Annotated in this window: 113 protein-coding genes and 1 pseudogene (1 of these 114 only partly in view); 50 read left to right on the top strand and 64 right to left on the bottom strand. The window is 74.2% G+C overall.

Annotation, left to right across the window (positions count from 1 at the left end):
• A protein-coding gene (gene hrpA, locus Q5530_RS23820) for an ATP-dependent RNA helicase HrpA (RefSeq protein ID WP_415364975.1) crosses the window boundary here: on the top strand, positions 1-1,196 show its 3' end. 2,707 nt of this gene lie to the left of the window's left edge; only the last 1,196 of its 3,903 coding nucleotides appear in the window; its start codon lies beyond the left edge, outside the window; the stop codon is at positions 1,194-1,196.
• 91 nt (positions 1,197-1,287) lie between these two features.
• Here the strand turns inward: hrpA and Q5530_RS23815 are convergent, their stop codons facing one another.
• The 16 genes from Q5530_RS23815 to Q5530_RS23740 all read right to left on the bottom strand — a co-directional run bounded on the left by Q5530_RS23815 (position 1,288) and on the right by Q5530_RS23740 (position 16,936).
• Positions 1,288-1,773 (bottom strand): MarR family winged helix-turn-helix transcriptional regulator, encoded by a 486-nt coding sequence (locus tag Q5530_RS23815; protein ID WP_380635119.1) that lies wholly within the window; start codon positions 1,771-1,773, stop codon positions 1,288-1,290.
• Positions 1,774-1,810: 37 nt separating this feature from the next.
• On the bottom strand, positions 1,811-2,632 hold the full coding sequence (locus Q5530_RS23810) for a lysostaphin resistance A-like protein (protein ID WP_415364974.1): 822 nt from the start codon (positions 2,630-2,632) through the stop codon (positions 1,811-1,813).
• A gap of 131 nt (positions 2,633-2,763) precedes the next feature.
• The gene (locus tag Q5530_RS23805) at positions 2,764-3,672 is read right to left on the bottom strand and encodes a protein phosphatase 2C domain-containing protein (RefSeq protein ID WP_415364973.1); all 909 of its coding nucleotides are present in this window, start codon (positions 3,670-3,672) and stop codon (positions 2,764-2,766) included.
• Between the two features lie 82 nt (positions 3,673-3,754).
• Positions 3,755-6,220: a tetratricopeptide repeat protein gene (locus tag Q5530_RS23800; RefSeq protein WP_415364972.1), complete on the bottom strand. Its 2,466-nt coding sequence runs from the start codon at positions 6,218-6,220 to the stop codon at positions 3,755-3,757.
• 85 nt (positions 6,221-6,305) lie between these two features.
• A complete protein-coding gene (locus Q5530_RS23795; RefSeq protein WP_415364971.1) occupies positions 6,306-7,274 on the bottom strand; it encodes a glutamate ABC transporter substrate-binding protein in 969 nt (322 codons plus the stop codon).
• On the bottom strand, positions 7,271-8,554 hold the full coding sequence (locus Q5530_RS23790) for a hypothetical protein (RefSeq protein WP_415364970.1): 1,284 nt from the start codon (positions 8,552-8,554) through the stop codon (positions 7,271-7,273). The genes Q5530_RS23795 and Q5530_RS23790 overlap by 4 nt, the downstream gene beginning before the upstream one ends.
• Positions 8,555-8,733: 179 nt before the next feature.
• Positions 8,734-9,237, bottom strand: a complete 504-nt coding sequence (locus tag Q5530_RS23785) for an NADAR family protein (protein ID WP_415364969.1) — start codon at positions 9,235-9,237, stop codon at positions 8,734-8,736.
• Between the two features lie 134 nt (positions 9,238-9,371).
• Entirely contained in the window at positions 9,372-10,343 is a 972-nt protein-coding gene (locus Q5530_RS23780; protein ID WP_415364968.1) for an NAD(P)-dependent alcohol dehydrogenase, read from the bottom strand.
• Positions 10,344-10,358: 15 nt separating this feature from the next.
• On the bottom strand, positions 10,359-11,306 hold the full coding sequence (locus Q5530_RS23775; protein ID WP_415364967.1) for a permease prefix domain 1-containing protein: 948 nt from the start codon (positions 11,304-11,306) through the stop codon (positions 10,359-10,361).
• On the bottom strand, positions 11,303-11,638 hold the full coding sequence (locus Q5530_RS23770) for a PadR family transcriptional regulator (protein WP_415364966.1): 336 nt from the start codon (positions 11,636-11,638) through the stop codon (positions 11,303-11,305). Before Q5530_RS23770 ends, Q5530_RS23775 begins: the two co-directional genes overlap by 4 nt.
• A 155-nt stretch (positions 11,639-11,793) precedes the next feature.
• Positions 11,794-12,369: a pyridoxamine 5'-phosphate oxidase family protein gene (locus Q5530_RS23765; RefSeq protein WP_415364965.1), complete on the bottom strand. Its 576-nt coding sequence runs from the start codon at positions 12,367-12,369 to the stop codon at positions 11,794-11,796.
• 78 nt (positions 12,370-12,447) lie between these two features.
• Positions 12,448-12,936 (bottom strand): class I SAM-dependent DNA methyltransferase, encoded by a 489-nt coding sequence (locus tag Q5530_RS23760; protein WP_415364964.1) that lies wholly within the window; start codon positions 12,934-12,936, stop codon positions 12,448-12,450.
• Positions 12,937-13,033: 97 nt separating this feature from the next.
• The gene (locus Q5530_RS23755) at positions 13,034-14,239 is read right to left on the bottom strand and encodes an RNA polymerase sigma factor (RefSeq protein ID WP_415364963.1); all 1,206 of its coding nucleotides are present in this window, start codon (positions 14,237-14,239) and stop codon (positions 13,034-13,036) included.
• Between the two features lies 1 nt (position 14,240).
• Entirely contained in the window at positions 14,241-14,585 is a 345-nt protein-coding gene (locus Q5530_RS23750; protein ID WP_415364962.1) for a YciI family protein, read from the bottom strand.
• A gap of 94 nt (positions 14,586-14,679) precedes the next feature.
• Entirely contained in the window at positions 14,680-15,642 is a 963-nt protein-coding gene (locus Q5530_RS23745) for a zinc-binding dehydrogenase (RefSeq protein ID WP_415365132.1), read from the bottom strand.
• A 280-nt stretch (positions 15,643-15,922) separates the two neighbouring features.
• The gene (locus Q5530_RS23740; RefSeq protein ID WP_415364961.1) at positions 15,923-16,936 is read right to left on the bottom strand and encodes an RNA polymerase subunit sigma-70; all 1,014 of its coding nucleotides are present in this window, start codon (positions 16,934-16,936) and stop codon (positions 15,923-15,925) included.
• Between the two features lie 190 nt (positions 16,937-17,126).
• On the opposite strand from Q5530_RS23740, the gene Q5530_RS23735 reads away from it, so the two are divergent.
• The gene (locus tag Q5530_RS23735) at positions 17,127-17,558 is read left to right on the top strand and encodes a DUF6892 domain-containing protein (protein ID WP_415364960.1); all 432 of its coding nucleotides are present in this window, start codon (positions 17,127-17,129) and stop codon (positions 17,556-17,558) included.
• Between the two features lie 34 nt (positions 17,559-17,592).
• On the opposite strand, the gene Q5530_RS23730 is transcribed toward Q5530_RS23735, so the two are convergent.
• The 3 genes from Q5530_RS23730 to Q5530_RS23720 all read right to left on the bottom strand — a co-directional run bounded on the left by Q5530_RS23730 (position 17,593) and on the right by Q5530_RS23720 (position 20,463).
• Positions 17,593-18,048: a GNAT family N-acetyltransferase gene (locus Q5530_RS23730; RefSeq protein ID WP_415364959.1), complete on the bottom strand. Its 456-nt coding sequence runs from the start codon at positions 18,046-18,048 to the stop codon at positions 17,593-17,595.
• 186 nt (positions 18,049-18,234) lie between these two features.
• Positions 18,235-19,209 (bottom strand): GNAT family N-acetyltransferase, encoded by a 975-nt coding sequence (locus Q5530_RS23725; RefSeq protein ID WP_415364958.1) that lies wholly within the window; start codon positions 19,207-19,209, stop codon positions 18,235-18,237.
• A gap of 120 nt (positions 19,210-19,329) precedes the next feature.
• Positions 19,330-20,463 (bottom strand): hypothetical protein, encoded by a 1,134-nt coding sequence (locus Q5530_RS23720; RefSeq protein ID WP_415364957.1) that lies wholly within the window; start codon positions 20,461-20,463, stop codon positions 19,330-19,332.
• A 146-nt stretch (positions 20,464-20,609) separates the two neighbouring features.
• Here Q5530_RS23720 and Q5530_RS23715 point away from each other — a divergent pair, with 146 nt between their 5' ends.
• Positions 20,610-21,839, top strand: coding sequence for a tyrosine-type recombinase/integrase (locus tag Q5530_RS23715; RefSeq protein ID WP_415364956.1), 1,230 nt, complete (start codon positions 20,610-20,612; stop codon positions 21,837-21,839).
• A gap of 155 nt (positions 21,840-21,994) precedes the next feature.
• On the opposite strand, the gene Q5530_RS23710 is transcribed toward Q5530_RS23715, so the two are convergent.
• From Q5530_RS23710 to glyA, 7 genes are all read right to left on the bottom strand, one after another.
• Entirely contained in the window at positions 21,995-22,498 is a 504-nt protein-coding gene (locus tag Q5530_RS23710) for a hypothetical protein (protein ID WP_415364955.1), read from the bottom strand.
• Positions 22,499-22,538: 40 nt separating this feature from the next.
• Complete coding sequence (locus Q5530_RS23705) at positions 22,539-23,696, bottom strand: FAD-dependent monooxygenase (RefSeq protein WP_415364954.1); 1,158 nt, start codon at positions 23,694-23,696, stop codon at positions 22,539-22,541.
• Positions 23,693-24,214 carry a TetR/AcrR family transcriptional regulator gene (locus Q5530_RS23700; protein ID WP_415364953.1) on the bottom strand — a complete coding sequence of 174 codons (522 nt, stop codon included), beginning with the start codon at positions 24,212-24,214 and terminating at the stop codon, positions 23,693-23,695. Before Q5530_RS23700 ends, Q5530_RS23705 begins: the two co-directional genes overlap by 4 nt.
• 65 nt (positions 24,215-24,279) lie before the next feature.
• Complete coding sequence (locus Q5530_RS23695) at positions 24,280-25,158, bottom strand: TIGR03620 family F420-dependent LLM class oxidoreductase (RefSeq protein ID WP_415365131.1); 879 nt, start codon at positions 25,156-25,158, stop codon at positions 24,280-24,282.
• A 134-nt stretch (positions 25,159-25,292) separates the two neighbouring features.
• On the bottom strand, positions 25,293-25,634 hold the full coding sequence (locus Q5530_RS23690) for an ArsR/SmtB family transcription factor (RefSeq protein ID WP_415364952.1): 342 nt from the start codon (positions 25,632-25,634) through the stop codon (positions 25,293-25,295).
• Between the two features lie 31 nt (positions 25,635-25,665).
• The gene (locus Q5530_RS23685; RefSeq protein ID WP_415364951.1) at positions 25,666-26,751 is read right to left on the bottom strand and encodes a winged helix DNA-binding domain-containing protein; all 1,086 of its coding nucleotides are present in this window, start codon (positions 26,749-26,751) and stop codon (positions 25,666-25,668) included.
• A gap of 42 nt (positions 26,752-26,793) precedes the next feature.
• Positions 26,794-28,119, bottom strand: coding sequence for a serine hydroxymethyltransferase (glyA, locus tag Q5530_RS23680; protein ID WP_415364950.1), 1,326 nt, complete (start codon positions 28,117-28,119; stop codon positions 26,794-26,796).
• A gap of 75 nt (positions 28,120-28,194) precedes the next feature.
• On the opposite strand from glyA, the gene Q5530_RS23675 reads away from it, so the two are divergent.
• Both Q5530_RS23675 and Q5530_RS23670 read left to right on the top strand, forming a co-directional pair.
• A complete protein-coding gene (locus Q5530_RS23675; RefSeq protein ID WP_415364949.1) occupies positions 28,195-29,076 on the top strand; it encodes a PucR family transcriptional regulator in 882 nt (293 codons plus the stop codon).
• A 28-nt stretch (positions 29,077-29,104) separates the two neighbouring features.
• Positions 29,105-29,533, top strand: a complete 429-nt coding sequence (locus Q5530_RS23670; protein ID WP_415364948.1) for a MarR family winged helix-turn-helix transcriptional regulator — start codon at positions 29,105-29,107, stop codon at positions 29,531-29,533.
• Positions 29,534-29,561: 28 nt separating this feature from the next.
• Here the strand turns inward: Q5530_RS23670 and Q5530_RS23665 are convergent, their stop codons facing one another.
• The 4 genes from Q5530_RS23665 to Q5530_RS23650 all read right to left on the bottom strand — a co-directional run bounded on the left by Q5530_RS23665 (position 29,562) and on the right by Q5530_RS23650 (position 34,033).
• Entirely contained in the window at positions 29,562-30,848 is a 1,287-nt protein-coding gene (locus Q5530_RS23665) for a M20/M25/M40 family metallo-hydrolase (protein WP_415364947.1), read from the bottom strand.
• Between the two features lie 203 nt (positions 30,849-31,051).
• Positions 31,052-32,263 (bottom strand): acyl-CoA dehydrogenase family protein, encoded by a 1,212-nt coding sequence (locus Q5530_RS23660; protein ID WP_415364946.1) that lies wholly within the window; start codon positions 32,261-32,263, stop codon positions 31,052-31,054.
• Between the two features lies 1 nt (position 32,264).
• The gene (locus Q5530_RS23655) at positions 32,265-33,380 is read right to left on the bottom strand and encodes a phosphotransferase family protein (protein WP_415364945.1); all 1,116 of its coding nucleotides are present in this window, start codon (positions 33,378-33,380) and stop codon (positions 32,265-32,267) included.
• Positions 33,377-34,033, bottom strand: a complete 657-nt coding sequence (locus Q5530_RS23650) for an HAD family hydrolase (RefSeq protein WP_415364944.1) — start codon at positions 34,031-34,033, stop codon at positions 33,377-33,379. The genes Q5530_RS23655 and Q5530_RS23650 overlap by 4 nt, the downstream gene beginning before the upstream one ends.
• A 274-nt stretch (positions 34,034-34,307) precedes the next feature.
• Here Q5530_RS23650 and Q5530_RS23645 point away from each other — a divergent pair, with 274 nt between their 5' ends.
• Positions 34,308-35,135 (top strand): NAD(P)H-binding protein, encoded by an 828-nt coding sequence (locus Q5530_RS23645; protein ID WP_415364943.1) that lies wholly within the window; start codon positions 34,308-34,310, stop codon positions 35,133-35,135.
• Positions 35,136-35,213: 78 nt separating this feature from the next.
• Here the strand turns inward: Q5530_RS23645 and Q5530_RS23640 are convergent, their stop codons facing one another.
• A complete protein-coding gene (locus tag Q5530_RS23640) occupies positions 35,214-35,738 on the bottom strand; it encodes a DUF6886 family protein (protein ID WP_415364942.1) in 525 nt (174 codons plus the stop codon).
• A 347-nt stretch (positions 35,739-36,085) separates the two neighbouring features.
• Complete coding sequence (locus Q5530_RS23635; RefSeq protein WP_415364941.1) at positions 36,086-36,523, bottom strand: Hsp20/alpha crystallin family protein; 438 nt, start codon at positions 36,521-36,523, stop codon at positions 36,086-36,088.
• A 112-nt stretch (positions 36,524-36,635) separates the two neighbouring features.
• Between Q5530_RS23635 and Q5530_RS23630 the strand changes: the two genes are divergently transcribed.
• Together Q5530_RS23630 and Q5530_RS23625 are read left to right on the top strand one after the other, a co-directional pair.
• Positions 36,636-37,208 carry an HSP18 transcriptional regulator gene (locus Q5530_RS23630; RefSeq protein WP_415364940.1) on the top strand — a complete coding sequence of 191 codons (573 nt, stop codon included), beginning with the start codon at positions 36,636-36,638 and terminating at the stop codon, positions 37,206-37,208.
• A gap of 514 nt (positions 37,209-37,722) precedes the next feature.
• A complete protein-coding gene (locus Q5530_RS23625) occupies positions 37,723-39,327 on the top strand; it encodes a PQQ-binding-like beta-propeller repeat protein (protein WP_415364939.1) in 1,605 nt (534 codons plus the stop codon).
• A 127-nt stretch (positions 39,328-39,454) separates the two neighbouring features.
• Here the strand turns inward: Q5530_RS23625 and Q5530_RS23620 are convergent, their stop codons facing one another.
• The 3 genes from Q5530_RS23620 to Q5530_RS23610 form a co-directional block, all read right to left on the bottom strand.
• A complete protein-coding gene (locus tag Q5530_RS23620; RefSeq protein WP_415364938.1) occupies positions 39,455-40,132 on the bottom strand; it encodes a dienelactone hydrolase family protein in 678 nt (225 codons plus the stop codon).
• The gene (locus Q5530_RS23615; protein ID WP_415364937.1) at positions 40,129-40,992 is read right to left on the bottom strand and encodes a S66 peptidase family protein; all 864 of its coding nucleotides are present in this window, start codon (positions 40,990-40,992) and stop codon (positions 40,129-40,131) included. The genes Q5530_RS23620 and Q5530_RS23615 overlap by 4 nt, the downstream gene beginning before the upstream one ends.
• A gap of 139 nt (positions 40,993-41,131) precedes the next feature.
• Positions 41,132-43,087 (bottom strand): prolyl oligopeptidase family serine peptidase, encoded by a 1,956-nt coding sequence (locus Q5530_RS23610; protein ID WP_415364936.1) that lies wholly within the window; start codon positions 43,085-43,087, stop codon positions 41,132-41,134.
• A gap of 132 nt (positions 43,088-43,219) precedes the next feature.
• Here Q5530_RS23610 and Q5530_RS23605 point away from each other — a divergent pair, with 132 nt between their 5' ends.
• From Q5530_RS23605 to Q5530_RS23575, 7 genes are all read left to right on the top strand, one after another.
• Entirely contained in the window at positions 43,220-43,786 is a 567-nt protein-coding gene (locus Q5530_RS23605) for a DUF3090 domain-containing protein (RefSeq protein WP_415364935.1), read from the top strand.
• Between the two features lie 7 nt (positions 43,787-43,793).
• Positions 43,794-44,588, top strand: a complete 795-nt coding sequence (locus Q5530_RS23600; protein WP_415364934.1) for an SCO1664 family protein — start codon at positions 43,794-43,796, stop codon at positions 44,586-44,588.
• Positions 44,589-44,673: 85 nt separating this feature from the next.
• The gene (locus Q5530_RS23595; protein ID WP_415364933.1) at positions 44,674-45,444 is read left to right on the top strand and encodes an aminoglycoside phosphotransferase family protein; all 771 of its coding nucleotides are present in this window, start codon (positions 44,674-44,676) and stop codon (positions 45,442-45,444) included.
• A gap of 40 nt (positions 45,445-45,484) precedes the next feature.
• Entirely contained in the window at positions 45,485-46,291 is an 807-nt protein-coding gene (locus tag Q5530_RS23590) for a DUF3097 domain-containing protein (protein ID WP_415364932.1), read from the top strand.
• Positions 46,292-46,375: 84 nt separating this feature from the next.
• On the top strand, positions 46,376-46,804 hold the full coding sequence (locus tag Q5530_RS23585) for an NfeD family protein (RefSeq protein ID WP_415364931.1): 429 nt from the start codon (positions 46,376-46,378) through the stop codon (positions 46,802-46,804).
• Positions 46,805-46,820: 16 nt separating this feature from the next.
• Positions 46,821-48,095, top strand: a complete 1,275-nt coding sequence (locus tag Q5530_RS23580; RefSeq protein ID WP_415364930.1) for an SPFH domain-containing protein — start codon at positions 46,821-46,823, stop codon at positions 48,093-48,095.
• 151 nt (positions 48,096-48,246) lie between these two features.
• A complete protein-coding gene (locus tag Q5530_RS23575) occupies positions 48,247-49,182 on the top strand; it encodes a hypothetical protein (protein WP_415364929.1) in 936 nt (311 codons plus the stop codon).
• Between the two features lie 40 nt (positions 49,183-49,222).
• On the opposite strand, the gene Q5530_RS23570 is transcribed toward Q5530_RS23575, so the two are convergent.
• Positions 49,223-50,602, bottom strand: coding sequence for an amidase family protein (locus Q5530_RS23570; protein ID WP_415364928.1), 1,380 nt, complete (start codon positions 50,600-50,602; stop codon positions 49,223-49,225).
• A 150-nt stretch (positions 50,603-50,752) separates the two neighbouring features.
• Here Q5530_RS23570 and Q5530_RS23565 point away from each other — a divergent pair, with 150 nt between their 5' ends.
• Positions 50,753-51,661, top strand: coding sequence for a pentapeptide repeat-containing protein (locus Q5530_RS23565; RefSeq protein ID WP_415364927.1), 909 nt, complete (start codon positions 50,753-50,755; stop codon positions 51,659-51,661).
• Here the strand turns inward: Q5530_RS23565 and Q5530_RS23560 are convergent.
• Complete coding sequence (locus Q5530_RS23560; protein ID WP_415364926.1) at positions 51,649-52,170, bottom strand: CGNR zinc finger domain-containing protein; 522 nt, start codon at positions 52,168-52,170, stop codon at positions 51,649-51,651. The two genes, Q5530_RS23565 and Q5530_RS23560, sit on opposite strands and share 13 nt — an antisense overlap.
• Positions 52,171-52,196: 26 nt before the next feature.
• On the opposite strand from Q5530_RS23560, the gene Q5530_RS23555 reads away from it, so the two are divergent.
• The 9 genes from Q5530_RS23555 (at position 52,197) to Q5530_RS23515 (ending at position 58,213) form a co-directional block, all read left to right on the top strand.
• The gene (locus Q5530_RS23555) at positions 52,197-52,379 is read left to right on the top strand and encodes a hypothetical protein (protein WP_415364925.1); all 183 of its coding nucleotides are present in this window, start codon (positions 52,197-52,199) and stop codon (positions 52,377-52,379) included.
• A gap of 12 nt (positions 52,380-52,391) precedes the next feature.
• Positions 52,392-53,048 carry a TetR/AcrR family transcriptional regulator gene (locus Q5530_RS23550; protein ID WP_415364924.1) on the top strand — a complete coding sequence of 219 codons (657 nt, stop codon included), beginning with the start codon at positions 52,392-52,394 and terminating at the stop codon, positions 53,046-53,048.
• A gap of 88 nt (positions 53,049-53,136) precedes the next feature.
• Positions 53,137-53,868, top strand: coding sequence for an alpha/beta fold hydrolase (locus Q5530_RS23545; protein ID WP_415364923.1), 732 nt, complete (start codon positions 53,137-53,139; stop codon positions 53,866-53,868).
• A complete protein-coding gene (locus Q5530_RS23540) occupies positions 53,856-54,569 on the top strand; it encodes an SDR family NAD(P)-dependent oxidoreductase (protein WP_415364922.1) in 714 nt (237 codons plus the stop codon). The genes Q5530_RS23545 and Q5530_RS23540 overlap by 13 nt, the downstream gene beginning before the upstream one ends.
• 61 nt (positions 54,570-54,630) lie before the next feature.
• Positions 54,631-54,888, top strand: coding sequence for a helix-turn-helix domain-containing protein (locus Q5530_RS23535; protein WP_415364921.1), 258 nt, complete (start codon positions 54,631-54,633; stop codon positions 54,886-54,888).
• Complete coding sequence (locus Q5530_RS23530) at positions 54,888-55,544, top strand: class I SAM-dependent methyltransferase (protein WP_415364920.1); 657 nt, start codon at positions 54,888-54,890, stop codon at positions 55,542-55,544. The genes Q5530_RS23535 and Q5530_RS23530 overlap by 1 nt, the downstream gene beginning before the upstream one ends.
• A 9-nt stretch (positions 55,545-55,553) precedes the next feature.
• Positions 55,554-56,063: a MarR family winged helix-turn-helix transcriptional regulator gene (locus Q5530_RS23525; protein ID WP_415364919.1), complete on the top strand. Its 510-nt coding sequence runs from the start codon at positions 55,554-55,556 to the stop codon at positions 56,061-56,063.
• A gap of 644 nt (positions 56,064-56,707) precedes the next feature.
• A complete protein-coding gene (locus Q5530_RS23520) occupies positions 56,708-57,685 on the top strand; it encodes a tyrosine-type recombinase/integrase (RefSeq protein WP_415364918.1) in 978 nt (325 codons plus the stop codon).
• Between the two features lie 66 nt (positions 57,686-57,751).
• Positions 57,752-58,213: a PPOX class F420-dependent oxidoreductase gene (locus tag Q5530_RS23515; protein WP_415364917.1), complete on the top strand. Its 462-nt coding sequence runs from the start codon at positions 57,752-57,754 to the stop codon at positions 58,211-58,213.
• Positions 58,214-58,320: 107 nt separating this feature from the next.
• Here Q5530_RS23515 and Q5530_RS23510 read toward each other — a convergent pair whose 3' ends face one another.
• Together Q5530_RS23510 and Q5530_RS23505 are read right to left on the bottom strand one after the other, a co-directional pair.
• Positions 58,321-58,968, bottom strand: coding sequence for a VOC family protein (locus Q5530_RS23510; RefSeq protein ID WP_415364916.1), 648 nt, complete (start codon positions 58,966-58,968; stop codon positions 58,321-58,323).
• Between the two features lie 29 nt (positions 58,969-58,997).
• Positions 58,998-60,611, bottom strand: coding sequence for a putative bifunctional diguanylate cyclase/phosphodiesterase (locus Q5530_RS23505; RefSeq protein ID WP_415365130.1), 1,614 nt, complete (start codon positions 60,609-60,611; stop codon positions 58,998-59,000).
• Here Q5530_RS23505 and Q5530_RS23500 point away from each other — a divergent pair.
• Complete coding sequence (locus tag Q5530_RS23500) at positions 60,528-61,115, top strand: hypothetical protein (protein ID WP_415365139.1); 588 nt, start codon at positions 60,528-60,530, stop codon at positions 61,113-61,115. The genes Q5530_RS23505 and Q5530_RS23500 overlap by 84 nt on opposite strands.
• Positions 61,116-61,153: 38 nt before the next feature.
• Here Q5530_RS23500 and Q5530_RS23495 read toward each other — a convergent pair whose 3' ends face one another.
• The gene (locus Q5530_RS23495; RefSeq protein WP_415364915.1) at positions 61,154-61,510 is read right to left on the bottom strand and encodes a hypothetical protein; all 357 of its coding nucleotides are present in this window, start codon (positions 61,508-61,510) and stop codon (positions 61,154-61,156) included.
• 69 nt (positions 61,511-61,579) lie between these two features.
• Here Q5530_RS23495 and Q5530_RS23490 point away from each other — a divergent pair, with 69 nt between their 5' ends.
• Positions 61,580-62,353 carry a glycerophosphodiester phosphodiesterase family protein gene (locus Q5530_RS23490; protein WP_415364914.1) on the top strand — a complete coding sequence of 258 codons (774 nt, stop codon included), beginning with the start codon at positions 61,580-61,582 and terminating at the stop codon, positions 62,351-62,353.
• Between the two features lie 190 nt (positions 62,354-62,543).
• Positions 62,544-63,941 (top strand): MFS transporter, encoded by a 1,398-nt coding sequence (locus tag Q5530_RS23485; RefSeq protein WP_415364913.1) that lies wholly within the window; start codon positions 62,544-62,546, stop codon positions 63,939-63,941.
• A gap of 43 nt (positions 63,942-63,984) precedes the next feature.
• On the opposite strand, the gene Q5530_RS23480 is transcribed toward Q5530_RS23485, so the two are convergent.
• Together Q5530_RS23480 and Q5530_RS23475 are read right to left on the bottom strand one after the other, a co-directional pair.
• A complete protein-coding gene (locus tag Q5530_RS23480) occupies positions 63,985-64,719 on the bottom strand; it encodes a hypothetical protein (protein ID WP_415364912.1) in 735 nt (244 codons plus the stop codon).
• Positions 64,716-65,030 carry a PadR family transcriptional regulator gene (locus Q5530_RS23475; protein WP_415365129.1) on the bottom strand — a complete coding sequence of 105 codons (315 nt, stop codon included), beginning with the start codon at positions 65,028-65,030 and terminating at the stop codon, positions 64,716-64,718. Before Q5530_RS23475 ends, Q5530_RS23480 begins: the two co-directional genes overlap by 4 nt.
• A 246-nt stretch (positions 65,031-65,276) precedes the next feature.
• On the opposite strand from Q5530_RS23475, the gene Q5530_RS23470 reads away from it, so the two are divergent.
• The 4 genes from Q5530_RS23470 (at position 65,277) to Q5530_RS23455 (ending at position 67,956) form a co-directional block, all read left to right on the top strand.
• Positions 65,277-65,996, top strand: a complete 720-nt coding sequence (locus tag Q5530_RS23470) for a thymidine kinase (RefSeq protein WP_415364911.1) — start codon at positions 65,277-65,279, stop codon at positions 65,994-65,996.
• A gap of 87 nt (positions 65,997-66,083) precedes the next feature.
• Complete coding sequence (locus Q5530_RS23465) at positions 66,084-66,644, top strand: helix-turn-helix domain-containing protein (protein WP_415364910.1); 561 nt, start codon at positions 66,084-66,086, stop codon at positions 66,642-66,644.
• 26 nt (positions 66,645-66,670) lie between these two features.
• Complete coding sequence (locus Q5530_RS23460) at positions 66,671-67,147, top strand: NUDIX domain-containing protein (protein WP_415364909.1); 477 nt, start codon at positions 66,671-66,673, stop codon at positions 67,145-67,147.
• A 464-nt stretch (positions 67,148-67,611) separates the two neighbouring features.
• Positions 67,612-67,956: an RNA polymerase-binding protein RbpA gene (locus tag Q5530_RS23455; protein ID WP_380635204.1), complete on the top strand. Its 345-nt coding sequence runs from the start codon at positions 67,612-67,614 to the stop codon at positions 67,954-67,956.
• Between the two features lie 101 nt (positions 67,957-68,057).
• Here Q5530_RS23455 and Q5530_RS23450 read toward each other — a convergent pair whose 3' ends face one another.
• Together Q5530_RS23450 and lnt are read right to left on the bottom strand one after the other, a co-directional pair.
• The gene (locus tag Q5530_RS23450) at positions 68,058-68,864 is read right to left on the bottom strand and encodes a polyprenol monophosphomannose synthase (protein ID WP_415364908.1); all 807 of its coding nucleotides are present in this window, start codon (positions 68,862-68,864) and stop codon (positions 68,058-68,060) included.
• On the bottom strand, positions 68,839-70,443 hold the full coding sequence (gene lnt / locus Q5530_RS23445) for an apolipoprotein N-acyltransferase (RefSeq protein ID WP_415364907.1): 1,605 nt from the start codon (positions 70,441-70,443) through the stop codon (positions 68,839-68,841). The genes Q5530_RS23450 and lnt overlap by 26 nt, the downstream gene beginning before the upstream one ends.
• A gap of 301 nt (positions 70,444-70,744) precedes the next feature.
• Between lnt and Q5530_RS23440 the strand changes: the two genes are divergently transcribed.
• Positions 70,745-70,930: a PspC domain-containing protein gene (locus tag Q5530_RS23440; RefSeq protein WP_344037054.1), complete on the top strand. Its 186-nt coding sequence runs from the start codon at positions 70,745-70,747 to the stop codon at positions 70,928-70,930.
• Here the strand turns inward: Q5530_RS23440 and Q5530_RS23435 are convergent.
• Both Q5530_RS23435 and Q5530_RS23430 read right to left on the bottom strand, forming a co-directional pair.
• Entirely contained in the window at positions 70,924-71,676 is a 753-nt protein-coding gene (locus Q5530_RS23435; protein ID WP_415364906.1) for a TetR/AcrR family transcriptional regulator, read from the bottom strand. The genes Q5530_RS23440 and Q5530_RS23435 overlap by 7 nt on opposite strands.
• Before the next feature lie 23 nt (positions 71,677-71,699).
• Positions 71,700-72,053 carry a GntR family transcriptional regulator gene (locus Q5530_RS23430; protein WP_415364905.1) on the bottom strand — a complete coding sequence of 118 codons (354 nt, stop codon included), beginning with the start codon at positions 72,051-72,053 and terminating at the stop codon, positions 71,700-71,702.
• A 68-nt stretch (positions 72,054-72,121) separates the two neighbouring features.
• Here Q5530_RS23430 and Q5530_RS23425 point away from each other — a divergent pair, with 68 nt between their 5' ends.
• Together Q5530_RS23425 and Q5530_RS23420 are read left to right on the top strand one after the other, a co-directional pair.
• Positions 72,122-72,544, top strand: coding sequence for a hypothetical protein (locus Q5530_RS23425; RefSeq protein WP_415364904.1), 423 nt, complete (start codon positions 72,122-72,124; stop codon positions 72,542-72,544).
• An 88-nt stretch (positions 72,545-72,632) separates the two neighbouring features.
• A complete protein-coding gene (locus Q5530_RS23420) occupies positions 72,633-73,880 on the top strand; it encodes an MFS transporter (protein ID WP_415364903.1) in 1,248 nt (415 codons plus the stop codon).
• Between the two features lie 33 nt (positions 73,881-73,913).
• Here the strand turns inward: Q5530_RS23420 and Q5530_RS23415 are convergent, their stop codons facing one another.
• From Q5530_RS23415 to Q5530_RS23375, 9 genes are all read right to left on the bottom strand, one after another.
• The gene (locus Q5530_RS23415) at positions 73,914-74,300 is read right to left on the bottom strand and encodes a hotdog domain-containing protein (protein ID WP_380635211.1); all 387 of its coding nucleotides are present in this window, start codon (positions 74,298-74,300) and stop codon (positions 73,914-73,916) included.
• Complete coding sequence (locus Q5530_RS23410; protein WP_415364902.1) at positions 74,297-75,043, bottom strand: OAM dimerization domain-containing protein; 747 nt, start codon at positions 75,041-75,043, stop codon at positions 74,297-74,299. The genes Q5530_RS23415 and Q5530_RS23410 overlap by 4 nt, the downstream gene beginning before the upstream one ends.
• Positions 75,040-76,620, bottom strand: a complete 1,581-nt coding sequence (locus Q5530_RS23405) for a lysine 5,6-aminomutase subunit alpha (protein ID WP_415364901.1) — start codon at positions 76,618-76,620, stop codon at positions 75,040-75,042. Before Q5530_RS23405 ends, Q5530_RS23410 begins: the two co-directional genes overlap by 4 nt.
• Before the next feature lie 57 nt (positions 76,621-76,677).
• Positions 76,678-77,535 carry a toll/interleukin-1 receptor domain-containing protein gene (locus Q5530_RS23400; RefSeq protein WP_415364900.1) on the bottom strand — a complete coding sequence of 286 codons (858 nt, stop codon included), beginning with the start codon at positions 77,533-77,535 and terminating at the stop codon, positions 76,678-76,680.
• The gene (locus tag Q5530_RS23395) at positions 77,532-79,031 is read right to left on the bottom strand and encodes an amidohydrolase (protein ID WP_415365128.1); all 1,500 of its coding nucleotides are present in this window, start codon (positions 79,029-79,031) and stop codon (positions 77,532-77,534) included. Before Q5530_RS23395 ends, Q5530_RS23400 begins: the two co-directional genes overlap by 4 nt.
• 56 nt (positions 79,032-79,087) lie before the next feature.
• The gene (locus Q5530_RS23390) at positions 79,088-80,104 is read right to left on the bottom strand and encodes an L-erythro-3,5-diaminohexanoate dehydrogenase (RefSeq protein ID WP_415364899.1); all 1,017 of its coding nucleotides are present in this window, start codon (positions 80,102-80,104) and stop codon (positions 79,088-79,090) included.
• A 167-nt stretch (positions 80,105-80,271) separates the two neighbouring features.
• The gene (locus Q5530_RS23385) at positions 80,272-81,783 is read right to left on the bottom strand and encodes a tripartite tricarboxylate transporter permease (RefSeq protein ID WP_415364898.1); all 1,512 of its coding nucleotides are present in this window, start codon (positions 81,781-81,783) and stop codon (positions 80,272-80,274) included.
• Positions 81,776-82,318: a tripartite tricarboxylate transporter TctB family protein gene (locus Q5530_RS23380; RefSeq protein WP_415364897.1), complete on the bottom strand. Its 543-nt coding sequence runs from the start codon at positions 82,316-82,318 to the stop codon at positions 81,776-81,778. The genes Q5530_RS23385 and Q5530_RS23380 overlap by 8 nt, the downstream gene beginning before the upstream one ends.
• Positions 82,315-83,289, bottom strand: a complete 975-nt coding sequence (locus Q5530_RS23375) for a Bug family tripartite tricarboxylate transporter substrate binding protein (protein ID WP_415364896.1) — start codon at positions 83,287-83,289, stop codon at positions 82,315-82,317. Before Q5530_RS23375 ends, Q5530_RS23380 begins: the two co-directional genes overlap by 4 nt.
• Positions 83,290-83,467: 178 nt before the next feature.
• Here Q5530_RS23375 and Q5530_RS23370 point away from each other — a divergent pair, with 178 nt between their 5' ends.
• The 3 genes from Q5530_RS23370 to Q5530_RS23360 all read left to right on the top strand — a co-directional run bounded on the left by Q5530_RS23370 (position 83,468) and on the right by Q5530_RS23360 (position 86,527).
• The gene (locus Q5530_RS23370; RefSeq protein ID WP_415364895.1) at positions 83,468-85,039 is read left to right on the top strand and encodes an ATP-binding protein; all 1,572 of its coding nucleotides are present in this window, start codon (positions 83,468-83,470) and stop codon (positions 85,037-85,039) included.
• Complete coding sequence (locus tag Q5530_RS23365) at positions 85,036-85,704, top strand: response regulator (protein WP_415364894.1); 669 nt, start codon at positions 85,036-85,038, stop codon at positions 85,702-85,704. The genes Q5530_RS23370 and Q5530_RS23365 overlap by 4 nt, the downstream gene beginning before the upstream one ends.
• A 250-nt stretch (positions 85,705-85,954) precedes the next feature.
• The gene (locus Q5530_RS23360) at positions 85,955-86,527 is read left to right on the top strand and encodes a hypothetical protein (RefSeq protein ID WP_415364893.1); all 573 of its coding nucleotides are present in this window, start codon (positions 85,955-85,957) and stop codon (positions 86,525-86,527) included.
• Between the two features lie 61 nt (positions 86,528-86,588).
• Here Q5530_RS23360 and Q5530_RS23355 read toward each other — a convergent pair whose 3' ends face one another.
• From Q5530_RS23355 to Q5530_RS23345, 3 genes are all read right to left on the bottom strand, one after another.
• Positions 86,589-88,127 (bottom strand): alpha-amylase family protein, encoded by a 1,539-nt coding sequence (locus Q5530_RS23355; protein ID WP_415364892.1) that lies wholly within the window; start codon positions 88,125-88,127, stop codon positions 86,589-86,591.
• Positions 88,124-89,083 carry a TIGR03885 family FMN-dependent LLM class oxidoreductase gene (locus tag Q5530_RS23350; RefSeq protein ID WP_415364891.1) on the bottom strand — a complete coding sequence of 320 codons (960 nt, stop codon included), beginning with the start codon at positions 89,081-89,083 and terminating at the stop codon, positions 88,124-88,126. Before Q5530_RS23350 ends, Q5530_RS23355 begins: the two co-directional genes overlap by 4 nt.
• 114 nt (positions 89,084-89,197) lie before the next feature.
• A complete protein-coding gene (locus Q5530_RS23345) occupies positions 89,198-89,719 on the bottom strand; it encodes an FxsA family protein (RefSeq protein WP_380635229.1) in 522 nt (173 codons plus the stop codon).
• A gap of 108 nt (positions 89,720-89,827) precedes the next feature.
• Between Q5530_RS23345 and Q5530_RS23340 the strand changes: the two genes are divergently transcribed.
• Positions 89,828-91,213 (top strand): KamA family radical SAM protein, encoded by a 1,386-nt coding sequence (locus Q5530_RS23340; protein ID WP_415364890.1) that lies wholly within the window; start codon positions 89,828-89,830, stop codon positions 91,211-91,213.
• A 5-nt stretch (positions 91,214-91,218) separates the two neighbouring features.
• Here Q5530_RS23340 and Q5530_RS23335 read toward each other — a convergent pair whose 3' ends face one another.
• Positions 91,219-92,127, bottom strand: a complete 909-nt coding sequence (locus Q5530_RS23335; RefSeq protein WP_415364889.1) for a Gfo/Idh/MocA family protein — start codon at positions 92,125-92,127, stop codon at positions 91,219-91,221.
• Positions 92,128-92,276: 149 nt separating this feature from the next.
• On the opposite strand from Q5530_RS23335, the gene Q5530_RS23330 reads away from it, so the two are divergent.
• The 5 genes and pseudogenes from Q5530_RS23330 (at position 92,277) to Q5530_RS23310 (ending at position 98,785) form a co-directional block, all read left to right on the top strand.
• Positions 92,277-93,497 (top strand): cytochrome P450, encoded by a 1,221-nt coding sequence (locus Q5530_RS23330; RefSeq protein WP_415364888.1) that lies wholly within the window; start codon positions 92,277-92,279, stop codon positions 93,495-93,497.
• Positions 93,498-93,552: 55 nt separating this feature from the next.
• Complete coding sequence (locus Q5530_RS23325) at positions 93,553-94,392, top strand: carbohydrate kinase family protein (protein WP_415364887.1); 840 nt, start codon at positions 93,553-93,555, stop codon at positions 94,390-94,392.
• A gap of 100 nt (positions 94,393-94,492) precedes the next feature.
• A pseudogene (locus Q5530_RS23320) lies at positions 94,493-95,104 on the top strand (LacI family DNA-binding transcriptional regulator); the annotation flags it as partial.
• 77 nt (positions 95,105-95,181) lie between these two features.
• Positions 95,182-96,159 carry a winged helix DNA-binding domain-containing protein gene (locus Q5530_RS23315; protein ID WP_415364886.1) on the top strand — a complete coding sequence of 326 codons (978 nt, stop codon included), beginning with the start codon at positions 95,182-95,184 and terminating at the stop codon, positions 96,157-96,159.
• A 322-nt stretch (positions 96,160-96,481) separates the two neighbouring features.
• Positions 96,482-98,785 carry an ATP-binding protein gene (locus Q5530_RS23310; RefSeq protein WP_415364885.1) on the top strand — a complete coding sequence of 768 codons (2,304 nt, stop codon included), beginning with the start codon at positions 96,482-96,484 and terminating at the stop codon, positions 98,783-98,785.
• Positions 98,786-98,839: 54 nt separating this feature from the next.
• Here Q5530_RS23310 and Q5530_RS23305 read toward each other — a convergent pair whose 3' ends face one another.
• Positions 98,840-100,084, bottom strand: coding sequence for a cytochrome P450 (locus Q5530_RS23305; protein ID WP_415364884.1), 1,245 nt, complete (start codon positions 100,082-100,084; stop codon positions 98,840-98,842).
• Between the two features lie 438 nt (positions 100,085-100,522).
• Complete coding sequence (locus Q5530_RS23300) at positions 100,523-100,984, bottom strand: MarR family winged helix-turn-helix transcriptional regulator (RefSeq protein WP_415364883.1); 462 nt, start codon at positions 100,982-100,984, stop codon at positions 100,523-100,525.
• A 70-nt stretch (positions 100,985-101,054) separates the two neighbouring features.
• On the opposite strand from Q5530_RS23300, the gene Q5530_RS23295 reads away from it, so the two are divergent.
• The 3 genes from Q5530_RS23295 to Q5530_RS23285 all read left to right on the top strand — a co-directional run bounded on the left by Q5530_RS23295 (position 101,055) and on the right by Q5530_RS23285 (position 107,353).
• Complete coding sequence (locus Q5530_RS23295; RefSeq protein ID WP_415365127.1) at positions 101,055-102,110, top strand: LLM class flavin-dependent oxidoreductase; 1,056 nt, start codon at positions 101,055-101,057, stop codon at positions 102,108-102,110.
• A gap of 195 nt (positions 102,111-102,305) precedes the next feature.
• Positions 102,306-106,085: a Pls/PosA family non-ribosomal peptide synthetase gene (locus tag Q5530_RS23290; protein WP_415364882.1), complete on the top strand. Its 3,780-nt coding sequence runs from the start codon at positions 102,306-102,308 to the stop codon at positions 106,083-106,085.
• Positions 106,082-107,353: a M1 family metallopeptidase gene (locus tag Q5530_RS23285; protein ID WP_415364881.1), complete on the top strand. Its 1,272-nt coding sequence runs from the start codon at positions 106,082-106,084 to the stop codon at positions 107,351-107,353. Before Q5530_RS23290 ends, Q5530_RS23285 begins: the two co-directional genes overlap by 4 nt.
• Positions 107,354-107,536: 183 nt before the next feature.
• Here the strand turns inward: Q5530_RS23285 and Q5530_RS23280 are convergent, their stop codons facing one another.
• The gene (locus Q5530_RS23280) at positions 107,537-108,085 is read right to left on the bottom strand and encodes an EF-hand domain-containing protein (protein WP_415364880.1); all 549 of its coding nucleotides are present in this window, start codon (positions 108,083-108,085) and stop codon (positions 107,537-107,539) included.
• Positions 108,086-108,270: 185 nt separating this feature from the next.
• Here Q5530_RS23280 and Q5530_RS23275 point away from each other — a divergent pair, with 185 nt between their 5' ends.
• Both Q5530_RS23275 and surE read left to right on the top strand, forming a co-directional pair.
• Positions 108,271-109,191, top strand: a complete 921-nt coding sequence (locus tag Q5530_RS23275; protein WP_415364879.1) for a 1-phosphofructokinase family hexose kinase — start codon at positions 108,271-108,273, stop codon at positions 109,189-109,191.
• The gene (surE, locus tag Q5530_RS23270; protein ID WP_415364878.1) at positions 109,188-109,928 is read left to right on the top strand and encodes a 5'/3'-nucleotidase SurE; all 741 of its coding nucleotides are present in this window, start codon (positions 109,188-109,190) and stop codon (positions 109,926-109,928) included. Before Q5530_RS23275 ends, surE begins: the two co-directional genes overlap by 4 nt.
• Here the strand turns inward: surE and Q5530_RS23265 are convergent.
• Positions 109,925-110,656, bottom strand: coding sequence for a helix-turn-helix domain-containing protein (locus Q5530_RS23265; RefSeq protein WP_415364877.1), 732 nt, complete (start codon positions 110,654-110,656; stop codon positions 109,925-109,927). The two genes, surE and Q5530_RS23265, sit on opposite strands and share 4 nt — an antisense overlap.
• Positions 110,657-110,878: 222 nt before the next feature.
• Here Q5530_RS23265 and Q5530_RS23260 point away from each other — a divergent pair, with 222 nt between their 5' ends.
• Positions 110,879-111,544 (top strand): DUF4097 family beta strand repeat-containing protein, encoded by a 666-nt coding sequence (locus Q5530_RS23260; RefSeq protein ID WP_415364876.1) that lies wholly within the window; start codon positions 110,879-110,881, stop codon positions 111,542-111,544.
• A 105-nt stretch (positions 111,545-111,649) separates the two neighbouring features.
• Here the strand turns inward: Q5530_RS23260 and Q5530_RS23255 are convergent, their stop codons facing one another.
• Positions 111,650-111,799 carry a hypothetical protein gene (locus tag Q5530_RS23255; RefSeq protein WP_415364875.1) on the bottom strand — a complete coding sequence of 50 codons (150 nt, stop codon included), beginning with the start codon at positions 111,797-111,799 and terminating at the stop codon, positions 111,650-111,652.
• Between the last annotated feature and the right edge of the window lie 185 nt (positions 111,800-111,984).

Genomic DNA, 111,984 nt, shown 5'->3' with positions numbered 1-111,984 from the left:
CCGAGCTGGTGGTGTCGCTGATCCGGTCGCTGCCCAAGCCCGTCCGCCGCAACTTCGTGCCCGTGCCCGACGTCGCCGCCGCGGCCCTGAGCGGCATGGACCCCGACGAGCCGGTGCTGCCGGCCCTGGAGCGCGAACTGCGCCGGCTGACCGGTGTGGTGGTGCACCGCGACGAGTGGCAGCTGGGGCAGGTGCCCGAGCACCTCAAGCTCACCTTCCGCGTCCTGGACGAGGACGGCCGCGAGCTGGCCACCGGCAAGGACCTGGCCGCGCTCAAGGCCAGGCTGCGCGGGCAGCTGCGGGAGTCGCTGGCCGCCGCCGCGAGCAACCTCGCCCGCACCGGCCTGACCCGCTGGGACATCGGCGACCTGCCGCGCACCGTGCAGAGCCGCCGCTCCGGCATCGTGGTCACCGCCTACCCCGCGCTGGTCGACAAGGGCGAGTCGGTGGCCGTGGAGATCCTCGACACGCCGGGACGGCAGCGGCACGCCATGTGGCGCGGCACCCGCCGGTTGCTGCTGCTCGGCGTGCCCTCACCGGTCAAGTCGCTCCAGCGCGGCCTGAACAACGCCGAGAAGCTCGCCCTGACCCGCAACCCGCACGGCGGCGTCGCCCCGCTGCTGGCCGACTGCATCGGCGCCGCCGCGGACAAGCTGCTGCGCGACGCCGGCGGCCCGGTGTGGAACGAGCAGGACTTCGCCAAGCTCACCGACCTGGTCCGCCGCGGCCTGGGCGAGACCACCTTCGACGTGGTGCACCAGGTGCGGCGGGTGCTGGAGGCCGCCCAGGACGTGGAGCTGCGCATCGGCGCGGTGCGCGGCGCGGTGTTCGACGCGTCCGTGGCCGACGTCCGGGCCCAGCTCGCGGGTCTGGTGCACCCCGGTTTCGTCACCGGCGCGGGTGCCGACCGGCTGGCCGACGTGCACCGCTACCTCCAGGGCATCGCCCGCCGGCTGGAGAAGCTGCCGCACAACCTCGACCGCGACCGCGAGTGGATGGACCGCGTCCACGAGGTCCACGCCGAGTACCGGGAGCTGCGCGCCGCCCTGCCCGCCGACGAGCCGCACGAGGAGCTCGACGAGGTGCGGTGGATGATCGAGGAGCTGCGGTTGAGCTACTTCGCCCAGACCATCGGCACCCGCTACACCGTCTCCGACAAGCGGATCTACAAGGCGCTCGACGCCGTGCCCCGCTGACGGGTGGTGTGCCCGCTGTGAGCAGCGGGCACACCACCCCGGTGCTCGTCGTGCCCGGCGGCGCCGCCGGGGAGCGGCAGCTCCCGCACCGTCACTCGCACACCTCCAGCAGCGTCCGCAGCGCGTCGGCGACCACCAGCCTGGTCCGGTCGTCCAACGGCTCCAGCAGCCGCGCGTAGTGGGCGACGTGCTCGCCCAGCATCCCGTCCACCAGCTCCCGCCCCCGCGGCGTCAGCTTGATCCGCACCACCCGCCGGTCCGCGGGGTCGGCCACCCGCTCCACCAGGCCCTTGACCTCCATCCGGTCGATCCGGTTGGTGATCGCGCCCGCCGTGACCAGCGACGCCGACAGGAACGCGCCGGCGGTCATGCCGTGCGTCGGCCCGGCCCGCCGCAGCGTGGTCAGCACGTCGAACTCGCCGGGCTCCAGGTCGTAGTGCGCCAGGAACTCCCGCAGCTCCCGCTCCAGCAGCCGCGACAGGCGCGTCACCCGCGACAGCACCGCCATCGGCGAGGTGTCCACGTCCGGGCGCTGCACCGACCACTGGGCCAGCACCAGGTCAACCGCATCGGCCATCAACCCCTCCAAGGAGTCCGCACATCCGTTTCGGTGCTCACCGGAGCAGGACGCCGAGCAGGATCGGCACCGAGTTGACCGCGCCGTGCACCACCAGCAGCGGCCACACCAGCCGGTAGCGGCTCCACAGGTAACCCAGGAACAGCCCGAGCACCCCCTGGTTGACCACCGCCGACGCCAGGTCCACCGGCAGGTCGCCGGTGCCCTGGATGGCGACGTGCCACACCGCCCACAGCAGCGACGACAGCACGATCGCGGGCCACGGGCCCACCGCGAACTCCCAGCGCGTCTGCAACCAGCGCCGGTAGAACAGCTCCTCCAGCACCGCGTTGACGCCGAACCCCAGGACCAGGGCCGCCAGCAGCGCCGCCGCCGCGGCCGGCCCCGGGTCGTCCGCCGGCGGGGCCAGGGGCGTGGCGTAGGCGACCAGCAGCCACCCCAGCACCGGCACCAGCGGCACCCAGCGGCGGCCGGTGGGCCGGGCGGGCGACCAGCGCACCCGCCGCAGCAGCACCGCCGGCACCACCGCCAGCAGCGCGAGCTTCACCACCAGGTATCCCGCGTCGCCGTCCGCCAACGGCAGCACCAGCGCGTACGCCACCGCGGCCGCGGTCAGCACCGCGAGCTGCGCGCGCCACCGCCGGGGCGGCTCACCGGGGGAGACCGACTCGAACGGCACCAGCCGCACCAGGGCGATCCCCACCAGCGCCGGCACCCACCGGAACCACAGCGGCACCGTGCCGTCGTGGTCGGCCGAGTACCGCACACCGGTGTGCCCGGTCGACACCAGGTACACCGCCGCGCCACCGATCGCCGCCAGCCCCGTGACCAGGACGGCGGTCCCCCCTGTGATCCGCACGTGACCACCGTAGGCAGGTGATCGACTCCCGCGTCGGCGTTACGGCGGAAAACCCCCGCGACGGCGGACACGGCACTGGGCCGCCCGGCGGCACCAGACCGGTACCACCCGCCGCACCCGACCGGTCGGGCTCAGGCGCCGGGCCCGCCCCGCAGCTGCACGACGGCCACCGTGATGTTGTCGTGCCCCCCGGCCTCCAGCGCGACCTCGACCAGCCCCCGCGCCACCTCCGCCGGCGGCACCCCGCGCGGCAGGGCCGCCACCAGGTCCTCCGGCTCCGGCAGGTAGTTCCACAGCCCGTCGCTGCACAGCACCAGCAGCCCCGGCGTCTCCACCCGGAAGGTCACCGCCTGCGGTTCCACCGGCCCCGCGTCCGCGCCCAGCCACCGCGACAGCACGTGCGCCCGCCGGTCGGTCAGCGCCTGCTCCTCGGTCAGCACTCCCTCCGCCACCAGCTGCGCCGCCCACGTGTCGTCCACGGTCAACCGCGCCGCGCCGGACCCGGCCACCAGGTAGGCGCGGCTGTCACCGACCCACCCCACGGTGGCCGTGTCGTCGCTGACCACCGCCGAGACGAACGTGCACGACGGCGCGACCTCCGCCGCCTCCGGTCGCGCCAGCCCGGCCACCGCCGCGTTCGCCGCCGCCACCGCGTCCGCGGTGGACACCTCCGCGTCCGCACCCGCCCGCAACCCGGTCAGCAGCACGTCCACCGCCGTGTCCACGGCGACCTGCGACGCCTGCTCGGCCCGCTCCGAGGACGCCACCCCGTCGCACACCACCACCGCGACCCCGCGGCCCCGAACCCGCCCGAACGCCATCGAGTCCTCGTTGCGGCGCCGCCGCCGGCCCCGGTCGCTCACCCCGGCCACCCCGGGCAGCGCGAACTCCACCCGGTCGCGCGCCTCGCCCGTCCCCGGCCCACCCACGGGCGTCCGCCGCACGCGCAGGTTGCGCCCGCACGCCTCGCAGAAGCGGTCCTGCGGGGTGACCGGAGCCGCGCACTCCGGGCACGAGTCCCTCGGGGAGTCCTTCGTCATGCCGTCATCCTGCGATCCACCGTTCCGGGTACCACTCGTCCGGATACCACTCGTTCGGGCGCCACCGGTCCGGGCGCCACCGTCACACCAACGTCCTGGGCCGCACCGCGTTGGCCAGGTCCACCAGGGCGATCCGCTCCTCGGCGGTGTCCGCCAGCCGGGCCAGCTGCCGGTAGCAGCGCTCCAGGCCCAACCGCAGCCCCACCTCGTCCAGCTCGCACCCCAGCAGCCTCCCACCCGGGAGCTTCCCACCCCGCGCCGCCGCGGCGCCGTCGGGCAGCAACTCCAACGCCACCCCCAGCAGTTCGGCGGTCAGCACCGCCCGCCGCGCCACGTCCAGCTCCACCGCCGCCAGCCGCGCCCCGGCCGCCACCACGTCCGCCAACCCGCCCACCGCCTGCACCCGCACCGCCGCCACCTGCGCGGCCACGTGGTGGACCGAGGTGTCCGGCACCGAGTGCAGCACCTCCACCGCCGCCTCCCGGTCGCCGCGCGCCGCCAGTACCCGCGCCAACCCGAACGCCGCCGACACGTACGAGTGGTCCGTGCGCCACACGACCCGGTAACCCCGGGCCGCCGCGTCCGGCTCGCCGGCCAGCTCCGCGCACACCGCCGCCGCCAGCTTCGGCGCCGCCTCGCCCGGCAGCACGTCGCACACCTGCTCGAACGCCGCCCGCGCCGCCCCCGGCCGGCCGTCGACCAGCGCCACCACCCCGCGGTACCAGCCGGGCCGCCAGTCGTCCGGCGCGGGCTCCTCCGGGTCGTCGGGGTCGAACCACGAGGAGGGCCAGGGCACCGCGGTCAGCTCGTCCAGCTCCGCCGCCGCCTCGACCACCCGCCCGGCCTCCACCAGCGCCCGCACCACCTGCAACCGCACCTCCACCGTGCGCACCGGCGCGGCGCGCAGCGCGGTCACCGTCTGGTCCGGGTCACCGCCCGCCGCCGTGGCCAGGAACCCCGCCGCCGGGTCGGAGGTGTCCACCTGCGGCACCGGCAGCCCCGACGCCACCGCCCGCGCGGCCGGCTCCCGCCCGGTCCCGGTGACCTCGGTGCCGAACGCCCGCCGCTCCGGCGTGAACTGCCGCGACAACCCCGGCCGCGGCACGTCGTCCTGCTGCGCCAGCACCTCCCGCAGCACCCCGGTCAGCTGCTCGGCCATCTCCTCGGCGGTGGCGAACCGCTGGTCCGGGTCCCGGTGCGTGGCGCGGGCCAGGAACCGGCGCAGCGAGTCGTGCTCGCGCAGCAGCGGCTGCTCCGCCGGCGGGGGCAGCGACTCCCGGTGGGCGCGGCGGAAGTCGAACCGGAAGGTCATCACGGCCAGCGCCCGGCCCACCGTGTACAGGTCGGAGGCCACCGACGGACCCACCGAGCCGATCTCGGGCGCCTGGTAGCCCAGGGTGCCGTAGATGGGGGAGTGGCGGTCGTCCGCGCGCCGCACCGCGCCCAGGTCGATCAGCTTGAGCTGCTCCTCGGTCTGGATCACGTTGTCCGGTTTGAAATCGCAGTACAGCAGGCCCACCCCGTGCAGGTAGCCCAGCGCGGGCAGCACCTCCAGCGCGTAGGCGATGGCCTGCGCGGGCGGCAGCGACCCGGATCCGGCGCCGTCGGCGCGCACCGCGTCGAGCATCTCCTTGACGGAGGTGCCGCCGACGTACTCCATGACGATGTAGTCGACCAGCTCGCCGGTGCGCCGGTCGGCGTGCCGCACGAAGTTGTGGATCTTGACGATGTTCGGGTGCTCCACCTCGGCCAGGAACCGCCGCTCGGCGATCGCCGCGGCCATCGCGTCGGCGTCACCGGAGTCCAGCAGGCCCTTGAGCACCACCCACCGGTCGTTGACCGCGTGGTCGGCGGCCAGGTACACCCAGCCCAGGCCGCCGTGCGCCAGGCAGCCCAGCACCTCGTACTGGCCGTGCAGGACCTCGCCGGGTGCCAGCTTCGGGGTGAAGGAGTAGCGGTGGCCGCAGTGCGCGCAGAACCCCTCCACCCGGCCCGGCCGCCCCTCTCGGGCGCGTCCGACCTCCTTGCCGCAGCCGGAGCAGAACCGCTTGGCCTCGGGCACCTCCGGGTTCGCCAGCACGGCCGTCTTCGGGTCCCGGTAGGGCACCCGCGGCACCTCCACCAGCCCCGCGCCCAACCGGCCGCGCCCCGACGAGAGGGTCGACGCCGACGCCCGCCGCGCCCGACCGCCCGACGGCACGCTCGCCGACCACGGCGCGGTGCCCGGACCGGTGCCGGGGCCCGTGTGCGCACCGGTCGCCGCACCGATCGCGGAGGCGGTCGCCTCACCGGTCACCGCGCCGGCTGCCGAATCGGCCACCGGGTCGGCAGTCTCCGGGCCGACCCGGGAGCCGGGCCGGGTGGCCGGACCGGCCCCGACCCGCGCCCCCGCCGCTGCCCCGGACCCCGCCGCCGGAGCAGGCCGCGCGTCCCCCGGCGCCGGGCTCGGCATCGTCCTGACCAGGACCGGGGCCTCCACCCCGCACGCCTCGCAGCGGCCGTCGCCGTCGACCGCCCCACCGCAGCCGGACCTCGGGCACGTCCTCATCGGGCCTCCGTCCTCGCCGGCACCGCGCTCACCACCACACAGGAAGAACGCTCCCGCCTCCACGCGAGTGCCCCGCCGCCCACGGTCAGTCCCGGTACACCGCGACGGGCGGGGCCGGCGGCTCACCGAGCCAGCGCCGGTGGATCGACGCCCACGTGCCGTCCGCGCGCAGCCGCTCCAGCAGCGCGTTGGTGAACCGCACGAAGTCCTCGTCAGCCCGGGGGAAGGCCATCCCGTACGGCTCGGCGGTGAACTGCGGGCCCACCACCTTCGTGTAAGGGTCCTGCGCGGCGAACCCGGCCAGGATCGTGTCGTCGGTGGAGATCGCGTCGACCTGCCCCTGCTGGAGCATCACCAGGCAGTCCGTCCAGTCCGGCACCGACACCGGGACCGGGCGGGACGCCGCCGCGGCCACGTTCGCCAGCGAGCTGGACCCCCTGGTCGCGCACACCCGCCGCCCGCCCAGCGACCCGATGCCGGTCGCCCCCGAGTCCACCGGAACCAGGACCCGCTGCCCGGCCTGGTGGTAGACGGTGGAGAAGGCGACCTGCCGCCACCGCTCGCAGGTGACCGTCATGGTGCGCACCACGACGTCCACCCGGCGCTCCACCAGCGCCGGGATGCGCTGCTCGGAGGTCAGCACCTTGAACTGGACGGCGCCCGGGTCCCCCAGGACGGCCCGCGCGACCTCGCGGACCATGTCCACGTCGAAGCCCTCCAGCTCGCCGGAGAACGGGTTGCGGAACCCCATCAGGTAGGTGTTCTGGTCCACGCCCGCGATCAGCCTGCCGCGCGCCCGGATGCGGTCCACGGTCGACCCGGCGGGCACCTGCCCGACCGGCGGCAGCGGACCAGAGGGGCGCAGGCTGGCCGTCGGGTCGCACGACTCGGGCGCCGCGGTCGTCGAGGACGGCGGCCCGGTCAGCTCCGACGCCCCCGCGGGCCACGGCGCCACCGGCGAGGAACCCACGATCGGCGGCGCGGCGCTGGGCACGGGCGAACACCCCGCCAGCAGCGCCGCGAGCAGGACCGCGACCGGCCACCCCCGCCTCATCGGTACTCCTTGAGCCGCTGCCACAGCCCGGACGTGGTGGCCACCGCCGTGAGCAGCGCCAGCAGCACCACCCCGGGCACCGCGCCGCCCAGCGCGCCCCGCGCCCGACCGATCGTGTCGGTCAGCCGCGCCCGCGACACCCCGATGGCCTCCACCAGGGCGTCGTCGAGGGCGTCGAACGCGGTGGCCGCGCCGCCCTCGGCGTGCCCGAGCGCGAGCGCCACGGCGGTCGTGTAGTCGCCCCGGTCGTCGGCCTCGCGCACCCGCCGGTGCACCTCCCGCCACCGCTCGTGGTGCTCCAGCGCCGCCACCACCGGCGGCGCGCCGCTCCGCTGCCGGGCCTGCCCCAGCAGGTCTGCCAGCTGCCCGTCCCGGTCGACGAAGGCGTTCTCGTAGTCCGCGCCGCTGCCGCGCGCCACCAGCGTCAGCATCTCGTCGCCGCGCGCGGTCAGGGTGGTGATCCGCGCCCGCGCCAGCACGTCCACCAGCTCGGCCCCGTCCCTGCTCGCCGCCGAGTGGTGGACCGCCAGCAGGCCGGCCGCCGGCACCCACACCAGCGAGACCGCGCTCAGCGCGGTGGCCACCACCAGGCCCGGGTTGAGCACCCGGTTGGTGCGGCGGGTCAGCCAGCGCTGGGCGAGCACCAGCGCCACCAGCGCGGCCACCCCCAGCAGCAGCTCCGGCCACGGCAGCGACCCGGCGCGGTCCAGGTCGCGCACCACGTTGCCGGTCTCCACCCGGTACAGCTCCCGCGCGGTGGGCAGCAGCTCCGACCGCATCAGGTGCGACGCCTGCCGCAGGTAGGCCGCGCCCACCGGGTTGCCCTGCCGGTTGTGGGTGCGGGCGGTCTCGACCAGCCCGGTGTAGACCGGCAGCCGCCCCGACAGCGTGGCCAGCGCGGCGGTCAGCTCCGGGGAGCGGGTGGCCCCGGCGGTCGCCGCGGACAGCGCGGCCGCCGCCTCGGCCACGTCCTGCTCGTACCGCTGCCGCAGGGCCGCCGACTCCACGCCGCCGGACAGGAACGCCCCGGCCGCGGTGGCGTCCGCGTCGGCCATCGCCCGGTAGACCTCCTGGGCGGCGAACGCCAGCGGCTCGCTGCGGTCGGCCAGGGCCTCCAGTGCGGCGGAGCGGCGCTGCACCGACGCCGCGGTCAGGCCGCCGACCAGCAGGGCGACCACGACCAGCAGCAGTGCGAGCAGGCTCAACCGGCCGGGCGTGGTGCGGGCCAGGCCGGTCACCCGGCGCAGCCCGCCCCGATCCGGTTGAGCTCCGACCAGCACGACCGCCCCCTTCCCGGGGTGATCGGCGTCACCCCTCCCGCAGGCGTCAGCGTAGATCGGGAGCGGCCGCTCGGGGGCGTGCTGCGCGGGGCCGGTCCCCCACCCGTCACCGGTTCGTGGTCGCGAGGGCCGGCGTCACCCGCGGCGAGACCGCGCTCACGCCCCGACCCGGCGCGCGCTCACCCACGCAGCCGCTCCCGCACGGTCATCAGCGCCTCGCCCAGCAGGTTCAGGCCGCGCCAGGAGGCCGGGTCCCTCGCCCGCTCGTCGTCGGCGGCCAGCCCGATGCCCCAGATCCGGTCCACCGGGCTGGCCTCCACCAGCACCCGGTTGCCGGTCGAGAGCAGGTAGGCCCGCAGCTCGTCGTGCGCGCCGAACTTCGCCAGGTTCGCGCGCACGACCACGTCCACCCGGTTGGCCACCCACGTGTCCTCGTCGAACCCGCGCACCTGGCGGCCCAGCGACTTCGCCTCGGCGGGCGTGCGGGCGGCGAGCACCCGACGGGCGGTGTGCTCGTCGCCGAACAGCAGCGCCTTGCCGACCATCATGTGGTGCTCGGCCGTCAAGTAGGTGCGGCCGTCCTCGGTGAACGGCGCCTCGTACCACTGGCTCAGGCACTGCCTGCCCACCGGCGCGCCCGGCCGCGTCTCGTGCCCCCAGAAGAACAGGTGGTCCGTCGCCATGCCGCGGGACGATGCCACACCGGGATCCGCGAGCAGAAGCGGATTTGCCCCCGGGTTTGCCCCCTGGGATCTGCCCTTCGGCATTCGTCCTTCGGCATTCGTCCTTCAGGGGCGGTCCGACCCGGCGCGGCCCCTCAGCCCGGGACCACGAGCACGACCTTGCCGCGGGCGCGCTCGACCTCGACGTGCCGGACGGCCTCGGCTGTCTCGGCCAGGGGGAAGGTCCGCTCCACCGCCGGCACCAGCTCCCCGGACGCCACGAGCCCGGCCAGGTGGGCGAGGTCGTCGACGTCGGGCCTGGCCGTCAGCAGGCGCAGCCGCCGGCCCGTGAACGGCGACAGCGCGAGCACGGCCAGCAGGCGCGGCGCGGGACCGAGCACCGGGCCGCCGTTGCCGGTGGAGGCGACGTAGATCCCGGTCGGGGTCAGCAGCTTCCGCATGGCCGACAGCGGGTGGTCGCCGGCGAGGTCGACGACCACGTCGTAGCGGCCGGCGCCGGCGGTGACGTCCTCCCGGTGGCGGTCGACGACGTGCGCGGCGCCCAGGGCCCGCGCCTGCTCGGCGTTGCGCCCCCCGCACACCGCGGTCACCTCCGCGCCGAGCAGCGCGGCCAGCCGCACGGCGAACGTGCCGACCCCGCCGGACGCGCCGTTGACCAGCACCGCGTGCTCGGCCCGGACGCGGCCGAGCCGCAGCGCCTGGTGGGCGGTGACCCCGGCCACCGGCAGCGTGGCGGCCTGGTCGAAGCCCACCGCGTCGGGGATGCGCGCCAGGCGGTCCTGCGGCGCGGCGACGAACTCGGCGAAGCCGCGCTGGTCGACCTCGCCGAAGACCCGGTCGCCGACCTCGAACCGGGTGACGCCCGCCCCGACCGCCTCGACCACGCCCGCGACGGCGCGCCCCAGGATCGTCGCCCTGGGCCCGCGCAGCCCGAAGGCGACGCGGATCAGCCGGGGTTCGCCGCGCAGGGCCGCCCGGTCGCCGAAGTTGAGCGATGCGGCCCGGACCCGGACCAGCACCTCGTCGGGGCCGGCCTCCGGTGCCGGCACGTCGGTGTACCGGAGCACGTCCGGTGAGCCGTAACGGGTGTAGGTGATGGCTTTCAACGTCCCTCCGGGAGGTCAGCGGCGGGTGCGCGCGGCCGCCGCGCCGACCGCGTGCAGCACGGTCGTGGCGGCGAGCACGCAGAGGCAGATCCCGATCGCCCGCACCAGCCCGCCGGACCAGCCGGCGGCGGTGACGAAGGCGGGGTTGAGCACGCGGTCGTTGGCGACCAGCCAGACCAGCGCGACCGCGCAGGTGACGTCGACCAGGGCGGCGGCCACCGCGACGGGCGCGCTCCAGCGCGCGTAGTGCCTGGCGAAGACCAGGCCCAGGGCGACCACCAGCAGGGCCGCGAACAGGTGGACGAAGCGGGTGTCCCACAGCCACGGCGACAGCGGGCCGACCGGGTCGCCATCGCCGTCGGTCACCGTGGTGAGCGTCGGCGACAGCAGGACCAGCGCGACGCCCAGGACCAGCGCCGCGGTCGCGGCGACCAGCTCGGCGTGCTTCGCGCGCCGGCCCGGCAGCTCGGGCAGCTGCTCCGGCGCCCACCCCCGGGGGACGGCGCGGCGCAGTGCCGGCGCCCGCTCGATCAGGGCGAACAGCGCGGTCGTCCAGAGCGCGATGTGCCCGCCGGTCGTGGCCGCCGCGCCCAGCGCGCCCAGGAGCACGTCCGCCACGGGCTCGCCGCGCCCGACCCCGGCGAGCCCGACCGCCGCGGCCGCGGCCGGCACGACCGTCGCCAGCAGCACCGTCAGCAGCCGCCGGTAGTCGGGGTAGTGGGCGGGCCCGACCAGGTGCGGCGGCCGGTCGGCGTACCCGGCCGCCAGCTGCACGGGGTCGCCGAGCGCGGCGAGTGCCGCCCGCTCGGCCGCCGCGGGGTCGGCTCCGCCGTCGACGCGGGCGTCCACGGCGTCCGCGATGGAGGCGCGCAGCTCTCGTTCGATGTCGGGGCGCAGCCGGTGCGGCAGCCGGCGCAGCGCCGCGTCGACGTACCGCTCGGTCAGTTCGGCCGTGCTCGTCATGGTGTCCCCCTCAGGGCGCGGAACGCGGTGTTCAGCTGGTCCCAGTCGTGGTTCAGGGCGCTCGCGAGCCGCTCGCCGTCCGGACTGGTCCGGTAGAACTTCCGCGGCCGCGATTCGTCGGTGTTCCAGTCGCTGGTCAGCAGGCCCTGCTTCTCCAGCCGGCGCAGCAGCGGGTAGAGCGTGTTGGCGTCCACCGCGAAACCGCGGCGGTCGAGCAGGTCCAGCAGGGCGTAGCCGTAGTTGGGCTCCCTCAGGACGAGCAGGCAGGCCAGCACCGCGGTTCCCCGGCGCAACTCCTGGAGGTGGGTGGAGAGCAGCTCATCATCGGGCACGTCCGACACAATACCGTGTGCCACACACTATAGTGCAAGAGGTAGGCCACGTCGGTGGTGGTCGCACGGGCGGGCGCGGTTCCGCGCCGGGCCCGCCCGGACCCCCGGAGTCGGTCTACCTGGACCGTTTACCCGGGTCGTTTACCCGGGTCGGTCTACCTGGGCGGCAGCGGCAGGGGCAGCGCGGGCAGGCCGTCGATGCTCGCCCCGTTGTGGTCCTTGGACTCGCAGTAGGCCGCGAACTCCTCGTCGGTCTTGCGGCCGAAGTAGTCCGCGTGCAGCGCGCGCTCGCCCCGGTAGTCCAGGAACGGCACGGCGAACCCGCAGGTGTCGGTGATCAGCTTCGCGGTGACCACCACGACCGCCCGCAGTCCGGGCCCGTCGGCGTCGCCGAACCCGGCGACCAGGTCGGGGAAGCGCGGGTCGTCGCGGAAGACCGGCTCGCCGGTGCCGTGCACGCGCACGATGTTCGGCGGGCCGTCGAAGGCACACCACATGAGCGTGATCCGCCCGTTCTCCCGCAGGTGCGCGAGGGTCTCCGCGTGGCTGCCGCCGAAGTCGAGGAAGGCCACCCGGTGCTCGTCGAGCACCCGCCAGGTGCCCCGGCGCCCCTTGGGCGACAGGTTCACGTGCCCGTCGGCCGCCAGCGGCGCGCTGGCCGTGAAGAACAGCGGCTGCGCCTCGATGAAGTCCTTCAGCCGGCCTTCGATCCGCTCGTAGGTCTTGCCCATGGGGGCAGTATCCACCGGCCGGGCAGCGGGTGACGACGCACTTCCACGCTCCGGTGCGAACCCGTCGCCCGCGATCGGTCAGACCCCGGGGACGCGCCGCGCGACGATGGCGGCGTAGGGGCGTTTGCCCGGATCGACGCGGCTCGTCGTCGCCTCCACCCGGAAACCCGCCTCCACCAGGCACCGCGCGAACTCCCCGAGCACGCGGGGCACGTCCTCCGGGGCGGTGTGGATGATCGAGTACCACGACAGGATCCCGCCCAGCGAGCGGTCGGGCACGCCCAGCTCGTCCAGCCGGCCGACGCGGAAGGAGCTGGCGGGGAACCGCGAGCGGGCCATGTCGACGAAGCGCGGCACGAGGTCCACGCCCTCGACGTCGCAGCCCCGTCGGCGCAGGAAGTCGGTCCAGTGCCCCGGCCCGCACCCCGCGTCGACGACGCGCCCGGACACCTCCTCGGCCCACCGGGACACCAGCCCGATGTCCGGCTCGGGCATCCCCTCCGGCGAGAAGGCCAGCTCGGCGTACTCCTCCGCCAGCCGGCCGTACGCGTCCCTCACATCATCCACCGACACAGATCCCCCAGGTCGAGGTCCCGCCGACGGCGACCCCTCCGGGGCGGAGACGATCAAGCCTCGGCGCCGACATCCTGCCACCGCGGCCCGGTCATCCCCCCGGCGCGACGACCGCGCCCAGCGCGCGGCGCAGCAGCTCCCGCTCGACGGCGTTGCCCGCCAGCGCCAGCGCCCGCCCGTAGGCCGCGGCGGCCTCCGCAGGCCGGTCCAGGCGGCGCAGCAGGTCGGCCCGGGTGGCGTGGAACAGGTGGTAGTCCTCCAGCTCCAGCCCGTCCACCAGCGCCAACCCCGCGGCCGGGCCGGACACCTCGGCCACCGCCACGGCCCGGTTGAGCGCCACCACCGGCGTCGGCGTCAACGCCAGCAGGTGGTCGTAGAGCACCACCACCTGCGCCCAGTCGGTGGGCGGCGGGTCGCTGTGCACGGCGTTGATCGCCGCCTGCACCTGGTAGGGCCCGGGTCGGCCGCGGCGCAGGCACCACCGCACCAGCTCCCGCGCCTCCTCCACCAGCGCCCCGTCCCACCGCGACCGGTCCTGGTCGGCCAGCCGCACCAGTTCGCCACCCGGCCCGGTGCGCGCGCCCTGCCGCGAGCGCAGGAACAGCATCAGCGCCAGCAGCCCGACCGCCTCGGGCTCGTCGGGCATCAGCCGCACCAGCACCCGCCCGAGCCGCACCGCCTCCGCGCACAGCTCGTCGCGCACCAGCCCCTCGCCCGAGCCCGCCGAGTAGCCCTCGTTGAACACCAGGTAGAGCACCGCGAGCACGGCCCGCAGCCGGTCGGGCAGCTCGGCCTCGTCGGGCACCCGGTAGGGGATGCGCGCGTCGCGGATCTTCGCCTTGGCCCGCACCAGGCGCTGCGCCATGGTCGCCTCGGGCACCAGGAACGCCCGCGCGATCTCGGCCGTGGACAGCCCGCCCAGCAGGCGCAGCGTCAACGCCACCCGCGCCGCCGGGTTCAGCGCCGGGTGGCAGCAGGTGAAGATCAGCCTCAACCGCTCGTCGCCCACCACGTCCTCCTCCGCCGGTTCGCCGTCCGCGCGCAGCAGGACGGCCTGGGCGTGCCGGTCCTCGCGCGAGGACTCCCGGCGCAGCCGGTCGATCGCCCGGTGGCGGGCGGTGGTGATGATCCAGCCCGCCGGGCTCGGCGGCACGCCCGTCTCCGGCCACCGGCGCACGGCCTCGGCGAACGCGTCCTGGACCGCCTCCTCGGCGATGTCGACGTCGCCGAAGACGCGGACCAGGACCGCCACCGACCGGCCGTGCTCGGCCCGGAAGACCCGCTCGACCTCGGACACGTCAGTCCCGGAAGGGCCGGACCTCGATCGGCAGGGTGATCGCGGACTGGAGCCTGCGCCCCCAGTCCAGCGCCGCGTCCAGGTCCGGCACGTCGATGATCGTGAAGCCGCCGAGGTACTCCTTGGTCTCGACGTACGGGCCGTCGACCACCAGCACGTCGCCCCTGCCGTCCGGGCGCAGGGTGGTGGCGGTGTCGGGGAGGTGCAGACCCCCGCCGAACACCCACACGCCGGCCTGCCGCATCTGCTCGTTGACCGCGCCCACGTCGACCATGATCTTCGCCAGCACGTCCGGGTCGGGCACGCCGCCGGTCGGCTGGACCACGCTGAGCAGGTAGTTCGTCATGTCGGCTCCTCCGTGTCGGGGGTTGTCCCGCCCTCTACACGAACGACCCCCGACCGGATCGACACCACGGGCGAAAAAATTCTCGGAGGAACCCTCAGACGAGCCCGACGAGCTTGCCGACCCGGCGGCCGTGCTCCAGGTCGTCGTGGGCCCGCCGGATGTCCTCCAGCGGGTAGACCGCGATCGGCCCGAGCGTGGTCTCGCCGCCGGCGACCTGGTCGAGGAAGCGCTGGAGCACCTCGGCGGGCAGGTCGGAGCTCTCGCCGGCGTAGGCGGTCAGCCGCACCCCCTTGGGCAGGTAGCCGATGGGGTGGAAGTCCGGCACGACCCACTCGTCGGACAGCATCCCGGTGAAGCAGACCGTGCCGTGCACCCGCGTCGCGGCCAGGGTGTCGGGCAGGGTCGGCGTGCCGACCAGCTCCAGCGCGGCGTCCACGCCGTCGGGGAACAGCTCGCGCACCCGGTCGGCCACCCGCCCGTCGTCGAGCAGCGGGTGCGCCACGCCGTGCTCGCGCAGCACGTCGAGCCGGTCGGCGCGGCGCGTGGTGGCCAGCACGGTGGCGCCGATGTCGACCGCCGGCGCCGCGGCGGCGAAGCCGAGCGCGGAGGTGCCGCCGCGGATGAGCAGCGACTGCCCGGCCCGCAGGTCCAGGCCGGTGGTCAGCGAGCGGTAGGCGGTCTGGAGGGTCTCGGGGATCGCCCCCAGCACCTCCCACGGCAGCGTCGAGTCGAAGGGCAGCAGGATCTCGCGCGGCACGGCGGTGTACTCGGCGTAGCCGCCGTCGAACACCCGGCCCATGCCGCCCATCATCGCCGCGACCCGCTGCCCGACGGGCAGGTCGCACTCGCTGTCGACCACGCCGACCGCCTCGATGCCCGGCACGCGCGGGAAGGTGACGCCCTCGGCCAGGCCCAGGCGGGTGTGCAGCTCCGACCGGTTGAGCCCGAACGCGGCGACCTGGACCCGCACCCACCCCGGCGGCGGCTCGGGCACCGGCAGGTCGACCACGGCCAGGTTCTCCACCAGCCCCGGTCCGCTCAGCACGACGGCCCGCATCGTGCCGGTCATCCGCGACGCTCGGGGATCGTGGTGGACATGCGCGTCGACTCCTCTCGTCCGGCCGCCGGCAGCGGCTCGTCCCCAGCCTGCCCCGACATCCGGTGCGGCGCAGGCGGGTGCACCCGACGGGATGAGATCACGGGGCGCGGCAGCCGAGGTCGGGGGTGCGGGTCCCACACCGATCAGGTTTCCGCGCCGCGCCGTGTTCTCCGGGACGTGAAGACGCCCCGCGGGCGACGCCGGCGGGGCGGTGGTGTTCGCGTTGTCGCGTTGGTGTTCAGCCGGTCGGTGTCGGGAGCAGGTCCAGCCAGGGTTTGTCGGTGGCGTCGAAGCCGGTGAGCTCGGCGATCTTCCCGTCGACGACGCGCAGGACCGCGATGGCGAACAGCCGGTGCCCCGGGTCGTCGGGGGCGCGGAGGTACAGCAGGGCGGCGGGCATGCGGTTGACCGTCGTGGCGACACCGCGCCAGTCGTCGTGACCGCGCCGGAAGAGCCCGCCGGAGACCCAGCCGTCCACCGCCTCCCGGGCCGTCACGACCGACGTACCCGACTCGGGCAGCATCGCGAAGCGCAGGTCGTCGCGCAGCAGGGACATCAGCCCGTCGAGGTCGTTGCGCTCGTGGGCGTCTATGTAGGACTTGACCGCGCCGCGCTCGTCATCCGACAGCTCGTGGGTGGCGGGGCTCCGCCAGTCGAGGCGGCGGTCGGGCAGCCGCTCGCGCATCGTCACGCGCGCCCGTTGCAGCGCACTGGTCACCGATGCGATGGTCAGTTCGAGGGAGTCGGCGGTCTTCGACGCCGGCCAGCCGAGGACGTCGCGCAGGACGAGCACCGCCCGCTGCCGCGGCGGCAGGTGCTGGACGGCGACGATGAACGCCAACTCGATGGTCTCCCGCGCCACCACCGATTCCTGCGGGTCCTCGGGGAGCATCCGGTCGGGGTAGGGCTGCAGGTACAGCACCTCGAAGCCGGGGTCCGACAGCCCGGACGGTACGGGCGTGCGGTCGTTGCGCTTCTCCAGGAAGTCGAGGCAGGCGTTCGTCGCGATCCGGTACAGCCAGGTCCGCAGCGTCGCGTGGCCCTTGAACGACTCCCGCTTGTTCCACGCCCGCAGGAACGTCTCCTGCGTCAGGTCCTGGGCGTCCTCGTAGTTCGCGAGCATCCGGTAGCAGTGCACCTGGAGCTCACGTCGGTGGCGCTCCGTGAGGAGCGCGAACCGCGCCGTGTCGCCTGAACGAGCCGCCGCGATGAACGTGACCTCGTCATCACCCGGCAGCCTGTCGTCGGTCATGGTCGTCAATCCTTCCACCGGTGCGAGAGGGCTGACACAACTGACGACGTGGCGGAGGATTCCTGATCGGTGAGCCGTCGGCACCGGGCCGTTCGCCGTGGGCCGGCACGGCTGAGCGTTGTTCTCGGCGCCTTGCGGAGGTGTGCGTCGACCGCCCGGGTTGTCAGGGCGGTCTGGTAGGTAGTGGGGCATGTTCCGCGACTTCAACTTCAAGCTGCTGGTCATCGACAAGCTCATGTACCGGGACAAGGTGATCCGGCCTCCTTTCCGGATCGCCGACGTTCTCCACGCCAAGGGCGCCACCGGCGACCTGTGGAAGTACCTGTACGAGCACAACCTGCTCTACACGGTCCTGGAGGAGGCCCGCCGGTACTTCACCGACCTGGAGATCACCCCCGACCAACTGGCCGCCGTGGACGAACTGACCACCGACGGCGGGCTGGAGGTCTACCACCAGTGCTCCCCGTTCTGGGACGGGGAGGACGACCTCTTCGACATCACCTCGCTGGACGACCTCGCCCTGCTGCCCAACCTCCGCGCGATCCACGGCGGCAACGAGGCCGTGATGGCCGCCCCCGACGCCCGGAACACCCTCAAGACCCGCGGAATCGCCGTGGAATGAGCAGCAGGCCCGACGGCGCACACCAGCCCCCGGGTCAGCCCGGCACCAGCCCGGGGTGCCCGAACTGGGCGATCCGCAGGCCGCCCTCCAGCACCACCGTGTCGACCAGCCGGAACCCCAGCCCCTCGTAGAGCTCGATCGCGGCGGCGTTCGCGGCGCCCGTCGACACGATCGCCGGCCCGCCCTCGGCCAGCACCTGCTCCACCAGGCGCCGGGCGAACCCGAGCCGGAAGTGGCTGGGCGTCACGCACAGGCGGTCGATGTCGAGCACCCCGTCGACCCGCGCGTACCCGACGAACGCCACCAGCTCGTTGTCGACGTAGCCGCCCAGCCAGCGCAGCGGCAGCGTCCTGACGTCCTCGGCGGTCTCGTTCAGGGCGGGGATGGACGTGGTGCCGATCAGCTCGGCCTCCACGGCGTAGGACCGCCGGGCGATCTCGTGGACCGCCGACACCGTGGCGTCGTCGGTCATGTCCAGGGGGACGATCATGCGGCCACCGCCTGACTGTGCGTGGGGAGGGAGATGAGCCGAAGATTTCCATTCGGTGCCCGGTTCAACCCCGTGCGTCTCATCGACGTGCGCCGCCCGGAAGTGTCGGACCCCACCGCTACGCTGCGCGAACGACCGGGCACAAGGGCCGGTCGGCTGAACTTCGCCCAACGACAGTTGCCCCCGTCAGGCCTCCAGCGCCCAGCGCACGTACCGCATCTTCGGTGTGAAGCCCGCCTTCTCGAAGATCCCGAAAGCCCCGAAGGGGTTCGCCGAGTCCACGCTCAGGCTGGCGCGGTGGTAGCCCTGGTCGGCGGCGGCCCGCAGCGCGTGCCCGATCAGCGCGCCGGCGGCTCCCCGGTTCCGGTAGCCCCGAAGCGTTCCGATGAGCATGAAGTGCGCGTCGCGGACGCCGGTGGCCACCGTATCGGCCTCCCAGCACATGGTCACCAGCATGCCCACCGGGGCCCCGTTCGCCACATCCCGGAGCAGGAAGCTGACCGAGGGCTGGAACGTCTGGTTGGTGATCTTGTTCTGCCACAGGTCCACGGGCATCGGCACCGCACCCCAGTGGTCCTCGTACGACTCGTTCCGGATCAACCGGAAGTCCTCGTCGTTCTGCTCCGACCACGGCTCGACCCGCAGCCCGTCGGGGATCGCCGCGTCGCCGAGCGCGCCGTCAAGCGGGTGCTCCATGCGCTGGTAGTAGCGGACCGGTGTGAAGCCCCGGGATCCGACCAGATCGGCCACGCCGGCGATGTGCTCGCCCTTGTGGACGTCGACCACGAGCTTCCGGGTCGGGTGGTGCAGTGCGTGCAGTACCTTCGCCGCCGCCACCCCGGCTTCCACGAGCACGGTGCCGACACCCCGGCGGCGGTGGTCGGGGTGGACGCCGCCGTCCAGGAAGACCCGGTGGACCTCTTCCGCGGACGGCTTGTAGCGGACCTTCATGTAGCCGACCATCACGTCGCCGTCGAAGGCCGCGAGGCTCCCGCGCTCCAGGTCCGCATAAGGGTCGATCAACTCCTGGAGGGTGTCCTCCTCGGTGTAGTTCTCGCCGATCTCGTCAACGGTCTCGATGGCGTTGAGGAGATCGGCCGACACCTTGGCGTCCCCGCGGGTGAGCGGACGCCACGTGAGGGAGGTGGGTTCCTCGTACATGCGACCGACGGTAATCCCCGCGCGTGCGGGCTGTCGCCTTACTTCATGACCGGGGCCGGTGGCGCTCGACGGTCACCGATGCCGCGCGGAACGTGACGCCACCGCCCTGCGCGAGCCTCGTCAGGCACCCTCCTGCGACGGGTCGCCCGGGGTGTCGCCCCGGTCGCGCGTGAGACCGACGATGGTGTCCAGCACGGTGTCCACCTGCCCGGCGGAGGTGTCGTCGCGGGCGTCGCGGAACCGCCCGACGGCCTCGGAGATGCGGTCGAGCAGCGCCCGGTGGCGGTCGCGGTCGCGGCCCAGGCGCTCGGCGCGCTCGGTCTGGGCGCCCAGTTCGGCCGCCCGCGCGTCGTGCCCGGCGCGGAGTTCGGCGGTTTCGGCACGGGCCCGCTCGACTCGGCGTTCGGCGTCGGCGGTGACGCGTTCGATCCGCTGCTCGGTCTCGGCGCGCAGGCGCTCGACCGCCTGTTCGGCGGCCTGGAGCCGGTGGTCGCGCTCGGCCAGCTGGGTGCGCAGCGCCTTGAGCTCCGCGCGCAGTTCGGCGGCCTGCTCACGGGCGGCGGTCTCGGCGGTGGTCGCCGCCTGGACGCGCTGGTCGGCGGCGGCGGTGATGGCGGCGACCGTGGCGGTGGCGGTGGCGGCCGCCTGCTCGGCCTGCCGGTGGGCGGCGTCGCGTTCGGCGGTGACGCGCGCCAGTTCCAGCTCGACCGCGCGCTGTTCCGCTTCGGCCTTGCGCTGTGCGGCGCCGGCCTGCTCGCGGGCGCGCAGTGCCTCGGCGTGTTCCTCGCGGGCGGTGCGCGCGTCCGCCAGGGCCGTGTCCCTGGCGGTTTCGGCGGCGGCCCTGTCCTGCTCGGCCTGATCCGCCCGCCGGGTCGCCGTCTCACGCAGCTCGCGTTCGCGCACGGCCTCGGTCTTGGCCTGCTCGACCTGTTCGGCGGCGGTGGCCAGTTCGGTCGCGGTGGAGGTGCGCAGTTCCCGCAGGGCGGTGGTGAGCGCGGTCATCGGTTCCAGCACGCGGTCGGCCGCGTCGACGAAGACGCTCGCCGCTCCGGAGAGGTGGGGGGAGGGGGTCTTCCCCAGTGCCTCGGTCAGCGCGGCCTCGGCCCCCGCCAGTTGCTTGCAGGTGTGGCCGCCGGGCCAGTCGCGCTCGGGGCAGTACTCGAACGGGCGGCCACCCCGGGGGCCGGGCGGGGGGAGAGGGGCGCGGCAGCGGCCGAAGGCGCACAGCGCCGTCCTCTCCGGAGCTTGGGTCATGGGCCAACCCTAGTAATAGGTTGAGCAACATACAACTTGAGGTTGGAGATAAATAACTCCAACCTAACTCGGCTACAGAAGGAGGCTTTTGTAGCTAAGCTGACGGCTGACGGATACGGCTACGCAGAGGCAGGCTTGGAAGCACCGTGAGTGACATCGAGCGGGTGGCGGACGACCGGATCGACGCCCGAAAAACCGGGTGGCCCCTGGAGGGCCCCTGGCCGGGGGTGGCGGACCCCGCCGGGCTGCTGGGGGAGATCGCCGAGTGGCTGGGCGCCTACGGCAACGCCGGGACGCGCCGCACCTACGCCGAAGGGCTCGGCCTGCCGGTCGGCGCCGCCGACGTCCGCGAGTGGGTCGGGCACGACGACCCGGCCTGGGCGCACGCCGTCCTGAGGTACGCCACCGCGCTGGGCCTGTCCCTGCAACCCGTGAGCGGGCACCGCCGGTTGCCGCCGCCCGCGCCGCGCGGCCGGTTGCGGCACCTGCACTGGTTCCGCTGGTGCGCCCACCAGGGCCTGGACCCGCTGCGGGCCCGCTCGACCGACGTGAAGACCTGGCTCGCCCAGCTGGCCGGCGAGGGCGCGGCGGTGACCACCCGGGACCGCATGCTGGCCACGGTCAAGGCGCTCTACACCCACCTCGCCGACGTCGGGCTGGCCTCCGGCAACCCGGCGGCACTGGACCGGCGCCGGCTCGGGCTGGTCGTCGCCCGCGACAGCACCACCAGCACCGTCACCCTCACCATCCGCCAGGTCCAGGCCCTCTACGCGGCGGCGGTGGCGCCCCGGCGCGGGGCCGGGCCGGTCGACACCACGCGCGCGGGCGCGGTCGTCGCCCTGTTCACCCTCGGGCTGCGGGTCAGCGAGATCTGCGGCCTCGACGGCGCCGACCTGCACGTCACCCGAGGTCGTCGCGCGCTGCGCGTGACCGGCAAGGGCGGCAAGACCCGCATCGTCTACCTGCACGAACTCGCCGACAACGCCCTGATGGACTACCTGCACCACCGGGACAGCCGCAGCACCGAGGTGGTCCGGTCGCAGGGTCAGGCCGCGTGGCGGTCCCAGCCCCTGCTGACCACCCGCACCGGCAACCGCTACCAGCGCCAGGCGCTGTGGCAACTGCTGCGGCGCACCGCCGGCTCGGCGGGCGGCACGTTGCGCGACGTCGCCGACGCCATGCACCCGCACGCGCTGCGCCACTTCTACGTCACCACCGCCGTCGAGGCGGGGGCGGAGATGGTGCACGTCCAGGCCGACGTCGGCCACAGCAGCCTCGACACCACCGAGCAGGTCTACAACCACGCCGCCCGCGACCCCGCCCGCAGCGCCGCCGACCTGGTGGGACGGGCCCTGCTCGCGACGGAGGACGCGTAGGGCACCACTAGATCGTCACCGTGACGAAACTCGGCCATGGGATCGGGTGGAGTGGATCAGTCCTGACGGGGCTTTTCCGGGCGGTGCCGATCGGGGGTCACAGCCCGATCGGCACCGGGTGGGCGGAGCAGGCTCCCCGACGACATCCGGGCACCCTACGAGGATCGGCGGAGCAGGCTCACGGCGGCGGCGACCACGAGCGCGAGGCGCAGGGCGTTGCCGATCTCCCACATCACCACGGCGGCGTGCACGTCGGCCACGGTCGCCGTCGGATCGCGCAACGTCGGGTTGACCGTGCCGACCAGGACGCCCGTGCCCGCCGCCGCGATCGTCACGAGGACGGCGGCCCGCAGCACCGCCCGCCGGGAGCCGTCCCGGTGCACGCGGACGACCAGCGCCCACACGAGCGCGAGCAGGGCGATGAGGGCCGGCACGAAGTAGAAGACGGGGCTGCCCGCCGCGAACTCGCCGGGCACCGAGCCGGGCGGCAGTCCCCACACCCACGGCATCAGCACGATCGCCTCGTAGAGGTTGCCGAAGCCCCACCAGGCCAGCAGCACGAGCACCGCGCCGACGTGCGGGCCGTGGCGGTCGGGGACGGCGGGCGGTCGTACCGGCTCCACGGAGGTCTCCTCGACGGGTTCGCGACTGGGGCTCATCACCTACCGGGTCCACCCGGCCCCTCGGCACGCCGGAGGATCAGGCGAGGGGCACCGGTTTGCCGACCAGGCCGGTGGTGACGAGCCGGTCCACGCCGGGCAGGTGCGACAGCCGCATCGCGATGCGCCGGGCGCGCAGCCGCCGCGACGAGGCGGGCAGGAACCACCGGGCCCCCGACCTGGCCACCCGCTGCCGGTCCTCCACCACCGGTCGCCAGGTGCGCTCGTAGGCGGTGAAGTCATGGGCGGTGAGGTGGCGGGTGGCGGGGTCGTCCAGGGTCGCGGCCAGCACCCACGCGCCGCCGATGCCCAGCGACGCGCCCTGACCGGCCAGCAGCGACACCGCCCCGCACGCGTCGCCCACCAGCACCACCCGCCCGGACGACCAGCGCGGCAGCTCCACCTGGGCGACCTGGTCGTAGTAGATCTCCTCGGGGCAGCGCGCCAACGCCCGCGGCACCACCCAGCCCAGCGACCCGTAGGTCTCCAGCACCGCCGCGCGCGGGTCCTCGGGCAGCTCCGGCGAGGACGTGCGGTGCACGGTGAACGCGGCCACCCGCCCGTCGCGCAGCCCGTAGAACCCGACCTGGCGGCCCACGGTGTCGGTGAGGCAGAAGCGGTCGCGCACCAGTTCGTGGACGTGCGGGTCGTCGAACACGAACGCGGCGGTGTGGAACCCGAGGTGGCGCAGGTGGCCGTCGCCGAACACCAGCCGCCGCACCGCCGAGTGCACGCCGTCGGCGCCGACCAGCAGGTCCCCGGTGGCGCTCGTGCCGTCGGCCAGCCGCGCGGTGACCCCGTCGTCGTCCTGCTCGACGCCGACGACGCGGGCGGCGAACCGCAGCTCGACCGCCGGGGGCAGGTCCTCGCGGAACGCGCGTTCGACGTCGGGTCGCATGATGCTCAGCAGCCGCCCGTCCACGGCGCGGGCGACCCGGTCGAAGTCCAGCCCGGCGACCCGGCGGCCGCGGTCGTCGAGGTAGGCGGCCTCGGTGACCCGGTACCCCAGCTCGCGCAGCCGGGGCAGCACGCCCATCCGCTCGGCGGCGTCGTAGCCGGGCCCGAAGAAATCGATCATGTACCCGGCGGTGCGGGGCGCGGGCGCCTGTTCGAGGACCACGACGTCGTGGCCGAGGGTGCCCAGCCGGTGGGCCAGGGCCAGGCCGGCGATGCCGGCGCCGCTGATCAGGACCCTCACCGCAGCGCCCTGCCCAGCACCGACACGACCACGTCGACGGACAGGTCGGGGGACAGGGCGCGGTGCAGCAGCACCCCGTCCACGGCGGCGGCGAGCACGGCCGCGGTGTCCGCGGGCGCGGGCACGCCGTGCCGGGCCAGCCGGGTGGCCAGCTCGGCGCGGAACTCGACCAGCACCTCCCGCACGGCCTCGCGCAGCACGTCGTCGCGGGTGGCGGCGAGGATGGTCTCGACGAACAGCTCCTGGCCGCTGTGCCCGTCCAGGGCGTCCAGCAGCGCGGTCAGCATCCGGCGGGGCGTGGTCGCGGTGTCCAGCACCCCGGGCAGTCCGGCCAGGGCGGTGCGCAACGCGCCCACCGCGGCCTCCACCAGCACCGCGGGCAACGAGTCGAAGTGGTAGTGCACCACCCCGGAGCCGACGCCTGCGCGTTCGGCCAGCACCCGCGTGCTGACCGCGCCCCAGCCCTTCTCCGCGATGAGTTCCGCGGCCGCGTGCAGCAGCCGTTGTCGCACTGTCATTGGACGACTGTACTGAACGATCGCCCAAACGGTCGAGGGCGCCCCGGATCGCGGTCACGGCGGCCTCACGCGGCGGCGTGGCGGGGCAGCACCGCCTCGGCCAGCCGCCGCCAGTGCGGCAGGGCGGACCGGCCCGGCTCGACCCCGACGACCTGGACGCCGACGTGGTCGGCGCCGGCGTCGAGGTGGGCGTGCAGCCGGTCGACGACGGTGTCCAGGTCGCCCCAGGCCACCAGGTCGTCGACGAGCCGGTCAGTGCCGCGCCCGCCGTCGACATCGGCCTCGGTGTAGCCCAGGCGCAGGTACTTGGCGACGTTGTACTCCGTGGTCAGGTAGGGGTGCAGGTGTTCGCGGGCGATCGCGCGGGCCCGATCGGGGTCGGTCTCGAACAGCACCGCCTGCTCGACGCCGAGGAACGGCCGCCCGCCCAGCACCTCCCGCGCCCGCGCGGTGTGCTCCACCGTCACGTGGTAGGTGTGCGCACCCTCGGTGCGCTCGCCGGCCAGCCGCAGCATCCTGGGCCCGTAGGCGGCCAGCAGGCGCCGCACCGGCGTGGCCGGCAGGGGGTTGCCGCTGGTCGCGGCGTCCATCTCGGTCAGGTAGTCCGCCACCGCGCCCAGCGGGCTGGTGGTCCCGGCTCGCACGCCGCCGAAACCCAGGCCGAGCAGGTGGCGGTCCGGGTAGGCGTCGGCCAGCAGCACGGCCGCGCCCCGGGTCCACCGCGCGCCGCGCGACCAGATCCGGGCGATGCCGTTGACCACGGCCAGGCGCTCGGTGCAGGCCAGCAGGAACCCGGCGTGGGTCATGGCCTCGCGGCCGTTGCTCTCGGGGACCCAGATCGCGGGCCAGCCCAGCCCCTCCAGCTCCTGGACCGAATCGCGGATCATGCCCGCGGGCTGGTCCTCGAAGTCGAACGTCCAGACCCCGATGCGCCCCAGGTCCATTCCCTCGATCGCGCCCATGCGTCCCCCTCGGTCGACGGCGCGGAGCCGTCACGATCATCTCGAACGTATCGAAGTATCGCAGAAAGTCGATATGAATCAAGTCGCGGGGATCGACGAGGGCACGCGGGGTGCGGCTAGAGGAAACTTCCGAGCTGGTCGACCAGCTCGGCGATGCGCTGCTCGTCGCGCCGGTAGTGGGTCCACTTCCCGACGCGGGTGGCCCGGACCAGCCCGGCGCGTTGCAGGGAGGCCATGTAGGCCGAGACGGTCGACTGCGCGAGCCCGGTCTTGGCCTGGATGTGGCTCACGCACACGCCGACCTCATGGGGGTCGGCGATGCCCTGGTCCACGGGGAAGTGCCGCTCGGGCTCGCGCAGCCACTGGAGCAGCTGGAGCCGCACGGGGTTGGCCAGCGCCTTGAACACCTCCAGCAGCTGGGCGGAGGTGTCGGGCGGGGTGTCGGCGCGTGTCGTCATGGCTACCGCGACCGAGTATAGGGTTCCGCGCTCACCGCCCCTCGGGGACCAGCACCACCTCGCCGCCGGACCCGGCGAAGCGCAGCAGCCGCTCGCCCTCGGCCTCGACGTCGGCCTCCTGCTCCCGGCTCAGCGGCCGGAACACCCGGATCTCCAGGCCGGTGCCGGTGATCCGCCAGGTGCCGTGCACGAAGCCGTCGACCAGCAGGGTCGGGCGGCCGCCCACGACGATCCCGCGCCGGTAGTCCTCGTCGGAGATGACGCGGGTGCGGTCGTGGTGGCCCAGCAGCAGGTTGTCGAACTCGGGCAGGAACCGCGCGGGCGCGGGCACGTCGGGGTCGACCAGGGGCCCGTCGGGCACGTCGTAGAGCACGCGGCCGTGCTCGTCGGCGAACACGCGCAGGTCCATGGCCTCGACCACGGGCGCGAGGCGGGTCATCCCGATCCAGGTGCGCAGGTCGCGGACCGAGGCGGGGCCGAACGCGGCGAGGTAGCGGCGCACCAGCTCCTCGACCGGCGCGGCGGGTCCGGCGGGTCCGGCGGGTCCGAGCCAGGTGGTCGCGGCGGTCCACCGCGCCGCGCCGGACCGCCCCCACAGGGCGCGCGGCGGCACCTGCACGGTGGGCACGAGGGTGGTGGCGGCGTAGCCGAGCGAGGCGGGGTCGCGGCCGGGCCGGTGCCCGGCCAGCAGGTCGCCCAGCTCGCGGCGGGTGCGCGGCCGCTCCAGCAGCCCGGTGGCCACGGCGGCGAACTCCTCGTGCTCGGCGCCCGCGACGGCGGCGCGGAACGGCGAGGAGGCGAACCGGCGGTGCAGGAACGGCCGCAACAGCGGTTCCAGCAGGCCGTGGTCGGCGGCGGTGACCAGGTGGATGGTGGCGCGGTGCAGCGTCGCGCGCACCACGTGGCGACCGGTGAGCAGGTCGACCAGCTCGGCGGGCTCGAACGACCGGATCCGCGACCACAGGCCGTAGTAGGGGGAGAAGGGTTCCTGGGCCTGCATCCCGACCAGGTGCCCGACCACGTCGACGGCGGGGAGGTCCGCCCGCTCCAGCAGCAGCTGCCGGTGCAGGGTGGACCTGTTCAGCGCCCGCCTGGTCAGTACGCGTTCCGTGATCACCTGATCAGGCTAACCTCCATTCAGGACAGGTTCGGTCCTCGATCAACAGCGGGTGGCGCGCGCGTTGACCTCCCGGCGCAGGGCGACGGCGTCGGCGCGCACCCGCTCGGGCGCCTCCCGGGCGATCAGGGCGCGCCGCAGCAGGTCGGCGATCGCGGGCTGGTCGTCGGGGGTGAACCCGCGCCGGGTGATCTCCTGGGTGCCGATGCGCAGGCCGCGCAGGCCCTCGTCGATGCGCTGCCAGGGCAGGCAGATGCCGGACAGGTAGACGCCCGCCTCGCCGAGCAGCTCCGCGGCCGCCTCGCCGCCGCCCAGCGTCAGGGCGTCCACGGCCACGTGGTGGGAACGGGTGAACTCCCCGTCGTGGCGGGCCACGTCGAAGCCGCGGTCGAACAGCGCCGCGCCGAGCGCCCGCGCGTTGGCCACGCACGCCCGCGCGTACCCGGCGCCGTGCTCGGCCAGTTCGGCGGCGGTGACGGCGAGCGCGCCCAGGCGGCCGGCGTCGTAGTTGGCCAGCATCCCGGGGTAGACGACGGTGGAGACGCGTTCGGCCAGGTCGGGGTCGCGGGTGGCGACGCAGCCGCCGGAGGGGCCGCCGAAGGACTTGTAGGTGGAGAAGGTCATCAGGTGCGCGCCCTCGTGCAGGGGGCGCTGGAAGACCCTGCCCGCGACCAGGCCGGCCATGTGGGAGGCGTCGTAGACCAGGACCGCGCCGACCTCGTCGCAGGCGGCGCGCACCGCGGCCACGTCGTGCGGGAACAGCATCAGGCTCGCGCCGATCACCACGATCCGGGGCCGGTGCACGCGCAGGAAGCCGGGCAGCCTGCCGTAGTCGAGGTCGAGCTCGTCGGGCAGGTAGGGCAGGTCGACCACGGTCAGGCCGCGGATCGCGGGCACGCCCTGGGCGTGGTGGCTGGCGTGGCCGCCCGCGAATTCGGGCAGCACGGCGATCTTGTCGCCGGCGCGGGCGAAGGCGGTGTAGACGGCGAGGTTGGCCAGGGTGGCGCTGGGCAGCCGCACCTCCGCGAAGTCGGCCTCCACCAGGGAGGCGACCAGCATCGGGGCGAGCACCTCCAGGGTGTCCAGGTGGTCCAGGCCCACCTGGTACTTCTCGCCGGGCCAGCCCATGCTGGGCCGGCTGGACACCGGGACGGAGCCCGCGGCCGCGGCGGCGGGGCTGAGCACGTTGGTGCCCGCGTAGAGCACGATCCCGTCGTCGTCGAACTGGGCGGCGTGGGCGTCGAGGGCCTTGCGGACGGTGTCGGCGACACCGGCGGCGCTCAGGTCGGCGGAGACGGCCGCTTCGACCTCGGCGAGCCGTTGCCGCGCCCGCGGCGAGGCCCAGGGTGCGATCCTGCTGTTCGTCACGGTGCGGAACGGTAGGGCGTCCGCCGCCGCCGGGGCGACCGTCGGGCGCAGGGAGTTGTTCCTACAGTTGTCGGAATGCAGGAGCTGCTCGACGAGCTGTCCCGTGAGCTGGGCCGCGGCGTGTCGGTGGACGACGTGGCCGGTCGGGTGGTCGCGCACAGCGCGCAGACCGACGAGGTGGACCCGGCCCGGGTGCGGGCGATCCTGACCCGGCGGGTGCCGGCGGACGTGGCGGCGTGGCAGGAGCTGCACGGGGTGGGCACCGCGACGGGCCCGGTGCTGGTCCCGGCCAACGCGGAGCTGGGGTTCCACGAGCGGGTGGGCTACCCGCTGCGGCACCAGGGCGTGCTGGTGGGCTACCTGTGGGTGCTGGGCGGGCCGCCGGGGGCGGACCTGGCCGGGCGGCTGCCCGCGCTGGCCGCGCAGGTGCCCGCCGGGGAGCGGTCGCCGGTGCGGGTGGTGGTGGCGCTGGAGCCGCGCGCGGTGCGCACGGTGGCGGTGGGCGAGCCGCTGCCGTCCCTGCCCGGCCACGTCGGGGTCAGCGACCCGCACCCGCCCGAGCGCGCGGGCGAGGCGTACCGGCAGGCGTTGGCGGCGGCGGAGCTGGCGCGGCTGGACCCGGCGCTGCCCGACCGGGTGGGGTTCGCCGAGCTGGGCGCCTACCGGTTGCTGCTGGGCGCCGCGCCGGAGGAGGTGCTGGCGGGGTTGTCGGAGGTGCAGCTGCGCACGCTGGAGACCTACCTGGACGCCGGGTGCGACGTCCGCGCGACCGCCGGGCGGCTGCACCTGCACCGCACGAGCCTGTACTACCGGCTGGGCCGCATCGCGGAGCTGACCGGCCGCGACCTGGCCGACGGGCGGGTGCGGCTGGAGCTGCACCTGGCGCTGAAGATGGCCCGGTTGGCGCGCCGGACGTGGGGGTCGGACGCGTCCCGGCCGACCGATGTCCCGCGATAGGGTGATCACTTCGACGCCGAGGAGTGACGTGCCTGACGACCTGGGCGTGCTGCTGTTCCTGCCGCACCGCGAGCTGGAGGACCGGGTGTTCGCCGCGCTGGCCGAGGCCGGGTTCGACGACGTGACGCCGGCGCAGGCGCGGGTGTTCCGGCGCATCGGCCGCGACGGCTCGCGGCTGGCCGAGTTGGCGCGGGCCGCGCAGGTGGCCCGGCCGACGGCGGGGTTCCTGGTCGACCAGCTGGAGCGGGCGGGCTACGTGGAGCGCACGTCCGACCCCACCGACGCCCGCGCCCGGCTGATCCGGGTGGCCGAGCGCGGGCTGGCGGCGTCGTCGGTGGGGTCGGCCGCGATCGCGGAGGTGGAGCGGGAGTGGACCGCGCACCTGGGCGCGCGGCGGATGGCCGCGCTGCGCGACGCGTTGACCAGGCTGGGGGAGCTCACCGAACCCCACCCGTGACCGCGTTCGGTTCGGGCCGCCGTTCGGTTCAGGAGGACATGAACCGGTCGAGCACGCGGGCGCCGAAGCGCAGGCCCTCCACGGGCACGCGCTCGTCCACGCCGTGGGGCATGGCGCGGTAGTCGAAGCCCTCCGGCAGGGACAGCGGCGCGAAGCCGTAGCAGTCGATGCCGAGCTTGCTGAAGGCTTTGGCGTCGGTGCCGCCGCCCATGCAGTAGGGCACGACCACGGCCCCGGGGTCCTCCGCGCGCAGCGCCGCGGCCATGGCGGCGAAGGCGGGGGAGTCCACGGGGGCCTGCACGGGCGGCTGGTGGTTGAGGAACTCGCGCCGCACGTCCGGGCCCAGCGCGGCGTCGACCGCGGCCAGCAGTTCGTCCACGGTGCCGGGCAGGGTGCGCACGTCGACCTCGGCGGTGGCCACGCCCGGCACGACGTTGACCTTGTACCCGGCCTGGAGGACGGTGGGGGTGGTGCTGTTGCGCACGGTGTTCTCCACCAGCTTCGCGGCGGCCCCGAACCGGGCGACGGTGGCGTCCACGTCGTCCCAGTCGACCGGCACGCCCAGGGTGGCGGCGACCTGCCCGATGAACGCCCGCACCGACGGGGTGAGCCGCACGGGGTGCTCCAGGGCGGCGACGCGGCCCAGCGCGGCGATCAGCTTGAGCACGGCGTTGTCGTCGTTGCGGCGCGACCCGTGCCCGGCGCGCCCGGTGGCGGTCAGCCGCAGGTGGGAGGTGCCGCGCTCGGCGGTGCCGATGGGGTAGACGCGGTGCGGTCCGACGTGGTGGGAGAAGCCGCCGGACTCGCTGATGGCGGTGGCGCAGCCGGCGAAGAAGTCGGGGTGGTGCTCGACCAGCCAGTGCGCGCCGCACGCGCCCTGGTCCTCCTCGTCGGCGACGAAGGCCAGCACGACGTCGCGGCGCGGGCGGCGGCCCTCCCGGGACCAGGCGCCGAGCACGGACAGCACCATGGCGACCATGTCCTTCATGTCCACCGCGCCGCGGCCCCACAGGTAGCCGTCGCGTTCGACGCCGCCGAAGGGCGGCACGCTCCACTCGCCGGGGTCGGCGGGCACCACGTCGAGGTGGGCCTGCACCAGCAGGGCGGGCAGGTCGGGGTCGGCGCCGGGCACGCGGGCGAGCACGTTGGCGCGCCGCGGCGCGGGTTCGAGCAGGGTGGCGGGCACCCCGACGGTCTCCAGGTGACCGGCGACGAACTCCGCGGCCTCCCGCTCGCCCGCGGCCTCGCCGCGGCCGTAGTTGGTGGTGTCGAACCGCAGCAGGGCGGCGCACAGGTCGACGACGTCCTCAGCCACGGCCACCTCCCGCCGCGTCGGGTCGCCCGGCGTGCCTCACCCCGTCTTTCGCGGTCAAGATCCTTCGCATTTCCTCAACGTACCCGGGCTTCGTCGCTTCCTCACGTGGTAGTACACACAGGCGTTGCCCGTTCACAGCGCGTCCGGCAGGCGCCGCACCGACCCGCGGCGGGGTGGATCGGCGGTCACCCCGCCGGACGTGGTCACAGGTAGCGCTTGAGCTCCCGCTTCGCCAGCGACATGCGGTGCACCTCGTCGGGACCGTCGGCCAGCCGCAGGGTGCGCGCCGCGGCCCACAGCTCGGCCAGCGGGAAGTCCTGGCTGACCCCGCCCGCGCCGTGTGCCTGGATGGCCTTGTCCAGCACCCACTCCGTCATCAGCGGGGTGGCGATCTTGATGGCCTGGATCTCGGTGTGCGCGCCCTTGTTGCCGACGGTGTCCATCAGCCACGCGGTCTTGAGCACCAGCAACCGGGCCTGCTCGATGCGCACCCGGGATTCGGCGATCCACTCCTGCACCACGCCCTGGCGGGCGATGGGCTTGCCGAAGGCGACGCGTGCGATCGCGCGGCGGCACATCAGCTCCAGCGCGCGTTCGGCGATGCCGATCAGCCTCATGCAGTGGTGGATGCGTCCCGGGCCGAGGCGGGCCTGGGCGATCGCGAAGCCCTCGCCCTCGCCGGCGATGAGGTTGCCGGCGGGCACGCGGACGTCGTCGAACACGATCTCGGCGTGGCCGCCGTGGGAGGCGTCGGTGTAGCCGAACACGCGCATGCCGCGCTCGACGCGCACGCCCGGGGTGTCGCGCGGGACCAGGACCATGGCCTGCTGGCGGTGCCGCTCGGCGCCGGGGTCGGTCTTGCCCATCACGATGAAGATCGCGCAGTCGGGGTTCATCGCGCCGGAGGACCACCACTTGCGGCCGTTGACCACGTAGGAGTCGCCGTCGCGCTCGATGCGGGTGGCGATGTTGGTGGCGTCGGAGGAGGCGACCTCGGGTTCGGTCATGCAGAACGCCGAGCGGATCTCGCCGTCCAGCAGCGGGCGCAGCCACCGCCGCTTCTGCTCGTCGGTGCCGAACATCGCCAGCACCTCCATGTTCCCGGTGTCCGGGGCGGCGCAGTTGAGCGCCTCGGGGGCCAGGTGCGGGCTGCGGCCGGTGATCTCGGCCAGCGGCGCGTACTGGAGGTTGGTCAGCCCGGCGCCGTGCTCGGTGTCGGGCAGGAACAGGTTCCACAGGCCCTGGCGGCGGGCCTCGGCCTTGAGCTCCCGGAGGACCGCGGGCCGTGCCCACGGGTCGGCGGCCTCGACCAGTTGCCGCTGGGCGACGGGTTCGGCCGGGTAGACGTGCTCGTCCATGAACCGCAGCAGCCGCTCGCGCAGTTGTTCGGTCGTGGCGTCGTAGGCGAAGTCCATTTCAGCGCTCCCCTGCGCTCGCGGCGAGTCCCTGCCGGACCAGCGGCAGGGTGAGTCGGCCGATCTGGTCGAAACCCGCGCCCACGGTCTGGCCGCGGGTGAAGCGGAAGTGGATGCCCTCGAGGATGACGGCGAGCTTGAAGTAGCCGAACGCGGTGTACCAGCCCAGGTCGTCGACGTCGGCGCCGCTGCGCTCGGCGTAGCGGCGCACCATGTCCTCGGCGCTCGCGAACCCCGGCAGGGTGGGCACGGTGCCGGTGATCGGGTCGTCCGGCACGCCCACGCCGGTCCAGTACACGCACAGCAGGCCCAGGTCGGCCAGCGGGTCGCCCAGGGTCGCCATCTCCCAGTCCAGCACCGCGCTGATGTCCAGCGGGTCGGTGGTGACCAGGACGTTGTCCAGGCGGTAGTCGCCGTGCACGATCGTGGTGCGCCGGGTGACCGGGACGGTGGCGGCCAGGCGGTCGCGCAGCTCGTCGATGCCGGGCAGCTCGCGGCTGCGGGAGGACTCCAGCTGCTTGCCCCAGCGGGCGACCTGGCGGTGCAGGAACCCCTCGGGGCGGCCGAAGTCGGCCAGGCCGACCTCGTTCGGGTCGACCGCGTGCAGGTCGGCCAGCACGTCGACCAGCCGGTCGGACAGGGTCGCGGCGTGCCGCGGGGTGAGCCAGGGGCACTGGTCGCGGTGCCGCAGCGCCACGCCCGGCACCTCTTCCATCAGGTAGAACGGCGCGCCGAGGACCTCGGTGTCGGTGCACAGCAGCTCGGCGCGCGGGACGGGCACGGCGGTGTCGGCCAGGGCGGAGATGACGCGGTGCTCGCGGGCCATGTCGTGGGCGGTGGCCAGCACGTGGCCCAGCGGCGGGCGGCGCAGCACCCAGCGCTGTTCGCCGTCGGTGACGCGGTAGGTGAGGTTGGAGCGGCCGCCGGGGATCAGCTCGCCGGACAGCGGGCCGGTGCCCAGCCGGTCGGCGAGGCGGTCGAGGTCCAGGCCGGGCAGGTCGGGGGTGTCCGGCAGGTCGGGGGTGTCCGACGGGGTGGCGGTGTTCGGGGTGGTGGTGTTCGGGGTGGTGGTGTTCGGGGTGGTGGTGTTCGGCTGGGTGGCGTGCGGTTCGGTCATGCGCGGGTTCCCCTGAGCCGATCGATCACCGCGCGCGTGGTGTCGGCGTCGGCGTGGCGGTGGGCGTGCAGGCCGACGGTCCGGGCGGCCTCGACGTTGACCGGCGCGTCGTCGAAGAACACGCACCGGTCGGCGGGCAGGCCGATCAGGTCGAGGGTGTGCTCGAAGATGCGCGGGTCGGGCTTGCGCAGACCGATGCGGCCGCTGATCACGATGGTGTCGAACAGCTCCAGCAGCAGGTCCTCGGGGTAGCCCTCGCCCCAGCTGTTGGACAGCAGCACGGTGGTCAGGCCGTCGGCGCGCAGCTCGCGGACCAGGTCGACCATCTTGGGGTCGGGGTCGGCGCTGCCGAACATGCGGCGCAGCAGGCCCTTGGCGGCGACCTCGCGCCCGTCGAGGGTGATCAGCTCGGCGGCCAGCAGCGCCTCGAACTCCGCGACGGACAGCTCCCCGGTCTCCAGCCGGAACACGGGGTTGCCCGGGGCGGCGTCACGGCCCATCCACCCGCGCATGGTCACGCCGTAGCGGTCCCGGTCGATGTTGTCGGCGGTCAGCCACTGCTCGATGAAGTCGGGCACGGAGACCGTGAGCACCCCGCCCCAGTCCAGCACCACCGCGTCGATGCGCCGTTCGCCCACGCTCCGTTCGTCCACGTCGGAAGGGTACCGACCGGTCGGTATGTCAGCAAGCGGTGTGCGGCGCCCACCCCGTTCACGGCCGAACCACCGTTTCCTCGTCCTCCTCGTCGCCGTTCCGCACTCCGGTCCGGTGAAATCCCCCGGTTCTTTTTGTGGTGCGGCAACCGAACATGAACGCGGTGTTCGCGTTTGACAGTGGGGCATTTCCTCAGACACCCTCGTCCGGGTCCGCCCGAATTCGTTGATCACGCCCCTCACCAGGGCTTGTTCGTCATGCCCGGAGGAAATGATGCCGATCCTGGTCACCGGTGCGACCGGCACCGTGGGTGCTTGCGTGGTCCGCAGGCTGCTCGCCGCCGGCCACCCGGTGCGCGCCCTGACGAGGAACCCGTCCGCCGCCCGCCTGCCCGCCGGGGTCGAGGTGGTGGCGGGCGACTTCACCGATCCGGCGTCGCTGGTGCCGGCGTTGCGCGGGGTGGAGCGGGTGCACCTGGTGGCGATGGGGGGCGACGGCCCGGCGATCGTCGACGCCCTGGTCGAGGCCGGGGTGCGCCGCCTGACTCACCTGGGGCACGACGACCCGAGCCGCTCCGACGACGATCCGCTGGAGTCCTGGCACCGGGTGCTGCGCCGGGCCATCGAGTCCTCGGGCCTGGAGTGGACGCACCTGTTCCCCGGCGAGTTCATGGCCAACACCCGGGAGTGGGCGCCGTCGATCCGCGCGGAGGGCGTGGTGCGCGCCCCGTTCGGGAACTGGCGCAGCACGCTGGTGCACGAGGACGACATCGCCGCCGTGGTCGTCGAGGCGCTGCTGACCGACGGGCACGCCGGACGGACCTACCAGCCCACGGGCCCGCAGCCGGTGCTGCGGCGCGACGCGGTGCGCGTAATCGGCGAGGCGATCGGGCGCGAGCTGCGCTTCGACGAACTGACCCCGGACCAGGCCCGCGAGCTGTGGAGCGAGGTCCACGAGCCCGAGGTCGTGGAGTGGTTCCTGGAGATGGGCCGCTACCCCGACGGCAACAGCTGGGTGTCACCGGACGTGGAAGAGGTCCTGGGCCGTCCCGGTCTGACGTTCGACCGGTGGGCCCGCGACCACGTCGCCGACTTCACCTGATCCGCCCCTCGATCCACGTGCGGGACCCCATCGCGTCTCGTTCACCGTTCCTCGACCGCTCTCACCGGGTCGGCGCGGTCAGCCCGGCTCCCGGGCGGCGTTGCGCAGCCGGATGCCGCTGAACCCGAGCGTGCTCGCCGTGACCCGCCGCCAGAACGCCCACAGGTTGGCCACCACCCGCAACTCGATACCGGCCTCCTCGTGCAGGGCCAACAGGTCACCGAGCGGTTCGGGCGCTCCGAGCGGTTCGACCGCCTCGGTGGCGACGTGCGCGTGAGGCGGGTCCCCGATCGGCCGGAACGGTGTGGCGTCGAACCGGTAGGCGTACAACCGCGCGGTCTGCACCCGGCGCAACCACCCGTACTCGATGGCGTGCACCCGTGGCGACCCCAGCCAGGCCCGGTCGCCGGCGTCGGTGGTCGCCTCCGCCCAGGCCATTGCCCGGGGGCACTGGCGCGGGAACCAGTAGTCGGGCGCCCGTCCGTGGTCGACGGCCCAGACGTAGGCGTCGGGCTGCCGCGCGGTCGCCGCCACGTGCGGGTTGAAGCGGGTGATGGTCGGGTCTTCGGAGAAGTGCAGCACCTCTCCCGGCGCCGGTCGCATGGTCGGCGATGGTGGCGGAGACCCCGGTGGGGTGTGAACCGGTTTTCCACCACCGACCCACCGCCAACCCCCGAGGTCCACCAATCCCTCGGGGTCGACCGGCAACTCCCCGACCCGATCGCCGACTCCACCGATCCCGGCGACCCATCGATCCCGGCGACCCATCGGCTCCGGCGACCCCGCCGGCTCCGTGGACGAGGTGCCGAACCAACTCCACGGACGAGGTCCGGGAGCGTCCGAGCCCGCCGCGCCGGCCTGGTCCGTGACCGGCGCGAACCGCTCGATCGGGTGTCGGCCCGTCGGATCGGGTGGTGAACCGGGTGTTGATCCGCTCGGGCGTCGATCCGTCAGGCGTTGATCTGCCTGGGCTCGTTGTCGGTGCCGCTGATGGTGATCTTGCGCGGCTTGGCCTTCTCCGCGATCGGGATGCGCAGGGTCAGCACCCCGGAGTCGTAGTCGGCCTTGATGCGGTCGGCGTCGAGGGTGTCGCCGAGGAACAGCTGGCGCGAGAACACGCCCAGCGGCCGCTCGGAGACCTGCATCTCGACCCCGTCGCCCGTCCGGCTCGGTCGCCGCTCGGCCTTCACGGTCAGGACGTTGCGCTCCACGTCCAGGTCGATCGCGTCGGCCGCGACACCGGGCAGGTCGAACTCCACCACGAACTCGTCCCCGGCGCGGTAGGCGTCCATCGGCATGGGCGTCGGCCGCGACCAGGTACCCGGTCCGGTGAAGAACTGCTGCGCCAGCCTGTCCAGCTCCCGGAAGGGGTCGGTGCGCATCAACATGGGAACACCTCCTGATCAAGTGGTCGTCTGTTGGGGTCAATGCGCTGCGCCACCATTTCTACCACGTCGTCAACACGTTGACAACCCCCGATGTCATCGGTATGTTGACGTCATGGCGATCAACGATTACGAGACCGTCCGGGCGGCGGCCACCGGCGAGGACCTCAGTGCGGGGCAGGTGCTGTCCGCGCTGGTCCTGCTGCGGCGGCTGCGCGAGGAGCTGTCCGGGTGGGAGCCCCAGTTGATCGCCGCGGCACGCGGGCTGGGTGCCAGTTGGGCCGAGTTGGCACCCGCGCTCGGGGTGGCCAGTCGGCAGGCCGCCGAACGCCGGTACCTGAGGTTGCGCCCCTCGGAACTGGGTTCGACGGCCGAGGGCAGGGTGCGTGCCGAGCGGGACAAGCGGGCGGGTGACCGCGCGGTGTCGCAGTGGGCGCGCGACAACGCCGCGGTGCTGCGGAGCCTGGCCGGTCAGGCGGGCCGGGTGGACGTGGTGGTGCGGAACGCGCTGGCGGAGGACGACGCCGTCGCGTTGATCGGTCCGCTGGTGGACGCCCTGTCCAAGATCCGGACGGTCAACCCCGAGTTGGCCGCGGAGATCCAGTCGGTGAGCGACCGGACGGAGGAGGTGCGACGCGACATCCAGGAACTGCGGGACAACAAGGGGCCGCGCGATGACCTTGGCTGACGCGGGTGTCGACGCCGGTCCCGTCCGGCACCCGTGAGGTCATGAGCCGCAGAAGCCCGACGACAGCACGGCCGAGAGCATGACATGAGCGGAGGTGTCGGAGATCGATTGTCGGACGTCCGGGGTGTCCGGTAGCGGCGGTGCTCGCTCCTGCTCAGGGGTGGAGACGGAGTGGAGGCCGGGAGTCCGGTGGAGGGTGGCCTCGGGTGCTGGTACCGGCGCTCATGGCTGCTGCCGGTGCGGGCTCCCCGCAGGAAGGCCATCCGGCAAGGAGGAAGCGGGCCGGTCCGGGGCTTCCGCCGGCAGGGAAAGGCCAACCGGTGTGGAAAGGCCGGTCGCGTGGGAAGGCCGGTGGAGTGGGAAGGCTAGTTGTTCGGGAGCGGAGGTGAATCAACTGATCGGCTGAGTCGGGGTCAACCTTCTCCCGAGGGGATCCGGTCCTTCCGCCTGTCGTGGTGGTTTCGTCCTGCTGCCACGGTGGAGGTGCTTTCCACCAACGGCAGGGGGAGATGGGATGGCGGTGCGGAAACGGGTCGTCGCGGTGGTCGCGGTCGCCTCGTCGGTCGTGTTGCTGGGTGCGGGTGCCGGTTCGGCTTCGCCGTACCGGTCCGGTGACTGGGCGACGTGGTCGAGGGATGCGGCCGGGTCGCGGTACGCGGCGGGCGAGTGGCGGATCACCCCGCACAACGTGGGCGGGTTGACGTTGAAGTGGGCGTTCGCGTTCCCGCGGTCGGCGGCGCCGGTGCGCAGCCAGCCCGCGGTGGTCGACGGGACGATGTTCTTCGGCGGGCCGGACGGCAAGTTCTACGCCCGGGACGCGCGGACCGGGGCGGAGCGGTGGACGACGGACCTGTCCGGGGTGGCGCCGGGCGCGCGGCCGGCGATCGTGTGGGACAGCCCGTCGGTGTCCGGTGGGCGGGTGTACTTCGGTGACCTGCGGGGGTACGTGTACTCGCTGGACCAGCGCACCGGGCGGGTGGTGTGGGCCGAGCAGGTCGACGCGCACCCGGCGGCGACGGTGACCAGTTCGCCGATCGTGCACGACGGGAAGGTCTACGTCGGCACGTCGAGCGGGGAGAACGCGAACAACAGCGCGGACGGGTCGACCGACGACCCGAACTACCCGTGCTGCACGTTCCGTGGGCACATCGACGCGCTCGACGCGCGCACCGGTGAGCTGGTGTGGCGGCACTACACGGTGCCCGAGCCGCAGGCGGTGGGTACGTGGCCCAGCGGGGCGACGCGCTACGAGCCGTCCGGGGCGGGGGTGTGGAGTTCGCCCGTGGTCGACCCGCGCAGCGGCACGGTCTACGTGGGCACGGGTCAGAACTACACCGGCAGCGCGGGTGACTTCGACACGATGTTGGCGCTGGACCACCGGACCGGGGCGGTGAAGTGGCGCAACCAGGTGACCGAGGCCGACACGTGGCGGGGGTTGTGCAACAGCCCCGACCCGTCGGGGTTCTGCCCGGGGTTGCAGGACGGTTCGGCGCTGGACTACGACATCGGGGCGACGCCGAACCTGTTCACCGCGGGTGGGCGCAGGCTGGTGGGTGTCGGGCAGAAGCTGGGCGTCTACCACGCGTTCGACGCGGCCACCGGTGAGGTGGTGTGGCGGCGGCAGCTGGGGGTGCCGTGGCCCAGTGGCGGGATCGGCGGGATCCAGTGGGGCTCCAGCTTCGACGGGCGGCGGCTCTACGTGGCGACCTACTTCGCCTTCCCGGGCACGTTGTTCGCGCTGGACCCGGCGACCGGTCGGGTGTTGTGGGAGACGCCCAACCCGGCGGACGGGTGCACCACCGGTGGTGCGGCCGCCCATCCGGAGGTGTGCACGCTGGGTCACGGGCCGGCGGTGACCGGCAGTCCCGGTCTGGTGTGGGAGGGGTCCAACGACGGGAAGCTGCGGGCGTACTCGGCGCGGGACGGTCGGGTGCTGTGGACCTACGACACGGTGCGCGACTTCACGGGTGTCAACGGGCTGCCCGGTCGGGGTGGCGCGATCTCCGGTGGCGGCGGGGGCACCGTGGTGGCCGACGGGATGGTGTACGTGCAGGCCGGGTACTCGCCGGAGTACCCGAACCCGAACGGTGGTGACGTGCTGCTGGCCTTCGGTCGGTGAGCGCGCCGGTGGGGACCCCGGTGTCGGTCGCGGGCCACATGGCCCGCGACCGACACCGGGGCGACCGACACGGGCCGGGTGAGGTGGCCTGGGGTGAGGAGGTGGGGCCGGGGGCAGGAGGACAGCGTCAGGTGGGCAGGGTGCGGGCCAGGAAGCGGGTGGTCAGCTCCCACGCGGCGGCCGCGGCTTCCGGGTTGTGGAACTGCGGGGCGACGTTGTTGTGGAAGGCGTGCCCGGCTTCTTCCTGGACGTGGATCTCGGCGTTGGGCAGTGCGGTGACGGCGTCGACGACCCGCTGCACGGCCGGGCGCGGGATGTAGGGGTCTCGGCCGCCGAAGTGGAACTGGATCGGGCAGGTGATGCGTCCGACCTGGTCGAGGCGGTCGGGCACGCCTGAGCCGTAGAAGGACACGGCGGTTTCGGGGTCGGCGGCCGCGGCCACCTCGTAGGCGATGGAACCGCCGAGGCAGAAGCCGAGGATCCCGGCGCGGCCGGTGCGGGTGCGCAGGCGGCGCAGGGTGGCGATGGCGTCGGACACGCCGAGGGCGAAATCGAAGCGGCCGGCGACCTCCATCGAGGCGGTGACGCCGGCCTCGTCGTGGCCGGAGGACCAACCGGGTGCCACGCGCCAGAACAGCTCGGGCACGGCGACGACGTAGCCGAGGGCGGCGAGGTCGGCGGCCACGGAGGTGAGGTAGTCGTCCAGGCCGAAGATCTCCTGGACCAGCACGATGCCGGGGCCGGTGCCGGAGGCGGGTTCCCGGACGGGGGCGTCGAACGTCCCGTCGGCTACGTCGATCTTCACGGGCCTACGGTTACCACACCGGTGCCGCCGTCGATCTCCACCGACACACCCAGCGGCAGGGTGAGCTGCCCGGCGCAGTGCCCGAACGGGGTGTCGGCGACCACGGGCACGCCCAGGCCGGCGAGGCGGTCGTTGATCACGGGAGCGAGGTCGCCGCAGCCGGTCCAGGAGCCCAGGACGATCCCGGCGACGTGGGCGAACCAGCCGGAGCGCAGCAGGCCGGTGAGCATCCGGTCGACGCGGTAGGGCTCCTCGTTGACGTCTTCGAGCAGCACGATCGCGCCGTCGGGTGGCGGTGGGTCGCCCAGGAGGGTGAGGGTGCCGCCGACGGCGGTGCCGCGGGCGGTGCCGGGCACCAGGCCCGTTCCCCGGTAGGAGGTCACGCCGGTGAACAGGGCGCGGCGCAGGTGGTCGCGGGCGGCGGTGTCCTCGACGAAGGCGGTGGTGGCGATCATCGGGCCGAACCAGGTGGGGATGCCCGCCTGCCGGAACAGGTCGTGCAGGACGGTGGTGTCGCTGGAGCCGAGGAAGACCTTGCGGTGGGCCGACAGGGCGGTCCGGTCGAGCAGGTCGGCCAGGCGCGCGCTGCCGTAGCCGCCGCGGGCGCACAGCACGCCGGCCACGTCCGGGTCGGTCCAGGCCCGGTGCAGGCTGCGGGCGCGGTCGGCGTCGTGGCCGGCGAGGTAGGGCAGGGTGGGGTGGGTGGTCCGCGCTTCGGGGGCGACCCGGACGTCGAGGTCCCAGGTGCGCAGGCACGCCACGCCCGCTTCCAGCAGCGTCGGCGTCACGGGGCCGGCGGGGCTGATGACGACCACGCGGTCGCCGGGGTGCAGCAGGGGTGGACCGCCGGTCGGCGTCACGGGCTCCCCGCCGCGCCCGGGCCGGGACCGACACCCGGGCCGTCGGCGGTCGGGCCGGAGCCGGAGGTGGTGCCCGCCGGGGAGCGTCGTGCGGTGGCCGCGTGCCCGGCCCTCCGGTCGAGGTGGCGCGCCGGGTGGGTCATCGGCGCAGGTCCAGCACCGGCACCCCGGGCGGGGTGAAGCCGAAGACCTGCCCGTAGAACGACAGCTCGGCCTCCAGCGCGGCAACGATCGTGGTGGCCTTGCGGAACCCGTGCTGCTCGCCCTCGAAGGTGAGGTAGGCGTGCGGGACGCCGGTGCCGTCGAGGGCGGCGGCGAAGCGGTCGGCCTGGTCGGGCGGGCAGATCTCGTCCTCCAGGCCCTGGAGCAGCAGCACGGGTCCGGCCAGCCGGTCGACGCGGTGGGCCGGGGACCGCTCGGTGTAGCGGTCGGCGGTCTCGGGCCAGGGGCCGACCAGGCCGGTGACGTACCGGGACTCGAAGTCGTGGGTCTCGCCGCCGTCGCCGGTCCAGCCGGCCAGGTCGAGGATGGGGAAGGCGACCATGCCGCACCGGTAGGTGTCGACCGAGGTCAGGGAGGCCGCGGAGGTGAAGCCGCCGGCGCTGCCGCCGCGGATGGCCAGGCGCCGGCCGTCGGCGGTGCCCTCGTCGGCCAGGGCCCTGGCCACGGCGGCGCAGTCGTCGACGTCGACGACGCCCCACTGCTCGCGCAGCCGTTCGCGGAACGCGCGGCCGTGGCCGGTGGAGCCGCCGTAGTCGACCGCGACGACGCCGATGCCGCGGCTGGTGAAGTAGGCGATGTCGAGGTCGAGCACGGGCAGGTGGCGGCCGGTGGGGCCGCCGTGGACGTGCACCAGGTACGGGGGCCGCTCGTCCTCGGGGTGGGTGAAGTCGGGGTTGTGGGGCGGGTAGACGTGGGCGGGGACCTCGCCGTGGGGGCCGGTGAACACGCGCGTCCCGGGGGTGGGCAGGTAGGCGGCGAGCCCGGCGGGCTCGTCGTGGCCGCGGGTGTGGGTGGTCAGCTCGCCGGTGGACAGGTCGAGCGACACCACGGCGGTCCCGGTGTGCGGTCCGGCGGCGGAGCCGACGACCACGCCGTCGTGCACGGCCAGCTGCCCGTGCCAGACGGGCAGGTCCACGTCGACGTCGGTGACGGTGCGGCCGCGTTCGTCGAGCACGGCCAGTCGCCCGGCGGCGAGCACGGCGTGGCGGCCGCCGCCGATGGTGGCGAACCAGCGGTTGCCCAGCCGCCAGAGGGGGCCGCCCAGTTCCCTCCGGACGGGGGCGAGGTTGACCGCGTGCCCGTGGAGGTCGACGCGGTGCAGGTTCCACCAGCCGTCGGGGTCGGTCAGGACCAGCAGGTCCGAGCCGTCCCACTCGACCTGGCAGACGGCCTCGGCGGGGCCGCCGGCCAGGACGCGGTGCGGCGGCGGGGCAGCGCCGGGGTCGGTGCCGGGGGTGGTGTCCGGTGCGATCTCGGCCACGCACAGCTCGGTGCCGTCCCAGGGCATCCGGGGGTGGTCCCAGCCGATCCAGGCGTAGCGGCGGCCGTCGGGCGACAGGCGCGGGCCGGTCATGAAGTGGTGGCTGGCGGCCAGCACCCGCGTCGGGGAGCCGTCGAGGGGCAGGGCGACGAGTTCGCGGCGGATGTCGGTGCGGGCCGGGCCGGTGACGGTCTCGCGCACGCACCACACCTCCCGGCCGCCGGGGCCCGCGGTGAGGTCGGCGTAGCGCAGGCCGTGCGGGCGGTCGGGTTCGGGGCTGAGGGGCTCGGGCCGGGGGTCGTCGGGGTCGAACAGGTAGATCCGCTGGTCGTCCCAGTGGGTGAAGGCCACCCGCGGGCCCCCGGGTGTGTCGAGGACCACCCAGGGTCGTCCGCCGTACTCGTGGACGCGGTTGCGCGCGTTCCACGGCGGCGGCAGCAGGTCCTCGCCGTCGCGCACGAGCGCGACCCGGCCGCCCTCGGCGGGGCGGCCCTCGGTCCACCAGGGCCGGCCCCGGTGCAGGTCGACCCAGTCCACGCCGCCCCCGGCCGCGGCGGCGAGGGCCGCGTCGACGGGTGAGCTCCACGTGCCGCACGGTGCGATCTCGACCACGTCGGCACCTTATCCGCACACCCCGGGTGGGGCCGCCCGGCGGTGCCGGGGGCGTCCCGTCGGGCGGGACGTGACGGAAAAGCCGGGGCAGGGCTGCCGATCTTGTCCGGGTGGCCTAGGGTCGTCGTTGTCATGGCACGCGTCATCCACGTATTCCGCCAACCCGACCGGTTCGTCGCCGGGACCGTCGGGCAACCTGGCGAGCGCACGTTCTACCTGCAGGCCTCCGAGGAGGCCCGGCTGGTCAGCGTGGCGCTGGAGAAGCAACAGGTCGCCGTACTCGCCGAGCGCATCGGCTCGCTCCTGGAGGAGGTGCAGCGGCGGTTCGGCGCGGAGGTCCCCGACGACGTCCCCGAGGACCTCCGGGACACCGAACCCCTGGAGGTGCCGGTCGAGGAGGAGTTCAAGGTCGGCACGATGGGGCTGGGCTGGGACGCCGAGTCCAGCGCGGTGGTCGTCGAGCTGCTCGCGATCACCGAGGAGGAGGTCGACGAGGCGGTCGTGCTCGACGACACCGAGGAGGGCCCGGACGCGGTCCGGGTGTTCCTGAGCCCGGTGGAGGCGCGGGCGTTCGCCGAGCGCGCGGAGCGGGTGGTCAAGGCGGGCCGCAAGCCGTGCCCGCTGTGCTCGGAGCCGCTGGACCCGGAGGGGCACGTGTGCCCGCGGCAGAACGGCTACCGGCGCTCGGACGAGGGCTGAGCGGCGCGTGCGGCCGGGCGACGAGGGGGTCCTCGACCTGCTGACCCGCGGTCGCGTCGAGGTCGAGGGCCGGTTGGTGGACGCCTCGAACACGACGTTGTTCTGCCGGATCGCCCTGGACGGGGTGACCGCGCAGTGCGTGTACAAGCCGGTGCGGGGCGAGCGGCCGCTGTGGGACTTCCCCGACGGCACGCTGGCCGGCCGCGAGGTGGCGACGTTCCTGGTGTCGGAGGCGTCGGGGCTGGGGCTGGTGCCGCCGACGGTGCTGCGGCCGGGTCCGTTCGGGCCGGGCATGGTGCAGCTGTGGGTGGAGACCCGCGAGGACGACGACCTGGTCGACATCGTGGCCGAGGAGCAGGTGCGGCCGGGGTGGCGGGGGGTGCTGCGGGCGCACGACCGCTTCGGTGAGCCGGCGGTGCTGGTGCACGCCGACCACCCGCGGATGGCGTTGATGGCGGCGTTCGACGCGGTGGTCAACAACGCCGACCGCAAGGGCGGGCACGTGCTGCACGCGGTCGACGGCGGGGTGTACGGGGTGGACCACGGGATCTGCCTGCACGCCGAGGACAAGCTGCGCACGGTGCTGTGGGGCTGGTTGGGCGAGCCGTTGCCGCCGGAGGCGGTGGAGGCGCTGCGCCGGGTGCGGTCGGGTCTGGACGGCGGGCTGGGCGAGGACCTGCACGGGCACCTGACGCGCGCGGAGGTGCGGGCGTTGGCGGAGCGGGTGGACAAGCTGCTGGCGGCGGGGGTGTACCCGGAGCCGTCGGGCGAGTGGCCGGCGATCCCCTGGCCGGCGTTCTGACCGCGGTCGTCGGCGGGGACGTGGAGGAGTTCGTCCTCCGGCTGGACCGCTGATGACCGGCGCGGACCCTGTGGGAACGAATCCGGTGGGCGGGGACGACGGGGGTCTGGCGCGGCGGATGCGGCGGCGTTTCGGCGGGGGCGTGGACCCGTGGTTGGCGGGGCTGCCGTCGCTGGTGGCGGGGTTGTGCGCGGACTGGGGCCTGGAGGTGCTGGGGCCGTTGAGCGGCGGCACGTCGCACGCCCTGCGGTGCCGGCGCGGGGGTGAGCCGGTGGTGCTGAAGGTGACGCCGGACCCGGGGTTGGCCGTCGCGGAGTGCGCGGCGCTGCGGGCGTGGGAGCCCTCGCCGCGGGTGGTGCGCGTGCTCCGGGTCGATCCGGCGCGGGGCGCGCTGCTGCTGGAGGGCCTGGAGCCGGGCACGCCCGCGACCGACGGCCCGCAGCTGCCGGAGGTGCTGCGGGAGCTGCACGTGCCCGCCCCGCCGGGGTTCCCGCCGCTGGCGCGGCGGGTGGACTTCGTGTTCGGGCTGCTGGCCCGCCGCCACCCGGGTGACCACTCGCGGGCGCACGAGGAGGCGTCGCGGTTGGCGCGCGACCGGGTGCCGCAGGTGCTGCTGCACGGCGACCTGCACCCGGGCAACGTGCTCGACGCGGGGCCGCGGGGCCTGGTGGCGATCGACCCGCGGGCGTGCGTGGGTGACGCGGCCGGCGACGCGGTGGACTTCGCCTACCTGGGCGACGACCTGGAGGGGCGCATCGAGTGGTTGTCGTCGGTGGTCGACGGGGACCGCCTGGCGGCGTGGTGCCGGGTGTACGCGGCGTTCTACCCCGACCACCCGGCGGTGCGGCGGGCCTGATCCCCGCGGGCGGGGCGCGGTGGCGGTAACGTCGCGCGGCGTGCGATCACAGGATTACGGCCGGGACGTGACGGCGGGGCGCAGGCGTCGGGTGGTGCCGGAGGTGGCGGCCGAGGTCGGCCTGGTGGTGGAGGACCCGGCGTCGGGGTTCTGCGGCGCGGTGGTGCGGTTCGAGTCGGGCGGGGTGGTGCTGGAGGACCGGCACGCCCGGCAGCGGGTGTTCCCGCTGCGCCCGGCGGCGTTCCTGCTGGAGGGGGCACCGGTGACGCTGGTGCGTCCCGCGCCGACCGCCGCACCGGCGGCGCGGCGGTCGGCGTCGGGTTCGGTGCGGGTTGAGGGCCTGCGGGCGCGCACGGCCCGGGACAGCCGCATCTGGGTGGAGGGCGTGCACGACGCGGAGCTGGTGGAGCGGGTGTGGGGCCACGACCTGCGGGTGGAGGGGGTGGTGGTGGAGCCGCTGGACGGGGTCGACGAGCTGGCCGGGCGGGTCGCGGAGTTCGGCACCGGCCCGGGGCGGCGCCTGGGGGTGCTGGTGGACCACCTGGTGGCGGGCAGCAAGGAGTCGCGGCTGGTGGCGGCGGTGCGCGACGAGCACGTGCTGGTCACCGGTCACCCGTACGTGGATGTGTGGCAGGCGGTGAAGCCGTCGTCGGTGGGGATCGCGGAGTGGCCGCGGGTGCCGCGCGGGGTGCCGTGGAAGGAGGGGGTGTGCGCGGCGCTGGGCTGGGGCGAGCCGTGGGAGGGGTGGCGTCGGGTGCTGGCGGGGGTGTCGGGGTTCCGGGACCTGGAGACGCCGCTGCTGGGCGCGGTGGAGCGGTTGATCGATTTCGTCACCGAACCGGGGTGAGACCGGGCCGGTCGTGATCGACCGTCGACCTCCGGGTGTGCCCGTCTGCGCCCGCGGGCTTCCCGGAGGTGCGAGGATGGCGGGGTGGCCGCGTCGTTGATCTGGTTGATCCTCGGTGTCCTGCTGGTGGCCGCCGAGGTCCTGTCGGGTGACTTCGTGCTGGTCATGTTGGGTGTGGCCGCGTTGGGCGCGGCGGGTGCGGCGGGGTTGGGCGCGCCCGTGCTGATCAGCGCGGTGGTGTTCGGTGTGGTGTCGTTGGGGTTGGTGCTGGGCGCGCGGCCGGCGCTCAAGCGCCGGATGGAGCTGGGCACCGGGCACCGGTCGGGCATCGAGGCGCTGGTCGGCGCGACCGCGGTCGTGGTGTCCCGGGTGGACGCGCACGGCGGGACGGTGCGGATCGGCGGCGAGGTGTGGTCGGCGCGGTCGTTGGACCGCGGGGTGATCGAGCCCGGCGTGGAAGTGACTGTTGTGGAGATCTCGGGCGCGACCGCGGTGGTGCTGTCCGGGGCCTGAGCGGAGGCTGGAGTCGATGACCACCACGTTGATCGTCATCGCGGTCCTGGTGTTGTTCGTCCTGATCGTCACGGTGAAATCGGTGTTGGTGATCCCGCAGGCCACGGCCGCGGTGATCGAGCGGCTGGGCCGCTACCGCACGACCGCGGCGCCGGGCCTGAACATCCTGGTGCCGTTCTTCGACCGGGTGCGGGCGCGCATCGACCTGCGCGAGCAGGTGGTGTCGTTCCCGCCGCAGCCGGTGATCACGCAGGACAACCTGACGGTGTCGATCGACACGGTCGTGTACTTCCAGGTGACCGATCCGCGGGCGGCGGTCTACGAGATCTCCAACTACATCGTGGGTGTGGAGCAGCTGACGACCACGACGCTGCGCAACCTGGTGGGCGGGATGAGCCTGGAGGAGACGCTGACCTCCCGCGACCAGATCAACAACCAGCTGCGCGGGGTGTTGGACGAGGCGACGGGCCGGTGGGGCATCCGGGTGGCGCGGGTGGAGCTCAAGGCGATCGACCCGCCGCCGTCGATCCAGGACTCGATGGAGAAGCAGATGCGCGCGGACCGGGAGAAGCGCGCGATGATCCTGAACGCGGAGGGTCAGCGGGAGTCGGCGATCAAGACCGCGGAGGGGCAGAAGCAGTCGCAGATCCTGTCCGCGGAGGGCGCCAAGCAGGCGGCGATCCTGGCGGCGGAGGCGGAGCGGCAGTCGCGGATCCTGCGGGCGCAGGGCGAGCGGGCGGCCCGGTACCTCCAGGCGCAGGGTCAGGCGAAGGCGATCGAGAAGGTGTTCGCGGCGATCAAGGCCGGCCGGCCGACGCCGGAGGTGCTGGCCTACCAGTACCTCCAGACGCTGCCGCAGATGGCGCAGGGCGACGCGAACAAGGTGTGGCTGGTGCCGTCGGACTACGGCAAGGCGCTGGAGGGGTTCGCGCGGATGCTGGGCACGCCGGGCGAGGACGGTGTGTTCCGCTACGAGCCGTCGAAGGAGGAGCCGCCGGTGTCGAGGCCGGAGGAGGACGACGCGTCGGTGGCGGAGTGGTTCGACACGGCGCCGGACCCGGCGGTGGCCGAGGCGGTGCGGGCGGCGGAGGCGGTGGCCCGCAAGGAGGTGCCGGGCCCGCTGGCCGCGCCCGCGTCGCTGGGGTCGGCGGGTGTGGGCGCGGGGTCGTTGTCGGCGGGTGCGGCGGCGCCGGGGTCGTTGGCGTCGGGCGGGTCCTCGGCGCGGGAGCTGGGCGGGGCGGCGGAGCCGTCCGGCCCGCCGTCGCCGGAGTCGGAGCCGCCGAGGGAGTGATCTTCCTCGCACGCGGTGCGTGGTGGGGCGTCGGCGGAGGCCGGCGCCCCTGTTTTTTCGGCGTTGTCCGTGGTGGGGGCGGTGGGTGCGCCCGGCGGAGGGCCGTTCGGGTGGGCACGCGGGTGGGTGCGGGGTGCGGTTGGATGTCGCGGTGCACGCTTTAGCGAACCGCGCCGCGACCGCGCTGGACCGTTCCGCCGGGCCGTGGGCGACGCGGTGGGACGAGCTGGCGGCGGTGGTGGCGCGGTTGTCGGAGCTGGTGCGCGGGGATCCCGACGCGGGTCGGCGGGCGGCGCAGGACGTGGCGGAGCTGCTGGTGGCGGCGGTGGCCGGGGACCGGGAGCACCGGGCGGCGTTGTCGGAGCTGGTGGACCGGGTGGTGGACCTGCACGCGGTGGCGTGCGCGGCGGACCCGCCGGAGCCGGGTGGGCTGGCGGGGTGGCTGCTGCGGTTGCAGACGGGGTTCGCCGAGCCGCCGGAGGTGCGGCTCTCGGCGTACGCGGCGGCGTTGGGCGAGGAGGGGTTGGCCCGGTACCGGGCGGAGGCGGTGGCGCGGTTCGAGCGGCTGCCGGTGATCGGGTTCGGCCGGACCGGGGCCTACGACCGGGAGCGGTGGGCGCTGCTGCGGGTGGTGGAGGAGCTGGCCGAGCACACCGGCGAGGTGGATCTCCAGGTGCTGGTGTTGACGCGGGACCTGTCCTCGGGGTGGCACTACCTGCGGGTGGCCACGGTGTTGCGGGAGGCGGGCCGGTCGGGGGAGGCGCTGGAGTGGGTGCGGCGGGGGTTGGCGGCCACGGGTGGTCGGGGCGCGGCGGGCCGGTTGGTGGACCTGGGGGTGGACGAGTGCCTGCGGGTGGGGTGGGTGTCGCGGGCGGTGGAGCTGCGGCGGGAGGCGGTGGTGGCGCACCCGGTGTGGGAGGCGTGGGAGCGGTTGCGGTCGTTGGCCGCGGGGGTGGGGGTGTGGTCGGTGGTGCGGGAGGAGGTGCTGGCCCGGTTGTCCGCGCCGGACGCGGGTCCGGAGGCGGCGGAGCTGGTGCGCCGCGTCGCCGCGGGGCGCCCGCCCCGGCCACCGGCCGCTGACGGCTGACCCGGACGGCGGGAACCGCCGGCCCGCCGGACCGCGGGGGTCAGGGTGTGGCGGGTGGTCGGCGGTCGGTCCAGGGTCTGGCGCGTTGGAGCTGGCCGGCGGCGGCGAGGATGACGGCTTCGCCGTCGGGGGCGGCGACGAGCTGCACGGCCAGCGGCAGGCCGGTGCCGGTGTGCCCGGCGGGGACGGCGGCGGCGGGGTTGCCCGTGATGTTCCACAGGGGCAGGAACGCGGTCATGCGGGCGGCGGCGAGCAGGGCGGCCACGGCGGGCAGCCGGCGCCATTCGCCCACGCGCAGGGGCGGGCGGGTCAGCACGGGGGTCAGCAGCAGGTCGTGGTCGGTGAACACGACGTGGTTGGCGTGGGCGGTCAGGCCGGGCCGCTGGGCCAGGGCGGCGCGCACGGCCGCGCCGGGCAGGCGGCGGCCGAGCGCGGCCACGACGCGGGTGCGGCGGTCGAGGCGGTCGGGTCGTTCGAGGTCGGCTTCGCCGTCGGCGGCGTGGTGCAGGTAGCGGGTGGCGAAACCGGTGGAGCCGGAGAGTTCGCGCAGGTCGGGGTCGAGGCGGGTGACGTCGTGGCCGAGGTCGGCGAGCAGCCCGGCGGTGTCCAGGACGGCGTCGCGGACCTCCTGGCGCAGGCCGATGCCGGGACCCCAGGGGCGCAGTGACACGGCGATGCGCAGGGTGGCGGTGTCGGTGACGGCGGCGGTGTGGTCGCGGCCGGGGGCCAGGACGTCGAGCAGCAGGGCGGCGTCGCGGACGTGACGGGTGATGGGTCCGGCGGCGACGAGCCCGCCCCAGGTGTGGGTGCCGGGGCCGAGGGGAACGCGGTCGCGTCCGGGTTTGAGGCCGAACAGGCCGGTGCAGGCGGCGGGGATGCGGATGGAGCCCGCGCCGTCGGTGCCGACGGCGGCGCCGACGAGGCCCGCGGCGACGGCGGCGGCGGACCCGCCGCTGGAGCCGCCGGGGCTGTGCCGGGGTGACCAGGGGTTGCGGGTGGCGCCGGCCCAGGTGGACTCGGTGTGGGGCCACAGGCCCAGTTCGGGCATCCGGGTGCGGCCGACGAGGACGGCGCCGGCGGCGCGCAGGCGGCGCACGATCTCGGCGTCGGCGGCCGCGGGGGTGTCGACGGCGGCGGTGCCGCGGGTGGTGGGCAGCCCGGCCAGCGGGATGTCCTCCTTGACCGCGACGGGCACGCCGAGCAGGGGAGCGTCGTGGCCGCGGGCGCGCAGGGCGTCGGCGTGCCCGGCGTCGGCGAGGGCCTGGCGGGCGAAGACCAGCCGGAAGGCGTTGAGCCGGCGGTCGTGGCGCTCGATGCGGCGCAGGCACTCGGCGACGAGGTCGCGGGAGGTGAGCGCACCGGAGCGCATCAGCTCGGCTTGTCCCGCGGCGCCGGCGAAGCACGCGTCGGTGAGGTCCATGGTGCGCACCCTAGGCCAGGGCCGGCGGCCGTGGTGGTGATCGACTCCGGGCGGTCGACCCGGGGCCGCGCGGGGTGGTCGGCGCGTGGCTTCGGGGGCCGCAGGGGTGGCCGGGTCCGCGGGGGCGCCCGGTGGGGGCATGATCGGGGTATGTCCTCGTGGCTGGTGCCGGTGGCGGTGGCGGTGGTCGTCGTGGTGTGGGCCGGGGTCCGGCACGCGCAGGCGGCCCGGTCGGACGCGTTGTTGGACGAGCACGCGCGGCGCCGGGTGGCGCCCGGGACGGCGGCGGTCTCCCCGGTGTCGGTGTGGCGGGAGGCCAACCGGCTGTTCCGGTGCGGGGATCGGGAGGGGTTGCTGCTGCTGGCCGAGATCGGCCGGCGGGTGCCGCGGCGGCGGCAGGCGGTGGTGGACACGTGGCTGGCGGCGCTGCGCGGCGGGGTGAGCCGGGGCCTGGACGTGGAGTGGCGGTCGCGGGTGCAGCGGGAACTGGTGTCGCACCTGCGGCCGGGCGGCGACTTCTGGCCGGGCATGGACGTGGTGGCGCCCGGGGCGATCCTGGTGGACCTGGACCTGTCGGGGTGCCGGGTGGGACGGGTGGACCTGGTGGGCGCGGTGTTCGTGGGCGACGCGCGGTTCGGGGCGGCGACGGTGACGGGGGACGCGGACTTCTCGGGCGCGCGGTTCCTGCGGCACGCGGTGTTCACCGACGCGCTGTTCGCCCGGTCGGCGTCGTGGTCGCTGGCGGTGTTCACGGGCAACGTGTCGTGGCGGTCGACGCAGGTGGCGGGGTCGCTGGTGACGGCGGGGGCGAAGGTGTCGGGGCGGGCGGACCTGCGGGGCGCGGAGGTGTACGGCACGGCGGACTTCCGACGCGCCCGGTTCGGGGGCCGGGCGCTGTTCGGCGGGGTGGTGCTGCACCGCGACGCGCTGTTCGGGCACGCGTGGTTCCGGGGCCGCACGGACGTGGGATCGGCGCTGATCGGGGAGTCCGCGGAGTTCGACCACACCCGCTTCGGCCGCCGGGTGCTCAGCGGCGACCAGGGCGATCAGTGGGCCTGACCGGCGCGCCGGCGGTGCCCGGCGACGTGGACGCGGTTGGCGCAGCGGGTGGTGCAGTAGCGGCGGCGGCCGTTGCGGGAGGTGTCGACGTAGGCGGTGGCGCAGCCGGGGCGGGCGCAGCGGCCCAGGCGGGCGGGGTCGTCGCACACGGCGTGGGCGAGCCCGGCGGCGGTGAAGGCCCGCACGCGGTGCGCGGTGGGCGCGTCCTCGGGGGCGAAGTGCAGGTGGGGCGCCCGGTGGTCGTGGGTGGAGACGTAGGGCTTGCTGGCGGTGTCGGCGAGCAGCGCGTTGACCAGGTCCACCCGTCCGGGGCCGGCGTCGAAGACGGGGGAGAGGCGGGCGGCCCAGTCGGTGAGCTCGCGGGCCTGGGCCGCGTCGAGGTCGCCCAGGGGCTGGTAGCCGTGCTCGCGCAGCAGCCGCAGCAGGTCCTCGGGGCCGCTGCCGGGGTCGGCGTTGACCAGGGCGGCGGCGAGTTCCGCGGCGGCCCCGCCGTAAGGGTTGAAATGCACTGAACCATGACACCACGCTGGGTGCCGTGATCTCCAGGTGCCCCGCGTGCGGGTGGCCCAGCGCCGAGCACGTCCGTCCGGTCTCCTCCCACCCCGTCTCCTCCCGCGGCGTGGTCGACTACGTGCGCTGCGTCTGCGGGGTGTGGCTCGTCCTGGAACAGGGCCGGGTGGTGGCCGCCGCGGGCGGGCGCGCACCGGGCGTCGGATAGGGTCCCGTCCTCGTGAGCCGCCCCCACCGCCGCCGCTCCGACAACCGTCGGGAGCTGCTGTGCGACTGCGCCATCTCGGTGCTGGCCGCGGAAGGCGGCCGGGGACTGACCCACCGGGCCGTCGACCGGGCCGCCGAGGTGCCCGAGGGCACCACCAAGAACTACTTCCCGACCCGCGAATCACTCCTGGAGGCCGCCGCCGGGCGCATGACGCGGCTGCACGCCGAGGCGGTGGGCCGCCTGCGGGAGACCACACCGCACGGCATCACCCCGACCCAGGTGGCCCGGCTCTACCCCGGGCTGCTGCGCCGCGCCGTGCGCGAGGACCCCACCCAGCTGCTCGCCATGGTCGAGCTGTACCTGGAGGCGGTGCGCCGACCGGGCGTGCGCGAGGCACTGGGCCGCATGGCCGCCTCCAACGCCCGCGCCTCCGCCGGACTCCACGCCGCCGCCGGCCTCCCCGGCTCCCCGCGCGACGCCGGCGTGCTCGACGCCTACTTCCTCGGCACCGCGGTGACCCTGCTGGCCCTGCCCGACGAGGCGCTGCGCACGGTGGGCATGGACGACCTGCACGCCCTGGGCACGCGGCTCTTCCACGCCGCCGTCCCCGGCACCGCCGACGACGACCCCGCACCCCCCGCACACCACCAGGCAGGCCCGACCGGGTGACACCGCAACCCGATCACCCCTCCCGGGTGACACGGGGTTCGCGCGGAGTGGACACCACGGGAACCCCCGAGGCCCTAGGTTCGACCCCATGGTGATCAAGGGAACCACCGGCACCGTCCACGGCACCGCCGCCGGCGTGCGGTACGTGGCACTGCCCCCCGCCCACGGACCGACCGACCGGCTCGTGCTGCTGTGGCACCTGGTGGGCCACCCCGGCACCCCCGAGGACATGGCGACCGCACTGCCCCTGCGCGACGTCCCCGCCTGGCGCGTCTACCCCGCCCTCCCCGCCACCACCCCACCCGACACCACCGGCGCCGACCCGATCACCGACTGGTACGCGCCCCTCGTCGAGTCCTCGGTCGCGGCGGTGCCCACACTGCTCGAACACCTGCGCGACCGCCTCGGCACCGCCCCCGCACCGGTGGACCTCGTCGGCGGCTCGGCCGGCGGGCACATCGCCCTGCTGACCGCCGCCCGCCGCCTCACCCCCGTGCGCCGCATCGCCGTGATCAACCCCGCCGTCACCGCCGAAGCCGTCGTCGACGCCTCCACCGCCCACCACGGACTGCACCACGACTGGACCCCCGCCGCCCGCGACGCAGCCCGCGACCTCGACGTCCTCGCCCACGCACCCCACTGGCCCGCCCCGCTGCTCCTGGTGCGCGGCGACCAGGAGTACCCGGCGTTCCGGCCGGTCCAGGACGCCCTGCACACGGCCGTACCCGGCTCCCGCCTCGTCCAGGTACCCGGACTCGCCCACATGCTCGTCTCCCACACCGACCTCGTCGACGCCGAGGTGACCGCGTGGCTGGCCTGATCGTCGTCACCGGCGGAAGCCGGGGGATCGGCGCCGCCGTCGTGCGCCGCGTCGCCCGCGACGGCAACCGGGTCCTCATCGGCTACCGCACCGCCCAAACCCAGGCCGAAGCCCTCGCCCGCGAGGTCGACGGCATCGCGATGCGGATCGAGGTCTCCGACGAGGCCGACGTGGACGCCCTGTTCGACACCGCCGCCGAACTCGGCGGACCCACCGGCGTGGTCATCAACGCCGGCATCACCAGCCCCGTCGGCCCACTCGAACACCTCCGCACCGCGGACCTGCGCCGCGTCCTGGACGTCAACGTCCTCGGCGCCCTGCTCTGCGCCCGCCGCGCAGCCCGCGACCTGCGCCGGGGCGGATCGATCGTCTCCCTGTCCTCCGTCGCCGCCACCCTCGGCGCACCGGGGGAGTACGTGCACTACGCGGCCGGCAAAGCCGCCGTCGAAGCCATGACCGTCGGCCTGGCCAAGGAACTCGGCCCCCGCGGCATCCGCGTCAACGCCGTCGCCGCCGGCACCGTGCGCACCACCATCCACGAACTCTCCGGCGTACCCGACCGCCCCGACCGCGTCGCCCCCCTCATCCCACTGGGCCGCGCCGGCGAACCCGAGGAGATCGCCGAGGCCGTGGCCTGGCTCCTCAGCGACGCCGCCTCCTTCACCACCGGCGCCGTCCTGCGCGTCAGCGGGGGACTGTGAGCACCCGCGACCCGTCCACCGTGATAGTCACACCGCTCCGACCGGTATTACCGTCACACCCATGGTGCGACAGCCGCTCACCCCAGCCGAACGCGAACGCGGCGAACGCCTCGGCCAAGCCCTCCGCCGAGCCCGCGGCCCCCGCAGCACGACCGACGTCGCCACCGCCGCCGGCATCTCCGTCGAAACCCTCCGCAAGATCGAACACGGCCGCATCCCCACCCCCGCCTTCTTCACCGTCGCCGCCCTCGCCCACACCGTCGGACTCTCCCTCGACCACCTGTGCCGCGAACTACGACCCCAACCCCTCCCCGCCTGATGCACACCACCGACCCCACCGACTTCATCCGCGCCACCACCACCCCCCGCCCCGTACCCCTCACCCCCGAACTGCACCTGCACACCGCCGACGACATCACCACCCTCTGGCACGACACCGGCACCCCCGAACCACCCTTCTGGGCCTTCCCCTGGGCCGGCGGCCAAGCCCTCGCCCGCCACGTCCTCGACCACCCCCACCTCGTCACCGGCCGCACCGTCCTCGACCTCGCCTCCGGCTCCGGCCTCGTCGCCCTCGCCGCCGCCCACGCCGGCGGCCACGTCACCGCCAACGACACCGACCCCCTCGCCGCCGCCGCCATCCACCTCAACACCACCACCAACCACCACACCCTCCACATCACCACCCACGACCTGCTCGACACCGAACCCCACGTCGACGTCATCCTCGCCGGCGACGTCTTCTACGACCGCCACATGGCCGCCCGCGTCGAACCCTTCCTCCTCGCCGCCCACCACCGCGGCACCCTCGTCCTCGTCGGCGACCCCCACCGCTCCTTCCTGCCCCGCCACTGGACCCCCCTCGCCACCCACCACGTCCCCGTACCCCGCGACCTCGAAGGCGTCGACGTCAAACCCACCACCGTCTGGCGCCCACCCGACCGACACCACCCACCACAACAACAGCGCTGTTAGATTGGGGGAGTGGACCACCGCTTCGTCCTCGGCACCCGCCTGCGCCACCTGCTCGACCAACTCGACGCCGACCTCGCCCACGTCTACACCGACCTCGGCCTCCCCGACTTCCGCCCCCGCTACACCCCGATCGTCCAACTCGTCCACGCCCACGGACCCCGATCCATCCGCTGGCTGGCCGACACCATCGGCATCACCCACTCCGCCGTCAGCCAGACCGTCAACCAGATGCGCCGCGACGGCCTCGTCGACCTGACACCGGGGGAGGACGCCCGCCAACGCCTCGTCCACCTCACCGACCGCGCCCGCACCCTCAAACCCACCCTCGACGCCGAGTGGCACGCCACCAACGCCGCCGCCCTCCAGCTCGACGCCGAACTCCCGCACCCCCTGTCCGCCGCCGTCGACGCCGCACTGCGCGCACTGGCCGACAAACCGCTGCGCGAACGCATCCGCGAACACCTCGACGACCCGGCCGCCGCCGGACCGGCAGGGAACGGGCCCGAACCGCTTACTTAACATAATGTAGATTATCGGCGTTCCGGCACAGGGCGCTGACCAGGCCCGGAGCAAGGGTGATCCACACCGGCCGAACACGCCTCGCACACCGCACACGAGCCGCACACGTCCACCGCCGCACACCCGACGCCCGCGACGAGCGCACGACGCCGGTCGATGCCGACCGCCGCACCGAGGACGGGGCCCGGCCACGGAACCGGGGCGACGAGCCGGGAGCGCCTCGACACCCCGGGCGGGATCGGACCCCGCCACAGCACCCCGGAAACGTCACAGTGACGGATCACGGGTGCTGAACCACGAGGACCGGACACCGCGCACGGCGTCACGCCCGACACGGCCACGATGATCAACACTCCCGGCCGGTCGACCCCCGCACGGCGCGGCCCCGTCGACCACCGGGACCCGCAGGTGCGCCCGCCGACACGCGCGTGCACGTCGAACACGACGTGCCGGGGACGTCCGGGCGGCCGGTGGAGGGTCCCGGGAAGGGGCATCCCCCGATCGGGGCTCCGGCCCCTTCCGGACCCATAATTCATGGATAATCGCCATTATCCATGAATTGATCATGGTCGCCGGGGGATCCGCGCGGGTGCGTCCCGCTCGGCCTCCGGGTTTTGTCGGTGCCGTGCGGTAGGAAGATCGTCATGCGCGTTGTTGCCGCCCAGGAGTCGTTCTTCCTCGCCCGTCGCCCGCGCAAGGACTCCCCCCACACGACGGCGGCGTACCGGCGTGACCTGGCGGGGATCACGGTGCTGCTGGCGGAGGCGGTGTCCACTCCCCCGGACGAGCTGGTGGTGGAGGACCTGACGTCGGGGAACCTGCGGGCGGCGTTCGGGGTGTTCGCGGATTCGCACGCGAAGTCGTCGGTGTTGCGGGCGTGGTCGACGTGGAACCAGTTCTTGACGTTCTGCGTGGCGGAGGAGTTGGTGCCGGGCAATCCGATGGGTGCGGTGGCGCGGCCGAAGACGCCGCCGTTGGTGCCGAAGCCGTTGCGGGGTGAGGACACGCCGGAGCGGTTGTTGGCGGCGGCGGCGGAGGGGGTGCGGCGGGGGCGTGATCCGTGGCCGGAGCGGGATGTGCTGGTGTTGGCGTTGGGGTTGGTGGCGGGGTTGCGGTCGGCGGAGATGCGGACGTTGACGTTGGCGTCGGTGGTGGGTCGGCCGGGTGAGCGGCGGTTGCACGTTGCGGGTAAGGGTGGTCGGGATCGTTCGGTGCCGATCGAGCCGGCGATGGATCGGGTGATCGAGGATTACCTGGGGTCGTGTCGGCGGCGTTTTCCGCGGGCGCGGTTCGACCGGGGGTCGGCGTTGGTGCGGGATCGGCATGGGGAGCCGATCGGTCGGGGTGGGTTGGAGTACCTGGTGCGGTCGTGTTTTCGGTGGGCGGGGTTGCACGACCGGGTGCCGTCGGGGGCGAGTTTGCACGCGTTGCGGCACACGTTCGCGACGCGGTTGGCGGAGGACGGTGCGTCGGCGTCGGAGATCATGGCGTTGTTGGGTCATGCGTCGTTGGCGACGTCGCAGAACTACATCGAGGCGACGGCGCGGGAGCGGCGGGCGGCGGTGGCGGGTAATCGGACGTATGCGTCGTTGGGGCGGTTGCCGGGGTCGGGTGGGGAGTAGGTGGGTGCCGCTCCCCCGGTCCCCCGGTGGCGGTGTCGGGGTGGGGTGGCCTTTTAGGGTGTGGGTATGCCGAGGATCGCTACTGCCGAGTTGGTGTCCCGTGAGGGTTTGTTGGAGTTCGTGCGGCCGCGTCATCGGGCGTTGTTGGTGACGCGGCGGGCTGGTGACGGGGTGCAGGTGTCGCCGGTGGCGTGTGGGGTGGACGGGGAGGGTCGGGTGGTGGTGTCGACCTATCCGGGGCGGGCGAAGTCGCGCAACGCGCGTCGTGACGGGCGGGTGTCGTTGTGCGTGTTGTCGGATGACTGGGATGGCCCGTGGGTGCAGGTGGACGGGCGGGCCGAGGTGTTGGGGTTGCCGGGGGCGTTGGAGCCGTTGGTGGAGTACTACCGGTGCATCGCGGGTGAGCACCCGGATTGGGAGGAGTACCGGGCGGCGATGGTGCGGCAGGGGAAGGTGTTGATCCGGGTGTCGGTGGAGCGGTGGGGTCCGGTGGCGACGGGTGGTTTTCCGCCGGGGTTGGCGGGGTGACCGTGACCTGACCTGGCCTGATCCGGCCTGGCCTGGCCGGCGGTGGTGGGTGTCGCTCCCCCGGTGTGGCTTCTCCCCCGCCGGTCGGGTGGTGGCGGGCGGTGGGGTCAGTGCTCAGCCCAGGTGCCGCCCCAGCCGGTGGGGTTCTCCAGGATGGCGAAGGTGTTGCCGTCGGGGTCGGTGAGGGCGGCGACGGTGCCGGTGGGTACGGGGGTGGGGGCGGTGAGGGTGGTGCCGCCGAGTTGTTCGGCGTGGTGGGTGGTGCGGGTGGCGTCGGGGACGGCGTAGTAGCGGGTCCAGCCGCCGTGGGCGGTGGTGAGGCGGCCGGCGACGGGGCGGGGGTCGTGGCCGGTGGTGTCGTAGGGGGTGAAGTCGGCGTCGGGGTGGCGGGTGGTCCAGCCGAGTTGGGTGGTCCAGTGGTGGTCGTCGGTGGGGCCGTGGTGTTCGACCCAGCAGGGTTCGCCGGGGCGGGGTGGGGGTGCCCAGGGTCCGTGGAGGACGCGGCCGCGGTCGGTGGTGGCGCCGTGGTGGAGGTCGCGGGGGGTGGTGTCGGCGAAGACGAGGCGGGTGCCGGTGTGGCCGGTGTGGATGCGGGTGGCGAGGCGGTCGCCGATCCAGCCGGTGAAGGCGCCGTCGGGTTCGGCGATGACGATCCAGCCGAGGAGGGCGGCGTAGAACTCGGTGACGGGTTCGGGTCGGGGGGTGGCGAGTTCGACGCGGCGCAGGCCGCGCGAGGGGTGGTGGGGTGCGGGCACGGTGGTGGGTGTCCCCTCGGGCGGGTGGGTCAGGAGCGTGCTCCATCCTCCGCACCGGTGAGGTGGGGTGACAATGCGCCGTTCGGTGGTGTGGGTTGGGTTGCGAGGACGGTGGCGAGGGGTTGGGGGCGGCCGAGGTGGAAGCCTTGGCCGACGCGGACGCCGAGGCGGGTGAGGACGTCGACCTGGGCGGGGCGTTCGACCCATTCGGCGACGGCGGAGAGGCCGAGGCCGCGGGCGATTTCGATGATGCCGGAGACGAGGACGGCGTCGGTGGAGCGTTCGTCGATGTTGCGGACGAATTCGCCGTCGATCTTGATGCCGGTGATGGGGAGGTGTTTGAGGTGGACGAAGGAGCCGAAGCCGGAGCCGAAGTCGTCGAGGGTGATGCGGCAGCCGAAGGCGCGGAGTTGGAGGGCGAGGGCGCGGGCGGCGTCGAGGTTGGTGACGGCGGCGGTTTCGGTGATTTCGAGGCCGAGGCGGCCGGGTGCGACGCCGGCGCCGGCGAGGCGGTCGAGGACGAAGCCGGCGAAGCCTTCGTCTTCGAGGGTGCGGCCGGAGACGTTGACGTTGAAGCGGAGTTCGGGGTCGGGGTGGGTGACGAGGGCGTCGATGGCGGTGGAGAGGACCCAGCGGTCGATGTCGAGGATGAGGTCGCTGCGTTCGGCTTCGGGGAGGAATTCGGCGGGGCCGAGTGGGGGTTGTTGGCCGTCGTCGAGGCGCAGGAGGAGTTCGTGGCCGAGGGTGCGGCGGGTGGCGAGTTGGACCATGGGCATGGCGTGGAGTTCGAGGCCGCCGCGGTCGAGGGCGGTGCGGAGGCGGTCGAGGACGGAGACGCGTTTGGCGGTGTCGGCGTAGTGGCCGGGTTCGTAGACGGTGACTCGGTTGCGGCCGGCGGCTTTGGAGGCGTAGAGGGCGAGGTCGGCGTTGGCGAGGACGAGTTCCCAGGTGTCGCCGGGGCCGTAGTGGGCGACGCCGGTGGAGACGGTGATGCGGGAGGCGGGGCCGACGAGGGGTAGGGCGGCGACGGCGTCGCGGAGGGTGTCGGCGGTGTGGGCGGCCTGGGTGAGGTCGTGGCCGGGGAGGACGACGGCGAATTCGTCGCCGCCGAGGCGGCCGATGAGGTGGGTGTGGTCGAGGCGGGTGCGCAGGGCGGTGGCGAGGGTTTTCATGAGGCGGTCGCCGACGGCGTGGCCGCGGAGGTCGTTGACGTCTTTGAAGTTGTCGAGGTCGAGCAGGAGCATGGCGCCGGAGGCGCCGGTGGCGAGTTGGCGTTCGAGTTCGCGGGTGACGGCGCGTCGGTTGGCGAGGCCGGTGAGGGGGTCTTGTTCGGCGAGGGCGAGGAGTTCGTCGTGGACGCGGCGGGCGCGGGTGATGTCGTGGGCGGTGCCGAGGACGCGTTGGGGTGTGCCGTCGGGGGCGGTTTCGACTTCGCCGAAGCACTCGAACCAGCGTTCGGTGGTGTGGTCGGCGAGGACCATGCGGTGGGTGTAGGTGAAGCCGGCGCCGGTGCGCATGGCTTCGGCGAGGGTGTTCTGGATCATGGGTCGGTCCTGGGGGTGGACCAGTTCGGTGTAGGTGTCGAGGTCGAGGGTGGTGCCGGGTGGGAAGCCGAAGAGGGCGAGGAGGGTGTCGGACCAGATGACGCGGTCTTCGGGGACGCGCCATTCCCAGGTGCCCATGCGGCCGAGGACCTGGGCGCGGCGCAGGGAGTCGGCTTCGTGGGTGGCTTCGAGTTCGCGGTCGCGCCAGGCGGTGACGTCGGCGACGCGGTAGAGGAGGCGTCCGTCGCCGAGGGGTTGGCAGGCGACTTCGAGCCAGCGGTGGCCTTGCCAGTAGGCGCTGGGGGTGAGCAGGGCGATGCCGGCGCGGGGGCCTTGGGGGGCGCCGGGCAGGAGTGTGGGCAGGGAGCTGCCGGGTGCCTGGTCGGCGGGGAGGCCGAGGACCTCGGCCAGTGCCGGGTTGACCCAGGTCAGGACTCCGTGGGGGTCGGTCACGCCGAACCCCACGTCGGCCCGGTCGAGCACCTCTCGGTGCAACGCGCCGTCGCCGTTCACGCGCTCCTCCTCGCCACCCCGGGCGTCATGATGGTGGAGATCACGTGGCGTGGGCAAGCCGGGGTGGGGTGGTGCGGGGTGACTGGGTGATCTCGGTGTGGTCGGGTCGGTGTGGTGGGGGTGGTCGGTCAGCGCAGTCGTTCCAGGCCGCGGGCGGTGTGGACGAGTTCGTCGGCGAGGCGGTGGAGTTCGGTGCGGGCGGCGCCGTCGGCGGCGGCGGTGGCGATGTCCTCGGCGGCGCAGCGGAGTTGGAACAGCCGGTCCTGGAGGTCGGCGAGTTCGCCGGAGGAGAGGACGACGGCGTCTTCGGGGAGGCCGCCGCGTTGGACGGCGGCGCGGCGTTCGTAGGCGCGTTGTCGGCAGGGTTGGGCGCAGTAGCGGCGTGGGCGGCCGATGCGGCTGCTGTCGGGCAGGCGTCGTCCGCACCAGGCGCAGTGCCTGGCTTCTTCCCGGCGTCCCGCGACGGCCTCGGTCACCAGCTCCATGGCGGGCGACGGTATCCGGCTACCCACCGGTCACGGCAACGCCACGCCGCCAGGGCAGACTCTGGCGCTGTGACCGCGACCCACCCGTACCTGACCGGACCGCATCCCCGTGCCTATGCCCATCGGGGTTGGCACCTGGACGAGTTGGCGGGGATGGAGAACTCGTTGGCGGCGTTCGTGCGGGCGGTGCGGGAGGGGTACCGGTACCTGGAGACGGATGTGCACGCCACGTCGGACGGGGTGGTGGTGGTGCACCACGACGCGGTGTTGGACCGGACGACGGACGGGAGCGGGGCGGTGGTGGGGCAGCCGTGGTCGCGGGTGCGGCGGGCGCGGGTGGGGGGTCGGGAGCCGGTGTCGCGGTTGGAGGACGTGCTGGAGGAGTTGCCGGGGGCGTTGTTCAACATCGATGTGAAGGCGGATGCGGCGGTGGGGCCGGTGTTGGAGGTGCTGCGGCGGACGGGGTCGGTGGGGCGGGTGTGCCTGGCGTCGTTCTCGGATCGGCGGTTGGCGCGGTTGCGGCGTGGGGGTGGGGCGGGGTTGTTGACGTCGATGGGGCCGCGCAACGTGGGGGCGTTGTGGGCGTCGGGTCGGGTGGGGGTGGCGCGGTTGCCGGTGCGGGGCATGGTCGCGCAGGTGCCGCGGGTGCAGGGTCGGTTGCGGGTGGTGGACGGGCGGTTCGTGGGGGCGGCGCACCGGCGGGGGGTGGAGGTGCACGTGTGGACGGTGGACGAGGAGCCGGTGATGCGGGAGTTGTTGGACCTGGGGGTGGACGGGTTGGTGACGGATCGGCCGGACCGGTTGCGGGAAGTGTTGGTCGCGCGGGGTGCCTGGGCGGGGTGAGGCCGGGCCGGGCGATCCTGGGTGGGGTGGTCCTGGGTGGGGTTCCGGGCTGCGGGTTGCCCCTCCCCCGGGTCCCCGTGGGGGTGTGCCACCGTGCGTGGGCGGGTTGGGCGCACATCGGGGGTCCGGGAGGCAACAGGTTGGTGGTGATCACCACCAACGGGGGAACCACCGGCTACAGTCCGCCCCCATGAGCGTGGCCGACAGCACCACCCCCACCGTGGACCGCAAGCGGGAGCAACGCGGTTGGACCTGGTACGACTGGGCGAACTCGGTGTTCCCGACCTCCGTGGCCCTGGTGTTCCTCTCGGGTTATCTCACGGCGGTGGCCGAGGCGGCGGCGAAGGCCGACACGGCCCGCAACGGGCCGCGGGCGTGTGCGGAGTCGGCGCTGCGCTCGTGCGACATCAGCGCGTTCGGGTTGTACTTCCCGGCCGGGTCGCTGTGGGGTTACCTGCTGTCGGTGGCCACGGTGGTCCAGGTGCTGGTGCTGCCGATCATGGGTGCGATCGCCGACCGGACGCAGAACAAGCGGCGCATGCTGGGCGCGCTGGCCTTCGCCGGGTCGACCGCCACGATCGCGCTGGCGCTGGTGTCCGGGGACAACTGGCACCTGGGTGTGGCGCTGTTCATCCTGGGCAACATCTGCTACGGCGCGTCGGTGGTGGTGTACTACGCCTTCCTGCCGGAGATCGCCGATCCCGACGAGCGCGACGGGGTCTCCGCCCGGGGTTGGGCGTTCGGCTACCTGGGTGGCGGTATCGCCCTGGGGCTGCACCTGGCGTTGTTCATCGGCCACGACGCCATCGGTCTGTCCGAGTCGGCGGCGGTGCGGGTCGCGTTCGTGCTGTCGGGGTTGTGGTGGGCCGGGTTCACCCTGATCCCGCTGGCCCGCCTCAAGCGCCACCAGGCGCCGCACGGCAGCGAGAGCGGCGCCTCGGTGATCACCGCCGGGTTCGCCGAGCTGCGCTCCACCGCCCGCCAGGCCCGCATGTTCCCGCTGACGCTGGCGTTCCTGGGGACCTACCTCATCTACACCGACGGCATCGCCACCGTCGCCAACGTCTCCGCCCAGTACGGCCGCGACGAGCTGCTGCTCGACGAGACCGTGCTGATCACGACGATCCTGATCGTGCAGTTCGTGGCGTTCTTCGGCGGGGTGCTGCACGGCCGGTTGGCCCGGTCCTGGGGCGCCAAGCGCACCATCATGGTGAGCCTGTGCGTGTGGATCGTGGTCGTGGGGGCCGCGTTCTTCGTGCAGGCCGGGCAGCAGGTGCAGTTCTACGTCCTGGCCGCCGGCATCGGCCTGGTGCTGGGCGGCACGAACGCCCTGTCCCGTTCCCTGTTCAGCCAGATGATCCCGCCGGGTCGGGAGGCCCAGTACTTCTCCCTCTACGAGGTGGGCGAGCGCTCCACCTCGTGGCTGGGGCCGCTGGTGTTCGCCGGGGTGGGGCAGGCCACCGGGTCGTTCCGGTTGGCCATCATCAGCCTGGTGATCTTCTTCGTGGTCGGGTTCGTGCTGCTGATCTTCGTGCCGGTGCGGCGGGCCATCACCGCCTCGGGCAACCCCGTCCCCGCCAAGGTCTGACCCCTGGTGGGGGGCGGCCGCAACCGTCCCCCACCAGGGTGGGTCAGGCCGGGTCGGGCGCCGCGGGCCGGGACGCGGCACGCCACGGCCGCACCACCGCGACCAGCGCCGCGGCCACCACCCAGGCCCACAGGAACGTCAGCCACGACAGCCACACCGCGACCGCACCCACCAGCGACACCACCGCCCCGGCGGCCACGCCCGCCACCGCCGCGGCCCACCAGCGGGGCCCCGGCCTCGGCGCCTCGGCGTGGAAGCCCGCCACCACCGCCACCGCCGTGACCCACACCGGCAGCGCGAACACCGCGGTGAACCACCACGGCGCCCCCGACAGCGCCGAGTGCACCCACGGCAGCACCGCCAGCAGCCCGGTCACCGCGCCCGCCGCCCGCCCCAGCGCCCGGTGGCCCGCCACCAGCGCCGCGAACGCCACCACCACCGGCACGTCCGCCCACCACGCCTGCGGCGGCACCCCGGAGCGCGCCACGGCCGCCCACACCTGGCCCACCATCACCAGCTGCGCCAGCAGGCCGGTCATCCCCACCAGCCGCACCAGCCCGCCCGCCGGGCGCCGCGCCCCCAGCCGCACCCGCAGCGCCAGCGCCGCCGTCGCCCCTGCCTCGCCCCACCCCGGCCAGGAGTGCTCCAGGTCCAGCTCGTCGTCCCGGTCGGCCAGGAACAGCCCGACCATCTCCTCCTCGCGCTCGGCCCGGTACCAGCCCGGCAGCACCCGCAGCAACGCCCGGTACCTGCGCTCCAACCTCGACGACCCGCTCACAGCGCCCCCCTCGCCCGCAACACCGACGACGCCGCCCGCACGTTGGCCGACAGCCGCGCCACCTCCGCCGACAACTCCCGCACCCCCGTGTCGGTCAGCCGGTAGTACCGGCGCAACCGACCCTGGTGCACCTCCTCGCGGTCGGCTTCGGCCCACCCGTCGGTCACCAGCCGGTCCAGCACCCCGTAGAGGGTGCCCACCCGCAGCCGCACCCGGCCCTCCGACAACCCCTCCACCGCGCGCACGATCGCGTAGCCGTGCAGCGGTTGCTCCGCCAACGCCGTCAACACCAGGAACGCCTGTTCCGACAGACCCTTCACACCACAGGTTATATCGCGTCGCGGTATATCTCGTCGAGAGGAGGTTCCCGCTCTCGGCGGGGTTGGGGGCGCTGTGGTCGGGACTTGTGGTCGGAACTCGTCGCGGGCCGGAAAGTGTTGCGTTTGGGCAACACTGAAGTCACGGAAACCCCAGAACGACCACGGCCGGCCCCCGGCGGTCGATCAACGGCGGGCCGAACCCCTCCGACCACCACCGGCGCACTAGGGTGGCCCGCCGTGGAACCCGACAACCCTGCCCAGGACCCGACCGACGCGCTGTCCTCCGTGCCCGCGACCGGCGCCGGCCGCGCCCTGTCCCCCACCGGCAGGCTGCGCTTCTTCTTCGGCCCCATGGACTGCGGCAAATCCACCCTCGCCCTGCAGATCGACCACAACCAGGCCCGCCAGGGCCGCCGCGGCCTGCTGCTGGTCCGCCACGACCGCTCCGGCGCCCCCACCATCTCCAGCCGCATGGGCCTGGCCCGCACCGCCCTGGAGGTCCACGAGGGCATGGACCTGCGCGAGGTCGTCCGCGACCGCTGGGCCCGCGGCGCCCGCGTCGACTACCTCATCGTCGACGAGGCCCAGTTCCTCTCCCCCGACCAGGTCGACCAGCTCGCCGAACTCGCCGACGACGCCCAGCTCGACGTCTACTGCTTCGGCCTGGCCACCGACTTCCGCAGCACCCTGTTCCCCGGCTCCCGACGCCTGTTCGAACTCGCCGACGAACTGCACGCCATCCAGGTCGAGGTCCTGTGCTGGTGCGGCCGCCCCGGCCGCTTCAACGCCCGCGTCCACGACGGCGAGGTCGTCCGCGCCGGCGACACCGTCCTGGTCGCCGACACCGCCGTCGTCGTCGCCGACGAGGTCCGCTACCAGGTCCTGTGCCGCACCCACTACCGCACCGGCGACCTCGGCCCCGCCACCGTCACCGGCCGCCAACTCAGCCTCACCTGACCCCCGCGCCGTCCCACCCGCACCGTCCCACACCGGACGACCACCGTTGGACGACCACCGTTGCCGGACCCCGGAACAGGGACAGCCATGGACGACGTGCTCGACAAGGTCGGCGAACGACTCCGCCACCTCCGCACCAGCCGCGGCGCCACCCTCGCCGACCTCGCCGCCGCCACCGGCATCTCCAAGAGCACCCTGTCCCGCCTGGAGTCCGGCCTGCGCAAACCCACCCTCGAACTGCTGCTGCCCATCGCCCGCGCCCACCGCGTGCCCCTCGACGAACTCGTCGGCGCCCCGCCCGTGGGCGACCCCCGCATCCGCCCCGTGCCCGTGCGCCGCAACGGCATGACCGTCCTGCCCCTGACCCAGCAGCCCGGCGGCCTCCAGGCGTACAAGATGATCATCCCGCCGCGCGGCGAACCCGACCCCCGCACCCACACCGGCTACGAGTGGCTCTACGTCCTGTCCGGCCGGCTGCGCCTCGTGCTGGCCGACCACGACGTCGTCCTGGTCGCCGGCGAGGCCGCCGAGTTCGACACCCGCCTGCCCCACTGGTTCGGCCCCGCCGACGACGAACCCGTCGAGATCCTCAGCCTGTTCGGCAAGCAGGGCGAGCAGATGCACATGCGCACCCGCCGCAAGAGCTGAGCACCCCGCCCCGCCACACTGGACCCATGACCGGCAAGCGCAGCGCGGGCATCGTGCTCTACCGCCACCACGAGGGCGAACTCCAGGTCCTGCTCGGCCACATGGGCGGCCCCTACTGGTCCGGCAAGGACGCCGGCGCCTGGTCCATCCCCAAGGGGATGCCCGAGGACGACGAGGAACCCGAGACCACCGCCCGCCGCGAGTTCACCGAGGAACTCGGCCTGCCCCTGCCCCCCGGCGAGCTGCGCCCCCTGGGCGAGGTCCGCCAGGCCGGCGGCAAGCTCGTCCAGGCGTGGGCGCTGGCCGGCGACCTCGACCCCGAACAGGTGATTCCCGGGACCTACACCATGGAGTGGCCGCGCGGCTCCGGCCGGTTCCGGGACTTCCCCGAACTCGACCGCGTCGCCTGGTTTCCGCTGGTCCAGGCCAAGGAGAAGATCGTCAAGGCCCAGGCGGGGCTGCTCGACCGCCTCCAACAGAGCGTTGCGTTCGGGCAACACTGAAGTCATCGTGGTGACCAAGGGCGCCGGACAACGTTTGAGTGCGGGCCGTCAGGGTGATACATCCTCGTGTCCGCTACCGTCCCGTGCCCCGGCGTCACCCGCCGTGTCCCGTTCCCGCTAGCCTTACCGAGATGACTTTGCGTGACCGCAAACATAACGGGCGTCACTACTGTCGAGTTAAACCCGATGTGACGTCGCCCTGCGTGTTCGGTCTAAGCTGTCGCAGCCGCACGACCACTGCCAGGATTACTCCATCCGTGTGATGAAGTGAGCGAGCAGCTGGATAACGCGTCACGATCCGCCCGCGATTGCCTCCCTTGGGAGGAAGCCTTCGTTGACGGGTGAACGACGTCACTGTGGGCGACGACGACCGGAACACCGGGAACGAACGGAGCAATCCGATCGTTGCACTCGGTAGCAACAAAGCCTGGGCACCGCCCTGAGCCGAGCGAAAGGACACCGCCATGGCCGACCGCGTTCTACGGGGCAGCCGGCTCGGAGCTGTCAGCTACGAGACCGACCGCAATCACGACCTCGCCCCGCGCCGGTCGGTGCGGTACGCCTGCCCCAAGGGCCACGACTTCGAGGTCCCCTTCTCCGACGACGCCGAGATCCCCCACACCTGGGAGTGTCGACTCCACGGACAGGAGTCGAAGATCATCGACGGCGCCGTGCCCGAGGCGAAGAAGGTCAAGCCGCCGCGCACCCACTGGGACATGCTGCTGGAACGGCGCACCATCCCCGAGCTGGAGGAGCTGCTCGACGAGCGGCTCGAAGAGCTCAGGGGACGGCGCACCCGCACCGCCTGAGCCGACACCCAACGGGGGCCCGCCGGATCGATCCGGCGGGCCCCCGTTCCGTCACGCCACCGCCCCGGGCGCCACCGGGTCCGTCGTGATCGGGTCCGTCGTCACCGGGGCCGGCCGCCGCCCGACGCGCCCGCCTCCGCCTTCGCCGCGAACAACCCCCGCAGCTGCGTCGCCCGGCGCCGCACACCCCACTTGGTGACCCGCCACAACGCCTCGCGCACGATGTTGCCGCTCATCTTCGACTCGCCGATCTCCCGCTCGGTGAACGTGATCGGCACCTCCACCACCCGGTGGCCCAGCTCGATCGCCCGCCACGCCAGGTCGATCTGGAAGCAGTAGCCCTGCGAGGCCACCGTGTCCAGCCTGATCCGCTCCAGCACCCCCGCCCGGAACGCCCGGAACCCGCCGGTGATGTCCTTGACCCGCGCCCCCAGCGCCAGCTGCGAGTACAGGTTCCCGCCGCGCGAGATCAGCTCCCGCGACTTCGACCAGTTCACCGTGCTGCCGCCGGGCACGTAGCGCGAACCCAGCACCAGGTCGGCGCTCTCCAGCGCGTCCAGCAGGCGCGGCAGGTCCTCCGGGGCGTGCGAGCCGTCGGCGTCCATCTCCACGACCACCCCGTAGCCGCGCTCCAGCGCCCACCGGAACCCCGCCACGTAGGCCGCGCCCAGGCCCGCCTTCTCCGTGCGGTGCAGCACGTGGACCCGCTCGTCGGCGGCCGCCATCTCGTCGGCCACCCGACCGGTGCCGTCCGGGCTGCCGTCGTCCACCACGAGCGCGTGCACCCGGGGCAGGGCCGCGTGCAGCCGCTTGACGATCCTCGTGATGTTCTCCCGCTCGTTGTAGGTCGGGATCACCACCAGCACCGGCCCGAGCTCGTGGTCAGGCCGCGCCTGCTGGTCCGCCATCCGTTTCCTCCTCGCCGACACCCGCACCAGGGGTCGGACGCGATCGTCGTCGTGTCACTGCCAAGCTGAACGCCGCGGCCGACAGGCCCAGAGCGGTCATCACCCACTCGGGCCACGCGCCGAGCCGGGTCGCCAGCGTAGCCTCCCGGCCCAACGAGACCTCCGCCACCAGTGCGTCGGGGGTGAACATGCCGGTCCGCTGCGTCACCGAGCCGTCCGGCGCCACGATCGCGCTGACCCCGCTGGTCGCGGCCACCACCACCGACCGACCGTGCTCCACCGCCCGCACCCGCGACATCGCCAGCTGCTGATAGGTCATCTCCGTCCAGCCGAAGGTGGCGTTGTTCGTCGGGATCGCGATCAGGTCCGCCCCCGCCCGCACCGAGTCCCGCACCACCCCGTCGAAGGCCACCTCGTAGCAGGTGTCGATCGCCACCCGCACCCCCGCCATGGTGAACCCCCGCGGGTCGTGACCGGGCTGGAAGTCGCTCGCCCGGTCCACCGCGCTGCTGAAGACCCGGAAGAACGACCGGTAGGGCATGGTTTCCCCGAACGGCTGCAACTGCCGCTTGGTGTAGGTGTCGGTGGCGCCGAGACCGGGCTCGAAGAGCAGCACCGTGTTGCGCGGCAGCCGGTCGTCCGGGTCGATCAGCACCGCCCCCACCGCGACGGGCGCGCCGATCGCCTCCACCGCGCGCTGGATCTGCGCCGCGGCGTCGACGTTGCGGAACGGGTCGATGTCGGAGGCGTTCTCCGGCCAGATCACCAGGTCCGGCCTGCGCGCCCGGCCCGCCCGCACGTCCTCGGCCAGCTCCAGCGTCCGCGCGACGTGGTTGTCCAGCACCGCGCGCCGCTGGGCGTTGAAGTCCAGGCCCGCGCGCGGCACGTTGCCCTGCACCGCGGCCACCACCACGTCCCCCGACGGCTCCACCCGCGCCAGCGGGGCCACCACCAGGCCCGCCGCCAGCGGGACCACCACCCACACCGCCGCCCGCCACCGGCCGCGGGCCAGGTGCGCGGCACCCAGGCCCGTCAACGCCACCGCGAACCCCACCAGCGGCGCGCCCCCCACCGACGCCAGCGGCAGGTACCAGCCCTCCGGCTGCCCGAACGCGATCTTGCCCCACGGGAACCCGCCGAACGGGAACACCGCCCGCAACGCCTCGTCGGCCACCCACACCAGCGCCATCCACAGCGGCGCCCCCGGCAGCCGCGACACCAGCGCCATCACCGCCGTGCCGACCGCGATCAGCACCGCGCACACCAGCGCCAGCGGCAACCACGCGACCAGCCCCACGAACTCCCCGGTCCACCGCAACAGCGGCACGGTGAACCCCAACCCCCACACCAGCCCCAACCCGAACCCGGCCCGCGCCCGGCGCCCGTGCAGCAGCAGCCCCAGCACGGCGAACCCCAGCGGCGCCAACCACCACGCGGTGCGCGGCGGGAAGCTCAGGTAGACCAGCACCCCGCCGAGGGCCGCGAACACCACCCGCGACAGCGCGCCGCCCGGAAACCGGCGGCGGGAGGACGGGGAGTCGGCGGCGGACGGTCCCGGCGCCACGATTGGTGCGACCACCAGGTCAGCCTACGAGCCCGGCGGCGGGGCGCCCGCGCGTGGGCGGGGTGCCGGTGGGCCGGTCACCGGAGGCGGTAGCGGTGGGCGACGGGCGTCAGGTCCGCGTGGTCCACCGACCACGGGTGCGCCACGCGCAGCACTCCCCCGGAACCGACCTGCACCGGAGCGGGTCGACGACGCCGGAACCCAGGACGTGTCGATCATGGATTGGTTGCCCTGGGATTGCGGGGCCCCCGCCGGGGGTAGGAAATCAGGGTCCTCACCGATGCCGGGGGACCCGAACGCGGGGATGGTGGAGTTCATGACCACGTTGACCAGGCCGCAGAACCAGAAGGTGATCGCGGGCGTGTGCGCCGGGCTCGCCGCTCGGTACGGGTGGAAGCCCAACACCGTCCGGCTGCTGTTCGTCGTGTCCTGCCTGCTGCCCGGACCGCAGTTCCTCGTCTACCTCGTGCTGTGGGTGATGATGCCCAAGCGCCCCTACTGACGACGGGACCGCACCAGCGCCTCGATGCCGTCCAGCACGCGTTCCAGGCCGAACGCGAACGCGTGCTCGCCGTGGTAGGCCGCGCCGTGCTCCTCGCCGGCCGCGGCGCCCACGCGGGCCGCCAGCGGGAACCGGTCGGGGTCGAACACCTTCGCCAGGAACGGCGCGGCGGCCCGCCACCACTGCTCGTCGGTCAGGCCGGTGCGCCGCCGCACCACCTCGGCCTCCACCGCGATGCGCGCGGCCGCCCGCACGTGCGCCAGCACCAGGTTGAGCACCGAGTCCATCTCCACGTCGCCCAGCCCGATGCCGTCCACCGCGCCCAGCTCGTAGTCGTACTTCGCCGCCACGTGGGGGCCCAGCACCGCCCGGTGCGCCACGACCTCCAGCAGCCACGGGTGGCGCAGGTGCAGTGCCCAGTTCTCCCTCGCGATCGCGGTCAGCGAGGCCCGCCAGGCGCCCGGCTCGTGGGGCGGGCGCGCGGTCTCCGCCTGCACCGCGTCCACCATCGCGTCCACCAGCTCCGACTTGCCCGGCACGTGCGTGTACAGCGACATCGTGCCCACGCCGAGCCGGTCGGCCACCCGCCGCATCGACAGGGCGCCCAGGCCCTCGGCGTCGGCCAACCCCACCGCCGCCGCCACGATGCGGTCCACCCCGAGGTCCTTGCGCGCGGCGCGCCCGTTCACGCGCCACAGCACCGCCAGGGTCCGGGCCGGGTCGCCGCCGCCGTGTTCGCTCGCCACGGCCGACCACCCTACGGGGACCGCTACCCGGCCAGCGCGGCCCGCACGATCTCCAGCGCCTCCTCGGCGGTCAACCCCTGCTCGCGGGCCGTGGCCGCGTAGGCGCGGGCCGCGCGCAGCACCTTCTCCCGGCTGCGCTCGCCCGCGGCGCTGACCACGGTGCCGGCTCTGCCGCGGGTCTCGACGAGACCCGCCTCCTCCAGCTCCCGGTAGGCGCGGGCCACGGTGTTGACCGCGATGCCCAGGTCCGCCGCCAGCGCGCGCACCGTGGGCAGCCGGGCGCCCGCCGCCAGCTCGCGGTCGGTGATCTTGCGGGCCAACTGGGACCGCACCTGCTCGTAGGGCGGCACGGTGGAGGCCGGGTCGAGGCTGAGCACACCGTCGATAGTGGCAGAGCGCGACCGCCGAGTCGCCGTGCCACCACGGTCGGTGGCAGGGTTTGTGCATGCCCTCCACCGTTCGGCCGCTCACGGTCGCGGCGGCCCTCGTCCTGGCCGCCGCCGCGGTCGCGGTGGTGCTGCCGCGGCACCAGCCGGTGCCGGGCACGCCCACCGCCTACTGCACCGACCTGCGGTTGCTGTTCGCCACCGACGAGGACATGCGCGCCACCGCCGAGCGGCTGCGCGGCGACCCGCGCGTGCGCGAGGTCCGCGACCAGCGCACCAAGGCCGACAACCACCGGCTGCTCACCGGCGCCTCCGACGCCGCCGGCACGGCCCTGACCCCGGCGTCGCTGCGGGTGGTCGAAGCCCTCGGCGTCGACCCCGCCGACCTGGCCGGGCAGCTGCGCGACGAGCACCGGGTCAACCTCTCCGACGCCTGCCGCGACACCGGGGACACCGACGAGAGCGGGGACGCGGGCGGCTGAACCCCGCGGAAACCCCCCGAAACCCCGCTGAAGCCCCCGGGGGTGTGCCACCGGTTTTGCCCCGCGCACCGCCCACCCGGTTGGATCCGTGCGGGTCGACACCGAGGGGGACGGGGTGGGGCGGCGGTTCGGGTGGTTGTGGGCGGCCCACGCGGTCAACGCGTTCGGCACGCGCTTCGCGTTCGACGCCCTTCCGCTGATCGCGGTCCTCGTGCTGCACGCCGGACCGGCGCGGGTGTCGGCGCTGGCCGCCGCCGGGCTGGCCGCGGGCGCGGCGCTGGCGGTGCCGCTGGCGGCGTGGGTGGAGTTCCACCGCAAACGGCCGGTGATGGTGGCGATGGACGCGGTCCGGTTCGCGGCCGTGGGCAGCGTGCCCGTCGCCTTCGCCCTCGACCGCCTCGGCTACGCCCACCTGCTGCTCGTCGCGGTCGTGGTCGCCGCCGCCGACATCGCCTTCCAGGCCGCCTCCGGCGCCTACCTCAAGGCGCTGGTGCCGCCGCGCGACCTGCTCACCGCCAACGCGCGGCTCGAGTCCACCGCCTGGACGGCCACCGCGCTGGGACCGCCGCTGGGCGGGCTCGCGTTCGGGCTGTTCGGCCCGGTGACCACCGTCGTGGTCAACGCCGCGAGCCACCTGCTCTCGGCCGCCGGGATCGGCGCGATCGGCGGCGGCGAACCCCGCCCGGCGCGCATCGCCGCGCCGCGCGCGGGCGAGCTGGTGGCGGGCTGGCGGCACGCGCTGACCCACCCGGTGCTGCGGCCCCTGCTGCTCAACACCGCCCTGGTCAACGGGCTGATCATGGCCTCCGCGCCGCTGCTGGCGGTGCTGATGCTGGGCGAGCTGGGGTTCACCGCCTGGCAGTACGGCCTGGCCTTCGCCGCGCCCTGCGTGGGTGGCCTGGTCGGCTCGCGGCTCTCGCGCCGGCTCGTCGCCCGGTTCGGCACGCACCGGGTCCTGCTGACCGCCGGGGCGCTGCGCGCCTGCTGGTCGGTCGGGCTGGCCTTCGTCCACCCCGGCGCGGGCGGGCTGGTGCTGGTCATCGCCGTCGAACTCGCCCTGATCACCTGCGCCGGGGTGTTCAACCCGGTGTTCGCCACCTACCGGCTCGGCCTGCTGCCGCCCGACCTCGTCGCCCGCACCCTGTCCGCGTGGACGATCACCACCCGGCTCTCCACCGCCGCCCTGACCGGCCTCGGTGGACTGCTCGCGGCCCTCGCCGGCACCAGGACCGCCATCGGCGTGGCCGGGGTGCTGCTGCTGGCCACCCCGCTGCTGCTGCCCCGGCGGGCGCCCGAGACCGCCGGTCGGGCCCGCGCCGCCGCGCCGCGCCGGTAGGGGCCGGCCCGTCGGCCGGGACGCGGGCCCCGCTCACGTCTTCGGCACCACCACCGTGCCCCGCGCCCGGGTGGCCAGCACCGGCGGGTCGAGGACGTCGGCCGCCGACGGGCCCCGCGCGGGCGCCGACCGGCACACCACGCGCAGCTCGAACTCCAGCTCCCGCGACCGGGTCCCGACCCGCACCAGCGTCGCCGTGGCCTCCAGCACGTCACCGGCCTGCACCGGGGCCAGGAACTCCACCGCGGAGTAGCCCGCGAACAGGCCCTCGTCGGCGTCGGTGCGGATCAGCAGCTCCGTGGCCACGTCCCCGAACAGGCCCAGCCCGTACGCGCCGTCGACGAGGCTGCCCCCGTAGTGGGCGTGCGAGTGGGGCACGTACCGCCGGTGGGTGACCGTGACACCCTCGATCGGGCTCACACCTTCTCCTTCCGCTGGGACCGCACCGCGTGCACCAGGTAGCTGGCGACCTCGCCGGGCGTGGTGCCGCGCCCGAACACCCGGTCCACGGCCAGCTCGTCCGCCATCAGCGGGTCGAACCGGGGACCGCCCGCCACCAGCAGCGGCCGCCGCGCGCCCATCGCCTCCCGGAACGCCGCCGACATCTCCCGGGTGTTGATCACGTGCGCGTCGCGCTGGGTCACCACCTGCGACACCAGCACCGCGTCGGCCTTCTCCGCCCGCGCCCGCCGCACCAGCTCCGGCACCGACACCTGCGCGCCCAGGTTCACCACCCGCAGCTCCCGGTAGTACTCCAGGCCCTTCTCCCCGGCGAAGCCCTTGACGTTGAGGATCGCGTCGATGCCGACGGTGTGCGCGTCGGTGCCGATGCAGCCGCCCACCACCACCAGCTTGCGCCGCAGCGCCTTCTTCAGCGCCGCGTTGACCTCGGCCGGCGACAGCAGCGGGTACTCCCGCTCCACCACCCGCACCTCGTCCAGGTCCACCACGTGGCGCACCGAGCCGTAGACGACGAAGAAGGTGAAGTCGGCGCCGATCGGGTGGGAGTGCACCACCATCGCCGGGTCGATGCCCATCCTGTTGGCCAGCTGCTGCGCGGCGCCGTCGGCGCGCGGCCCGAACGGCACGGGCAGCGTGAACGAGGTCTGCACCATGCCGTCGCCGGTGGTGTCGCCGTAGGGGCGCACGTGCCGCTTGCTCACCGCGCCACCCCCGCCCCGGTCTCCAGCAGCTCGGCGGCCGGGTTGAGGTAGCCCTCGGCCTTCTCCACCACGCCGTCCGCGCCCCGGCCGCCGTCGGCGGGGCGCTTCATCAGGCCGAAGGTGCCCTCGGCGATCGCGGCCAGCAGGCCCTGGTCGACGATGCGCCCCAGCAGGTCCACCGCCTCGCCCAGCACCTGGTGGGCGCGCTTGGCGATGAACCCGTCCGGGGCGGGCCGGAAGTCCTCGGCCAGGCCGCCCGCCGCGTCCAGCACGTAGCGGACGTTGGCCAGCGCCAGGTCCCGGTCGGACAGGAACGGGGTCACCACGGCCTCGGTCATCATGCCCACCAGCAGGATCGACTGGCCGGTGAGCACGCCGGCGAGGTTGAAGAACCCGTCGAGCAGGTGGCCGTGGAACACGTCGCCGGTCATGTGCTTGGTCGGCGGCATCCACTTCAGCGGCGCGTCCGGGAACAGCTCGCGGGCCAGCAGCGCGTGCGCCAGCTCCAGCCGGAACGACTCGGGCACCTTCGGGTTGATCTCGAAGGCGTGGCCCAGGCCCAGCAGGTGGTCGGGCAGCCCGGCCTCGTGCGCGAAGCGCTCGTTGAGCAGCTGCGACACCGTGACGGTGTGGGCGGCGTCCACGGCGTCGTCGGTGGTGAGGTAGTTGTCCTCGCCGGTGTTGATGATGATGCCGGCGCGGGCGTGGACCTGGCGGGAGAACCGCTGGTCGACGAAGGTCCGCACGGGGTTGATGTCGCGGAACAGGATCCCGTACATCGAGTCGTTGAGCATCATGTCCAGCCGCTGCAACCCGGCCAGCACGGCGATCTCGGGCATGCACAGGCCCGAGGCGTAGTTGGTCAGCCGCACGTAGCGGCCGACCTCCCGGGACACCTCGTCCAGCGCGGCCCGCATGATGCGGAAGTTCTCCTGGGTGGCGTAGGTGCCGGCGAAGCCGTGGTGGGTGGCGCCCTCGGGGACGTAGTCCAGCAGCGACTGGCCGGTGGAGCGGATGACCGCGATGACGTCGGCGCCGGCGCGGGCGGCGTTGCCCGCCTGCACGACGTCCTCGTCGATGTCGCCGGTGGCCACGATCAGGTAGATCCACGGCCGCCGCGGCGGGTCGCCCCACCTGGCCACCAGCTTCTCCCGCCGCGCGCGGTTGCGGTCGACGGTGCGCAGGCCGCGGGTGACCGCGGCGGTGGCGGCCCGGCGGGCGCGCTCGCGGTCGCGGCCGGTCGGCAGCTCGTAGCGGACCTGCCCGGCGGCGGTGGCCTCGGCCAGCTCCGTCAGGGAGGGCAGGTCGTGGCGGCGCAGGGCGTGGAACACGGGCAGGGCGACGCCGTGCTCCAGGCCGCAGTGCTCGCGCACGGTGTCGACGACCCGGTTGACCCAGGGCACGTCGCCGGCGCGGTGGGTGGAGTCCGCGCCGGTGATGCCGGCCAGGCGGAGCGTGGCGCGCTCGACCGCCACCGTGGTGTGGGCCCTGGCCAGGTCCACCACCGGTTCGGCGGCCCGCGCGGCCAGGGCCCGCGCCCTGGCCACCACGTGCGGGTCCAGGTCGAGCAACGCCATGTGCCACGTCCCTTCAGCGGTTCTCGGAGCGGTTCCGGTGGAGTGGTTCCAGCGGTTTCAGCCGTTGGCGGGGCGGTCCGGGTCGGGGGCCTCGTCGGTCGGTTCCGGGCGGGCCGCCGGGACGGGTCCCCAGCCGCGGCGGGTGGGCTCCGACCGGGTCATCTCCCACCGCGCGGCCGCGGCCGCCGCGTCGTAGGGCGGGCCCGACGGCTGCCGGTAGGCGACCGGGCCCGCGAAGGCGCCCTCCGGCAGCGGGGGCGCGTCCTCGGCCGCGGGCCGCGAGTACGGCGGCGCGGCCAGGCCGGACAGCAGGGCCCGGGTGGCGTGGCCCTGCCGGTCCAGCGCGCGCACCGTCTCCAGGATCTCGGCCAGGACGTCGCGCTCGTCGCGGACCGGGACGGCCGCCGCGTCGACCGAGGCCGCGGCGGTCCGGGCCTGCTCGCGGAACCGCCGCACCGCCTCCTCGAAGGCCGGCCACTCGTGGTCGAAGGCACGGGCCAGCACCCGCTCGGGCAGCGGTTCCTCCTGGGCGTCGTTGATGTCCTTGAGCATCTGGTGCACCTCGGCGCGCGCCGCCGCGTCCACCGCCTGGAACTGGCTCAGCGGCCCCACCACGTCGGTCTTGCCCAGGTCCAGCAGCAGCGGCACGACCGCGGTCTCGCCGACGCTGTTGGAGATCGCGCCGGCCTCGAAGTTGATCCACCGGGAGCCCTGGTTGGCCGAGGTCAGCACCACGATGCCCAGCCGCGTGCCGGTCAGCTGCGCGCGCAGCTCGGCCATGCTGTGGCGGCCCTTGGCGATGTCCTTCTCCGACATCCACGGCTTGACCGCCTGGATGACGCCCTCCAGCCAGTCCCGCAGGAAGGAGGCGAACTCCCGGGTCTCGGGGCCCGACCAGGACAGGAAGACCTTCACGACAGCGCTCCCCCGTCGAACACCACGCGCCCGCGCAGCACCGTGCGCAGGCACTCCGGCGCGGGCCCGGCCAGCGCCGGCAGGGCGGGCACCCGGGAGCGGGGGTCGGTCGACCAGCGCTGCACCCGCGAGTCCGGGGCGGAGACCTCCAGCTCACCGGCCCGCCACACCGCGTAGGTGGCGGGCGCGCCGGGCTGGAGGGTGCCGGTGAGGCCGTCGTCGACGCCGGCGGCGCGCCAGCCGCCGCGGGTGTGGGCGGTGAACGCCGCCCGCGGCGAGATGCCCGAGCCGTCGGTGCGGTGGTGCACCGCGGCCCGGACCGCGGCCCACGGGTCCACCGCGGTCACCGGCGCGTCCGAGCCCAGGGCCAGCACCACGCCCGCCGCGGCCAGCCGGGAGAACGGGTTGAGCGCGGTGCCCCGCCCGACGCCCAGCCGCTGGGCGTACATGCCGTCCGGGCCGCCCCACTCGCGGTCGAACAGCGGCTGCACCGAGGCGACCACGCCGTAGGAGCCGAGCCGGGCCGCCTGCTCGGCGGTGACCATCTCCAGGTGCTCCAGGCGGTGCTTGCGGGCGGCCAGGGCGGGCACGCCCACCACCGCGGCGGCCCGGTCGAAGCCCTCGACCACCGCGGCCGCGGCGGCGTCGCCGATGACGTGGAAACCGCCCTGCAACCCGGCCCGCGTGCAGGTCACGAGGTGCTCGGCGACGGCGACGGCGTCCAGGTACAGGGCGCCGGAGGTGTCGGGGGCGTCGGCGTAGGGCGAGCACAGGGCGGCGGTGCGCGAGCCCAGCGCCCCGTCGACGAACAGGTCCCCCGCCAGGCCGCGCACGGGCAGCCCGACCGGCTCCCGGGCACCCCAGTAGCCCACGACGTCGAGCAGGTCGGTGGCCAGCAGGTCGGCCAGGTCGTCGAGGCCGGAGATGTCGGGGCCGGCGCACTCGTGGACGGAGGCGACGCCGCGGGAGGCGGCGTGGCGCAGGAACGCCGCCTGGGCGGCGCGACGGGTCGCGGCGGGGATGGCGTCCTTGGCCGCGCCGCGCACGTGGTGGTGGGCGGCGCGGGACAGGGGCCCGTCGGGGGCGAAGCCGTCGGCGTCGCGGGCCGCGGGCGCCAGGTCCAGCAGCGCGGTGGACACCAGGGCCGAGTGGACGTCGATGCGGGAGAGGTAGACCGGTCGGCCGCCGGCGGCCTCGTCGAGCTCGGCGCGCGTCGGGGGCCGCCGCCCGTCCCAGCGCGTCTCGTCCCAGCCGTGGCCCCACACCAGCGCTCCTCCGGCGGCGCGCACGGCGTCGAGCAGCTCGCGCGCGGACCGGCAGCCGGTCAGGTCCAGGCCGGTGAGCAGCAGACCGGCGGAGGTGGCGTGCACGTGGGCGTCGACGAAGGCGGGGGCGACGAACGCGCCGCGCAGGTCGACGACCTCGGCGTCGGGGTGCAGCGCGCGGCCGGCGGTGTCCTGACCCAGCCACACCACGGTGCCGTCGTCGACGGCCATCGCGGTGGCGTCGGGGTTGCTCGGGCTGTGGATGCGCCCGCCCACGAGAAGAGTAGTCACGCCTGCTGAGTCTGCCTGTGCTCGAACAGGTCGCGCACGGCAGGCTCGGTGCGCACCAGCTCCAGGGCGAACGCGGCGTGACCAGGCACGTAGCCGTTGCCGACGAGCATCTCCACGTCCGCGGCCAGGCCCTCGGCGCCCAGCGCGGCGGCCGGGAAGGAGGTGGCCATGGAGAAGAACACCACGGTGCCGCCGTCGGCGGTGGCCAGGACCGCGCCGTGCTCGCAGCCGGGCACGTCCACGCACACCACGGTCACCTCGACCGGCTCGCCCACCGCGTCGGCCACGGCCACCGGGTCGCGGGCGTCGGCCACCACCACCTCGTCGGCCAGCCCGGCCGCGCGCACCGCCGCGGCCTCGCGGTCGGTGGGCACCAGCGCCACCAGCCGCCCGGCGCCGGCGCGGCGCGCGGCGACCAGCGACAGCGAACCGGACTTGCCGCCGCCGCCCAGCACCAGCACCGAGCGGGCCGCGCGGCGGCGCACCACCCGGTCGGTCAGCGCGGGCGCGCCGCACACGTCGAGCACGGACAGCGCCAGCGCGTCGGGCAGGTCGTCGGGCAGCACGGCGGCGATGGAACGGCCGAACAGCACCGCGGTGCCCGCGCAGGGCACCTGCTCGTCCGCGCCGTCCCAGCGCTCCAGGCCGTCGGTGATGCGCAGCGGGGTGAGGGTGAGCGAGACCAGGGTGGCGATCCGCTGCCCGGCGCGCAGGCCCAGCGGCGAGTCCGGGCCGACCTCGCGCACCGTGCCCAGCAGCATCCCGCCCGACCCGGTCACCGGGTTCTGCATCTTGCCGCGCTCGGCGACGACGTCCAGCACCGCCCGCCGCACCCCGGCCACGCCGTGCGCCTCGCGCAGCTGCCGGTAGGAGGCGGCGTCGAGGTTGAGCCGCTCCACGTCCACCACGACCTCGTCCGCCCCGCACACCGGCGTGGCGTCCAGCCGCCACGCCTGCTGCGGCAGCACACCCGCCGGTGCCAGGACGCGGTGCAGACCATACGGCGAAGTCATGGAAATCCTTCGGTCCAGGACAGTAGGACCGGGATATCTTCACGCGAAGTGCCGATCTCGCGCAAGAGACCGCGCCCGTGGGCGCGAACGGCGAATGCCCGGGGTTCCCGTTCGTGAGAACCCCGGGCATTCGCCGGTCAAGAGGTCAAGAGGTCGGGCGGTAGTGGTCAGGCGGTCGGCGTGACCTCCGACCCGGCGGCACGCCGCCGCCGCAGCCGCAGCACCACCGCGGCCGCCAGCGCCACCAGCAGCGCCCCGTAGGCCACCGCGGCGAACGGGCTGGTCACCAGCGCCGTCAGGTCGCCCTGGCTGATCTGGAGCGTGCGGCGCACCTGCTCCTCGGCCATCGGGCCCAGGATCAGCCCCACCACCAGCGGCGCCACCGGGTAGCCGTGGCGGCGCATGAAGAACCCGACCAGGCCCACCACCAGGAGCAGCAGCAGGTCGTCCACCACGAAGTTCACCGCGTAGGTGCCCAGCGCGGCGAACAGCAGGATCCCGGCGTACAGGTAGGGCCGGGGGATGCGCAGCACCTTCACCCAGATCCGCACCAGCGGCAGGTTGAGCACCAGCAGCATCACGTTGCCCAGGTACAGCGACGCGATCAGCGCCCACACCAGCGCCGAGTCCTGCGTGAACAGCAGCGGCCCCGGCTGGATGCCGTAGCTCTGGAACGCCGCCACGATGACCGCCGCGGTCGCGGTGGTCGGCAGGCCCAGGGTCAGCAGCGGCACCAGCACGCCGGCGGCCGCGGCGTTGTTGGCCGCCTCCGGCCCGGCCACGCCCTCGATGGCGCCGCGCCCGAACTCCTCCGGGTGCTTGGACAGCTTCTTCTCCGCCGCGTAGGACAGGAACGTCGAGACGTCCGCGCCACCGGCGGGCACCGTGCCGATCGGGAAGCCGATGGCGGTGCCGCGCAGCCACGGCTTCCACGACCGCCGCCAGAACTCCCGGGTCATCCACCTGCCGTCGACCGGCACCACCTCGACCGGGCCGTGCCGCATCCGCGACGCCACGTACAGCGCCTCGCCCACCGCGAACACCCCGACCGCGACGATCACCACGTCGATGCCGTCGGCCAGCGTCGGCGCGCCCAGGGTGAACCGCTGCTGACCGGTCAGGGTGTCCGTGCCGACCAGGCCCAGGAACAGCCCGACCGCCAGCGACGCCAGGCCGCGCACCGGGGAGGCGCCCAGCAGCGCGGCGACCGTGGTGAACGCCACCACCATCAGCGCCACGTAGTCCGCCGGACCCAGCTTCACCGCGTACTCGGCGATGGTCGGGGCCAGGGCGGTGAGCAGCAGCGTGGCGATGGTGCTCGCCACGAACGACCCGATCGCCGCGGTGGCCAGCGCCGCCGCGCCGCGCCCGGCGCGCGCCATCCGGTTGCCCTCCAGCGCGGTGACGATGGAGGAGGACTCGCCGGGGGTGTTGAGCAGGATCGACGTGGTCGACCCGCCGTACATCCCGCCGTAGTAGATGCCCGCGAAGATGATCAGCGCGGCGGCGGGCTCCAGCGAGTAGGTCAACGGCAGCAGCAGCGCCACCGTCATGGCCGGGCCGATGCCCGGCAGCACACCCACGGCGGTGCCGAGGGTGACGCCCAGCAGGGCGTAGAGCAGGTACTCGGGCTGCGCGGCGGTCGCGAAGCCCTCCAGCAGGGCGGCCCAGTCACCCATCGAGCAACGGCACCCCCTCGAAGATCCCGGCGGGCAGCGACAGGCCCAGCCCGGAGGCGAACACGACCTGCGCCACCAGGGCCAGCACCACCGCGACCGGCAGGGCCTTCCACCACACCGCGCCCAGCGTCCAGGCCGCGCCCAGGAACAGCACCGCGCCCGCCACCGGCCAGCCCAGCGGCTCGATCAGCACCAGGTGCGCCACCAGCACCGCGACCAGCTTGGCCACGGTGGCCCAGTCGGTGCGGGCGTCCGGGTCGACGTCCTCGGCGTCCTCGGCCGGGCCGAGCCTGCCGCGCAGCACGGCCACCAGCGTCGCCACCCCGGTGACCAGCAGCAGGGCGGCCACCGCGTACGGGAAGGCCCGTGGACCCACGGTCCCGGCCTGGCCGACCGCGGGGATGGAGGGGGTGTCCACCAGGGTGAACACCCCCAGCGCCACGACCAGCCCGGCGAACACGCCCTCCTCGACCCTGGCCGCCCGGGAGGGTCCGGGGGCGGGCCCGGCGGCCGGGCCGGTGTCGGGGCCGGTCACTTGACCAGGCCGATTTCCTCCAGGACCGGCTTGATGCGACCGATCTCGGTGGTCAGGAAGGTGTTGAAGTCGTGACCGGTCAGGAAGGTGTCGGTCCAGCCGCGCTTCGTCAGCTCGTCCTGCCACTGGGCGCTGGAGTGCATCTTGGTGACCAGCTCGACCAGCCGCTCCTTGGCCTCCACCGAGATGGACCCGGGCGCGACCACGCCGCGCCAGTTGATCAGCTCCACGCCGGTGCCGAGGTTCTTGAACGTCGGCGCCTTGACCTCGGGGTGCTCGGCGGGGCCGGAGGTGCCCAGGGCGCGCAGCTTGCCCGCCTTGATCTGCTCCAGGTACTCGCCGACCCCGGAGATGCCCGCGTCGACCTGGCCGCCCAGCAGCGCCGCCAGCGACTCGCCGCCGCCGGAGTAGGCCACGTAGTTGAGCTTGGCCGGGTCGATGCCCTTGGCCTTGAGCAGCATGGCCGCCAGGATGTGGTCGGTGCCGCCCGCGGAGCCGCCGGTGATCGCCACCCCCTGGCCCTCCCGGTCCACCGCGGCCAGCAGGTCCTCGATGCTCCGGTGGGGCGAGTCGGCCGGGACCACGACGACCTCGTCCTCGGCGGTCAGCCGGGCGATGGGGGTGGTGTCCTCCAGGCGCTTGTCGACCCCGGCGGTCTCCACCGCGCCGACCATGACCAGGCCGGTGACCATCAGGTAGGACTCGGAGCGCTCGTTGGCCATCTTCTGCAGGCCCACCGTGCCGCCCGCGCCGCCGACGTTGGAGACCTGCACGGAGTCGACCAGCTCCGCGCCGGTGATCGCCGCCTGCATCGACCGCGCGGTCTGGTCCCAGCCGCCGCCGGGGTCGGCCGGGGCCATGATCTCCAGCCGGTCGATGTCGCCGCTCGCCGTGCCGCCGCCACCGCAGCCCGCGAGCGCCAGGCCCGCCGCGACCGCGGCCGCGAGGAATCGGGTGCGTCGTCCTGCCATCAGGTCCTCCGTGTTCCACGCCGGGCCCCGCCCGGTCGTCTCCCGCCCGGCGCCGTCGCCGTCGGTGGCCGCGAACGCTAAGAGCCACGACCGGGTGAACAGGGGCAATGGTCGTAAGGGCCGTATTGGTCGTTTAGGTCGTGGCCCGGCTCACACGCGATGGGTGAGAATGCGCCCCATGCGCCGCCGTTCGGTCCCCCTGGGTGTCTCCCTGCTCGCGTTGCAGGTGGTCATCGTGCTGGCCACCGTGTGCGCGGCGGGCCTGATGGCGGCCAAGCTCCAGAGCGACCGCATCCGCGAGGCGTACAAGGACCGGATGCTGTCGGTGGCCGAGAGCGTGGCGCGGCTGCCCTCGGTGGTGGAGGCGTTCGACTCGCCCGACCCGAGCGCGACCATCCAGCCGCTGGCCGAGCTGCTGCGCAAAGCCTCCGGGGTCACCTACGTCGTGGTCACCGACCACAACGGCGTCCGCTACGCCCACCCCGACCGGCGGCGCATCGGCGAGCGGGTGTCCACCGACCCGAGCGCCGCGCTGTCCGGGCAGGTGTTCGTCGGCACCGAGACCGGGACGCTGGGCACCTCGCTGCGGGCGAAGGTGCCGGTGCGCTCGATGTCCGGGCAGGTCCTGGGCATGGCGTCGGTGGGCATCCTGGAGAGCGAGCTGGCCGCCGACCTGGCCGAGGACCTGCCCGAGCTGACCGGGTGGCTGGCCGCCGCGGCGCTGGTGGGCGTGCTGGGGGCCGCGCTGGTCACGCGCATGGTGCGCAAGCGCACCTTCCGGCTGGAGCCCGCCGAGATCGCCCAGCTGCTGGAGACCCGCGACGCGATGCTGCACGGCATCCGCGAGGGCGTGGTCGCCGTCGACGAGCGGGGGCGGTTGGCGCTGGTCAACGACGAGGCCGTGCGGCTGCTGGGGCTCACCGACGACCCGACCGGGCGGCCCGCCGCGCAGGTGCTGGAGCACGGCGGGCTGCTGGACCTGGTGCTCGGCGAGGACGACGTCGCCGACCGGCCCGTGCTGGCCGGCGAGCGGGTGCTGGTGGCCAACCGGATGACCGCCCGCACCCAGGGCCGCCCCGTGGGCGTGGTGCTGACCCTGCGCGACCGCACCGAGCTGCACGACGCGCTGCGCGAGCTCGACGGGCAGCGGACCGTGACCGAGGTGCTGCGGGCGCAGGCCCACGAGTTCACCAACCACCTGCACGTCATCGGCGGCCTGGTCGAGCTGGACCGCCGCGAGGACGCCGTGGCCTACATCGAGCGGGTCGGCGGCACCGGGTCGGTGACCTCGGAGATCCTCGGCGGCGCGATGGCCGACCCGGCGCTGGCGGCGCTGCTGCTGGCCAAGTCCTCCACCGCGCACGAACGCGGCGTGGCGCTGCGGCTGGACCCCGGCTCGGAGGTGGCGACCCGCACCGGCGACGACGCGCTGACCGTGCTGGGCAACCTGGTGGACAACGCCGTGGACGCGGTGGACGCGGGCGGGACGGTGCGGGTGCTGGTGCGGTCCGACGAGGGCGGGGTGCGGGTCGTGGTGGACGACGACGGACCGGGGGTGGAGCGGTCCGAACGCGGGCGCATCTTCGCCCTCGGGGTGAGTTCGAAGGCGCCGCGCGGCGCCCACGGTCGAGGGATCGGACTGGCGTTGGTGTCCAGGGTGGTGACCCGGCGCAGCGGCCGGGTCGAGGTGTCGGACTCGGAACTGGGCGGCGCGTCGTTCGACGTGTGGCTGCCGGAGGTGGTCCGGTGACCGTGCGCACGCTGGTCGTGGACGACGATTTCGCGGTCGCCGCCGTGCACCGCGGGTTCCTGGCGTCGCTGCCGGAGTTCACCGTGGTGGGCGAGGCGCACGGCGGTGCGGAGGCGCTGCGGGCGGTGGAGGCCCTGCGGCCGGACCTGGTGCTGCTCGACATCCACCTGCCCGACATCTCCGGGCTGGAGGTGCTGGCGCGGCTGCGGTCGCGCTCCGGGCCGCCGGTGGACGTGATCGCGGTGACCGCGGCGCGCGAGCGGGAGACCGTGCGGCAGGCGATGTCGCGCGGGGTCGACCACTACCTGGTCAAGCCGTTCACCCGGACCGCGTTCCTGGACCGGATGCGGGAGTACCTGGCCCGGCGCGCCGAGGTGCGGCGACTCGGGCCGTGGCTGGACCAGGAGGAGGTGGACCAGCTGTTGCAGCACCGGCCGCGCACCGCGCTGCCCAAGGGGCTGTCGGCGGTGACGCTGCGGCTGGTGGTGGACACGCTGCGGACCGCGGCGGGGGACCTGTCGGCGCAGGAGGTCGGCGAGCGGACCGGGATGTCGCGGGTCAGCGCCCGGCGGTACCTGGAGCACCTGGTCGGCGTGGGCAAGGCCGAGGTGCAGCCCCGCTACGGCATGGCCAACCGCCCCGCCCACGGCTACCGGCTGACCTGAGCGGCGCGGAACCCGCGACCGGCCGCCGGGGTTCGGTGTGCCGAACACGCGTCGTTACCCGGCCACGGGTTGACGGAAAATCTCCCACTTGGCCGCTGTGCGGAAAGCCGCCGGCTCGTAACGTGTCGCGCGGGACGTCCCGCCCGCGGCCGCCGCCCTCGCACTCGACGACCGCGGGCGTCCCCGTAGCCCGCCCTGCTCTCGACCCGGCACCCCGGGTCCACGAGGGCTGCCCGCCGAAAGGACACCCATGCGCACCAGCAGGTTCCGCGCCGCGCTCGTCACCGCAGCGGCCGCCGCACTGCTCACCGTCGCCGGCGCCACCACCGCCGCGGCCGCCCCCACCGCGGCCAACCCCACCGCGGCCAACCCCATCGGGCAGGACCCGGTGTTCCAGCCCGCCGCCGACACCCCGGTCACCGCACTGGTGACCAAGCTGACCCACTCCCAGGCCACCTCCCGCCTGCGCGCCGCCGGCATCTCGTGGACCTCCAGCGGCGGGTGCAGCGACCGCAACCAGCCCACCTGCACCTCGTTCGACCAGGTCAACCTGCCGACCATCCAGGGCGCGGAGACCCTCAAGCGCGCCAGCGGCTGCGCCCTGACCATCACCGGCGGCACCGAGACCGGCCACGCCAGCGGCACCTACAGCCACTGGAACGGCTACAAGCTCGACTACCGGCTCTCCGGCTGCCTCGACTCCTACGTCAAGAACACCTTCACCTCCATCGGCGGCAGCAAGTGGCGCTCGGGCTCCGGGAACGTCTACTACCTGGAGGGCAACCACTGGGACGTCACCTACTACAACTGCGGCGGCTGCTGAGACCGCGACCGGCGCCGGGCCCCGTCACGGGACCCGGCGCCGGAGGTGACCGCGCCCGGGGCTAGACCTGGCGGAACCAGCGGCAGCCGTAGGGGCCCAGCTCCACGCGGGCCACCCCGTCCTTCACCGGCACCGTGCCGTCCACCAGCAGGTCGGTCAGCTCGCCGTCGAGCTTGTCGATCTCCACGGTGGCGTCGCGGTCGGCCAGGTTGTGCACCGCCACCACGGTGCCGCCGTCGATGTCGCAGCGGTGGGCCAGCACACCCGGCTCGGCGGTGTCGAGCACCTGGAAGGCGCCCCACGCCAGCTCCGGGCACTCCCGGTAGCGCTCGACCAGCAGCCGCACCCAGGACAGCAGCGAGTCCTCGTCGCGGCGCTGCTCCGCAGCGGCGTCCCACCACATGGGGGTGCGCACGGCCTGCCGCCCCTCCAGCGACAGGTCCTCGGTCATGCCGACCTCCTCGCCGTAGAACAGCACGGGGGTGCCCGGCAGCGAGAACAGCAGGCTGTAGACCATCTTGATCCGCCCGAGGTCGCCGCCCAGCATCGAGGGCAGGCGGCGGCGCAGACCGCGCCCGTAGAGCTGCATGTCCTCCTCGGGGCCGAAGGCCGCGAAGACCTCCTCCCGCTCGGGCACGGTCAGCTTGTCCAGGGTCAGCTCGTCGTGGTTGCGCACGAACGTCGCCCAGTGGCAGTCGCGCGGCGGCTGCGGCCGCTCCTTGAGCGCGTGGGCCAGCGGGCTGGCCTCCTGGCGCGCCAACGACAGGAACATCTGCTGCATGCCGATGAAGTCGAAGCACATGTGCAGCTCGTCGCCCACACCGTCGTTGTCGCCGAAGAAGCGCATCGTCTCGGTGTAGGGCAGGTTCACCTCGCCCAGCAGCACCGCCTCGCCGTTGCGCCGCGACAGGAACGCCCGCAGGTCACCCAGGTACTCGTGCGGGTCCGGCAGCGCCTCCACCGGCGCCTCCAGCAGGAACGGCACCGCGTCCACCCGGAACCCCGACAGCCCCAGCTCCATCCAGAACCCCATGACGCGGGCGATCTCGTCGCGCACCGCCGGGTTGGCCACGTTCAGGTCGGGCTGGTGCTTGTAGAACTTGTGCAGGTAGTACTTGCGCGCCTTGCGGTCGTAGGTCCACAGCGACTTCTCCTTGTCGGGGAAGACGATGCCCTCGTCCGCGTCGGCCGGCTTCTCGTCGGCCCAGACGTACCAGTCGTGCATCGGCGAGTCCGGGTCGCGGGCCTGCTGGAACCAGGGGTGCTGGTCGGAGGTGTGGTTGACCACCAGGTCCGCGATCACCCTCATGCCACGGTCGCGGGCCGTGCGCACGAACTCCGTGAAGTCGCCCAGGGTGCCCAGCCGCGGGTCGACGCTGTAGAAGTCGGTGATGTCGTAGCCGTCGTCGCGGTCGGGGGTGGGGAAGAACGGCATCAGCCACAGGCAGGTCACGCCCAGCCGGTGCAGGTGGTCGATCTTCTCCACCAGCCCCCGGAAGTCGCCGCAGCCGTCGCCGTCGGAGTCGTGGAAGGTCTCCACGTCCAGGCAGTAGACGACGGCGTTCTTCCACCACAGGTCCGCGGTCCTGGTCAGCTTCACGCCCGCACCTCCGGCAGCACCCGCTCGCCGAAGGCGTCGAGGAACCGCTCCTGCTCCACGCCCACGTGGTGCAGGTAGATCTCGTCGAAGCCCAGGTCCGCGTACTCGCGCAGGGTCTTGGCGTGCCGGCCCAGGTCGGCCGAGATGTTGACCACCTGCGCCACCTGCTCGACCGTGACGTGCTCGGAGACGACGTCGAAGGTCTCGGCCAGGTCCAGGTCCCAGCACACCGGCGGGGCGAACACGTTGCTGCGCCACTGCTCGTGCGCCAGCGCGGTCGCCTCGTCCTCGCTCTCCGCCCAGCTCAGGTGCACCTGGAGGTGCAGCTTGCCCCGCCCGCCCGCCTCCCGGTAGGCGTCGCGCATCCGCTCCAGCTGCTCGACGGGGGCGTTGACGGTGATCAACCCGTCGGCCCACTCCGCGCACCAGCGGGCGGTCGCCTCGCTCACCGCCGCCCCGATCAGCGGTGGTGGCTCCTCCGGCCGGGTCCACACCCTGGCCCGGTCGACGGTCACCAGACCGCGGTGGGTGACCTCCTCACCCCGCAGCAGCGCCCGGATCACCTCGACGCACTCGCGCAGCCGGGCGTTGCGGGTGGCCTTGTCCGGCCACACCTCGCCGGTGATGTGCTCGTTGCTGGCCTCGCCGCTGCCCAGCGCCGCCCAGAACCGGCCCGGATACATCGCGCCGAGCGTGCCGATGGCCTGGGCGATGATCGCCGGGTGGTAGCGCTGACCGGGCGCGTTGACCACGCCGAGCGGCAGCCCGGTCGACTGGAGCGCGGCACCCAGCCACGACCAGGCGAACGCCGACTGCCCCTGCCTGCTGCTCCACGGTGAGAAGTGGTCCGAGGACATCGCCGCGTCGAAGCCGACCTGCTCGGCCCGCTGGACGGCGGCCAGGAGCGCGCTGGGGTGGACCTGCTCGTGGGACGCGTGCACACCGATGACCGTCATGCCGCTTCACGTACCCAACGTCCGCTTCCGCGACACCCCCACCGGAACCGGCGGGGCAGGGGGCCCGGGGCCGAGAGAGCAGGGCGGAGCGGAGCAATCGCGAGGCGATCGGCGTCAGCGCAGTTCAGGCCGCCGACCCGGGTCCTCCGGCCGCACGTCCACCACGTCGCCCCGGATCACCACGCCACCGTCCACGACACCCCCGTCCACCAGACCACCGTCGACCACGACACCACCGGCCATCGGGTCGCGCCCGTGGCGCAGGTTCAGCACCATCGCCCGCTCCCGCTGCTCCGCCCGACGCGCCATCCGCCCGCTGAGCAGCCGCCGCGTGGGCGGGAACAGCAGCAGCAGGCCCGCCACGTCGCTGACGAAACCCGGCACGATGATCAAGAACGCCGCCGCGGCGATCAGCACCCCGTCGGCCACCTCCCGGTGCGGCGCCCGCCGGGTGCGCATCGCCTCGGAGAACGCCCCGAGCGCCCGCGTCCCCTCCCGCCGCAACAGCACCGTCCCCGCCACCCCACCCAGCAGCAGCAGACCCAGGGTCGGCAACGGGCCCCAGGCGCCGAAGGCCGCCACCAGGGCGGTGACCTCGACGGCCAGACCGATCAGCAGTACCGCGAACACGCGCATACCCACCTCAACGCACGACCACACCAAAACGCTCCCGGCCGAAATATTTACGCCCAACCGGCCATCTGGCAACATATCTTCACGCCACTCAAGCTGTAGGGAGCATGGATGACTGCGCTGCACGAGGTCGCCCCCGTCCCGGCCACCCCCCAGCCCTACACCTACGCACGCCGCGAACTCGTCGAACCCGACTGGCGCCGCTTCCCCGGCTGGCGCCACGTCACCGACGCCCAGTGGCGCGACGCCCAGTGGCAACGCGCCCACTGCGTCAAGAACCCCAAGCAGCTGCGGGAGCTCGCCGGCGACCTGCTCACCGACCGCTTCTACGACGACCTCGCCGCCGACCAGCACCACCTGGCCACCATGTCCATGCTGGTCCCACCCCAGATGCTCAACACCATGGCGCCCGACGCACCCCTCGACCCCGACGGCTTCACCACCGCCTTCCTGGCCGACCCCGTGCGGCGCTACATGCTCCCCGTCGCCTCCGACCGCGACCCCGACTGGCCCAGCCACCCCCACTCCACCCGCGACTCCCTCCACGAGGCGGAGATGTGGGTCGTCGAGGGCCTCACCCACCGCTACCCCACCAAGGTCCTCGCCGAACTGGTCTCCACCTGCCCCCAGTACTGCGGCCACTGCACCCGCATGGACCTCGTCGGCAACTCCACCCCCCAGGTCACCAAGCACAAGCTCGCGCTCAAACCCGCCGACCGCCAGGACCGCATGATCGACTACCTCAAGCGCACCCCCGGCGTCCGCGACGTGGTCGTCTCCGGCGGCGACGTCGCCAACGTCCCCTGGCCGCAGCTGGAGAACTTCCTCATGCGGCTGCTCGACATCGACACCGTCCGCGACATCCGCCTGGCCACCAAGGCCCTCGCCGGACTACCCCAGCACTGGCTCCAGCCCAAGGTCGTCGAAGGGCTCGAACGCGTCGCCCGCACCGCCGCCCGCCGCGGCGCCAACCTCGCCATCCACACCCACGTCAACCACGTCCAGTCGGTCACCCCCCTGGTCGCCGAAGCCGCCCGCACCGCCCTCGAGGTCGGCGTCCGCGACGTGCGCAACCAGGGCGTGCTCATGCGCGGCGTCAACGCCACCCCGGACGACCTGCTCGACCTCTGCTTCGCCCTCCAGGGCGAGGCCAACGTGCTGCCCTACTACTTCTACATGTGCGACATGATCCCCAACGCCGAGCACTGGCGCGTCGCCGTCTGGGAAGCCCAGGCGCTCCAGCACGCCATCATGGGCTACCTGCCCGGCTACGCCACCCCGCGCATCGTCTGCGACGTCCCCTACGTCGGCAAGCGCTGGGTCCACCAACTCCACGACTACGACCGCGAACTGGGCATCTCCTACTGGACCAAGAACTACCGCACCGGCATCGAACTCGACGACGACCACGCCCTGGACCGACGCCACCCCTACTACGACCCCATCTCCACCCTCGGCGACAGCGGCCGCCGCTGGTGGGCCCAGCACCAGGTCTGACGGGACTACCGACCCGCGTGCAGCGCGGTCAACCGCGACGCCACCCCGAACCCCAGCACCGGGTCCGGCCGACCCGACAGCAGGCTCGCGTACAACGGCCGGTAGTGCGCGACCTTCCTCGGCGTCCGACCGTCGCTCCCCCACGACGCCAGCAGCTCCCCGCCACGGCACGCGAACCCCGTCATCGCCGTGTGGTCCAACCACACCTCCACCTCGCCGCACACCACCACGCTGGACTTGCTGCTCGCCCCCGTCCGCCAGTCCACCCGCAACCGCGCCACCCCCTCCGCGCCGCGCGACCGGAACGCCACCACCGCCCACGCGGCGTCCCCCGCCTCCTCCAGCGCCGTCACCGCCGTCGGCTCCACCAACCGCGCCAACACCGTCAGCTGGTTGATCCCCGAATCCGCCCACGGCGACACGTACGAGGCGAACGCCCCCTCCCCCCGACCCACGTACGGGTCGCAGAACAACGACGTCACCCCCGTCACCGGACCCCACTCCGGGTGCGCCGCCACCAGCGCCGCCGCCCACCCCACCTCCGGCGAGAACGCGAAGTGGTGCGCGGTGAACACCCGACCATCCCCCAGCTCCCCCAGCCGCGCCAACGACGCCACGTCCAGCGCCAACGGCTTCTCCACCAGCACCAGCGCCCCCGAGGACCCCAGCACCAGCGCCGCCAGGTCCACGTGCGAGTCCGCCGGCGTCGCGATCACCACCAGGTCCGGCCGGTGCGCGGCCAACGCCTCCGCCGGGTCGGCGTGGTGCGGCGGCCTCGCACCCCGGAACACCGGCGGCCCGGCCACCGGGTCCGCGGTGAACTCCAGGTCCACCTCGGGCCGCTCCGCCAGCACCTCCAGGTGCGTCGCCGCGATCGTGCCCACCCCGATCAAGCCCACCCTTGTCCGCGCCATGGACGTGATCCTTCCTCACCTCACACGATCGAGTGGATTTTTTAAGTCAACACTGAAGCGATAATGGCAGATACACGAAAGAGTCTCGGTTACGCCAGTGCGCTGACGCGCCTGGTGCCGCGCCGCGCGGACTGGACAGACTGGCGGGCATGACCGATTCCACCCTGGCGCTCCCGGCCCACGACCTCTTCTCCCCCGAGGCGACGGCCGACCCGACCGCCCTGCTGCACAAGATCCGCGCCGAGTCCCCGGTCAGCGCGATCCCCCGGCTCGACGCCTTCCTCTTAACCCGGCACGCCGACATCGTCGCGGTGCTCAAGGACCGCCGCCTGGTCCCCGCGAACATGGCCCAGCTGCTGGACGCGTTCAGCCCCGAGGAGCGGCAGGAGCTGCTGCCCCTGCGCCTGTCGATGGACCTGTGGATGGGGCACACCACCGAGGCCGACCACGTCCGGTTCCAGCAGCTGCTCAAGCGCTACTTCTCCCCCGCCACGGTCAACGGCCTGCGCCCCCGCGTGCGGGAGCTGACCACCGAGCTGCTCGACGCCGTGGCCGGGCGCGGCCGCATGGACGTGGTCACCGACCTGGCCTACCCGCTGCCCGCCAACGTGATCGCCGAGCTGCTCGGGATGCCCACCACCGACCGCGAACGGCTCCAGGCGTGGTCGCGCGACATCGTGGCGATCTTCCAGCTCGCCGACGTCGACCGGCTGCGGCGCTCGCAGCGCAGCGTGCTGGAGATGCAGGACTACGTGCGCGAGCTGGTCCGGCAGCGCCGGGACGACCCGCGCGACGACCTGATCAGCACGTTCATCGCCGCCGAGGCCGAGGGCGTGGTCACCGAGGACGAGATCGTCGCCAACTGCGTGCTGCTGCTGTTCGCCGGGCACGAGACCACCGCAGGCCTGATCGCCAACGGCCTGGAGCTGCTGCTGGACCACCCCGACCAGCTGGCCCTGCTCAGGTCCGACCCCTCGCTGACGCCCACCGCGGTCGAGGAGATGCTGCGCTGCGACGGCCCGGCGAGCCTGATCGTGCGGCAGAGCACCGAGCCCTTCGCCCTGGGCGACCTCGACCTGCCCGCGGGCAAGCGGTTCTACCTGGCGATGATGGCCGGCAACCGCGACCCGGAGGTCTTCCCCGACCCCGACCGCTTCGACATCACCCGCAGGCCCAACCGGCACACCGCCTTCGGCCTGGGCGCGTTCTACTGCCTGGGCGCGGCGCTGGCCCGGATGGAGGCCGACGAGTGCTTCCGCGTCCTGCTGGAGCGCTGCCCCGACCTGCGCCGGGAATCCGCCCGGTGGTCGCCGGTGCCGCCCCTGACCCGCCGGCTGGAGTCCCTGGTGGTGTCGTTCCCCGCCGTGTGATCCCGAGCGGTGTGATCCCGAGCGGGGGTGATCTCCACCCGCCACACTGGACGACGTGCGCAAACCCGAGGTGTTCGTGGCCGGGCCCGTGTCGTGGAACCGGCTGGTGCTGCTCGACCGGCTGCCCGAGGCCCGGCCCCACACGACCTTCGCCACCGGGCACCGCACGGCCGTGGGCGGCACCTCGGCGGGCAAGGCGCTGAACCTGGCCTCGCTCGGCGCCCGGGTCACCCTGCGCACGGTGGTCGGCGACGACGAGCCCGGCCGGGAGGTGCTCGCCGTGCTGGCCGCCGCCGGGGTCGAGGTGATCGCGGAGACCGCCGAGGGCGCCACCGAGCAGCACCTCAACCTGATGGACCCGCACGGCGGCCGGGTGTCGATCTACCTGGAGCTGCCCGAGCTGCCCCGCCCCCGGCACGACGAGCGCTCGCTCGCCGCGCTGGCGGCGGCGGACGTCGCCGTGGTCGACCTGGCCGAGCACGCCCGACCGCTGCTGGCGCCCGCCCGCGCGGCGGGCGTGCCCGTGTGGTGCGACCTGCACGACTACGACGGGACCGCCGAGTTCCACCGCGACTTCCTGCGCGCCGCCGACCGCGTCTTCCTCAACGACGACGGGTTCGCCCACCACGACGCGCTGCTGGGGTTCCTGGACTCGACCGGCAAGCCCACCGTGGCCACCCTCGGCGCGCGGGGCGCGCTGGCCCTGGAGCACGGGCAGGTGCACACCGTGCCCGCCGCGCCGGTCGAGCGGATCGTGGACACCAACGGCGCGGGCGACGCGTTCTTCTCCGGCTTCCTGGTGGCCCACCTGGGCGGCGCGGGCGTGGACGCGGCCCTGGCGGCGGGCGCCGAGCAGGCCGCCCGCTGCCTGGCCTCCCCCGGCCTCGCGCCCTGACCGGGGCCCGCCGCCCACTCGTAACTGTCAAGGACTTGCTGAAAGTGTTTGCAAGGTCTTTCATCCGTGTGCGCCGTGTCGACGCGACGGAGGGATCACCATGGAGGGCGTGCCCGCTCGCCTGAGCGACACCGCCACGCAGGCGGGCGTCAGCGAGGCGACCGTCAGCCGGGTCTTCAACGGCAAGCGCGGCGTGTCCGCCACCACGCGCCAGTCGGTGGTGGCGGCCGTGGACCTGCTCGGCTACGAGCGCCCGCCGCGCCTGCGGCAGCGCAGCGCCGGGCTCGTCGGCCTGATCACCCCCGAGCTGAACAACCCGATCTTCCCGGCCCTGGCCCAGGCCGTGGAGCAGGTCCTGACCGGCGCGGGCTGCACGCCCCTGCTGTGCACCCAGACGCCCGGCGGGTCCACCGAGGACCAGCTGACCGAGATGCTGGTCGACCGGGGCGTGGCCGGCATCGTGTTCGTCTCCGGCCTGCACGCCGACTCCACCGCCGACGTGGACCGCTACGCCCGGCTCGCCGGCCGCGGCACCCCGTTCGTGATGATCAACGGCTACACCGAGCGGATCTCCGCGCCGTTCATGTCCACCGACGACCGGGCGGCCGTGCGGCTGGCCGTGTCGCACCTGGTCGAGCTGGGGCACGAGCGGATCGGGTTGGCCGTGGGACCGCGGCGGTTCGTGCCGGTGCTGCGCAAGATCGAGGGCTTCGTGCGGCACGTGCGCGCCGCGCTGTTCGTGTTCCTCCCGGAGCTGGTGGTGCGCGGCTCCACGGGCGCGAGGCCGCGGTGACCGCCCGCCGGGCCAGGGCGCTGCGGATGCGGGCGCAGCGCCTGACCGACCCCGCCCGCACCCTGTCCGAGCTGCTGCGCGACGTGCTCGCCGTGCAGGCCCAGGACGTGGCCGCCGCCGGGCTCGCGGTCCGCGCCCGCACCACCGGCCTGTGCCACGCCGACCTGCGGGCCGCCCTCGACCGGGGCGACGTGGTGCGCACCTGCGCCCTGCGCGGCGCCGTGCACCTGCTGCACCGCGACGACGCGGCCTGGCTGGTGGCGCTGCTCGGCCCGGCCAACATCGCGCGCGGCCGACCGCGGCGGCTGGAGCTCGGGCTGACCGACGAGCTGTGCGAGCGGGCGCTGGGCGCGCTGCGCGAGGTGCTGACCGAACCGCTGACCAGGACCGCGCTCGTCGACCGGCTCGCCGGGGTCGGCGTGGCGCTCGACCCGGCCGGTCCCGCGCCCTCCCACCTGCTCGCCTACGCCGCCAACCGGGGCGTGGTCTGCGCGGGCGAGACGACCTACCGGCCGCTGCCCGACCCCGATCCGGGGCACCGGCCCGGCCTGCCCGAGCTGGCCCGCCGCTACCTGCGCGCCTACGGCCCGGCCACGGTCGAGGACCTCGCCGCCTGGAGCGGCCTGCCCGCCGACCGGGTGGGCGCGGAGTTCCCCTCGGCCGAACTGGTGCCGGGCGGGCACGGCTGGCGGCTGTCCACCGCCGACGCGCCCGCCCTGGAGGACACGGTGCGGCTGCTGGGCCCGTTCGACACCTTCCTGCTCGGCTACCAGGACCGGGACCTGCTGCTCGACCCGGCGCACGCGCCGCTGGTGCGGACCCCGGGCGGGGCCCCGGCGCCCCACGTCGTGGTGGACGGCCGGGTGCACGGCACGTGGCGGCGGCGCGACGGGCGGGTGGTGGTCGAGCAGTTCGGCCACATCCCGGTCTCCGAGCTCGACGTCGAGGTGGAGTCGGTGCTCACCTGGTCCTGAAAGTCGCCGCGTCCCGGACGACGAACGCGGCGACCTCGCCGAAGACGAAGAAGTCCCGCCCCTTCTCGCCCAACACCGACCCGATCAGACCCCGGGCGATCAGCAGGGCTCGGGCACGTCGTCGTGGTCGCGATCCTGCTCGCCGCCCCCGTCACGCACCTTTGCGCAAGGTGGTGCAATTGTTTGCAGACCAGAGCTGGGGTGATCGACTGCGGAAGGCCCTACCAGGGGTTATTCGAAAAAGCTTTTGCAAGGATTTGCGAACCCCAGTGTTTTGTGGATCTGACGCGAGTCCCACGGGCCGGTGTCGTACCGTGTCCGGATGACCGAGCGGGGCCAGGCAACCGGTGGTGTGCCGCGGGCGCTGAGTTCGTTCGTCGGACGCAAGGAACTGCTCGCCGAGCTGCGCCGGCGGCTCGGCGCCTCACCGCTGATCACGCTCACCGGCGTCGGCGGCGGGGGCAAGACGCGGCTGGCGCTGGAGCTGGCCGGGCAGGTGCAGCGGGCCTACGACGACGGCGTGCGCGTGGTCGAGCTGGCGCCGGCGCGCGGCGGCGACCCGGAACTGCTGGCCCAGGTCGTGCTCAGCGCCGTGGGCGTGCCCGACCAGGCGACCACCACCCCGCTGGACACGCTGGTGGACTACCTGCGGTCACGGCGGGTGCTGCTGGTGCTGGACAACTGCGAGCACCTGGTCGAGCCGGTCGCGCGGCTGGTGCGGGCGGTGCTCGGCGCGGCGCCCGGGGTGCGGGTGCTGGCCACCAGCCGGGCGCGGCTGCGGGTGCCCGGCGAGGTGCTGGTCATGGTGCCGCCGCTGGAGGTGCCCGCCGAGGACGCCCCGCCGTCGGCGGCCTGCGAGTCGGTGGCGCTGCTGGTGGAACGCGCCGAGGCGGGCGTGCCGGGGTGGCGGGTCACGCCGGAGAACTGGCCGGACGTGGTGCGCGTGCTGCGGCGCACCGCCGGCATCCCGCTGGCGATCGAGCAGGCCGTGGTGCGGATGCGGTCCATGCCGGTGTCGCTGCTGGCCGACCGGCTCGACGACGTGATGCGCGTGCTGACCGCCAACGACACCACCAGGGTCGCCCACCACCAGACCATGGCCGCGATGATCGACTGGAGCCACGCCCAGTGCACCCCCGCCGAACGGCTGCTGTGGGCGCGGCTGTCGGTGTTCGAGGGCGGGTTCAGCCTGCCCGCGGCCGAGGCCGTGTGCTCGGGCGGCGAGCTCGGGCGCGACGAGGTCGCCGACGCGCTGGCCGGGCTGCTGGACAAGTCCATCGCGCTGCCCTCGGCCGACCGCAGCCGCCACCACCTGCTGGAGCCGCTGCGGCAGCACGGCGCGGTCCGGCTGCGCGCCTCCGGCGACCTGGCCGACGTGCACGCGCGGCACCAGGCGTTCTTCCGGGAGGAGGCGGCGCGGCTGGCCGGCGGGTTCGTCGGGCACAACGAGGCCGCGCTGCTGGCGGCGGTCGACCTGGACATGGCCAACCACCGGGTGGTGCTGGCCGACCTGATCACCGACCCGGCCTCCGCGCACGCGGGGTTGCAGATGAGCGTCGACCTGGCCCGCACCCGCTGGTACACCTACGCCGGCCGATTACCGGAGGAGCGGCTGTGGCTCGGGCGCGCGCTGGCCGCGACCCCGGCGACCGCCGACCCGCTGCGGGTGAGCGCGATGGCGCTGGACGCCTGGATCGCGCTGTGCCTGGGCGTGGAACGCGCGCAGGTGGCGCGCCGCGTCGAGGAGCTGATCGGGCTCGCCGGCGAGGTGGGGGTCCCGCTGCCGCCGGTGACGTTCGTGCGCGGCGCCTACGAGGTCCTCGCCCTGGGCGAGATCGGGGGCGTGGAGCTGCTGCGGCAGGCGCACGAGGGGTTCGGCGCGATGGGCCCGCACTTCGCGGTGGACCACCACCTGGCGCACATCCTGCACACCGTGTCGCTGGTGCTGCTGGGCACGCGGGAGCAGGCCGAGCCCGCCGCCGAGGAGTTCTTCGCCGAGTGCGAGCGGCTGGGCGCGCTGTGGGGGATCAGCTGGGCGCACTGGTGCCGCAGCGTGGTGCAGACCCGGTGGGGCTCACCCACCCGCGCGCTGGAGGTGCTCAGGGAGGGCCTGCGCGTGCAGCGGGCGATCCGCGACAAGTGGGGCCCGCTGTGGACGATCGAGGCGCTGGGCTGGGCGCACGCCGAGGCCGGTGACGCGGCCGCCGCCGCCCGGATGCTCGGCCTGGCCCACGGCCTGCACCGGGTGACCGGCGTGCGGGTGGACGGCCTGGTCCCCTTCGCCCTGTTCAGCGGCCGGGCCGCGGCGCGGGCGCGGGCGACGCTGGGCGACGACGCCTACGAGCGCGCCTACGCCAACCCCGCCGAGTCGGTGGAGCAGGCGCTGGCCGCGGTCCTGGACGAGCCGGAGCCCGCCGGACCCCGCGACCGGCGGCCGGCGGGGCTGACCCAGGCGGAGTGGAACGTGGCCAGGCTGGTGGGCGACGGCCTGTCCAACCCGGAGGTGGCCGACCGCCTGGTCATCTCACCGGCCACCGTCCACACCCACCTGACCCGCATCTACCGCAAGCTGGACATCGCCAACCGGCACCAGTTGATCACCCTGCTGGCCAACCTCGCGGAGTGACACTGCGTGGCGGTGCCGGGCCGGGCGCGTTCCCCCAGTCGGACGGACATCGGCTCAGGGCTCCAGGGTCACGGGCACGGAGGAGAACGTGTTCGGCACGACCTTGTCGTCGCGCGCGAACTCCGCCGCGTCCCCCGCCAGCCGGGCGTTCGGGAAGCGCTCGCGCAGGGCGGTCAGCGCGGCGCGGGCCTCGATGCGGGCCAGGTGGTGGCCCAGGCAGTAGTGGATGCCGTGGCCGAACGTGGCGTGGCCCAGGGCGGCGTTGCCGGAGGTGGCGGCGCGGCGCGGGTCGAAGCGCGAGGCCGTGGGGCCGTGCACGCCCGGGTCCCGCCCGGCGGTGCCCAGGCCGACCATGATCAGCGCGCCCTCCGGCAGCACCGTGCCCGGCAGGTCGATGTCGGTGACCACCCGGTAGTGCGGCGTCACCCGGGTGGGCGGGTCCCAGCGGGCGGACTCCTCCACCGCGTCGGCCACGGCCTCCGGGGTGGTCAGCCCCTCCCAGGCGCCCGGCAGGGCCAGCAGCGCGGCGACGGTGTTGCCGATCAGGCCCGTGGTGGTCTCGTGACCCGCCACCACCAGCAGGATCGCGGTGGTGACCAGTTCCTCGGGGGTCAGCTGCTCGCCGTCGATCCGGGCCTGCACCAGGGCGCTGAGCAGGGCGTCGTCGGGGCGTTCGCGCTTGTACTCGATCAGCCCCGCCAGGTAGCCGACCATCGCGTCGGAGGCGGGCACGACCAGCTCGGGGCGCTCGGTCATCATGCCGGAGGTCCAGCGGTTGAGCTGCATCCGGTCCTCCGGCGGCACGCCCAGCAGGTCGCAGATCACCGCCAGCGGCAGCGGGAACGCCAGCTCCTTGATCAGGTCGGCCTCGCCGGACATCGCGGCCACCATCTCGGTGGCGGTGCGCTCCACCACCGGGCGCAGCGCCTCGACGCGGCGCGGCGTGAACGCCTGCGACACCAGGGCGCGCATCCGGCGGTGGTGGGGCGGGTCGGTGTTGAGCATCGACGGGCCGATGATCCGCGACAGGTCGGTCGGCTTGCCCTTGTCGGACAGCTGCTGCTGCATCGCGGCGCGCAGCCCGCCGGCGTCCTTGGACAGCCGGGTGTCGTTGAGCAGCGTGCGGGTGGCCTCCAGGCCCATGGTGGTGACCAGCACCTCCAGGCCGTTGGGCAGCTCGGCGAGGTGCGCCGGTCCCCGCGCGGCCAGGGCGTCCTCGTGCGCGTGGTGCTGCCAGCCGCGCAGCGGACCGCCTACCAGAGCCTGCCGATCAGGGGCGAACTCCGCCGTCAGCTGCACGTCTTCTCCTTCGCGAGGGGGTGGTTCAGCGTTCACCTTGGCCGGGACGCGGGGGTGGGCGCATCAACCGACATCCGTATTCGTCGCCGGCGCGTACGGATGCCCGCGTACACCGGCGCGGGGGTGGGGATACGGAAGTGGATACGGATGGTTGGCGATGCGCCCGGCCGCGCGCGTGCGCGAGGCTGGGTACGCGTTCGGCACCCGACGGCCGAACGCCACCACCGGACCGGCGGAAGGGTAGGCCGTCGTCCGGCACCCGGGGGGGCGGAGAGGGGGTCGCACCACGCGCGGCCCCTTTTCCCGCTCCCGCCGTTTCCGACGCGGCGCGGCCGGCCAGAACGATGCGGCAGGCACGAACGGCCCGGTCAACCGGAGCGACGTGGCCGGCCAGAGCAGCGCGATCGGAGAGCAGCACGGCCGGCCGGAGCGGCCCGGTCAGCCGTCGGCGGCGATCCGGTCCAGCACGCGGCGCAGCACCCGGCCCAGCACCTCGGCCTCCTCGGCGGGCAGCGCGTCGAACAGGTAGCGCCGCACGGTCGCCACGTGGCCCGGCGCGGCGCTCCCGATCGCCGCGCGCCCCGCCGGCGTGAGCCGCACCATCGAGCCCCGGGCGTCCTCCGCGCACTCCTCGCGCACCACCAGCCCGCGCTTCTCCATGCGCGCGACCTGGTGGGACAGCCTGCTGCGCTCCCACCCGACGAGCCGACCCAGCTCGCGGGAGCGCACCACCCCGTCCGGCGCCTCCGACAGCGGGGCCAGCAGGGCGTAGTCGGCGTTGGACAGGCCCGAGTCGCGCAGGAGTTGGCGCTCCAGCGCGCCGTGCAGTTCGCGGTGCACGGCCAGGTACGCCTGCCACACCGCCGACTCGCGCTCGTCGAGCCACCGCGGTTCGCCCATGTGGCCAAGCTAGCAACTTGTTGACGCGTCATCAAACACGCGCTAATTTGTTGACGTGTCCGCGAATGGTATGCAGCTCGGCGTGTACAGCTTCGGCGACCGGCACCCCGACCCGGGAACGGGCGAGCAGGTCACCGTCGCCGACGCGCTCCGGCAGTCGCTGGAGCGGATCCGGCTGGCCGACGAACTGGGCCTCGGCTTCTACGGCCTGGGCGAGCACCACCTGCCCGCCTACTCCGTCTCCAGCCCCGGCACGGTGCTGGCCGCCGCGGCGAGCGTCACCGAGCGCATCACGCTCAGCAGCGCGGTCACCGTGCTCAGCACCGAGGACCCGGTCCGGGTCTACCAGCAGTTCACCACGCTCGACCAGCTCAGCCGGGGCCGCGCCGAGCTGCTGGCGGGCCGCGGCTCGTTCACCGAGTCGTTCCCGCTGTTCGGGGCGAGCCTGGAGGACTACGACGAGCTGTTCGAGGAGAAGCTGGCGCTGCTGCTGCGGCTGGACCGGGAGGACCCGATCACCTGGTCCGGCCGGTTCCGCGCGCCGCTGGAGAACGCGCACGTCTACCCGCGCCCCTACCGCGGGCGGCTGCGCGTCTCGGTCGGCACCGGCGGCAACCCCGAGTCCTCGATCCGCGCGGGCCTGCTCGGCCTGCCCGTGGTCTACGCGGTCATCGGCGGCGAGCCCGAGCGCTTCGCCCCGCTGGTCGACCTGTACCGGCGCGCGGGCGAGGCGGGCGGGCAGGACGGCCTGGAGGTGACGATGAGCGCCATCGGCCTGATCGCCCGCCGGTCGCAGGACGCCAAGGAGGCGTTCTACCCGTACTGGCTGGAGACGATGCGGTACGGCGCCCGCGCGCGCGGCTGGTCGGTGCCCTCCCGGGCCGACTACGACGCCTGGACCCGCGACGCGAACTCGATCTTCGCGGGCAGCCCCGAGGAGGTCGCCGAGCGGCTGGTCTCGGTGGGCCGCCTGGTCGGCGCCGACCGCTACGCCATGCAGATGGACTGGTCGGGCGTGCCGCACCGGCTGGTGATGGAGGCGATCGAACTGCTCGGCACCGAGGTCATGCCACTGGTGGAGAAGGAGCTCGGCACGCCCGCGCGCGGCACCGGCGCGGCCTCCTGACCGGGTGTGACACCACCCACTCGCGATCGCCGGTGGCGCGACGACCGCGTTAATCCCCGGTAAAGTCGTTCTCCGGCGGTTCCGCGGTCGCGATCGCCGGAGACTGCCCGACCGGTCCCCGCCGGGTGTGAGCGCAGTCGTTCCCACCCCCTTGGAGGACCACTCAGTGCGTTCGCGTCCCGCCGGTGCCCGCCGGTGACCCTCGTCCACGACACCACCGCGCCGGTCGACGCGCCGGCGCTGTTCCGCGCCGGCCCCGCCGCCCCCGCGCGCACCCTGCTCGACGTCCTCGCCGACACCGCGCGCCGGTACCCCCACTCCCCCGCCCTGGACGACGGCACCGTCCCGCTGACCTACCGGGACCTGCTCGACGAGGTCGACGCGCTGCGCCGGGAGCTCGTCGCGGCGGGCATCGGCGTCGGTGACCGGGTCGGCGTCCGGGCCCCGTCCGGCACGGCCCGCCTGTACGTGGCCGTGCTGGCCGTGCTGGCGGCGGGCGCCGCGTACGTGCCGGTGGACGCCGACGACCCGGACGAGCGCGCCGAGCTGGTGTTCGGCGAGGCCGGTGTCTGCGCCGTGCTCGGCGAGCGGCTCACCCTGCGGGGCACGCCGACGCGCGCGGTCGGGACGCCCGGCCCCGACGACGACGCGTGGATCATCTTCACCTCCGGCTCCACCGGCAGGCCCAAGGGCGTCGCGGTCACGCACCGCGCGGCCGCCGCGTTCGTCGACGCCGAGGCCCGGCTGTTCCTGCCCGAGGACCCGATCGGGCCGGACGACCGCGTGCTGGCCGGCCTGTCGGTCGCGTTCGACGCCTCCTGCGAGGAGATGTGGCTGGCCTGGCGCCACGGCGCGTGCCTGGTGCCCGCGCCGCGCGCGCTGGTGCGCACCGGGTTCGACCTCGGGCCGTGGCTGGTGGAGCGCGAGATCACCGTGGTGTCCACGGTGCCGACGCTGGCCGCGCTGTGGCCGGTGGACGCGCTGGACGACGTGCGGCTGCTGATCTTCGGCGGCGAGGCGTGCCCGCCGGAGCTGGCCGAGCGGCTGGCCGTGGACGGCCGCGAGGTGTGGAACACCTACGGCCCCACCGAGGCGACCGTGGTGGCGTGCGCCGCGCGGCTGACCGGCGAGGGCCCGGTGCGCATCGGGCTGCCGCTGGACGGCTGGGAGCTGGCCGTGGTCGACGCCTCCGGCGCGCCGGTGCCGATGGGCGGCTCCGGCGAGCTGGTGATCGGCGGCGTCGGCCTGGCCCGCTACCTGGACCCGGCCAAGGACGCGGAGAAGTTCGCGCCGCTGCCCGCGCTGGGCTGGTCGCGCGCCTACCGCAGCGGCGACCTGGTGCGCGCGGAGCCCGAGGGGCTGCTGTTCCTCGGCCGCGCCGACGAGCAGGTCAAGCTGGGCGGGCGGCGGATCGAGCTGGGCGAGGTGGACGCGGCGCTCCAGGCGCTGCCCGGCGTCGCCGGCGCCGCCGCCGCGGTGCGCTCCACCAGGGGCGGCAACCAGGTCCTGGTCGGGTACGTGGTCGCGGGTCCCGACTTCGACCGGGCCGCCGCGGCGGCCCGGTTGCGCTCGGCGCTGCCCGCGGCGCTCGTGCCGCTGCTGGCCTCGGTGGACGCGCTGCCCACCCGCACCTCCGGCAAGGTCGACCGCGCCGCCCTGCCGTGGCCGCTGCCCGGCGCGGACGACGCCGCGCCCACCGGGCTGGTCGGCACCGAGGCGTGGTTGGCCGAGCAGTGGGCCGAGGTGCTCGGCTCCCGGGTGGGCGACCCCGGCGCCGACTTCTTCGCCCACGGCGGCGGCAGCCTCGCGGCCGCGCAGCTGGTGTCGCTGATCCGCGCCCGCCACCCCGGCGGCTCGGTCTCCGACATCTACCAGCACCCGACGCTGCGGGCGCTGGCCGCGCGGCTGGACGAGCTGTCCGGGCACCGGGCCACCACCCGCGAGGTCGCGCCGACACCGCGTTGGACCGGCGCGCTGCAACTGCTGCTCCTGGTGCCGCTGACGAGCCTGGTCGGCGCCCGGTGGTCGGTGCTGCTGGCCGCCCTGGGCACCGCGCTCGGCCTGACCGCGCCGGTGTCCTGGTGGTGGATCGCCGCGGGCTGGCTGCTGTTCGTCAGCCCGCCCGGCAAGATCGCCATCGCGGCCGGCGGCGCCCGCCTGCTGCTGCGCGGCGTGCGGCCGGGCACCTACCCGCGCGGCGGGCACGTGCACCTGCGGCTGTGGACCGCCGAACGGCTCGCCGGGTTCAGCGGCGCGACCGAGCTGGCCGGGTCCTGGATCACGCACTACGCCCGCGCGCTGGGCGCCCGCATCGGCCCGGACGTCGACCTGCACTCGCTGCCGCCGGTGACCGGCCTGCTCAAGCTCGGCAAGGGCAGCGCGATCGAACCCGAGGTCGACCTGTCCGGGCACTGGCTGGACGGCGACCGGCTGCACGTCGGCCGCATCCGGGTCGGCGCGGGCGCGGTCGTCGGGGCGCGCAGCACCCTGTTCCCCGGCGCCCGGATCGGCAAGCGGGCCGAGGTCGCGCCCGGTTCCGGCGTCACCGGTTCGGTGCCCACCGGTCAGCGGTGGGCCGGTGTGCCCGCCACGCGCGACGGCAAGGCCGCCCGGCCCGGACCCCGCCCGCCGCGGTCGCGCCGGTGGCAATTCGCCTACGGGGTGACCACCTCCGCGCTGGGGCTGCTGCCCGCGGTGGCGGCCGCGCCGGCCGTGCTGCTGGTCGTGCGCGAACCGCTGACGCCGGTCTCGGCGCTGCTCGCCGCGCCGCTGGCCGCGGTGGCGTGGCTCGGCACCTACGCGCTGCTGGTGCTGGTGTCGGTGCGGCTGCTCGGCCTCGGGCTGCGCGCGGGCACCTACCCCGTGCACAGCCGCGTCGCCTGGCAGGCGTGGGCCACCGAGCGGCTGATGAACATGGCCCGCGTCGCGCTGTTCCCGCTGTACGCCAGCCTGTTCACGCCCGTGTGGCTGCGCGCGCTGGGCATGAGGGTCGGCCGCCGGGTCGAGGCGTCGACCGTGCTGGCCCTGCCGAAGATGACCACCATCGGCGACGGCGCGTTCCTCGCCGACGACACCATGGTGGCCTCCTACGAGCTGGGCGGCGGGCGGCTGCGCATCGCCGCCGCGCGGGTCGGCAAGCGGGCGTTCCTGGGCAACTCGGGCATGACCGCGGCCGGTCGCGCCGTGCCGAACCGCGGCCTGGTCGGCGTGCTGTCGGCCACCCCGCGCAAGGCCAAGGCGGGCAGCTCCTACCTGGGGATGCCGCCGATGAAGCTGCCGCGCGCGGCCGAGGAGGGCGACCAGAGCCGCACGTTCGACCCGCCGCGCCGGCTGGTGGTGGCGCGGGCGCTGGTGGAGCTGTGCCGGGTCGTGCCGGTGATGTGCCACGTGGCGCTGGTGATCGGCGTGCTGCTCGCGGTGCGCGAGGTGGGGCCGCTGCTGGCCGGGCCGGTGCTGCTGGCCGCGGGTGTGGTGGCCTGCGCGGTGGCGGTGGCGGCGAAGTGGCTGCTGGTCGGCCGGTTCCGGACGCGGGAGCACCCCCTGTGGAGCGGGTTCGTGTGGCGCAACGAGCTGGCGGACACCTTCGTCGAGGTGCTGGCGGTGCCGTGGCTGATCGGCTCGGCCGGCGGGTCGCCGGTGATGGGTCTGTGGCTGCGGTCGCTGGGCGCCCGGGTGGGCCGGGGCACGTGGGTGGAGTCGCACTGGTTCCCCGAGTCGGACCTGGTGCGCCTGGGTGACGGCGCGACGGTCAACCGGGGGTGCGTGGTGCAGACCCACCTGTTCCACGACCGGATCCTGCGCCTGGACCGGGTCGAGCTGGCCGCCGGCGCGACGCTGGGCCCGCACGGCATCGTGCTGCCCGGCGCGCGGGTCGGCGAGCACGCCGCGGTCGGCCCGGCGTCGCTGGTCATGCGCGGCGAGCACGTGCCGGCGGGCACGCGGTGGCTGGGCAACCCGATCTCCGCCTGGCGATGACCGATCCGTACCTGCCGGACCACGGCGACGACGGGTACCGGGTCGGGCACTACGACCTGGAGCTGGACTACCGGCCGCACACCGGGCGGTTGGCGGGGCGGGCGGTGCTGTCCGCCGTCGCGGAGGCCCGGTCGGACCGGCTGGTGCTGGACTTCGGCCCGCTGGCGGTGAGCCGGGTGCTGGTCGACGGCAGGCCCGCCCGGTTCACCCACGGCGGCGGCAAGCTGCGCGTGCGCCCGCAGCGGCCGGTGGCGGGACCGTTCACCGCCGAGGTCCGCTACGCGGGCACCGCGCGGCCGGTCCGCACGCGCCACTGGGGCGAGCTGGGCTGGGACCAGCTCACCGACGGCGCGCTGGTGGCCAGCCAACCGGTCGGCGCGCCGTCCTGGTTCCCGTGCAACGACCTGGTGCGGGACCGGGCGACCTACCGGATCGCGGTCACCGCGCCGTCGGCCTACACGGTGCTGGCCAACGGCGTGCTGGTCGACGGGCGGGTCGGCGGCAGCACCACCACGTGGGTCTACGAGCAGACCGAGCCGATGGCGACCTACCTGGCGTCGGTGCAGGTCGGGGTGTACGAGCGGCTGGCGCTGGCCGACGGCCAGGACCTGCACGCGCCGGCCCGGCTGCTGCGCGCGGCCCGGTACGACTTCGCCCGGCAGCCGCGGATGGTGGAGGTCTTCGAGGAGCTGTTCGGCCCCTACCCGTTCCGCCGGTACCAGGTCGTGGTGACCGACGACGAGCTGGAGGTGCCGGTCGAGGCGCAGGGCATGTCGGTGTTCGGCGCCAACCACGTGGACGGGCGGCGGGGCTGCGAGCGGCTGGTGGCGCACGAGCTGGCGCACCAGTGGTTCGGCAACAGCGTGGGCCTGGCCCGGTGGCGCGACATCTGGCTCAACGAGGGCTTCGCCTGCTACGCGGAGTGGCTGTGGGCGGAGCGCTCCGGCGGTCCGGGCGCCGCCGGGCAGGCGGCACGGGCGCACGCGCGGCTGTCGCGGCTGCCCCGGGACCTGCGGCTGGGCGACCCGGGCGTGGCGAACATGTTCGACGACCGGGTGTACGAGCGCGGGGCGCTGGTGCTGCACGCGTTGCGGGACCGGGTGGGGGACCAGGACTTCTTCGCCGCCGTGCGGGACTGGACCGGGACCTTCCGGCACCGGACCGCCACGACGGCGGATTTCGCGGCGGTGGTGCAGCGGCACACGGCCCTGCCGCTGGAGGCGTTCTTCCGGGCGTGGTTGGAGGACTTCGCGCTGCCGGCGCTGTGAGGGGCGGCCGACGCGGTGAAGTGGGCGTGGTGAGCGCGGCGAGGACGGTCGGCCCTGTGGGAGCGGCCGGCCCGATGAAGGGCGGCCGGCCCCGCGCCGGCGGCCGGTCCGGTAGCGGTGCGACCCCGCCGACCGGGGCACCGCCTGGCCGGTGCCCCACCCGCCGGCGCCCGCCGGCCCGGACTACGGGGTGACCGGTCCGAGCAGGTGGTTGCCCGGCGCGTCCGGGTCGGCGCTGAGGTAGAAGTCGGAGATGGCCTGGCGGAACTCGGCGTGGCTGATCTCGCCGTTGCCGTCCAGGTCGAGCTTCGTGAACGCCGCGCTGGAGTGCTCCCTCGGGATGCCGAGCACGTCGTACAGGCGCACGTACTCGTCGTGGCTCAGGACGCCGTCCTCGTCGGTGTCCAGGGCGCGGATCACCGCGTCGGCGATCGCCATGACCGCCCTGTCGAAGTGCTCGGGCGCGGTGACGTTGACCAGCATGACGGTGGTGAACTCCTCGCGGGAGATCCTGCCGTCGCCGCCGGTGTCCCCGTGCTCCAGCACCAGTTCCCACCACGCGTCGAAGGCGTCGTGGATGGCGGTGATGGTGGCGTGGTCGTCCTGGTGGGCCACCCGGGCGAACATCCGGGCCGTGGCCTGGAAGTCGTCCCTGGTGAGATGACCGTCCCGACCCTGGTCGAACCAGTCGAAGACGATGCTGAACTTCTGGTCCTTCAGGACACTGGTCATGGCGTGAACCCCTGGTTCACCCGGTGCGCCCACCACGGCGATCGGCGCGGTACGGGGGACTCTTGCGAAGATCCGCGCGCGCCGCCCGACCACACCGGATCCTTCACCTCCGCAGGTGAATCCCCGTCCGACCACCGGTGGTCCGACATGCTTCGATTTCACCGGAACGGGGTAGATGTCCGTTTATGACGGGTCGAGTGGTGGTGTTCGCGCCGTCGCCGGAGCTCACGGTGACGGTGGAGGAGCTGGACGGTGCGCCGGACATCCACGTCCACGCGGGTGGCCAGGGCGTGTGGCAGTCGAGGATGATCGAGTCGCTGGGGTCGGAGGTCGTGCTCTGCGCGGCGCTGGGGGGTGAGACCGGACATGTGCTGCGCCACCTCATCGGCGTGGAGCTCAAGGTCCGCGAGGTCGCCGCGCGCAACGGCGGGTACGTGCACGACCGCCGCGACGGCGGGCGCGACCAGCTGGTGCGGATGCCCGCGGACGCGTTGACCCGCCACGAGCTGGACGACCTGTACGAGATGACGCTGGTCGAGGGCCTCAACGCGGGCGTGGCCGTGCTCAGCGGCCCCGCCGAGCACGACGAGCCGGTGCCGGACTCGGTGTACGAGCGGCTGACCCGCGACCTGGGCGGCAACGGCTGCCGGGTCGTGGTGGACCTGTCCGGCGGGCGGCTCGCCGCGGCCCTGGAGGGCGGCCCCGACGTGGTCAAGGTCAGCCACACGGAGCTGGTGGCCGACGGCTTCGCCGAGTCCGACGAGCTCGCCGACCTGGCGCAGGGGTGCCGGGAGATCGCGAAGTCGGGCGCGCGGGCGGTGGTGGTGTCCCGCGCGGCGGACGAGACGCTGGCCCTGATCGAGGGCTCGTTCTTCCTCGTCGAGGTGCCGGAGCTGTCCCCCGTGGACACCCGGGGCGGCGGCGACTCGATGACCGCCGGGCTGGCGGCCGGGCTGTCCCAGGGCCGGTCGCTGGAGGAGTCGCTGCGGCTGGGCGCGGCGGCGGGCGCGGTCAACATCACCCGGCACGGCCTGGGCACCGGCAGCGGCGACGTGGTGAGGGAGCTGACCGAACGGGTAACCCTCAAGCCATGGGACGCGGCGTGAGGGTGCTCATCACCAACGACGACGGCATCGACTCCCCCGGTCTGCACGCCTTGGCGCGCGGGGCCCGGGACCACGGGTGGGACGTGGTGGTGGCCGCGCCCGAGCGCGAGGCCAGCGGCACCAGCGCGGGCCTGACCGCGGCCGAGGACGACCGGCGGGTGCGGGTGACCCGGCAGGAGCTGCCCGGCCTGCCGGACGTGCCCGGCTTCGCGGTGGCCGCCCACCCGGGCCTGATCGCCCTGGTCGCGGCGCAGGGCGCGTTCGGCGACCCGCCGGACGTGGTGCTGTCGGGCGTGAACCGGGGCGCGAACGTGGGCCGGGCGGTGCTGCACTCGGGCACCGTCGGCGCGGCGCTGACCGCGTCGATCAACGGCGCGCGGGCCATGGCGGTGTCGCTGGACGTGCCGCTGGGCGAGGGGGCCGAGCACCACTGGGACGCCGCGGTCGCGGTGGCGACGCAGCTGTTCGACCGGCTGGCCGCGCTGCCGCCGGGCGCGGTGCTCAACCTCAACGTGCCCAACCGGCCCGGGGCGGGCGAGCCGAAGCGGGCGAGCCTGGCGGAGTTCGGCGCGGTGCAGAGCCGGGTCAAGGACACCGACGACGGGTCGATCGACCTGACCTCGGTGCTGGTGGAGGGCGACCTGCCGCCGGGCAGCGACGCGGCGCTGCTGGCCGAGGGTCACCCGACGGTGACGCCGCTGCGGTCGGTCAGCGAGGACACCGGGCTCGACCTCTAGTCGGTCGCGGGCGGCGCCTCGGCCTTCGTGGAGAGGACCTCGCGGGCCTGCTCGGCGGCGCGGGTGATGCTCTCGCCGACGAAGTCGACGAAGCGGGCGATGCCCTCCAGGCGGACGGCGGCCGGGGTGGCGGGGCCGAGGACCCCGACGCCCCGCCGCGCGGTCTCGGCGAGTTCGGCGTGGGACCGGGCACTGGCGATCATGGACTGGTACCAGACGTCGTTGTCGGCGACGTAGCGCTCGCGGCGGCGTTCGTCGCGCTTCCGCCGGACGAGGCCCTGGCCTTCGAGGAACGTGATCGCCTTGGACACCGACGCGGGGCTGACCCGGAGGCGCTGGACGAGTTCGGACGCGGTGAGGCTGCCCGCGTCGGTGGTGTAGAGGCAGGTCAGCACCCGGGCCATCATCCTGGGCAGGCCCTGTCGCACGAGCAGGGCGGTGAACGCCTCCTCGTACTCGCGCACGGCCTCGGCGTCGCGCCCGTGGGGTTGCGCGGGCGCCTGCGACCCCCCGGGTGTGGTCCGGCTGCGGCGGCGCGCGCGGTGCTCGGTGGCGCGGTGGGCCAGGTCGGCGCGGTAGGCGGTGGGGCCGCCGTTGCGCATCACCTCCCGCGTGACCGTCGAGGTGGGTCGGTCCAGACCCCGGGCGATCTCCGCGTAGGCGAGGCCGTCGGCCAGGCCCAGCGCGATCTGCCGGCGTTCCTGCTGGGTGAGCCTGCCTCCCGGCATGGGTTCTCCTCCGCGCTGCTCCGAGGCGCCCAGCATAGCGTTCAGTTTCCAGCGGTTGCAACGAGCGAACGACCCCTGTTGCGTTAGATTCCGAGCCATTGCAATGATGTCGTAACTTCTACCTGCATTTATGGCTTTTATGCGCAACGATCTCGTTGCTCGATCCTCGAACGCAACGTAGCGTTTCCGGTGTCAGAAACAACAGGCACAGAGGAGCACGCGATGCACACCTTCGACACCCCCGCCCCCATCTCCGCCGTCCTCGACATCCCCGCCGGGCACGTCCGGTTCATCGCCGCCGACCGGGCCGACACCGCGGTCGAGGTGCTGCCCGCGGACGCCGCGAGGAGCCGCGACGTGGCGGTGGCGCGGCAGACCACGGTCGACCTCGTCGACGGGGTCCTGCGGATCGGGGCATCGGCGAAGAACCAGCTCTTCGGCAGCTCCGGGGCCGTCGAGGTGACGGTCAAGCTGCCCGCGGGCTCCCGCGTCGAGGCGAAGGCCGCCAGTGCCGAGTTCCGGGGCGTCGGGCGGCTGGGCGACGTCGCCTTCGAGGGCGCGCACGGCTCGGTCAAGCTCGACGAGGCCGCGAGCCTCCGCCTGACCACCCTCTCCGGTGACGTCTCGGTCGGTCGTCTCACCGGCCCCGCGGAGATCAGCACCGGGAAGGGCGACATCCTCATCACCGAGGCCGTGCGCGGCACGCTCGTGCTGCGCACCCGGGACGGGGACGTGTCGGTCGGGGCCGCCGCCGGGGTGTCCGCCTCGCTGGACGCGGGCACCACCCTGGGCCGGATCCACAACGCCCTCAGGAACACCGGCGGCGTCGCGGAGCTGAACATCCACGCGACCACCGACCACGGTGACATCGCCGCCCGCAGCGCCTGATCCGGGGAGAACGCCGATGAGCACCAGGCCGGGGGGTGGTTCCTCGGCCGACCGGTCCGACGCCGGCGATCCCGTCACCGGCCACACGTTCGCCGACCGCGGGGATCACGCGTCGGAGGACACGCTCCAGTCGTCCGGGACGGGCTCCGCGATCGGCTCGGCCCGCTCGCGGTCGGCCGGGAACGCGGTACCGGTGACCAGGTCCGGACCGCCCCACTGGGAGCCGTCGGACGTGACCAGTCGGTGCTTGCCCATGGTGTTACCTCCACTCGATCCTGGGACAAGTACCCCGTTCGAGCAACACCACACTCGAACGGCCTATGGCCCGCCTCACAGAGGCGGGCCACAGGCTGCGGAGCGTGATCATCCCGCGTAGTGCACGTCCGGCCACGGTGGGGTGGTCATGCCGTTGCCGATGTGGAAGGAGGGGTGTGGGGGTT

It is taken from the genome of Saccharothrix sp. BKS2, from assembly GCF_047689505.1.
GTDB classification, from domain to species: Bacteria; Actinomycetota; Actinomycetes; order Mycobacteriales; family Pseudonocardiaceae; genus Actinosynnema; species Actinosynnema lopnurensis.
Note: the sequence above shows the minus strand (reverse complement) of the source record. Positions and strands in the feature narration are given on the sequence as shown.

Bases quoted from the DNA above. Each gene is read 5' to 3' on its own strand.
- Q5530_RS23345 (WP_380635229.1), bottom strand. From the start codon at position 89,719: ATGCGCGTGTTCGCGGTACTGCTGATCGGTCTGGCCGTCGAGGTCACC.
- Q5530_RS23535 (WP_415364921.1), top strand. From the start codon at position 54,631: ATGGTGCGACAGCCGCTCACCCCAGCCGAACGCGAACGCGGCGAACGC.
- Q5530_RS23405 (WP_415364901.1), bottom strand. From the start codon at position 76,620: ATGGCGTTGCTCGACCTGGACCCGCACGTGGTGGCCAGGGCGCGGGCC.
- Q5530_RS23750 (WP_415364962.1), bottom strand. From the start codon at position 14,585: ATGACGAACTACCTGCTCAGCGTGGTCCAGCCGACCGGCGGCGTGCCC.
- Q5530_RS23565 (WP_415364927.1), top strand. From the start codon at position 50,753: ATGTCCTCGTGGCTGGTGCCGGTGGCGGTGGCGGTGGTCGTCGTGGTG.
- Q5530_RS23800 (WP_415364972.1), bottom strand. From the start codon at position 6,220: ATGAGGACGTGCCCGAGGTCCGGCTGCGGTGGGGCGGTCGACGGCGAC.
- Q5530_RS23275 (WP_415364879.1), top strand. From the start codon at position 108,271: ATGACGGGTCGAGTGGTGGTGTTCGCGCCGTCGCCGGAGCTCACGGTG.
- Q5530_RS23375 (WP_415364896.1), bottom strand. From the start codon at position 83,289: ATGGCAGGACGACGCACCCGATTCCTCGCGGCCGCGGTCGCGGCGGGC.
- Q5530_RS23580 (WP_415364930.1), top strand. From the start codon at position 46,821: ATGACCACCACGTTGATCGTCATCGCGGTCCTGGTGTTGTTCGTCCTG.
- Q5530_RS23285 (WP_415364881.1), top strand. From the start codon at position 106,082: ATGACCGATCCGTACCTGCCGGACCACGGCGACGACGGGTACCGGGTC.
- Q5530_RS23815 (WP_380635119.1), bottom strand. From the start codon at position 1,773: ATGGCCGATGCGGTTGACCTGGTGCTGGCCCAGTGGTCGGTGCAGCGC.
- Q5530_RS23520 (WP_415364918.1), top strand. From the start codon at position 56,708: ATGCGCGTTGTTGCCGCCCAGGAGTCGTTCTTCCTCGCCCGTCGCCCG.
- Q5530_RS23805 (WP_415364973.1), bottom strand. From the start codon at position 3,672: ATGACGAAGGACTCCCCGAGGGACTCGTGCCCGGAGTGCGCGGCTCCG.
- Q5530_RS23360 (WP_415364893.1), top strand. From the start codon at position 85,955: ATGCGCACCAGCAGGTTCCGCGCCGCGCTCGTCACCGCAGCGGCCGCC.
- Q5530_RS23530 (WP_415364920.1), top strand. From the start codon at position 54,888: ATGCACACCACCGACCCCACCGACTTCATCCGCGCCACCACCACCCCC.
- Q5530_RS23495 (WP_415364915.1), bottom strand. From the start codon at position 61,510: ATGGAGCTGGTGACCGAGGCCGTCGCGGGACGCCGGGAAGAAGCCAGG.
- Q5530_RS23310 (WP_415364885.1), top strand. From the start codon at position 96,482: ATGACCGAGCGGGGCCAGGCAACCGGTGGTGTGCCGCGGGCGCTGAGT.
- Q5530_RS23300 (WP_415364883.1), bottom strand. From the start codon at position 100,984: ATGGGCGAACCGCGGTGGCTCGACGAGCGCGAGTCGGCGGTGTGGCAG.
- Q5530_RS23255 (WP_415364875.1), bottom strand. From the start codon at position 111,799: ATGGGCAAGCACCGACTGGTCACGTCCGACGGCTCCCAGTGGGGCGGT.
- Q5530_RS23640 (WP_415364942.1), bottom strand. From the start codon at position 35,738: ATGCGACCGGCGCCGGGAGAGGTGCTGCACTTCTCCGAAGACCCGACC.
- Q5530_RS23720 (WP_415364957.1), bottom strand. From the start codon at position 20,463: ATGACCCAAGCTCCGGAGAGGACGGCGCTGTGCGCCTTCGGCCGCTGC.
- Q5530_RS23330 (WP_415364888.1), top strand. From the start codon at position 92,277: ATGACCGATTCCACCCTGGCGCTCCCGGCCCACGACCTCTTCTCCCCC.
- Q5530_RS23425 (WP_415364904.1), top strand. From the start codon at position 72,122: ATGCCCTCCACCGTTCGGCCGCTCACGGTCGCGGCGGCCCTCGTCCTG.
- Q5530_RS23350 (WP_415364891.1), bottom strand. From the start codon at position 89,083: ATGACGGTCATCGGTGTGCACGCGTCCCACGAGCAGGTCCACCCCAGC.
- Q5530_RS23390 (WP_415364899.1), bottom strand. From the start codon at position 80,104: ATGACTTCGCCGTATGGTCTGCACCGCGTCCTGGCACCGGCGGGTGTG.
- Q5530_RS23725 (WP_415364958.1), bottom strand. From the start codon at position 19,209: ATGTACGAGGAACCCACCTCCCTCACGTGGCGTCCGCTCACCCGCGGG.
- Q5530_RS23515 (WP_415364917.1), top strand. From the start codon at position 57,752: ATGCCGAGGATCGCTACTGCCGAGTTGGTGTCCCGTGAGGGTTTGTTG.
- Q5530_RS23485 (WP_415364913.1), top strand. From the start codon at position 62,544: ATGAGCGTGGCCGACAGCACCACCCCCACCGTGGACCGCAAGCGGGAG.
- Q5530_RS23785 (WP_415364969.1), bottom strand. From the start codon at position 9,237: ATGGCGACGGACCACCTGTTCTTCTGGGGGCACGAGACGCGGCCGGGC.
- Q5530_RS23625 (WP_415364939.1), top strand. From the start codon at position 37,723: ATGGCGGTGCGGAAACGGGTCGTCGCGGTGGTCGCGGTCGCCTCGTCG.
- Q5530_RS23545 (WP_415364923.1), top strand. From the start codon at position 53,137: ATGGTGATCAAGGGAACCACCGGCACCGTCCACGGCACCGCCGCCGGC.
- Q5530_RS23450 (WP_415364908.1), bottom strand. From the start codon at position 68,864: ATGGCGGACCAGCAGGCGCGGCCTGACCACGAGCTCGGGCCGGTGCTG.
- Q5530_RS23635 (WP_415364941.1), bottom strand. From the start codon at position 36,523: ATGTTGATGCGCACCGACCCCTTCCGGGAGCTGGACAGGCTGGCGCAG.
- Q5530_RS23630 (WP_415364940.1), top strand. From the start codon at position 36,636: ATGGCGATCAACGATTACGAGACCGTCCGGGCGGCGGCCACCGGCGAG.
- Q5530_RS23460 (WP_415364909.1), top strand. From the start codon at position 66,671: ATGACCGGCAAGCGCAGCGCGGGCATCGTGCTCTACCGCCACCACGAG.
- Q5530_RS23385 (WP_415364898.1), bottom strand. From the start codon at position 81,783: ATGGGTGACTGGGCCGCCCTGCTGGAGGGCTTCGCGACCGCCGCGCAG.
- Q5530_RS23440 (WP_344037054.1), top strand. From the start codon at position 70,745: ATGACCACGTTGACCAGGCCGCAGAACCAGAAGGTGATCGCGGGCGTG.
- Q5530_RS23695 (WP_415365131.1), bottom strand. From the start codon at position 25,158: ATGGACCTGGGGCGCATCGGGGTCTGGACGTTCGACTTCGAGGACCAG.
- Q5530_RS23395 (WP_415365128.1), bottom strand. From the start codon at position 79,031: ATGGCCGTCGACGACGGCACCGTGGTGTGGCTGGGTCAGGACACCGCC.
- Q5530_RS23765 (WP_415364965.1), bottom strand. From the start codon at position 12,369: ATGGGCAAGACCTACGAGCGGATCGAAGGCCGGCTGAAGGACTTCATC.
- Q5530_RS23370 (WP_415364895.1), top strand. From the start codon at position 83,468: ATGCGCCGCCGTTCGGTCCCCCTGGGTGTCTCCCTGCTCGCGTTGCAG.
- Q5530_RS23745 (WP_415365132.1), bottom strand. From the start codon at position 15,642: ATGCGGGCCGTCGTGCTGAGCGGACCGGGGCTGGTGGAGAACCTGGCC.
- Q5530_RS23455 (WP_380635204.1), top strand. From the start codon at position 67,612: ATGGCCGACCGCGTTCTACGGGGCAGCCGGCTCGGAGCTGTCAGCTAC.
- Q5530_RS23280 (WP_415364880.1), bottom strand. From the start codon at position 108,085: ATGACCAGTGTCCTGAAGGACCAGAAGTTCAGCATCGTCTTCGACTGG.
- Q5530_RS23660 (WP_415364946.1), bottom strand. From the start codon at position 32,263: ATGGACTTCGCCTACGACGCCACGACCGAACAACTGCGCGAGCGGCTG.
- Q5530_RS23645 (WP_415364943.1), top strand. From the start codon at position 34,308: ATGCCGATCCTGGTCACCGGTGCGACCGGCACCGTGGGTGCTTGCGTG.
- Q5530_RS23675 (WP_415364949.1), top strand. From the start codon at position 28,195: ATGCAGGAGCTGCTCGACGAGCTGTCCCGTGAGCTGGGCCGCGGCGTG.
- Q5530_RS23335 (WP_415364889.1), bottom strand. From the start codon at position 92,127: ATGGCGCGGACAAGGGTGGGCTTGATCGGGGTGGGCACGATCGCGGCG.
- Q5530_RS23795 (WP_415364971.1), bottom strand. From the start codon at position 7,274: ATGAGGCGGGGGTGGCCGGTCGCGGTCCTGCTCGCGGCGCTGCTGGCG.
- Q5530_RS23265 (WP_415364877.1), bottom strand. From the start codon at position 110,656: ATGCCGGGAGGCAGGCTCACCCAGCAGGAACGCCGGCAGATCGCGCTG.
- Q5530_RS23700 (WP_415364953.1), bottom strand. From the start codon at position 24,214: ATGACAGTGCGACAACGGCTGCTGCACGCGGCCGCGGAACTCATCGCG.
- Q5530_RS23570 (WP_415364928.1), bottom strand. From the start codon at position 50,602: ATGGACCTCACCGACGCGTGCTTCGCCGGCGCCGCGGGACAAGCCGAG.
- Q5530_RS23295 (WP_415365127.1), top strand. From the start codon at position 101,055: ATGCAGCTCGGCGTGTACAGCTTCGGCGACCGGCACCCCGACCCGGGA.
- Q5530_RS23605 (WP_415364935.1), top strand. From the start codon at position 43,220: ATGGCACGCGTCATCCACGTATTCCGCCAACCCGACCGGTTCGTCGCC.
- Q5530_RS23730 (WP_415364959.1), bottom strand. From the start codon at position 18,048: ATGATCGTCCCCCTGGACATGACCGACGACGCCACGGTGTCGGCGGTC.
- Q5530_RS23340 (WP_415364890.1), top strand. From the start codon at position 89,828: ATGACTGCGCTGCACGAGGTCGCCCCCGTCCCGGCCACCCCCCAGCCC.
- Q5530_RS23775 (WP_415364967.1), bottom strand. From the start codon at position 11,306: ATGACGAGCACGGCCGAACTGACCGAGCGGTACGTCGACGCGGCGCTG.
- Q5530_RS23735 (WP_415364960.1), top strand. From the start codon at position 17,127: ATGTTCCGCGACTTCAACTTCAAGCTGCTGGTCATCGACAAGCTCATG.
- Q5530_RS23710 (WP_415364955.1), bottom strand. From the start codon at position 22,498: ATGAGCCCCAGTCGCGAACCCGTCGAGGAGACCTCCGTGGAGCCGGTA.
- Q5530_RS23740 (WP_415364961.1), bottom strand. From the start codon at position 16,936: ATGACCGACGACAGGCTGCCGGGTGATGACGAGGTCACGTTCATCGCG.
- Q5530_RS23655 (WP_415364945.1), bottom strand. From the start codon at position 33,380: ATGACCGAACCGCACGCCACCCAGCCGAACACCACCACCCCGAACACC.
- Q5530_RS23690 (WP_415364952.1), bottom strand. From the start codon at position 25,634: ATGACGACACGCGCCGACACCCCGCCCGACACCTCCGCCCAGCTGCTG.
- Q5530_RS23260 (WP_415364876.1), top strand. From the start codon at position 110,879: ATGCACACCTTCGACACCCCCGCCCCCATCTCCGCCGTCCTCGACATC.
- Q5530_RS23465 (WP_415364910.1), top strand. From the start codon at position 66,084: ATGGACGACGTGCTCGACAAGGTCGGCGAACGACTCCGCCACCTCCGC.